Raw genomic sequence first — 115343 nt, 5'->3', positions numbered from 1 at the left:
AGTTCGTTCATTACGGTTAGGCAAATGACGCTTTTTAATGAACATTGGAAGCTTGATTATCAAAATGGCCAGTGATTACATAAACTAGGGTGAAAGTACTTCTGAATGGTCGTTTTGGTTAGCAGAAATGAAAGCGCTTCTAATTGAAAATGAAACAACCAACGTTTAGAAAACGGGAGTCTGTCTACAATGGGAATAAGCAAATAACTATGGAGGTGTTCAATTGATGAATGTTAATGGTGCCCTAGAGGTTCTTGATCGCATGCGGCTTCCTAATGGTGCATATACTGCAAGTGTTTCCGATGATTATAATTATGTCTGGATAAGGGATGTCGTTTATACAGTAATACCTTTTATAAATGATCCGTCCAATCGTTACGAAAAAGCATATCATGCTTTATTCGACTTATTTCAAACCTATGAGTGGAAGATAGATATTCATACGGTGCAGAAACCCCAGTTTCTATTTGAACATATCCATGCAAGGTATTCCACTGAGCTAAAAGAACTGCCCGATGAGTGGGGGCATGCCCAAAATGATGCGGTAGGTGCCTTTTTATGGGGTGTCGGTGAAGGATATAGGCATGGTAAAAAGGTGATAAGAAACCAACGTGATTTAGAAATTGTCCAAAAGCTGGTCAATTACTTGGAATGCCTGCAATATTGGCAGTCGGAAGATAACGGGATGTGGGAAGAAAATATAGAAATCCACGCTTCAAGCATAGGTGCATGTGTTGCTGGTTTGAATTCGGTCAAAATGCTGGTAAACGTCAAGGAAGAACTGATTAAAAAGGGAGAAGAAACACTTCGTTTCCTGCTTCCAAGGGAAAGTTATTCAAAAGAGACGGATTTAGCCCTTTTATCGTTGATCTATCCGTATCGGCTGGTAGACCGTGAAATAGCACTTGAAATATTGAAGAATGTCACAGAAAGACTAGAAAGACCAAATGGTTGCATTAGATATGAGAAGGACCTTTATTATAATGACGGTCAAGAAGCGGAATGGTGTTTCGGGCTTCCATGGTTGGGCTTATGCTACCTTGAACTCGGCATGATGAACAAAGTTAATGAATATATAGATAAAACAAAAATGATCATTCCGGAAAATTGGGAAGTTCCTGAGTTATATATTGGAGGCAGTAATTTACCAAACGGGAATACTCCTTTGGCATGGTCAGTCTCATTATCCTATTTATTCTTGACGAAGACTTCCATGATTCGAAATGAACAAATAACATGAAGCATTCATACTGGATACCTTAAAGCTCTTCCCAAAAAAAGGGGAGAGTTTTTCTTGGTATAATAATATTTTTACAATAAATGTCTTTTTTCTTTAAAAAAGTGTTTAAATTTACAAAAAAACGGCTATTTATAACAATAACTTCACCTCCATTTGAAGGATTAATATCATTTTCATCGAATATATATAATAACTGGGGAAGGATGGGTAAAATACTATCGAGTTAATACTGATGGAGGGGTTTTATTGAGTACAATTATTGACCAGCTGCAAGAGATTTATCCAAGCGATTTCGATTTGTATTTGTTTCATGAAGGCACCCTTTATGAAAGCTATAAAATGCTTGGTGCACACATTGTGACAACATTAGGTAATGAAGGAGTACGCTTCACCGTTTGGGCCCCCCATGCCAAGCAAGTTTCAGTAGTCGGTAATTTTAATAATTGGGACGGAAAAGATCATGCGATGAAACGGATCGAGCGTTCAGGTATCTGGGTGTTGTTCGTACCAGGATTACAAGAAGGGGAACTCTATAAATATGAAATACATACACCCGGAAATAAACGTATCCTAAAAGCCGATCCATATGCCTTTTATTCGGAGGTCAGACCAAATACTGCTTCGGTCATTAAAAGGCTGGATAATTTTGAATGGCAGGATTCGAAGTGGATGGCCGATAGGAAAAAGGAAAATATTTATCAAAAACCCATGTCCATTTATGAAGTGCACCCAGGAACATGGAAACAGAAAGAAGATGGTGAATTTTATTCGTACCGTGAATTGGCTGATAGATTAGTTGAATATGTGATTGATAATAGTTTTACACATATTGAAATCATGGCCATAATGGAACACCCTTTTGATAAATCGTGGGGTTACCAGGTCACGGGTTATTATTCCGTAAACAGTCGGTATGGTTCACCGGAAGATTTTAAATATTTAATTAATCATTGCCACCAAAAGGGGATAGGTGTAATCCTTGACTGGGTTCCCGCCCATTTTTGTAAAGACGCGCATGGACTTTCCCGTTTTGATGGTACGCCTCTCTATGAACCAATTGATTACACGAGAGCAGATCGCCCGTTATGGGGGACATACAACTTTGATTTTACTAAACCAGAAGTAATAAGTTTCCTTATATCAAATGTAATGTTTTGGATGGATGTATACCATATTGATGGGGTCCGTGTCGATGCGGTATCGTCAATGGTTTACTTGAATCATGATAATCCATTGCCGGTCAAGCTGAAAAACCAGTTTGGCGGTGAGGAAAACCTGGAAGCCATACAATTTTTACAAAAACTTAACGAAGTGGTTTTTAAGAAATATCCCAATGCATTAATGATGGCTGAAGAAGCGACAGACCGGCCACTTATAACTTCACCTACCGATATAGGCGGCCTGGGCTTTAATTACAAATGGAATATGGGATGGACTAACGATATCCTTCGTTATATGAAACTTGAAACAAATGAAAGGCCATATCATCATAACCTCTTAACATTTTCATTTTTCTATGCTTTTTCAGAAAATTTCGTCTTGCCCTTTTCACATGATGAAGTGGTTCATGGCAAGAAGTCATTATTGAATAAAATGCCAGGTGACTATTGGCAGAAGTTTGCAAATTTACGGTTACTTTTTGGGTATTTCATGACGCATCCTGGAAAGAAGCTTCTATTTATGGGAGGAGAATTTGGCCAATTCATAGAATGGAAAGATGAGGAACAATTGGATTGGTTGCTTTTGGAATATGAATCCCACGAAAAGATGGCATATTACTTCCGTACCCTTCAGGACTTTTACAGCCAAACTTCCTCCCTTTGGAGACTGGATCATGTCCAGGAAGGTTTTGAATGGATCGATCCGAACAATAGTGAACAAAGTATCATCACCTTTATGAGAAAAGGTAAACGCAAAGGCGATTATTGTATTGTTGTCTGTAATTTTTCTGCACAGGCTCATGCTCACTATCAAATAGGTGTACCATCGCAAGGCAAATATATTGAAGTTTTCAGCAGTGATTCAGCAGCTTTCGGAGGATCGGGTCAGATCAATGAAGAACCCATTAATGTCAAAAAGATACCATACCATAATCAACCATACAGCATGGAAATAACTGTACCTCCATTAGGCATTTCTATTTTTATGAAGCAAACAAAAAAAAGACGGGGGAGAGTGACCGAATAATGGGAGCGAAAAAATGGATAGCAATGTTATTGGCAGGAGGCCAGGGTTCAAGGTTAGGTGAATTGACGATTGGTTTGGCAAAACCAGCTGTTCCCTTTGGCGGTAAATATAGAATCATCGATTTTCCATTAAGTAACTGCACTCATTCTGGTATAGATACGGTTGGGGTACTGACCCAATACCAGCCATTGATTCTAAATGATTATGTTGGTAATGGCAAAGCTTGGGACCTTGATTTGGATGTTGGAGGAGTTTCCGTACTTCCCCCTTATCAAGGGAAAGAAGGCGGTGAATGGTATAAAGGGACGGCAAATGCTGTTTATCAAAATATCCAATACATTGATAACTATGATCCGGAACATGTACTGATTCTCTCTGGTGACCATATTTATAAGATGGACTACAGTAAGATGCTGGATTATCACATCGAAAAAAATGCAGAGGCAACAATAGCGGTCATTCAAGTGCCGTGGCAGGAAGCAAGTCGTTTCGGAATCATGAATACCAATGATGATGATAAAGTCACACAATTTGACGAAAAACCAAAATACCCAAAAAGTAATCTTGCTTCCATGGGAGTTTACCTTTTCAATTGGAAAACCCTAAGACGGTATTTAATCAATGATGAAAAAGACGAAAATTCTTCCAATGATTTTGGCAGCAACATCATTCCAAAAATGCTTGAAGATCGAAAAAAGCTATATGCCTACCGTTTTAATGATTATTGGAAAGATGTTGGAACGGTCGAAAGCCTTTGGCAGGCACATATGGACTTATTGGAGGATACGCCAAATTTCCAGTTGAATGATCAGCAATGGAAAATTTTTGCCCGCAATGCAAATCATCCACCGCAATATATATCACCGGATGCCGAGGTCAGTCAGTCGCTTATCAATGAAGGATGCATGATACATGGGAACATTGAACATTCGGTTTTATCCTATAATGTACAGGTGGGCTATGGTTCAACCATAAAAGATTCAGTCATCATGCCTAATGTGACGATTGGTGAAAACGTTCATATAGAAAGAAGCATCATAGCCAGTAATTGTGTTATAGAAGATGGTGCCGTAGTTGGCAATTCAGCGGTGACATCCGATATTACCTTGATTGGTGAAAATCAGACCATTATCAATCCAAACAAAAAAAAGATCACTCTTAACTAGAAAAAGGGGAAGATGCTATGGAAAATGTGTTGGGTATTATAAACTTAATCAATGAAAGACAACATTTAAAAGATCTGACTGCTCACCGTAATGTAGCATCTGTGCCATTTGGTGGACGCTACCGTTTGATTGACTTTACTATGTCGAATCTCATTAATGCAGATGTATCAAAAGTAGCCGTTTTCCCAAAAGAAAAGTATCTTTCAGTTATGGATCATCTTGGCTCAGGTAAAGAATGGAACTTGGATCGGCGTTCAGGAGGCTTATACATCTTGCCCCCTATCCATCCGGATGAAACGGTAACAGGCGATATGAAGCAATTTTATGATCATCTCAGCTTTTTCGAACGTGCAGAGGCAGATACTGTCATCATTTCCCCGGGAAGCCATGTATGCAAATTGGATTTTAATGAAGTGCTTGATTATCACAAAAAACATAAAGCGGATATCACGGTGGTATATAAGGATTATGTAGGGGAATTGATTGAAAAACCAATCTATCACACCTGCTCGGTAGATTCGGATGAAGACATAACTGACATTAGCTTTTATACAATCCCTAGACCTGGTGACCATGTTTGTCTTGAAACTTTCATCATAAGTAAATCGCTATTGGTGAATTTGATCAAAAGCTGTGTTGCCAGTGGAGAATATGACTTTTTGAAAGACGCTGTGAAAGCAAATCTTCATCGTTTTACCGTAAAAGGCTATAACTTTACAGGTGATATGCCATTTATCCATTCCATTGAAAGCTTTCATGCCAGTAATATGAATTTCCTGAACCCTTCGGTAATCCGTTCTTTCTTCGGGGATACTTGGGATGTTTATACGAAAATCAAACATGAGGCACCGACCAAATATTCAAGTTCTTCGAAGGTTACCAACTCATTGATAGCCAACGGTTGTGATATTGAAGGGATTGTCGAAAACAGTATACTCTTCCGTGGGGTAAAGGTGAAAAAGGGTGCGATAGTAAGAAATAGCATCATCATGCAAAAAGGCGTGATTGAAGAAGGAGCCATCGTTGAAAATATCATAACTGATAAAGAAGTGAGAGTTACTAGTGAAAAATCAGTCATTGGTTTAAAACAGCCTACTGTAATAAAAAAAGCGGAAGTAATTTAATAGAGGATAGAGGAGGTGCGGCAATGAATGTTGTATTTGCTGCTTCAGAATGCGCCCCTTTTATAAAAACGGGAGGGCTCGGAGACGTTATAGGCGCGCTCCCGAAAGCGCTGAAAAAACAGGGAGTCCATGTAAGTGTGCTCTTACCTAAATACGGGGATCTTCCTAACCAATTCAAACAGGAATTGGAACATATGACGAGTATTGAAGTTCCTGTTGGCTGGCGCCAGCAATTTTGCGGCATCGAAAAACTTGTTGCTAACGGAATTACATATTATTTTCTAGATAATGAATATTATTTCAAAAGGCATGGTAGTTATGGTTTCATCGATGATGGCGAAAGGTTCGCCTTCTTTTCCCGTGCAATTTTAGAGGCATTACCCTATTTGGAAGAAAAACCGGATGTTATACACTGCCATGATTGGCAAACGGGCCTTGTCAGCGTTTTGATGAAAGCCCATTATCATAACCATCCATTCTATCAGGATATTAAAACGATATTTACGATACATAATTTACGCTATCAAGGAGTTTATCCTAAAGTTGTATTAGCTGAATTACTCGATTTGAGTGAGTTATATTTTAATATCGATGGTCTTGAATTTCATGGGAATGTCAGTTATTTGAAAGCTGGCCTGGCTTTTTCTAACATAGTCACAACGGTAAGCCCAAGTTATGCGGAAGAAATTCAAATACCTTATTTCGGGGAAAATCTGGATGGGTTTTTACGTAAGAGAAAAGGTGAACTTAAAGGTATTATCAACGGAATCGATTATGAGGAATATAATCCTGCAGCAGATGAACATCTTGCTGTTCCATTCAATTCTTATGAGGGTAAGATGGAGAATAAACGTCAGCTACAGGAATCGCTGGGTCTTCCTGTCAATGATGACGTCCCGGTTTTATCAATGGTAACGAGGCTTGTTGATCAAAAAGGAATAGATCTTGTTCTCCATGTTTTTCATGAAATGATGAACCAAGGAGTTCAATTCATTCTTTTAGGTACGGGTGAAGAGCAATATGAATCGGCATTTCGTCATTTAGCTGACCAATATCCAAATCAGGTTTCAGTCCATACATATTTTGATGAGGGGTTAGCAAGAAGGATATATGCAGGTTCTGATTTATTCCTGATGCCATCACAATTCGAACCATGTGGTATCGGCCAACTCTTGGCACTGCGTTATGGTACACTGCCTTTAGTGAGGGAAACTGGTGGACTTCGTGATACGGTCATACCGTATAACCAATTTACTGGTGAAGGCAATGGCTTCAGTTTTACGAATTATAATGCACACGATATGCTCCATACAATTGAGCAATCTGTTGGTCTGTACAAATTCCAGCCGAAAAGATGGAGGAAAATGGCCGAAAATGCAATGAAGTTAGACTTCAGTTGGACATCATCGTCATTAAAGTATATGGAGCTGTATGAAAGTTTGATTCCTGTCATGAAGTGATAACTGGATAGGTAATACACAAAGCACTTACGAACATTGTTTTCGTAAGTGTTTTGTTTCTTTTACCATCAAATATGGGTATATGATATTTATATATAAAATATTGCTGTGTAGGAGAATGAAAAGATGAAAAGAAGAAGGATGGAAATTGTATTTTTATTTATATTAATTGCTTCAGTTTATATGATCCTGTTCACTCAAGTTAGCTTCGACGTGAAGCTATTTTTTATTGGATTATATATTTTGGTCATGTTTATCACCTTATTTTCACTAATGCTCGAAAATAGATTTGCCCACGAGACACTTTTATGGATGTATGTGCTTTTGTTTTTCCCGGTATTTGGATATGTGTTTTATCTATTCTCAGGTCAGCTCTATTTAAAGGGGTATTTATTCCGAAGTAAAAGGAAAAAAGATCGAGAAGAATGGAAGAGTCTTGTTACACGGGTATCCTCTCCAGATTTATCGTTCTTGAATGATCATCAGAAATCATTCGCAGCTTTTGCCAAAAATGCATCTGAGACCACCATTAGTACATCATCGAAAACGGAAGTATTGAAAAATGGCAACGAAACGTTTACAGAAATAATAAAACAATTAAGAAAAGCTGAGAAATTCATCCATATTGAATACTATATTTTTCGTTCCGACAGGCTTGGTACTGAAATTATAGATATCCTTATTGAAAAAGCAAAAAATGGTGTGGAGGTTTTATTCATTTTTGATGCGGCAGGAAGTTTAAGCCTCTCAAATAATGAGGTTAAACGGATGAAAAATGCAGGGGTTAAAGCCTATCCCTTTTCGCCATTGAAACACGGTTTTTTCAATCAAAAATTTAATTTTAGGAATCACCGCAAAATCATCATCATAGATGGGGAAGTTGGCTTTGTAGGAGGTTTAAACGTAGGAGAGGAATATTTAGGCCGAAATAAAAACATTGGTTTTTGGAGAGATACACATATGATCCTTAAAGGTGAAGCGGTATATATGCTTCATACCGTTTTCCTTTTGGATTGGGAATATGTCAGCGGTGAAGATGTATTGCAAGGACGTCCAGAATTCAAGAATAAAGTGGTACAAGGGGATGGAGCTGTCCAGGTGGTAGCGAGCGGACCTGATACACAACAGGGGATCATGAGTGATTTTTACTATTCACTTATCACGAACGCCACAAAATCAATCTGGATTGCAAGTCCATACTTCGTACCAAATCAAGCGATTAAAGCAGCAATTAAACATGCCGCAATTAAGGGGATACAAGTTAGGGTTATGGTTCCGGCAGTAAATGATGGGTTTTTAACCCAATACGGCAGTCGCTCCTATTTCGGTGAGCTGCTTCAATTCGGCGTAGAGGTATACTCGTACAAAAAAGGTTTTCTACATCAGAAAATTATTATCGTAGATGGTGATATGGCTTCCATAGGAACGGCAAATATGGATATGAGGAGTTTCCACCTGAATTTTGAAGTGAATGTCTTTCTTATGGGCAGCCGTACCATTGAAGATCTTATCACTCATTACAAAGAGGATATGATGGATAGTGACAAACTAGATCCTATCGGGTATATCAATCGTGGTTTACTGGAACGTTCAAAAGAATCATTTGCCAGATTGTTTTCGAATGTACTCTAATGGGAAAAAAAGCAGATAAATAGTATAGTTGAAATGTAAAGAAATTAATTGCCATAAGGAGAATTTAAGATAATATGAAATTGGTTTCCTGGAATGTAAATGGAATTAGGGCTTGTGTTAAAAAAGGATTTTTAGATTACTTTAAAGACGTGGATGCAGATATTTTCTGTCTTCAAGAAACTAAGCTTCAAGAAGGGCAGATTTCACTTGAGTTGGAAGGGTACCATCAATATTGGAATTATGCACTGAAAAAAGGATATTCAGGTACAGCCATTTTCACGAAGGAAAAACCGCTTTCAGTGAAATATGGTGTAGGAGAGCTGGATGAGGAGCCGGAAGGCAGGATCATAACACTGGAGTTCGAGAGTTTTTATATGGTGAATGTTTATACCCCAAATGCAAAAAGGGATTTATCAAGATTGAATTACCGTCTCGAATGGGAAGATGAGATGATAAAATATCTTAAGGAACTGGACCTGGTGAAGCCGGTTATCTTTTGTGGTGACCTCAATGTCGCACACCAGGAAATCGACTTGAAAAACCCAAAACCCAATATAGGGAATTCCGGTTTTACAAATGAAGAACGTGGAAAGATGACTGAATTACTTGATTCAGGGTTTATCGATACATTTCGCCATTTTTATCCAGACCAGGAAGGCTCTTATACTTGGTGGTCATATATGGCAAAAGTCAGGGAGCGGAATATTGGGTGGAGAATCGATTATTTCATTGTTTCAAAACGTCTGGCGGATTCTTTAATAGAGGCAAACATTCACTGCGATGTCATGGGCAGCGATCATTGCCCGGTCGTTTTAGAAACAAACCTCTAAATGGAATAAATTCGGTTAAATGGGGATACTAATGGTTATCCATATTCAACAGGAGGTTTGATTATGAACACATTTATCGTGGGCTTTCATCAAGAAGATAATGTAGACAGCATGCAAGTGCAAAAATTGACGTCGGCTGAGTTTGAAAAAGCAACATCACGCGGATTTCGCAGATTATTTGAACTGGATACAAATATCGGTTATTTCGTATTTTTTGATGCTGAAGATGATGAGGGTGATTTATCCCATCTAGTTTTACAGTATGAAGAAGATAATCAGGATCCAAGTGATTGTTACTCCTTTACTAAAAATGATTTTTATGAGTTCATGGCACTTTATTTACAAGGGATGGATGAAGTGGAAGTGGAGGATGAAGAAGATGATGACAATGAAGAGTACGGACCAATCCATCATCTTGCCCATTTGATGTTTCATATTGTTGAAGAAGGAAAATCCGTAAAGCCATAATTGGCCGAGTAATGTAATGATAGGTACTTGTGAGCTTTGTGACAGGGATAAGATAGAACTGACCATCCATCATTTAACACCTGGAGAATTTGGCGGAAGCCATTTACCCATAGCCAATCTCTGTAAATCTTGCCACAAACAGATTCACGCACTGTATTCAAACCGAGAACTGGCCATCCGACTAAATACCGTGCTTTTGTTAAAAGATGATGAAGGATTAAAAAAATATTTAAAGTGGATTAAAAAACAACCGGTAACAGGGGCAGTGAGAATAAGAAAATCAAAAACGAAATAAAGCAAAAGCCCATCTTAATAAGATGGGCTTTTGCTTTTCATTTTCAGCTTGCTTTATTTTTCAACCGATCCAATAAAAATCCACCTTTAAAATAACGTGGTTCATATGAAATGATGAAAGCCTTAGGTTCAAACTTTTCAACGGTTGCTATCAATTCTTGTTCCCGATTGCGTTTGGTCAAGATTTCCATACGATAACGGTTGCTATCCCTGCCCTCGCCCGTATAAAGAGTTACACCAAATCCGTTGTTCCTCAATGTATCTACCAAATGTTCATTTTTGGTTTGAGTATTAACGGTTACATTAATAAAACCGATGGCAAGTTTTTGCTCAATTTTCGTACCAAAAATTATTCCGATTCCAAAACCGACTGCATAGACAACCATGGCGAGTATGCTTTGGTCACCGCCAAATACGAGGGATAATCCAAAAACGTATATTAACATTTCTGCGATACCCAGTATCGAGGCGAGTATGGTAATATTTTTTACTAAGAAAATGGTTCGCAATGTGTAAATCGGAACATAAATAAGTTGTAATAGCAGAATCAGAAGTATTTCTTTCACTTGAGCACCTCACCAAAATCTTCCAGTTTGATTAGACGTTTCAAATTAGGGATTGTTCATTCCATAAGTAACATCTTCCCTAATATAACCACATCATAATAGGGGAATTCAATGGGGAATATTATGTATTTTTTGTGTCATATCAATGAACACAGAATTAAAAATCTCATAAGATTTTTCAATATTCTTTTTTTAATTAATTTGGTATCATTATCCTTATTAATTCATATGGGGGAATGATGATGTTTAATTATGATGGTCGGATATTCAAAGCTAAAATCAATTCTGAAAATGGAGAAGTGTCAGGAAATACTACCTTCCACTATTCACAAGACGGCTCAATTCTTTCAGCAAGTTATCAGGGGGGAGAGATTGTTAAAGGGACTTTAATAGGGCTGGTCAATCTGGATGGAACTCTGGAATTCAGATATAATCATATCAATGAAAAAGGGGAAATTAGAGGAGGCAGCTGCCTTTCCACCCCTGAAATGCTGCCTGATGGAAGGTTGCGCTTGCATGAAAAGTGGAAATGGTCAGATCTCGAACGGACTGAAGGACATTCCATCATTGAAGAAGTGAGAAAATAACAATCTACTTAGAGGGGTTTAAGGACAATTACTACTATTTGTTTAGTGCGGCATGGTCAAACAGATTGGAATGCACTAGGAAAGCTGCAAGGGCAGACTGATATTCCTTTAAATGAACTTGGAAAGATACAGGCACGGCAATGTGGTGAATTTTTGTCAAAAGATGATTGGGATGTAATTATTACAAGCCCCCTGAAGAGGGCAAGGGAGACGGCGGATATCATTTCGCACTATATTGAAGTACCGGTTATTGAAAAAATGGAATTCATTGAAAAGAATTTTGGCGTCGCTGAAGGAATGACTGCAGCGGAAAGGAAGTCTGCATTCAGGGATAAAGATTATCCTGGTCAGGAAAATCAGGAATCTCTACAAAACAGGCTGATGAATGGACTCCAGGAAATTCAGAAGGAGTATCCTGAGAAGAAAGTTATACTTGTTGCACATGGAGCCGTCATTCATTTTATTTTACGCTTGATGTCAAATGAGTCAATCGTATCCAACCAAATGCGCTTGTTCAATGCATGTTTGAGTACGATTAGATTTGAAGTTGATTCTTGGATAATTGATGATTTCAATCAAGTGAATCATTTATCTTAGTCCTATTAAGCTAGGTTAGTTAAAAAGAAAATGGGTGATTGAAAAGCTAATTATAGAAAGAAGGAAATCATGACTAATAAGAAGGCATTGATTTTAGGTGCTACAGGTATGATAGGCACCCAGTTGGTTAAAGAGCTAGGCAAAAGCAAAATCTATAGTGAAATCCATTTGCTGACAAGAAGGGCACTGAAACTCGCCGATCCCAAATGCATAGGTCATGTTGTGGATTTCGATAATTTATCCAAGTATGCCGATTTGTTCATAGTCAACGATGTGTTCATTTGTTTAGGTACAACTATTAAAAAGGCTAAATCGAAGGAAGCATTTCGTAAAGTGGATTATGACTATGTAATTGAAGCAGCTAGATTGGCAAAGACATCCAATGTTGAAAAAATACTCGTCATTACGGCCATGGGTGCCAATTCCAAATCAAAGTTCTTCTACAGCCGTGTTAAAGGTGATGTGGAAGGTACACTACAACATCTGGCATTGAATAATGTACATATTTTCCGTCCTTCCTTACTTCTTGGAGAACGAAAGGAATTCAGGGCAGGTGAAAAGATTTCTGGGCTGCTAAGTACTTTTGCAAAATTTGTCTTTGTAGGCCCTTTACGTCCATATCGTGCAATAGAAGCAAACAAAGTAGCTGCTGCAATGTACGTTGCGGCCCAAATGACGGCAAAAGGATATCATTTTTATGATTCTGCTGAAATAGAGGAACTTGCACAAAGAGTTACGATTAATAGTGATCATCCGGTTAAAATAGTAAAAAGATAGATAAAGTTTCCTGTAAAAATGAAGGTTTTTAGAAGACCATGCCGACGATATACTGAAAACGAGCCCCAATAGGCTCGTTTTTAAATTCCTGTGTAATAAAGGTGGAGAACCAGAAAGTCTTGGTAATAAGCAATGCCAAAAGGTTTTTAGTTGTTTCTATAGCTGAGTTAGCTCAATAAGAAAACCGAGTATAAAGATCCAGGTCTTTTTTAGAAATTTTTCTGGTAATGTTTATAGTGCTTTAGACAAGTTATCGATCGCTTCTTGTTCTGATGGGACAAAAAAAACATTGTTCCCTTTATTACACTCATAAATGAAATCTTTCAGCGGCTTACTGGTATAAGATGAAAAATCCCCTATGATTGCAAATTCAATATGGAAGCTGGCAAATTTTCGAAGGATCTTCCTGCAAGTTTTGTACTTAGCTATAAAAAATCTTCTGAAATTGCTTCTTGTTTAATGCTATTCGACTGCTACCGGTTTTGCTACCAATCGTCATAATAATATCCAATGCACTTTGCTCATCTGTTAGTACGATTGAATCTGTATTAGCTGTTGCAATGATATGCAAATCGCTTCCGTCGTTTTTATAATCATCTTCACTCCTCCAGTCAAATTTATGTATATATTCCTTATCATTTAAATAAAGACTGCTTTAGCAGCCTTTATTCATGCTCCATCACCGGGCCCTATAATTGAAGCAATAGTACAGTATGTTCCTTTCAGCTGGTAATCTAAATAATGAAGCCCTAGATAAAATTGACTTCCTTTTTTATAAAGCATTTATAAATTTGAGGAAATGGAGGACAAAGGATTACTATTAATTATAAAAACTTGCCTGTAAAAGGCTCGTTTTAGACTGTAGTCAAACTCGAAGAAAAGCCAGTTTACCTACATTTTTTTATTTATAAACGTTTCAGTTGATTGGAACGGAAGGTAGGAGACTCCTGGGGTGAAAGCGAGTACCTGGAGTGGAAATCAACGTTCAAATCTTCCGGATGAAACTTGATTGTAACAGTGATTTCCACTACAATTTGTAGTGGGAGGTGGGAAAGGATGAATATTAAAAATTTTAAATATGATGGAGTTGGACTGAATCGTTTCTTTGGTCCATTGGAAGCAAATATCATGGAATATTTATGGGATAAAGATGAACAAAGCATTAAAGCGGTTCAACAATCATTGGAACTTGAAAAACCTATCAATTTCAACACAGTAATGACCGTCATGAATCGTTTAGTCGAAAAAGGCATTCTTGAAAAGAGGTCTGAAGGAAGGCTTTCATTATTTCGCCCTGTGCAGTCCAAAGAGGAGTTTTTTGAAGAGCAGTCAAAGAAACTGACTGAGAACTTGCTGGATGAATTTGGTGGAGCGGTCATAAGCCATATGCTGGATGCCATGAAAGACGCTGACCAAGGTTTAATTGAAAAATTGGAACAAAAAATTCAATCGTTAAAAAAGGATAAATTATAATGTGGAAGAGAAAGTCTTATTTTGTGATAAGCCTGAGTCTTTTAATTGCCTGTGTGGTATGGTGCCAAATGGGAGCTTTTTTAGTACACATCTTTTTTGGCATGAATATTAAAGCTAATTTCTTTAAATTTTGTTTTAGTTTATTCAAGGAAGATTCAGTATACTACTTTGTGGTCGTCACACTGCTCAGTATAATAATATCCTATAGTATATTGAGCACCTTATTCAAAATTGCAGAGCAATATTTCTTATCCAGAAGGTTTAAACAAAAAGTTTTTCTTTCAAAAAACGTTGATATGACAAGGAATGTAAATGAAATATTCAATCGAGTCAACAATGATATCTTAGTTGTGAACGCTGAACAGCCTCTTGCGTTTACGATTGGTTTCAGGCGGCCTTTCATTGTGTTCAGTACTGGTTTAATTCGATTACTGGACTTTGATGAACTAGAAGCGGTAGTGGAGCATGAGGCCTTTCACCAAAAGAAATATGATCCACTGGTCATCTTTATTTTACAGTTGATTTCAAATGCGTTATGGTTTGTCCCATTGACAAAATGGTGTCATAAAAATTACAAAATAATAAGTGAATTATCAGCCGACGAAAATGCGATTCATAAAATGGGGACTGAATTAGGAATAAGTGCCGCTTTATTGAAGTTAATTAAACATGGGTGCACTGATAAATCCTTTCCTATCCTTGTTCATTTCTCGAATGAATCAGTTAACTATAGACTTCAGCAATTAATTGATCCCCATAAAACAATTCCTTTAAGGGCTGAAACTACCACGATTTTTGTTTCCATTTATGTTTTGGTTATCCTTATAGGAATGACTATAGTGATTGTCTGATGACTTTCACTTGATTTTTTTACCACTTTACACTACACTTTGTAGTGTTGAATATAAAAAAGGAGATGTGTCATGAATAAACAAGAAATCGGTACCTTTTTATTAAGGGTTATGTTGGGAATTTCATTTTTCTTGCATGGTTTGTCAAAATTCAAAGGTGGATTGGAAAACACTTCAGGGTGGTTTCAAAGTATAGGCATTCCGGGATTCATGGCCTATGTAGTCGGTATGATTGAATTGGTTGGAGGAATTGCTTTAATAATAGGTCTTGGAACAAGAATAATTTCTGCCCTCCTTGTATTCATCATGGCCGGTGCAATTGTTTATGTGAAATTCCCAGCAGGTTTTATGGGGAATGGAGAAGGCTCAGGGTATGAACTGGATCTCGTTCTTATGATTATTGCACTTCACCTAGTATTGAATGGAAGCCGCTTCCTATCTATAGACTCTAAGTTACCAAAACTAAAAAAAACACAGGATTGGGATAGGATAGCAAGCTAATAAGATTAAGCGACTTACAAAAATTCCAACACTTTTTAAGCATTCTTGAGGCATGATACCGGTAATCTACTAGGGTCATGCCTTTTTCATTTCATCTAGTCTTATTTGAAATGCTTCATGATTTGAAAAACCACGAATAAAAGAAGTTTTCCATAACTGCCATAACGTGACATACTTTGTCTATACATCAAGAACCTTGGAATTTTCAATTCAACATTTTGAAAATTTGATAGTTTTCTGTAAATTTTCATTGACGAACGCATGTTCCGTGTTATAAAATTCAATCATGGGTAATAATGGTATAGTGATTATTGCCACTGACAGTTCAAAAGCAAGCTTGGAAATTTCCAAGCTTAGTAAAAAAATCAAAACAAAAGGAGTCATCTATTTATGACCATGCGATTATCTCCATATTTAATGATGAACGGAAATGCGAAGGAAGCGATTCAATTTTACGAAAAAGCAATGGATGCAAAAGTCCTCTTTAATCAAACTTTTGGAGAAATGCCAGAAAATCCTGAATTTCCTCTGCCAGAAGAAGCAAAGGATCTTGTGGCACACGCAATGTTAAAGGTTGGGGAAACGGACTTCATGTTTTCGGATACGTTTCCAGGTCAAACCAGTCAATCTGGAGATCAAGTCACGATCTGCATTTCAATTAACGAAATTGAAAAATCAAAACGAATCTTTGAAACTTTGTCGCAAGGTGGAGAAGTGAAAATGCCTCTGCAGGAAGCTTTTTTCAGCCCTGCTTATGGGATTGTAACAGACAAATTCGGTGTAACCTTTCAAATTTATACAGAGGGTGAAAAATGATTTGTTAAATAATAACAGCTGTTTTGGTGAATAGTTGCAGCTGTAATGTGTGAATAAATAAATCCCGATTTCTCATTAATATTACTGAGAGACCGGGATTTTTAAGTATGACTCTTATCTCTTTTCATAGGGCATCAAAAGATCCCCCACGGAAGCATATAAGATAACATCACGTTTATAGATTAAGTAGGCGGCCATTCTCACTGTCACTGGATTCTAGATTCAATCTGATTGTATATATATAGCTCGTAACTCCACCAATGATATCACGAATACGTAGTTTTCTGGTTCCACAATTTTACTCTGATACATTTTCGTTATCTCCCTGTGATATTCGTCATATATTCTTCATCTATTTGTTCTTTGTTTAGAATATGCCTATGCTATTATTTAAAACATTGACATACAAATTAGGCTCCTTCTTTGTAAAAATTTTTCCTTTTAATAAGGTACTATCATATCATTCGAAGTAGCAATTCATTGCGTAATAAGGGGAAAGGGGAAACAATGTGAACACAGATCAAGCTTTCGACCTGCTAAAGGATGCAGGAGTATCAGAAAGCAGTAGTATACAAACTGTTAGACGCTGGCTTCGTGAAGGTAAGATTAAATATGAGGGAGGCATCGGGAATAGGAAAACCGGATACATAATGGATGACACAGATCAAGCATTTGAAATGTTAAAAGATGCAGGGGTAACAGAAAGTAATAGTGTACAGACTGTCAGGCGCTGGCTTGGCGAAGGTAAGATTAAATACGCCGGGAACGGAAAGAGGAAAACCGGATACATAAGTGATGACACAGCTTCAAAGCTGGCTATAAATGATAGTATAAATCAAAATAAGGACGAAATCATACACCGATTAAAATTAAAAATACAAGCTCAAGAAAAGCATATAGAAGGTATCGAAGAGCTTCATGAGACAGCAAAAAGAATATTGATTCAGCAAAGGGATATGTTCAAAAAGGAAGTTGCCATTCTAAAGAATGAGAAAAGTGAATTACAAAATGAATCAAAGGATTTATTAAAAGAAAATATTGAATTACGTAATGAATTGATAAAATTAAAAGAAAAAATCAGAAACAATTACATGATTGACTCCACTATTCAATCCAATGATTATAGTGAAAAATTAGGGCTTTCTAAAATGGCGAGCGATAAAGAAGTATTGGCAGAATATAAAGGGTTACTAAAAATAACTCATCCAGACCATAATGGCAACGCGAAGGTATTTCATTACATTAAGACTGATTACGATAATTTTAGAAAGAGCAATAAAGGTAAATGAATAGTGAATGCATGTAAAGGTATTTTTACATCAAACCTAAAGAAAAACCTAGGGGAAAAGCGTAATTTGAAACGTCGGAAATAGTTTGATGGGACGAAACAGTGTCAATTTAGACTATTGATCATTATTATATGTTTGGCGATTTTAAATAGGAGAATTTTAAATGAACGAATAGGTGCCATTGTTCATTAGGCACCTAAAATTGAGGCTTTTAAAGTCTATCGTATACACATCATGAGCGGCTACTCTGTCTCCTCATCCATTGTGTTGCAACCCATTTTTCCCCTGTGATAACGGGCGCCCCACCGTGTAAAGTTAGTTCGTTTAGGTTTTTATCGTTGTAAAAATATTCGAAATACACAGCCATTCCCTTTCGCGGGGATACTGAAAAATTCAATTTAGGGAAAAAAGTTTCCCCTCCATGCTCCACATCATTTAAGTACAAGATGATTGTGCTAATTCTATTATTTTTTGCTGCAATACTTGAAGATGTAAAAAAATCAAAATGAGCTTTATACTCTTGTCCAGGAGTGTATTTAAGAATTTGAATACCCTCTCCATGTTCAACGGGTATATTCATGATTGTTGATATCCTTTTTTCAATTTTGGTAAGGATGTCATATTCATTTTCTTGAAAAAACATACTGCTGCTTGTTCTTATCTCATTTACTTCGTGCGTAACTCCAATTTTGGAACGATTCATTTTGTCTTTTGACATTTCAATAAGTCCGTCACATTCTTCGTCACTCAAAACATTTTCTAAAACTACAATTAGAGGTTCTTCTAATCTAGCAACTACATTGATTTCTCTGTCTTCCGTTTTGATTTTATTTCCAATATGATTAAAAATCGTTTGTTCTTTACTTGTTTTATTATCCACTGTCAACTTTCATCGACTCCCAAAAGAATGAATTTTCAGAACAAAAAGTTTGGATTATTCTGTAAGCGTTTTCCTATGTTAATTATACCATGAACATTGTTATGTATCTGTTACTTATTTCCGTCGACAAGTAAAAATGACTGGATGAACTGGCGCTTGACTATAGCAAACTTTAATCTTTTACATAAAATATAGGAAGCTCACAATATGAACAAGTCTCTTTGCATAGATTTTCATGTGTGTATTTTCATAAAATCCTTACGTGAATTTTTTCCATCTGTTCAAATAAGAATAAAAATGAGGCTTGCTTGTTCACATTTTTGTGAAAGGTATATCATTCCTCTTTTATTATAGAAGGGTTTATATAGGCTATTCTCTTAACCCTATAATCAAAGCCGTTTTCTTTCAGAATGTGCACAATGACAAGGAGACCGAGGTTCATCACCAAGAATCTTAGAGAAAAAGAAACAAAGGATAAAAAGTAATAGTACGATAGGGAATGTTAAGGAGTGATCGAAAGTGGATGACTTTAAATCTATCTGTGTTACTGAAGGAATTAAAAAAGTGGATGTGATAAAAAATCCGACGTCGTTTCCACTGATTGGAAAGGGGGCGCAAGGGGCCGTTTTTAAAATTTCTTTAGATAAATGTGTGAAAATTTGTGCAAAACCAGAATATGCGGCTAAAGAGGGGAATGTATTAAAGATTGCACAAGAGTCTCCCGCTATTCCCCGGCTTTATGAGGTGGGTCATAACTATATTATTATGGAATATCTTGAAGGGCCAACTTTATTTCAATATTTAGAATCCGGGGGGATCCTATCCGAAAAATTGATGAGGCAAATTCTTTTTGTTTTAAAAGAAATGAAGCGATTAAAGTTTACCAGATTGGATGCCGATTTGCGCCACATTATTGTAACTAAGGAAGATGAATTAAAGGTAATAGATCATTATAGCTCCTATACACGGATTCGGAACAAGCCAGAGTTGATATTCAAAGGCCTAAAAAAGTTAGGGCTATTACCAATGTTCTTGGAAAAATTAAAAGAAATGGATCCCGAATCCTATATAGAATGGAAAAATTTATAAATAAAAAAAGTAACTCCTTTAAAGCAAATAAGAGTTACTTTTTTCTATGGGAAAAACCAGCGTTATTTGGGATTGCTATGATGCTGGATGATACGTTCAACGATTTCAGGCAATTTATTTTTCTGTTCTAAAAGAAACTTGTAGAGAGCATCTCTGTCCTTCGTTTTCACATTCCACTCTTTAGGGATGGATTCGATTACTTGATAGATCGATTTGTTCGGCAATTTCACAATTTTTTCGATAAACGATGTAAGCTCTTTGTGATCATCGAGAAGAGAGAAGGCCCATTTATAAAATGGCCAATGGTAATTATATACTGGTGTTTCACTTAGCGTTTGAGCAGACCATTGGTAGCGTCCTGGAAAAACTCTGCCATGATCAATCATATGGACATAATAGCCGCCATCGCTGAGATTTTCCAAAATGACATTCATCGTACCTCGGTCAGAGTTATTCACCCATTGGTCGAATACCGTTATACCGGCAATCATATCCCGGTTTTTAACATCCGTTTTTGTGGGAGGATTTTCTCTAACATTCTCGAAAACGGTACTGTTTTTAATAAAAACACACCCATATTGGTATCCAGAACTATAGTTGTGTTTAGTGGATTGTAATTCAGGCGTTTTCTTGATGAAATCTTCCGGTATATATACAAGATCAAATGGGATAACGGGAAGTGAAAGGAGCTCTGCCAACTTTCCGATCAGGTATTCATTGACCACTTCCTTTTCTCTGCCTTTCTTAGTATCGAACCACTTCACGACATATTCTTTACCATCGCTGAAAAGAATGACATGTGCGGTTCCGCCCCTTAATGTTTGTACATATCTAACTGGATATTTTGTCATATCACTTTGTCTCCTTTAAAAATATTTGTCTAGCTCTTTTTCATTTTCACCTTATCTTTTTTTATTGGATATAAGTTTCGGTAAATGACTTTTCTTTTCTAAAAAGAAATTTGTACAGCGCTTCACTTTCTTCCTTTGGGAAGGAATACAAATGATGTTAAATCCCTTCATTTAGCATAGAGAAGTCCAATGGGTAAGTTTCTTTGGAAGTGATACAGTACCTGAGAACGCATTTTTACCTACTGCGATATCACTCGGAAAAGATGTTCTGGGGATTTAATCATATGGACAAAATTGGTGCCTTCACTAAGTTCTAGTAAAATACTATTTTCGATAAATAAACACGAATAGTGGATCTGAACTAAATTTGTATTTTTGGAATGTTTGGGAGTATTTTTATGATTTCGTCATGGGTATAAATTAGTCCGACGGGGACAAAAGGAAGGAACATTGCTAATTTATTGCACACATACTCAATTACTACTATTATTGGTTCTTTTATTTTCAGTGCCATTCATTTAATTACAAACTTTTTACCATCGCTAAAAAGAATGACATGTACCTTTCCACAAATTAATGATTTTACTACCTCAACAGGTTATTTTGGACTGACCCATGGTTAATTAATTTCGTTGTTTTTTTCTATTAAGCTGTATAGCCTTTGTTGTTCGATGATTTGTTTATTCAAATCGAAATTTTCATCAATTACCTGTCTTGCACTTCTGGTATATCTCTTCCATACTCTTGGATGACTCAGGAAATATTTTAGACCTTGAGCCAATTTTAAATCATCTTTCTCAGGAACAAGGTAACCTGTTTTTTTATGCTCAATCAATTCCGGAATCCCACCGTGAAAGGTGGAGATGACTGGTAAACCACTTGCCATGGCTTCTTTTAATGCATTTGGAATCCCTTCTACATCACCATCTTCGCCTGTTTCACTGGCAAGGCAAAAGAGGTGGGAATCTCTTAATTCGTTAGAAATTTGGTTTGAATCCATTGGTCCTCTAAGAAAAACGCGCTCGTTTAATTGATTTTCATCAATGAAAATTCTTAACTTCTCTTCATCTTTACCTGTCCCAATGATGTGCAGTGTCGTTCTTGGGTATTCCTGATGAATCCTTTGAAAAGCCTTCAAAAGTGTAAGGAATCCCTTTTTCTCGACAAGTCTGGCTACGGACAAGATTCGGATTTCTCCTTCATTAGGTAGGGTACGTTGGACAAATGGGTATAAATCTAAATCCAGCCCCCCATATAGTACATGTATTTTATCTTCTTTAAATCCTAATTTTTTTAATTCATCTGCAAGAAAATGGCAGACTGAAAAACAAGCAGCTCCATGTTTTACTAAATTTTGATATCGGAGGACATTTTTGCGAAATCTCTTAAATGTTTGAGTGGAAGAATCACGTCCTCGAAAATGTACAACCAAAGGTATATCATACTCTATAGCTGCTGGTAATATATCGATGGAATGTTTCCCCTGATGAGCGTGAATCGCTACGACATTTTGCTCCTTAAAGAAGGCTCCAAGGTCTTGAATTTCGTTCAAATTATAATAGTGTTCAAACTGATATTGAACATTGTCGCAATTTGGGTATGGGCCTATAACAATAGGGCGATATTGATCCAGCATAATGATTTGATTGTACATAAATCCTTGATTGATTTTTATAGGTTCTCTAATGTAAAAAGCGATTGTCTTCACTATTTCAATCCCTTTCTTCTATCTAAAATCAAATTTTCGATAAAACTTTGAAATATTTGGCGATCTCGTTCAGAAAGATCATTCGGAAAAGCGGACCATTTAAAAAATTGTACTTTTTGTATTTCTATATCATCAGGTTTTAAATCTCCGCTGAGTATTTCTTCGGTAACGTAAGCAATGTTGACTGAAAAGTATTGATCACCATTAGGCAGCTTCGTAAAATAGTCCTTCCCTGAAAAAACGCCAATTAATTGAAGGTTTCCGATGTTAATTCCTGTTTCCTCCAAAATTTCACGTCTGCATGCCTCTTCCGCAGATTCTCCTAATTCGATGAAGCCGCCCGGCAATTTCCACATTTTTTCGGATTGTACCATTAGAAAACGGCTGTTCTGATCGATAACCAAAACGGTGACCCCAGTAAGTATCAAAGCTCTAGTTCCAACGAGAGCACGTAAATCTTCAATGTATCCCATCTCAAGTCTCCTTTCTGATATTTTCTGGTTAATCCACTTTTATAGTAAATGCAAAATGGAAAAGATTTGAAACGGACAAGTACATATATTTGTTTGTTTTTTTGTAAAGTTCTTATTTGTATGTGTATGAGCATAAGAATCTGAAGAAATGCTAGGAAAGGCTTTCCTTAAGAACTCATTATAAGAAGGTATGACTTAATTTTATGAAAAAGTGTTATTATCCTAAAGCAACTATTCGATGATTTCATAGTATAGATATTATGGTTATTAATAAGCAGCAACAAAGAGGTGGTAGATCAGATGAATGATTTTAAATTAATTAGGGTTGAAAGAATTGAAAAGAACGGTAAAAAGGAACTTCTTATTCATAATCCAACCACATTAAAACTAATTGGGGCAGGAAGTCAAGGTGCAGTTTTTCAGCTTGATGAAGATATTTGCGTAAAAATCTATGTCAATCCAAATGCAGCAACTAAAGAGGGGAAAGCACTTGAAGCAGCGAAGGATACTCATGTTGTCCCGAGGTTATATGAAGTCGGACCAAACTATGTAATTATGGAATATTTAAAAGGTCCTAATCTAAAAGATTTTTTGAAAGGGAAGCAAGATATTCCTGAATCGATTACAGAACAAATCATAATGATTCGAAAGGAACTAAAGAGAGTTGGATTTATTAGAATCAAGACCTCAATCGGACATTTTGTTGTAACAAAGGGAAATGTGCTGAAAGCAATCGATCATTCAGATGGCCTCACAATGAATGATCCATATAATCCAAAGATGTTTCGTGATTTAAAGAAATTGGGGTTATTGGATACTTTCCTGAAACAAGCAAAGAAAATCGATCCTGAATCGTATGAAGAATGGCAAAAAAATATCGACTTCAATGCGATATAGGAAACCAAACCGGTATAAATGAGAATATGCGAAATTTTGGGCTGGCCAGTATCGCTAAAAGTGCATGATGATTGCCTACCAAACCAATTATGGTGTACAAGCAGGGAAATTCAACAGAGGAAAGTCGAACCCTAAACATAAAGGAGTTCGACTTTTTAGTTTGGAATTCTCCAGACTCTAAAATTCGCAATATGGGCGGAAATGCATTATTTCTCCCGTTCCTAAAAGTGCACGTTCGGCATTTATTAGGACAAATTACAATATTCGTAAAACCATTTTTACAACCAGATAACGATTTTTCCTTATTAAAGTGGTTTTTTTATTTTTTTTTGGATGATGGTATAAGTTTAACGTCTACACATGACAAACGCTCAGTCATTCAAAGGCGTGTTGAATAACTATAGAAAGAAAGTAATGGTTATTTATCTATGAAAGATCTGTCTATGCAAATAAGAAAATCGGAAACCACATGTATGGTTTCCTAAACTAAAATGAGGTGAATCATTTTCAAACATCCCTAAATTTGATACCAAACATTTAGATTAAGACTGCTTAAACTGTACCATTTTTTGGGCTTCCATTACTCTTGAAGTATAGACCGGAATGATTACGATTAATCAGTTGTTGTCCCGACACAATAAATTACAAGTACATTGCTATCATTATGATCGGCAACGGCAACACAATCATGTCGACAATACTAAGAAATGGTGAAATAGCCTATCTCCGATTGTCCATATACTGATTCTGTAACAAAAGTTATTTGAAACATAAAAGGTGAAAGTAATTTCAATTGGGAAGACGATTTTTTTAACTACACAATATGTAATTCAAATGTGCCTCCATAACCAATAAATAGTGAATAGGGTGGGAACCTAATGGGTAAAAATGATCAAACAGATAATCACAAGGAAGACAATAGGAAAAAATATAACCATATATTAGAAAATATTCAAGTCCAACTCCAACTCCAAGAACAAAAACAGAAGGATCTTCAGGTTCAACTTCAGAATCAATTAATTAAACAACAAAATGATACTTTAAATAAAATCTTACAAGAAATAACGAAGATTTCACAACCACTGGAAAAAATTCAAGACCAACTCCAACTCCAAGAACAAAAACAGAAGGATCTTCTGGTTCAACTTCAGGATAAATTATCTAAACAACAAGATGAGCATTTAGATAAAGTCTTACACGAAATATCGAAACGTTCACAACCACTAGAAAAAATTCAAGACCAACTCCAACACCAAGAAGAACAACAGAAGGAACTTCAGATTCAACTTCAGAATCAGTTAATTAAACAACAAGATCAAACTTCAGATAAAATCTTGCAAGAAATAATGAAGATTGCACAACCACACCCCCCTTTATTAAAATCACCTTTTAGCATAATCGATACCCTTGATTTAGATGTGGAAAAAAAGGCGCAAATTGCGATGTTTATAGCAAATAGCAGTAGTGGTAATAAAAATGAAGATGAAACTCAATAAAGAAGAAGAGGCTGTTAAAGCCTCTTCTTCTTTATTTGAAAACAAGTTCATTTCCATCGGATTCCGGTGCACAGTAGTTCCCATACGTCGATGGGAACTAGACGAAGGTTGCAAATGGAGCGAAATGATTCATTAGAAGTGTATCCAATATGCTAAGTTTAGCTCTTCACGTACCGAGAAAGTAAAAGTGTTGCATTACCTTCTAAATGGATGATAAGTGTTGTTGCTTTAGGAGTGAAATTCCTTAACTATATCCATTCAACATAGATCGAATTCTTATTAAAAATGGATGGGGTTAAAAAAAACCTCCCCTTTCATTTGAAAATTCCCACCTCAAAATCATGAATACAGTCCATCATATATTTTAAAATTAAACAAAAAACTGCCTGCGATGGAGTTTTTCAAAGAAAGGGAAAAGGAAATCGTTTAGGCTACTGTACCGCAAAAAGCTCCACAGTGGTTAATCCAAACCGTATATCGATCATTTCAACCTCCATTACATAAAAAGTGTAATGGAGGTTTTAAAGGGTACTAACCGACAGGCTGCGGTGCCCGGCCACAGCCAGATTGGAATTCTTCCATATATAGCCTACTGGCCCCTGTTAAATAAAAATGGACGAATTGGGCTACTAACTAGACCGTAAGTTGTCCTATTGCATATAAAGGATTAATGAATGACAAAAGGGAGGCAGCTTATGAAAATCCGAAAGGCCATTATTCCGGCCGCAGGTCTAGGGACCCGATTTTTGCCTGCTACAAAAGCTCAGGCTAAGGAAATGCTGCCGATTGTTGATAAACCAACGATTCAATATATTGTTGAAGAAGCAGTAGCTTCGGGCATAGAGGAAATAATTATCATAATCGGTAGAGGAAAAAGATCAATTGAGGATCATTTTGATAAATCCTATGAGTTGGAAGATGCACTTTTAAGAAAAAATCAGCTCGATATTTTAGAGGAAGTTCAGAAAATATCCAGCTTGGCAAATATCTATTATGTCCGCCAAAAGGAACCGATGGGGCTAGGACATGCAATTCTCTGTGCTAAAAGCTTCATTGGAAATGAACCTTTTGCCGTTTTGTTAGGGGATGACATCGTTATGTCTAAAACACCCTGTCTGAAACAAATCATCAGTGTTTTTGAGTATTGCAACAGTTCCGTCGTAGCTGTTCAGAATGTTCCGGAAAAGGATGTCAATAAATATGGAATTATTAAGCCAAAAGGGACAATGATTGAGCCAAACCTTTTCCATATTGATTCTTTGGTGGAAAAACCGAAAAGGGAAGAGGCGCCTTCCAAATATGCGATAATGGGGCGTTATGTTTTTAGACCCGAGATTTTTGAAACGCTTTCCAAGCTTCCGGTTGGACATGGTAATGAATTACAACTTACTGATGCCATTAATGAGCTAAATAAGCAGCAGGCTGTATTAGCATATAACTTTGAGGGAAACCGATATGATATTGGTGATAAAGTTGGATTCATTAAGGCAACAATAGACTTTGCTTTGCGCAGGGATGATATAAGAGACGAGGTACTTTCCTATTTAAGGGATGTAAATAAGAAAGAAAACCTCCAAATTATAAAGAAAGAGCTTGAATAATATGAAAATAGCTGTTTTGGGTACAGGTTATGTCGGGCTGTCCACTGGTGTTTGTTTGTCAGAAATAGGTCATAATGTCATTTGTATCGATACAGATGAACAGAAAATTAAAAGTCTACGTCAAGGGATTTCTCCAATATATGAACCTGGTCTGGAGAATTTGCTTATTCAAAATGCTGCAGCGGGTAGACTGCTATTTACTACATCTCATAGAGAAGCGCTAAATGGTGCCGAGATTATCATAATTGCCGTAGGAACACCGCAAATGGAGGATGGGGGAGCGGATTTATCTTATATTGTGCAGGCCGCGAAGGATATTGCTGCGAACCTGGTAAAGAGTTCAGTAGTCGTTATAAAGAGTACTGTGCCTGTTGGTACGAATGATTTTATTAAAAGCATCATTGAAGAACATTGTAACGAAAGTGTCACCTTTAATATGGTATCAAATCCTGAATTTTTAAGACAAGGGTCTGCCGTCATGGATACGATGCAAGCAGATCGAATCATAATCGGTTCTGAAAATGATGAGGCTGCTAAGAAAGTACAAGAAATGTATCGTCCATTAAATGTACCATTTATACTAACAAGCATTCGAAGTGCGGAAATGATTAAGTACGCATCTAATGCCTTTTTGGCGACCAAGATTAGCTTTATCAATGAAGTTGCCAATTTATGCGGAGTAGTGGGTGCAGATGTTAAAGATGTAGCAAAGGGAATGGGAAAAGATAAAAGGATCGGAGAAGCTTTTTTACAGCCCGGCATTGGTTATGGAGGATCTTGTTTTCCAAAGGATGTTAAAGCGTTGCTTCATACTGCCAATTTAAATGGAGTACATTTTTCCCTGTTAAAAGAAACAGTAGCAATCAATGATTTTCAGCAGGAGCTCCTTGTAACCAAAGCGATAAATCGCTTAGGAGATTTAAAAGGGAAAAAAGTTGCAATGCTTGGTCTCGCTTTCAAGCCAGAGACAGACGACATGAGGGAAGCTCCATCAATCAAAATTGCGCGTTCATTAACCAAACTTGGAGCAGAAGTGGTAGCTTATGATCCGGTTGCAGTGGATAATGCGAAGAACATATTAGGGGATACAATCAGGTTTGCAAGCACAGTCTGCGAAGCGGCAGTGAATGCGGATGCTGTATTCATTGTTACCGAATGGAAAGAGTTTAGACTTTTAGATTTGAAAACATTGATGACAACAATGAGACGGCCAATCGTTTTTGATGGTAGAAATTGTCTTGAAGAAGATCGAATCAGAGCGTGCAAAAAAATTGAATATTACCCAATAGGAAGACCAGCAATTGTTATTGGAATGACATAAAGCGAAAAAAATTTTCTAACACTTCTTTAACTCAGACATGTTGAAAACGTATATTAGGTTCAAACTGGCAATGCAGCACCTTTGATCGTATCTTGGGTGCTTTTTTATATTTCTTAAATAGAAGAAAAATCATCATCGACGATTAAAACCTTAGATTAACATCAACTATAACATTTTGTTTTTATTATCATTGTTTGAAAATGATCTTGTGTCATGGCACCTATTTAAATCCCCCTTTGTATTAGACAAACGCATACTCTCTGCCATTTAGCTTTACTGTATGTTATTAGTCCATGCGTACCTAGGGAGTCCTGCATAATATACTTGAAAAGGTCCAGGAAATTTGCTTACTATGCATGAAAGGAGATCATTTATTTGCACACAGTTATGCATTTGAATTTAAGAGTTGATCCGACCCAATATATCTCACAGATTCGAGAAGTTCCTGATTATGATTATATTCATATGGTACGACAACCTAAGTATATGATAGATCTTTCCCTTTTAAATGAGAAGGTTCATTATCTCAATGAAGTTTTCTCGCCAAAAGAATATGTCAAAAGAAATAATATCTCCCTATTACATGCTCATCATGGCCAATTAGGGATGTTATTACTTCCTTTTAAAGAGGAAACAAACCTTCCGTTGGTAACAAGTATTAGAGGCAGGGATGCAACCCTGGCTAATCAGCCCATTGGCTATCTAGATAACATGAAAATGCTATTTGATCGAGGGGAGCGTTTTTTTCCAGTTTGTCAGTATTTAGCAGATAGGTTAATTGCTTGGGGTTGTCCTTCAGAAAAAATTAGAGTGCTATATGGGGGCGTTGACCTTAACGAATTCAAATACCGGGCACCACATAAAGGGGATTCTCAAAACATTCTATCCATCGGTAGGTTGGTGGAAAAAAAAGGACATCACATCTTAATGCAAGCTTTCCAAAAAATCAGAGATAAATTTCCAAATGCAACCTTGACGATTATCGGTAGAGGGGGGCTTGAAGAATATCTCATTTCATTGGCAAATCAACTTAATTTAGGAGACTCTTTTCGCCTATTAAACCATCTCCCTAAATATCAAGTTCGAGAACAAATGACCAATGCAGATATATTTTGCGCCGCGAGCTTAGAAGCTGCCGATGGAGATGTAGAAGGTATACCTAATACATTAAAAGAAGCTATGGCGATTGGAGTACCAGTGATTTCGACCAATCATGCCGGTATCCCTGAATTAATAACAAATAACAAAGAAGGGGTTTTAGTACAAGAAAACAGTGTGGATGAACTGGCAGATGCTCTTGAAATTATGCTGACGAACAGAGAGATATGGGAAACATATACAGTAGCGGCTCGTCAAAAAGTAGAACAAAAGTTTAACCTCGCCCAACAACTTCAACAACAAGCTGAATTTTATGATGAACTTGTAGCCCCTTATAAAGTAGGTAAACGATATTTAGTAACACCGCGCCAAAAAGATAAAGAAACCCTTAAGGAGACTCCACAGCCTCAACAGCAGGGTAACTATGATGGCAAAACGATAAAGCCTGGAAAAAAAGCCGAATTAGCCAAAAAAGCCCTTATTTATATGCAACAGCTACAACAGCTTCAAGAACTTCAAGAACTTCCACAGTTACAACAACATAAACAGTTTCCGCAGCTTCAGCAGCTACAACAGCAGACTAATGATAAAGTCAAAGATGAACTTGTAACATCTATTAAAAAAGAAAAAGAAGCTAAAGTTCAACAGGGAGCTAAGGATCAAGATGAAAAAATAGCTTTTCGTAAAAAAGAAAAAAAGGCTCAGAAAGCCGAAAAAGTAAAAAAGGCCCTTTATAAAATTCAAAAATTTCAACAGCAGGCCATAGATGAGCAGTTAGGAGGAGATCATGGAGGACTTTAAAACCATTACTGTTACCAAAGGTGAAAAATCTTTGGAAATTCACAATCCAACAAGCTATCCGCTGATTGGAATGGGAGCTCAAGGTGCAGTTTTTCAACTTTCAGAAGATAAATGTGTAAAAATCTATTCAGATCCAGTACAAGCGAAAATGGAGGAAGAAGCTCTTGCAGCTGGAAAACATCTACCCTTTATGCCTTTGATATATGATACTGGGCCAAACTATATAGTCATGGAATATTTTAATGCCCCGACCTTAAAAGAATATCTGAGAAATTGTACGTATATCCCTGATTCTATAGTAAAGAAACTTCTCTATATATTAAAGGAATTAAAACAAGCAAAGTTCACCATGATAGATGCCCCTCTACGCCATATTTTTGTCGTCGGTAATGAGGAACTTAAGGTGATTGACCATGTGAATTCCTTTAAAAGGATACACCCTGTACCATTAAAATTATTAAGAGATTTGAAAATAATCCTTTTAAAGGACTCGTTCCTAAATCAAGTGAAAAAGCTTGAACCGGACACCTTCAATGAGTGGGAGGCTTATTTCAATCAAAATAGTTTGGACTTTAGAAATATTCCAGTCCACTCAGGAGGTTCAGGTAATGGAGTGAAAGTGGATAGCGCCATAACACAAACTCTCATTGGAAAAGGGCATCAAGGTGCTGTTTATCGAGTGTCTGAAGAGACATGCGTCAAACTTTACGGAAAAACTGAACATGCAAATCAGGAAAAAATGGTCCTTTTATCAAGTCAAGACTTGCCCTTTATACCGAAAGTCTTTGAAACAGGACTCAATTATATTTTAATGGAATATCTATTAGGACCAGATTTAAATACGTTTCTTAAAAAACAATCTGTACTTTCTGAGGACATCACAAAACGGTTACTCTATATATTGAAAACAATGGAAAAATCAGGTTTCAAACAAATTGATGCCCCACTACGACATATCATTATAACCAAGAATGGTTTTAAATTAGTCGACCATGTGTACTCTTTTTCACGAGAACAAAAAAGACCTCTCGAGTTATTTAAAGACCTGCGGGAAAGAAATTTTTTAGATGCCTTTTTAGAACAAGTAAAGGCGATAGATCCCGATACGTATGCTGAATGGACAAAAACACCAATCCCATTAGATGAAAATGAAAATACCCTTGTATAGTCTTAGTTATCTAACCTTAACCGAGCATATAAAAAACCGATGATGATTTCGCATTCACCGGTTTCCAAGATGGTTTTAACATTAACTCACTTACGTAAGTGCTAATTCACAGCGGGTATAAGAGAGAATAACTCATGAGGCTAAGAGTGAAAAAAATAGCATGACATTGGTGGTTTACGAATAAAACGTAAGTCTCTCTCCAATGAGAATTTTGAGTTTATTTCCTCTTTTTATCCGTCATGAATTCTGTTCTGTTGGTGTAAAGAATCGAAAGTATCACTTTATAAATAATGTAGTCAGTGTTCCGAAAAAGTGTCAGAATCCTAATGTAATAGAAAGGATTGAAATTAATGCTATGAACATTTTAGTAACAGGGGCAGCAGGATTCATTGGTTTCCATTTAACAAAACGTTTGTTAGCCCTAGATAACAAGGTTATTGGAGTAGACAATATTAATGATTATTATGATGTTATTTTAAAAAACAATCGACTGAAGATATTAGAAGAAAACCCTGATTTCCAATTCCATAAAATGGATTTGTCAAATAAAGAAAAATTAAATCAATTATTCAAAGACAGAACCATTGATATAGTCATTAACTTAGCAGCCCAGGCTGGAGTACGTTATAGCATAGAAAATCCGGATTCTTATGTTAATTCCAACCTTGTTGGGTTTGTCAATATCTTGGAGGTTTGTCGACACAATAACGTAAAGCACTTAATTTATGCATCCTCTAGTTCTGTATATGGAGCAAATACTAATATCCCCTTCTCAACCAAAGACCCAGTGGATCATCCAGTAAGTTTATACGCTGCCACTAAAAAGTCTAATGAATTAATGGCTCATACGTATAGTCATTTATATAATATTCCAACCACAGGACTCCGTTTCTTTACAGTGTATGGCCCATGGGGGAGACCTGATATGGCTTATTATTCTTTTACTAAAAATATTATCGAAGAGAATACAATAAAGGTTTTTAATAATGGAGATATGAGAAGAGACTTCACTTATATTGATGATATTGTTGAAGGAATAGTCCGGTTACTTGATAAACCACCGATTCATACTACTGGATGGGACAGAGCTAACCCTGATTCAAGTTCAAGCTATGCCCCATACAAAATTTATAATATCGGTAACAATAAACCTATAAAATTAATGGATTTCATTAACACATTAGAAAAACTAATTGGCAAAAAGGCAAAAGTAGAATTCTTACCAATGCAACCGGGAGATGTTAAGGAGACATATGCAGATATTGCCGATTTACATGCTGATGTGGGGTTCCATCCTTCAACAACAATAGAAGAAGGTTTAGCTCATTTTGTAAATTGGTACAAAAAGTACAATAAATAAGGAAAAAGAAACAGTGAGTTTTACAAAATGGGATATTAATCGATAAAAAATAAAAGTAGGAATCTCTTTTGAAGTCCAGCCTTGAGGAAATATTACTAGTCATGGGTGTATGTGAAAAATAGGTGTTGTCAAACTTCAATGTGCATATTAGGCAGCACTGATCAATAAATTTAAAGTTTAATATGTAAAAACCCAAAACCAAAGAATGGGTATATGGACGAATAATGCAAGTGAAAAAGATAAATTAAAAATTTTGTAAGTTATTAAAAGGAGAAAGTAATTTGAATCCTGAAAATATGAAAACTCCATTGGAAGTTCTTAATGAGTATAATTTGTCAGATTTTCTCATGACATCCATTAAACGAAATTCTACAAAAAAGCCTCTATTCAAATTAAATCCTCTGTTTGAAAACTACTTTAAAATTTGTTCTGAAGACCTGCCATATAAAGACATTTATAAAGCCGATTCTATGTTCCCTCAAGAATTTCACAAACAAGTGAAACAAATTGCAGAACATGGAAAATTAAAAGAATCAGGCAAATTTCATGAACTTTTAGTTTTAGCAGAACGCGAAAAGAGAAAATTTCTTATTAAAGGGACTGAGGTGGAATGAAAACCATTGCTTATTTTGTAAGTGAAAACATTAAAACACACCAACGTTTTATATATAATCAAATCGTAAAAATAACTAACTATCGCACAATCGTAATCGGCCCATTCGACAATACCGACCGTACAGAATTCCCCTTTGAAAACTACTATAATATAAACAAAATTAAAGATCTAAAAAAGTTCTTTGAAAAACAAGATATCATAGCCATTCATGCTCATCACGGATCACATGGACAAGAGATTTTGCCATTATGTGAAAAATATAATATTCCTTTGATTGTTAGCATTAGAGGACGAGATGGTTCGGACAGACCGGAAATTTTCAAAAAAAATGCTAAGCGATATTCAGCTTTAAATAAACATGGTACACACTATTACCCTGTATGCCAATATCTTGCAGAAGGATTAAGAAGGTTAGGAATTCCGGCTAATAATATGCATGTATTATATGGTGGTATCGAATTAGATCTTTTCCCCTATGCTAACCGCACTCTTCCTACAGTAGGCGAAATAAGAGTTCTATCGGTAGGTAGACTTGTAGACAAAAAAGGATTTGTAACTCTTATAAAAGCATTTAAACACATTTATTCACAATATCCAAATGCTAGACTGCATATTATTGGAGCAGGTGAAGATGAGAAACGAATTAAATCCACCATTGCAGAATATAACCTTAAGGATGTTGTGATTCTTAGAGGAGCTATGGATTCAAAACAGGTTTCGGACGAATTGAAAAAAGCCCATATCTTCTGTCTAGCAAGTCAGACAGCTAATAATGGTGATATCGAAGGTATTCCTAATGCCTTAAAAGAAGCAATGGCTAGCGGTTTACCTGTCGTTTCCACTCGACACGCAGGAATCCCTGAATTAATTGAACATCAGAGAACAGGATACCTAGCGCCAGAAAAAAATGATATGGAGTTAGCGAAAGGCATACAATTCTTTATAGAAAATCCAGATGTTTGGACCGAATATACGGAAAGAGCACGGAAAGTCATTGAAGAAAAATTTGATGTCAATAAACAAATTATTGAGCAACAAAGACTATATTCTCTTGTAAATACAGTGAAAACAGAAAATGCAATGGAAAATAAAACGTATACGGAAACGGAAAAGAAAACCAAAGCGGAAACGGAAAAGAATACGAATACGGAAACAGAAAAGAAAAAGAAAAAGGAAATGAAAAAGAAATCGAAAACAAAAACGAAAACGGAAAAGAGTAAAAAGAAAAAATAAATCAGGTTAGGAAACAGCAGTGCGTGAAGGAAAAGAAGAATAAATGACACTCTTCCAAAGTATTGGTAGGTAAAATGATTAGAGTGTAACCAACAACTTTGGAGGTAGCGCATTTGGCGATGCTACCACGTCCGTTACGGGATGAAGGAAGAGAAAAGGGAGCTAATGCTCTAGGAACGATGGTTAGACTTCATATTCAATTGATCGCTTGCAATATATACTACGATCAAAAAGAAATGCCAAACAAAGCAAAAACATACAGGCAGGAAGGAGCTGTATTTTCATGGACTGGAAGTCTTTATATACTATTTGGACTAGTTATCCCAATTTAAATAATGAAATGCGTTTAATGCTTGAAGAAATGAAGGATGATGAAATATCACTTGAAGACGCCTTTTATAAAAATTTGGAATTCGGAACAGGTGGTATGAGAGGGGAAATGGGTCCAGGTACGAATAGGATGAACATTTATACTGTGCGTAAAGCGACTTTAGGACTTGCTGAATATATTCAATCGTTTGGGAATGAGGCAAAATCCAGAGGAGTCGTAATTGCTTACGATTCAAGACATAAATCTCCCGAATTTGCATTGGAAGCAGCCAAGACTTTGGCCACAAAGGGAATTAAAGCTTATGTATTTGATGAATTACGCCCTACCCCACAGCTCTCTTTTTCTGTACGTAAGTTGAGTGCATTTGCAGGGATCGTCATTACAGCAAGTCATAATCCGCCTGAATATAATGGATATAAAGTGTATGGTCCAGATGGGGCACAACTACTTCCTGAGGCGGCGGATCAAGTCATTAATTACGTGAAAGCGATTGAAAGTGAGCTTTCCATTGTAGTGGAGGAAGAAGAAGCCCTAAAGGACAGAGGGCTCATTCAAATCATTGGCGAGGAGCTGGATACTGCTTATAACGAGCATTTGCTCACTATTCCGGAAGATTCAAAGTTAGTAGATGAAATCGATGTAAAGCTCGTGTTTACACCGCTTCATGGTACAGCCAATAAATCAGTAAAACGTGCTTTGCATGATCTAGGATATCGAAATGTCCATATTGTTAAGGAACAGGAATTGCCTGATGCTCATTTTCCTACTGTTAAAGTGCCTAATCCAGAGGAACATGATGCTTTTGAATTGGCCATTGCGCTGGGGAACCGTGTTAATGCTGATTTATTGATTGCCACCGATCCGGATGCGGATAGGCTTGGAATTAGCGTGAAGAACAATGCTGGAAATTATGTCGTATTAACAGGCAACCAAACTGGCGCTCTCTTTTTGGATTATTTAATTTCACAAAAACAAAAGAAAGGGACCCTTCCTCAAAATGGAGTTGTATTAAAGACCATCGTGACTTCAGAAATAGGACGGGCGATTTCTGAGCAAAATGGTTTAAAAACTGTAGATGTTTTAACTGGATTTAAATACATTACAGAAAAAATCAATGAATACCAGACAAGTGGAGAACATTCTTTCCTGTTTGGCTATGAAGAAAGCTATGGATATTTGATCAAAGATTTTGCTCGTGATAAGGATGCCATACAGGCTACTATTCTGGCAGCGGAAGTATGTGCCTATTACAAAAAGCAAGGTAAAACGATGTACGAAGGTTTACTGGATGTATACGATAAATATGGATACTATATGGAAGATTTACGGTCGTTGACTTTAAAAGGAATTGAAGGTACGAAGCAAATTCAAGCGATTCTCAATGAATTCCGGAGTAATCCACCAAATCAAATCTCTGGTCATCAAGTCGTGATTCAAGAGGATTATCTCAGCAGTAAAAAATACATGTATGGGACAAATAGGGAAGAGGACATCAAACTCCCAAAGTCGAACGTATTAAAATACTTTCTTGAAGATGGGACATGGGTATGTTTACGCCCTTCCGGAACAGAACCTAAAATAAAATTTTATTTCGGTGTTCAAGGAAGCTCGATGAAGGAAGCTCAGGGAAAATTATCGGCCGTTACGACAGACTTTATGAAAAGTATCAATAAAATGCTTTAAAGAAGTACCCTCATTCAGAGGATTTTCATAAAAAACTAGAGTCAGCATTCAAGAAATGCTGACCTTTTTTTGTCCATTAATGGATAGCATCCATCCTTTCGGTATCATAAAAACCCTTCTTAAAAATCAAGAATTCCGACGGGGCGAATTAAGTTTTTGTGGCTGAATAGGGTTTATCCAAACATGTTCAGGGGATCGGGGGCTTATGCGGATATGTATGACCATTAGACACTAACTGAAATATTGAGCATATAATATACTATTCCAATCCACCAAATCCCCCTATGATAGTAGCCTTGCTGATACCGTATGACGTTACGTAGTACAGTTGTACAGGCCCTAGGATGGGTCTTATGAAAGGTGCTAAATAGGGAGGGTTTTTTTAGGATCCTCATCGGCACCCATTTTGAGGCCATAAAGTCTTAAAAAGTAAGACAAGTACATTGAAAATCATACATAATCGTACATTCAAACAAAAAACTGCCTATATTAACTATGGCATAGTAATGTTATAAAGATATCTTTATATAGCCTGGAACCCGATCTGGTTCCCTACGGTGTCTCCATCACTTTCCGGTGGACTTGGCGAAATCATAAAGGAACTGGAGTAACCGTCACTCAGTCCTTCGAGTTGCTATACGGACAGCAGGTTTTGATATTTATTACTGAACATAAGAAGCAGGGAAAACAACTAAAAGTCGTGATTATATACAGTTGCTGTGAAACAGAGTATTAATTTTAAAAGCCTTGGAATAAAGTAATAGAAGTCATATGGAGCCTGCTTATTTTTTTTTTTCCTATATTCGCTTCATGATCAACTTTCTTCCCTTTTATTCTTTAGAAGCAGGGAAAGAAAGTTGCTGTCTTTTTAAAAGAAGTTCATGAGATTGACATTTTCTTTTTTTTGAAATAAGGTCTATTCCCTGCGAAGGTGAGTGAACATGAAAAATAGAATTAAAACAAAAGTGATAAAAATAATCAGTGGAAACAAGGTAACTGGATTAACTGTTCAAGTTGCAGATACTCAAAGAAAAAGAGAAAAGGGCTTGATGTTTGTCGGAAAATTACCCGAAAATGAGGGGATGTTATTTGTGTTTTCAGAAGAAATATATGGTGGATTTTGGATGAAAAATACATTTATCCCTTTATCCATCGCTTTTCTTGATTCATATGGGGAAATTCTAAAAATACTTGATATGGAACCATGTATAGAGGATTATTGCCCTACCTATGATCCAGGAATTTTTTATTATTATGCAATTGAAGTGAATCTTGGATGGTTTGAAAAGAATCAAATCAAAGAAGGGGACTATGTAAAGTTTAATTGATTCCTATCCCCACCTCTAGTTCTTGGAGGTGAATTTTTAAAAATGGGTATTTATATTGATTATGCTAGGAAGATTGTGAAGAGTTTTACTTAAACGAACATGGTGTTTTCTCTTCATTACCGAGAGCTCAGCAGCTCCTTTTCTTATGCAACTAGAGAGGCAGGTTTCTTGAAGAGTCAACTTATATTTAACTTTTCTCCGTTCCTAACAAAGGCTACCCCCAGTGGATTTAAATTATGCCAAGCCAATTCCTCAGTTATGAATTCAAAAGAAGTTTGACAGCATGATTAATTAATTTTAAGTAATGGAGAAATTTCACCCAAAGATCTATTATGTATAAAACAAATCTTCTATCTGATGAACTACAATTTTAATATTTCACTATAAAGAAGTAGATGAATTCAAAAAAGCCTTCTTAAAAAAAGAAACCGAACTCAAATGACCGGTTTTCTTTTTGATTATGGCTCTTTTTTGGAGCGGAAGTGCGAGGCTCCAGCGGGACAGGTGAGACCCCACAGGCGTTTACGCCGAGGAGGCTCACCGCCCGCCCCGCGGAAAGCGAGCATCTGGAGGGGAAATCAATCACAACTCACTACCCGGTAAATAGCAACAAAGTATGTGAAAAAAGCCTTGATTATTGATGTTTATATGCAAATCGCCTTAATAAAATTTCCAATGGACCATTCAGATTTTGTTCCAATAAAGTCGCCAAAATGACAGAAAGGGACCAAATTCCTACTGCAATCATAGCCGCTATACCGTTACTCACACGACCTCGTAAATCAAGTGCAACTGGTGATAGAAATAGCACGAGCATTGCCTCATTCCAAACATAGAAAGTTAATGAACGTTTCCCTAAAGCCATTAAAGAATGGCTAATGTACCCAGGATTTTTTAACCTTGCCCTTCATTCCATGGGGAGCCATGCAGCAAGAAAGCACCTATCCTTGGCGTTTGTAGATCCTTTAACATCTTATGCTGCCTGCTTTTGTTTCTGGTCTAAGCGATGACTCAGGAAAGTTAAAAGACTTGCCAAGATAGCAATCAGCCCGCCTACCCATGTGACACTCATCAAATTTCCCTGATCGTAAACAATTCCGCCTAATGCGGAACCAAAGGCGATACCAACATTGCTTGCCACAGGCATCAGTGAAGCAGCCAATCCTGTAGCTTTAGGTTGATAAATACCTGCTAGGTCTATCAAATATAGCTGGGTAGATGTTGTTAAAAGGATGGCCATTAATGACATCAAGCTAATGTTAACCAAGCCAAAGATAAAATTATCTGTCGTCCAATATAAACTAATCAGGACAACTGCTTGCACGAGAAAAACAAACCGGAGGCGTCCGATGGCATTGTAGCTGGCAATTTTACCAGCAAGTATGTTGCTGAAAATGGAAATGAATCCGTAGCCAAACAAGATCCAACTGATTGAACCACTTGGTGCTTCCATTCCTTTCAGGATCGGAACAAGATACGTATAAACGGCATACGTCGCTCCAAATCCAAGTGATGGAATGAAAAAAGCCATTAAGATTCGCGGGTGTGTCAACAAAGAAAATTGATCACGCATTGAACTGCGGAATGGACTGTGCATAGTAGGCAAAATGAAGAAAGATGCCAAAAATGCAATAGCTCCGAGTAAAGTCGTTAACAGGAAGGTTGCATTCCAGTCGTACCTTTCAGCGATGACAGTTCCAATTGGTACTCCGATCACGTTTGCAAGTGTAAAACCACCGAAAACGAATGAAATAGCAAGTCCACGTTTTGCGATTGGCATGTTTTCACTGGCAACGATCATGGCAAGAGAAATTAAAACTCCTGTTACAATCGCAGTCATCATCCGAAGTGCAAGGAGCATGACGTAGGTCGTCGAAATCACGCACAAAGCATTCAGAATGATGAACAAACCTATCAAAAACAACATCCATTTCCGTTTTGGAAAATGGCTGGTTGCCGACATCACGAGCGGTGTGGCAATGGCAAACGTAATGGCAAACGCAGAAACGAGTGTGCCTGCTTTTGCATTTGTAATATGGAGACTCGAGGAAATATCGGTTAAGATCCCGACGATAACAAATTCGCTTGTCCCGAGAACAAATGTTAATAAAGTAAGTGTTAAGATGAGCAGCCAATGCCGCTTGGTTAATTCTGTGGTGTGCATAAATACCTCTTTCCTTGATGAATGTAAAGTTGTCACAGGGTGGAAAAACAATCTAACTATCATACCATAAAACATTTTTATGAGGAAAACTCTTGCATAGTTACCATAGATTATTTCCTGCTAAAAAAGCTTGTACCTGAATCATTCACTCATTTTACCGTAGCCTGTTATGATATTAAAACAAAAAAAGAATTCGAAACGGATTAATAAGGAAAAGCATAAGGGTAACAAGATAATAAAAATGTAATACTCTATATTAGGGAGAAGACATAAATCAAACAAGAAGGATGTGATCCTGATGGTTGATGAAATAAAACGGGAACAATGGAAAAAGAAAGTTATCGAAAATCTGAAGAGGGAAGCTGTCAAAAATATCATAGCAATAACGGGAGACCTAGCAAGATTAGATGCTAAAGTCAATAATACTTACACTGTATACATCAAGGATGGAAGGATGATAAAGAAGCAAACAAATGGGAAGTGTGTTGTCATTAATGGGAAAATACAAGGATAAAAAGTAGTGTAGGAACAAAGAATGCACTTTTTAGAATGCGAAGGAATATAGCGGCAGGACAGCTTCCTGCTTTTAAACCGGGTAAGGGATAAGGACGATAAAATAGTTGTATAGCGTAAAAAAATACTCTGGGATGAGTTATTCTCCAGAGTATTTTTTTGTACTTGGCAGAAGCGTTAGTTAGGCATCTATTTTTCCGAGGCAACAAAACAAAAATATGAAAACTTAGTTAAAACAGATTGACAATGATAATCATTATCATATAAAATACTAATTGAAAATGATTATCAATTTCGATTAAGTCTCTGCATGTTTATAAAATGAATTTCGAATAGGCGGTACCTCTGTCAAAAACGAACAGAATGACCAAGTGCCAAGGGTGAAGAAGTATTCAAAAAAACTGAATGTGAGTGAAGGAGGAGCACCTATGGATAAAAATTTTATAATTTTAGAACTATTTCAGCATGAAGTAAGCTGCTGCTGCCCGGGTCAAAGGCACCAACATATAATTGGGTTTCTTCAAGGAGATGTTTGGACAATTACAAATGAACGGAAGTACATTGATTGCCTAGGATGGCATTCCTTAATAGTTGTCAACAACGAGTTTCAGTTTTTTATGCACGTGGAAGATATCGAGGAACTGTATTCCAAGGGCAGCATTTGCTCCATTTTGGATTTGAACCTTAAAATTAACCATTTGAGTTTTAAAGTAAACGAAGCACTCGATGCACATGATAGGGAGTCATTTCTTTCATTTTCCGATGAACTGAGCAACGTACAAAAAATTAAGAATAAAATGAACTCTGGTGATGTACATGCTTTTTAAGAAAACAAATTTCATGTACATATAACATAAAAACAATAAATCGTTCGAGATGTTGGAAGGGGAACTTATCATGTCTAAAATCATTATAATTTTTGCCAGTATGAGTGGAAATACAGAAGAAATGGCGAATACCATTGCAGAAGGAATCACAGAAATCAGTGATGTGAGTATCGAAAAGATGGATATTATGGATGGTCCTGAAGCTTCCATGCTTGAAGATTACGATGGGATCATATTAGGAGCATATACGTGGGGAGACGGGGAGTTACCCGATGATTTTTTAGACTTTTATGAGGATATGAATCATATTGATCTAACTGGAAAGAAGACTGCGGCGTTTGGTTCCTGCGATTCAGCTTACCCACAATATGGTGCAGCCGTAGATATTTTGACAGAAAAATTAAGGGAACAAGGTGCTGTTATCGTCCTGGAAGGTTTAAAAGTAGAATTAACCCCAGATGATGAGGATATTAAGAACTGCCAAAATTTCGGGAGGGAATTTATTAAGAATAGTTTTGTCACTTCAATATAGAATTTGAAATTTTATGAGAAGAGAGGAGAAGGGAATGATCGGTAGGGAACATCGGATTTCCATTGCTACTTTAACTGATTATCATTTACAGGATTTTATAAGATGTCCTTATCAATTTTACTATTTACATATAGAAGGAAAAATCACCACTCAATCGGATTGGAGGAAGATGGTTCAAGTTGTGGTTAATCAAGTTGTAAGTCGATATTATAAACTTCCTCCAAAAAGTCAGACGACTAAGAAGGTTTTGGAGTTCATAGATGATCATTGGAGTGCCATTGAAGTACGTCAGTTCGAGTCGAAGATTCATTATTATAAGACTCTCGCTAATATTACAGCTCATTTACTCCAATGTTTAACTACTGAAAGAATTGAAAATCCACCTTTGTTTTTATATGAAAAATTTAACATGAATATGGATGAGTTGGGTACCGAACTTTCCTTAACTTTTGAAGTGGCAGAATGGTCAGGCAACTCATTCATCATAAAGAAGTATTTAGTTGATACAGATGAAGAAATGAATCTTTTATTTAATAATATGATTTCGGTATTTTGTGAAAAGGCATTTGGTCAATTACCGGAAAGAATAGAGATATACTCGCTTATGGAAGGTAAAAAAGAAACATTTATACCGACCAAGAAAGATGTTTCTGGTGGATTGGAATACCTCAACATGATCAAGAATCTTTTACAAGAACCTAAAAAGTATTTGAAGACGGATTCCTTAGCAGTTTGCAAAAGCTGTTCTTACCAAAAAAGATGTTATGAAGGAATTAATATAAACCAAGAAAGATATAGTAGTCAATAATCGTGTTTGAAAAACCTGGAATTATTGTCTATATTATTAGGAATTACAGTATATTAAAGAGAAAAGAAACGTTCCTGGATGTTGCCTAATTAACTGAATCAGAAAAATATCCTTCCAAAAAGGTTTTGGAGGGTTATTGGGCATGGCCCAAAATAGTAGATCTAAGGGAATTGAATCTTTAGAGAAGGATATTGACATGCTATTAGCGGTATATTTCAATAACGAAGGCTGTTAAATAACCATTGTATTAAGCAAAAAAAGAATGAGATTTGAGCGTAAAAAGTAGAATTGTCTATTTATTACATTTTGTATTCCAAGAATAACCTCGACAGAATATAAGTTAAAAAAAACCAAATTCAAAGCGGTTAAGTCATAATCATGTCATTAAAAATGAGGAAAAATAGATTTTCAAAAGGAAATTCCATACTTTTGTTGAACATGAATATTGAGGAACATTTTAATTGTTTGGAATTGTAATCGTTTACATCGAAGCGTTTAACATATTTTATTTGTTCATGGTAGTAATTATCAGTAATAAAAGAATGGAGGTTAGCCCATGGTTAGCACGATGGCAATCAATAAGGATGATTCCCGTTCTTTTCTAACGGAAGAACATCTATTATTTAAACAATCAATTCGTGAATTTCTCGCCAAGGAGGCTGTCCCCTTTTATGATCAATGGGAAAAAGAGGGGGAAATACCTTACTCATTTTGGGAAAAGGTAGGAGATAATGGATTTTTATGTCCATGGATTGAAGTGGAATTCGGTGGAATAGGAGCAAATTTTGGATATTCTGTTGTACTGGCAGAGGAATTGGAGAGGGTGGGTTCAGCCTTGGGGGGAATATCCATTCATTCTGATGTTGTAGCCCCTTATATTGCTTCATTCGGAACAATAGATCAAAAACAAAGATATTTACCAAAGTTCATTACAGGGGAAATGATTTCTGCCTTTGCATGGACAGAGCCGGAAATGGGATCGGAATTAGCTGATATTCAAACCACAGCCATCAAGAAAGATGGCTATTATCTTCTCAATGGAGCCAAAACGTACGTTACAAATGGCTTTAAAGCTGACTTCATGATAGTAGCATGCAAAACAGATCTAAATGCTGTTCCTCCCAAGGACGGAATCAGTCTACTGCTCATTGATAAAGATACACCTGGGCTATCACGGGGTATAAAGCTTAGTAAACCAGAACAGGGAAGCCTAGGTACAGCCGAACTATTTTTCGATGATGCTTCAGTTCCAGTTGGCAACCTCCTTGGGGAGGAAGGGAAGGGCCTTTCATATATCATGCAAAAAATGCAGCAGGAAAGACTAATCTGTGCGATTAGTTCTATAATGGCAGCAAAAGACATGCTTCACTTGACGATGAATTTTATAAAAAGTCAAAAAGCAATTGATAAGAAAAGAAGTGCATTTAAAAATGCACAGTTTACCATTGCTGAAGTAGCGGCAGATATTCATCTGGGAAGAACGTTTATTGATGGGTTGATCTGTAAACATATGACTGGGGAGAATATCATAACTGAAGTATCGATGGCTAAACAATGGATAACGGAGATGTCTAAGCGAATATCTGATAAGTGCATGCAGCTGCATGATCGTTACCGAAGTATGGGTGACGATAAAATTGCCCGGCGTCATCGGGACATTTCTTTGCCAACATTCTTTACAGGGACAGATGAAACTATAAAAACCCTGATTGCTAAAAATATAGGATTTTAATTCATTTTTAATACTATAAATCTATCAAACTGCCTCAGTTACAATGGGGTAGTTTTTTTTACCATTTTTTCAATATAAATACAATGAACTAGTTTTTTATAAAAAATGGTTTAAGCAGTTTACCTTATGGGTACAAGAGACTGTGCATATGAAAAATTAATATTTTTGTAAAATTTGTAATTGTATGCGAATGATGGAGGTGCTTTTTATGTTAAAAATCGAAAATGTATCGAAAATCTATAAGGGAGGAAAGAAAGCTGTAAAAAATATATCATTGGATATTAAAAAAGGGGAGTTCATTTGCTTCATTGGTCCGAGTGGATGTGGAAAGACAACGACAATGAAAATGATTAACCGTCTTATCGAACCATCTGAAGGCAAGATACTTATTAATGGTGAAAATATCATGGATAAAGACCCAGTCGAGCTTAGAAGACAGATCGGGTACGTTATCCAGCAAATCGGCCTTTTCCCTCACATGACCATTCTTGAAAATATCACCCTCGTTCCAAAACTTCTTAAATGGAATGAACAGAAGAAGAAGGAACGCGCACTGGAATTGCTTCAGCTTGTCGATATGGGACCCGAATACCTGGAAAGGTATCCCTACGAATTGAGCGGCGGACAGCAACAAAGGATAGGCGTTCTCAGAGCGCTTGCTTCCAATCCTCCACTCATTTTAATGGATGAACCTTTTGGCGCACTAGATCCAATCACCCGCGATGCCCTTCAGGAGGAGTTTAAAAATCTGCAGCGCACACTTGATAAAACAATCGTTTTTGTTACGCATGATATGGATGAAGCCATTAAGCTAGCCGACAGGATCGTCATCTTAAAGGCTGGTGAAATCGTCCAAGTGGGAACACCGGATGAAATCCTCAGAAACCCAGCCAATGAGTTCGTGGAAGAATTCATCGGCAAAGATCGTTTGCTTCAAACAAGACCTAATGTTGAGTTGGTCGAACAAATCATGAGTCGAAACCCAATTTCCATTACAGAGGAAAAATCCCTTACCGATGCTATTACGATAATGCGCGAGAAAAGGGTCGATTCTTTACTTGTGGTCGATGAGCAAAATGTTTTGAAAGGGTTCGTAGATGTTGAAACGATCAGTGAATATCGAAAAAAAGCTAAATTTATCAGCGAAGTCATCAATACTCAAGTCTATTCAGTGAAACAGGATACTTTAATCCGTGATTCCGTTCAAAAGATTTTAAAACGAGGTTTCAAATACGTGCCTGTAGTTGACCAAAATAAACATTTGGTCGGAATTGTCACTAGGGCTACATTGGTCGACATCGTATATGACAGCATTTGGGGAGAGGAAGAAAATCAAGTGGCAGAAGTAGTAGAAATGTTTTAGGAGGTGTAAGAGATGGAAACAATGCTCGATTTTTTACAAACGAACTGGCAAGAATTGATTTTTAAAGCATGGGAGCACTTATATATTTCCATGATCGCTGTTTTCCTTGGAATAATAGTCGCTGTACCACTAGGGATAATGTTGACACGAATGAAAAGGAGCGCATCGATTATAATCGGAATTGCGAATATTATGCAGACATTGCCAAGCTTAGCGGTTCTCGCCTTTTTCATTCCTTTCCTCGGCGTTGGGAAAACACCCGCAATCATTGCGTTATTTTTCTATTCCGTTTTACCCATACTCAGGAATACATACACAGGCATTAAAGGAGTAAATGAAAATCTGCTGGAATCCGGACGGGGCATCGGGATGTCAAGCTGGGAGAGGATTCGTCTGGTAGAATTCCCGCTTGCACTTTCCGTCATTATGGCTGGTATCCGTACGGCTTCCGTCTATTTAATTGGATGGGCAACCTTAGCTTCCTTTATTGGAGGCGGTGGCTTGGGAGATTACATTTTTATCGGTTTGAATTTATACCAAACAGAATATATCATCGCTGGTGCAGTTCCGGTAATCATCATGGCTATCCTGGTTGATTATGTATTCTCGATCATAGAGCGAAAAGTCGTACCAAAAGGCTTGAAAGGCATGAAGGAAGTTGCTTGAGGAGGATTACCATGAATAAAAAAATAAGAAATACAATTTTAATGGCTCTTATCGTTTGTGCATTAATGATCACCGGCTGTTCTTTGCCTGGTCTAGGGTCATCTTCTGAGACTACTGTAAAGATCGGTGCCCAAAGCATGACCGAATCTGAAATCCTGGCGAACATGATCGCTCAACTCCTTGAAAGGAATACGGAACTTGATACGAAAATCATCAAAAATCTAGGTTCGAATTTCGTTCAGCAAAAAGCGATGGAGACCGGTGATATAGATATAGCCGCAACTCGATATACAGGGACTGATTTAACGAGTGTCCTGGGACAGGAAATCGAAAAGGACCCAGTAAAGGCGATGGAAATTGTTCAAAGGGAATTCAAGGAACAATATGGGTTCAAATTTTTTGATTCTTATGGATTCGATAATACATATGCCTTTACGATTTCAAATGAATTGGCTGAGGAAAAAGGGTATCAGAGTATATCGGATCTGGAAAAGGATGCAGATAATTTAAGGTTAGGTGTGGATAGTGCTTGGCTGAAAAGAAAGGGGGATGGTTATAAAGGATTCGTCGATACATATGGATTGGAGTTTGGCGAAACTTATCCGATGCAGATTGGCTTGGTTTACGATGCAGTCAAAAATGGTCAGATGGATATTGTCCTTGCATATTCATCAGATGGACGGATTAAGGTTAATGATTTGAAGCTCTTAGAAGATGATAAACAATATTTCCCTCCATATGACTGTTCACCGGTCGTTACTGAAGAATTATTGGAAAGGTATCCTGAAATTGAAGAGGAACTTAACAAGTTAATTGGCGAGATCACTACTGAAACCATGCAGGAACTGAATTATGAAGTGGATGGGAACTTGAAGGAGCCATCGGTCGTAGCATCGGAATTCCTTAAAGCACATAAATATTTTGAATAATTGGGAGGTGCAAACTAATGGAAACCTTGCAACAGTTGGGAACTTATTATTCCCAAAATTGGATGTATGTTCTTGCTGAATTTTATCGCCATTTTTTAATGTCTGCTTATGGAGTGTTATTTGCAGCAATTGTAGCCATCCCGATAGGCATTTTCATCGCAAAACATAAGAAATTGAGTAATTGGGTATTTTCGATAACGAATGTCATACAAACCATACCAGCATTGGCTATGCTTGCACTCCTGATGCTAGTGATGGGACTGGGGACAAATACGGTAATCTTATCGTTGTTTTTGTATTCATTGCTGCCAATCCTGAGAAACACGTATGTCGGGATTACAAGCATAGATCATGCTTATTTAGAATCTGGCAAGGCAATGGGAATGACAAAGCTCCAGTTACTAAGAATGGTCGAACTGCCATTATCTCTATCTGTCATCATGGCTGGCTTACGTACAGCTCTTGTAGTTGCAATTGGGGTAACTGCTGTCGGTACATTCGTAGGGGCAGGCGGACTGGGAGATATCATTGTCAGGGGAACGAATGCGTCAAATGGAACGGCAATCATACTTGCAGGAGCAATTCCGACGGCATTGATGGCCATTCTTTCGGATCTTTTACTCGGATGGCTGGAACGGATTCTTTCACCGATAAAGAAGAAAAAAGTTCATACTGCCTAGAACAAATCAGGAAAATAAAAAAGCCGTTGCATGTTAATGCAATGGCTTTTTCTTAGCTTACCGATTAGAAGTCAGAAGCTTAGACTGGCAGATTTAGTTTTTTATTTCACGAAAAGGGTAACTATAAGGGTAGTCCTAAAAAAAATATAAGGGGAATCATTCATGAAACTTACACCTGAGCAGCGTATTGAACTTCATGGCTTTAATAATCTTACGAAATCTTTAAGCTTTAATATGTATGATATTTGTTACACAAAAACCAGGGAAGAGAGGGAGTCCTACCTGGATTATATCGATGAACAATATAATGCAGAACGGCTTTCGAAGATCCTGCACAATGTTGCAGATTTAATAGGGGCGCATGTTTTAAATACGGCCAAACAGGATTATGTCCCTCAAGGCGCCAGTGTAACCATTCTTGTTTCAGAAGGACCTGTCGTCGAAGTGCCTATGGGGACTTATGAGGAATCACCAGGGCCTTTACCTGATAATGTGGTCATGCAACTGGATAAAAGCCATATTACCGTACATACATACCCTGAATACCATCCAAATGAAGGCATTAGCACATTCAGGGCCGATATCGATGTCTCTACGTGTGGAGAAATATCACCACTTAAAGCGCTTAATTATCTCATTCATTCGTTTGATACCGACATTATCACGATCGATTATCGAGTAAGAGGATTTACGAGAGATAAAGATGGGCGGAAATTGTTCATTGACCATGATATTAATTCCATTCAAAACTATATTCCTGATGAAGTAAAAGGCTTATATGACATGATCGATGTAAATGTATACCAGGAAAATATATTCCATACGAAATGTAAGCTGAAAAGGTTCGATATTAATAATTATTTATTCGGTTATACAGAGGAAAAGCTGAATAAAGAGGAAAGGCGGGAAATTATAGAAAGACTTCAAACGGAAATGGATGAAATTTTTTATGGTGCCAATGTTCCGCATCCAATAGAAAAAAACAAGCATGCCGATTAAGGGATGCTTGTTTAAATTAAAAATTAATTTAAATGGAAAGCCTGAACCAATACATAGCCGAGGCAACTCAATAATATAGAGCCAACTAGTCCAGCAATAAAAGGTTTACCGCCATATTTCCTAAAAGTTACAAGGTCAATATTCAATCCTAGTCCCGCCATCGCCATTGCCATGAGGATATAGGAAAGCATAACAAGCTTTTCGGCCAAAGGTTCAGGAACTGCACCTGATGAATAAATGGCACTCATCAATAAAAATCCAAAAATGAACCACGGTATCTGAATGGATTTCCAGGAAAATTCCTTTTCGGTAACCGTTGACCGTTCTTTCCAATTCATGATGAATCCAATTAAAATGGCAACGGGAATGAGCAGGGCCACCCTAGTCAATTTGACCACCACTGCCAAGTCGACAGCCTCATTCCCCCCCGGTGCCGCAGCAGCGATGACGTGAGCAATTTCATGGAGTGTTGCACCCGAAAAAACACCATATCCTTGATCGGATAACTCCAATAATGGATATAGGATCGTATATCCGAAAGTGAAGGTTGTACCTAATACAGCAACCGTCGCTACAGCTATTGCTGTATCTTTTTCTTTTGCTTTTATTTGGGAGGAAATTGCCAGTATGGCAGCAGCTCCGCAAATTCCCGTTCCGCAAGCTGTCAATATCCCAAGCTTTTTCTCAACTTTAAATAGGCGGGTCAATCCATAAACTACTAATATTCCAAATGCAAGACTAATGGCACCAACTGCAAATGTTTTCGGACCAGCATTAATAATATCCTTTAGGTTCAAACGCATACCCAATAAGATAATGCCCACTCTCAAAAGGACTTTACTTGAATAATTTGTCCCTGCAACGGCGTAAGCCGGGACGCCGATTAGCGATTTCCAAACAACACCAATCAGAATTGCAATGACTAACTGTCCCATTATATGAAGGAATGGAAGCTCTGCTAAGTATTTTGCTGCAATGGCAATTAGCAAAGTCAATGCCATTCCTTTTGTAAATCCGAGTTTTTTAGTTTCAACTTTTATTTGTTCCAGTGTGATCACTCCATCTATGTTGATGCTTTTAACTTTAAAACTAAATTAAAAATAAGTGAAATATATTTTTGCTATTTCAATGATTACTTCTACTTATGATAAAATTAAACGCATAGGAAAATAGGGAGGTAACAATGGATCCGTTAAAAGTATTCGTAACTGTAATCGAACAGAAAAACTTTTCAAGAGCAGGGGATATCCTGAACCTGTCGCAGCCCGGAGTCAGTCTTCACATAAGGAATCTGGAAAATGAGTTAGGAACGAAATTAATTTATCGTTCCCCCAAACAAGTTCAAATAACAGAGCCGGGAAAAATTTTGTATAGACATGCAAAGCAAATGCTTAATCATTATGAGACCGCAAAAAGAGAAATAAATGAATTTAATAACGTGGTTAGCGGAACGATGAAAATAGGTGCAAGCTTCACGATAGGGGAATATTACCTTCCGAAAGTATTGGCAGAATTTGCTACTCAATATCCGATGGTGGATATACAAATCATCATCTCTAATTCAAATGATGTCATTCAAGGAATCCGTTCGAATAAGCTTGATATAGGCTTGATAGAAGGGGAAACGGATTATAAAGATATAGATGTCATGCCCTTCATGAATGACGAGATGATTGTGGTCGTTCCCCAGGATCATCCACTTTCACAGATGGATCTCATCGAGGGCAATATGCTCCAAAACCAAACATGGGTACTTAGAGAGCAAGGATCGGGGACCCGTACATATTCCGATAAACTTCTGAGCAGTCTGGAGTTAAACATAAAGAAAACCTTTATTTTCACCAGTATCCAAGGAGTGAAAGAAGCGGTGATGGCTGGACTCGGCATTGCCTTATTATCCCGATTGACAGTACAAAAAGAATTGAAGTCCAATGAATTGAAAACTTTCCATTTGAAAAATGAGCCCCTAATAAGACCTTTTTCGATCGTGAAAAAGTTGGACTTCGAAGCATCAAAAGCCATGGAGCTATTTCTAAGGAAGGTCGAAGAATTTGCGATAAAGGGCCGTCCTAAATAAAACTCTGAACATTTGCTCATCCTTTCATTTTCAATGAAGAGGTTGGGCATTTTTAACGACGAATTATTATTAATTTTAATGAAAACGTCGAAAGTAATTTGGAATATGTCAATGTTTAAACGAATTTTACGTATTTTAACATAATTGCAAACATATAAATTAAATAGGTAGTCTCCAGGAAATTCTAAGTCCCTGTAGACTTTTCCTGATATTAATAATCTTAAAAGGAGCAACCACATTGGCTATAGAGGAGCAGAAAGATAAACGGATTTCTGTTTTCGACAGGATTATAGGATTCATGCCAAAATTTTATGTGATTGGGACAATTTTAATTTTTGTTTACACGTTAGTCGCGATGGCTCATTTAGGTATCCAAACTTTAAAAAAGCCAGAGGAAACCATTGTACCTGCCCCCCCTGTTTCTCAGGGATTTGAACATACATTGATATCGTTAATCATCGAACCTATCGTAACGTCTGAATTTTATCAAATCATTTTTAACACATTATTCCTTTACCTAGTTTGGATATTGCTATTCCTATTAGCCCCGATTGCTTTTTACCGTTTAAAACACTTTAAATTCTTTAATATCGAAATTGAAATTGAAAAACAAGATGCAGCCGTTTATGAAGTATTCAGCATGAGCAGTTCAAAAATGAAATTTGCAGCCTATTTAACATCCGAGGAATTTCAATTGGAGATATCAGAGGAAATTGCCAACAGTAAAGACTTTAAAACACCCTTAATCTATACATTGGACTGTGCCGTGGATTTTTATTCCGATCAATTAGGTCTTTCCTTTACCTATGATATCTATACCCTGAACCAGTTCAAAAAAGCAAAGCTGCCTAAATCCATCAAAGCGATGCTTGAAAAGTCCATTCAAACCGGCGATCCGTGCATTACGAATAAAAGCAATAGCGATAGTGAATATTACAAGAATTTTCTTATCCATTATTTCGAAAACATGGACGGGAAATTCGTCACTGTCTTAAATAGTTATCAAACTGAATTCGATACATTCGATAAATCACTGCTTAAAATCCTGCAAAACGTCATATACGATTACTATTTACAATATAACTATATTTACGAAGCAAGTGAGAAGGTGGAAAAGAATGAAACCATTTCCCCTAATAATTAAAAAAACCACCCTATAAGTGGTTATTTTTTTTGGAAAGGTGATTGTTAATTATATTTTGGACAATTACATTATTACCAATGAGCTCCGACGATTTATTTACATGCTGTTCCCGAAAATCCATGTTCTTTATTTTCTTGGACTTTTTCCCATTTTTGAAATTATTGAAGGCATTTAAAAAAGCTATCTGAATCACTCCCCTTATAGATTAGTATATTCATATTTTGGATAAAATTTCATGAAAAACCTCAATTTACTGAAAAATATTTTGCGTATTTATAGTAATGAAAATTACCTAAACAAAGCAATTATAGACATTTAGAAAAAGTGTATTAAATGTACGAAAAGGTATTTTATTTGCTCTAATCAGTGATTTCTTTGGCTTTATTTATAAGAACTAGAGAAATTTTCCCCAAAATGTTGTATAGTTAGATATGCAGAGATTCGAACAAACATTCGTTTTCTTGAGCAGATTACTTCTTAGAGGGACAGGAGAGAGACAGTGAACGGGACAGCACACATGGCCATAGGGGCAACAGTTGGATTCTTGACGGCAAACACACTTCAAACAGATCCGACCACCACTTTATTCTTGGTGGGCATCGGGGGAGTTTCAGGGCTGATGCCCGATATGGATATTGATGGGAAGTTAAGTAATAGGATTACCTTTTCACATAAGTTTATCCGAACGATAGCACAAACGATTGGGATAATAATGATCATTTATAGTCTTTTGGAAGGCTCTGAAACGGAAAAGTGGATCGGGGCAGGGGCAGGAATCGGAATCATCATTATTTCATCTTTCATTAGGCAAAGACATATGCTGACCTTGACTGGATTAGCGGTATTAGGAGGCGGTTTATCTTTGCAGGAAAGCTGGTTGTGGCTTTTTGGAGTCTATATTATCCTGGCATCCTTTACACCACATAGAAGTTATACCCATTCGATTGCCGGTATCGCTTTCTTTGGCATCATTGCCTTTCAATTCGAAGCCTTTATGGGGATTGACGGAATTTTCGCCACTTGTTCATTAGGATACATAAGTCATTTAATTGCAGATTTGAAATGTTTACCTTTTAATAAACGTGGAGTGAAATTATTTCTTCCATTTTTCTCAAAAGAATTTTGACAGTGGTTTTTTACCGCTGTTTTTTTATGAAGAAAAGATAGTTTATTAAAGGTGCTTTTCAATATATTGAATGGACACTTGATTCGACTTATTTCTATGTTTTATATGGTCATTCTCCCTAAATCTACTAAATGTAACATATTCGTAAAGATCCTGTGATGCGAGTGATATAGCTTTTCTAGTATATTAGGTTTAGCAAATCACATCAGGGGGTAAATAATTTTGTTTAAGAAAATTGTCGTCGGATTGTCATTGGCTATCACGCTTGTAACCGCATCCTTTGCCGGAAACCAAGTGGAAGCTGCTTCATATCATACAAAAGCGATTAAAGTGGCTAAAAGTGAACTAGGTACAAAATATAAAATGGGTGGCATTTCTTCATCAGGTTTTGATTGTTCGGGTTTAGTGAAGTATTCATATCAAAAGGCTGGTAAGAATTTACCAAGAACTGCAGCTGACATATATATAAAAGGAAAGAAAGTTAAAAGCCTGCAAAAAGGTGACTTAATGTTCTTTGCACCAAATAAAGCGAAAAAACCCACACATGTGGCCATATACATAGGAAACAATGAATTCATACACTCGTCATCATCAAAAGGAGTGTCATACGCTAAAACCAATAATAGTTATTGGAAGCCAAAGTATATCGGTGCGAAACGTATATAATAGAAGAAAATCAATCTTAATATAAAAAAGCTAAGAGACTTAATGAAGTCTCTTTCAATTTGTAGACAAAAAGGTTTCGGAAGGTTTCATTCCGAAACCTTTTTGGTTTTTTATTGGAATTGAAGCAGCTATTGCGGAAAGGAAAGCATGGCATGGGTTGAACAACGAGGGGACTTTTAAGAAAGTATCGATATCACCTCAAGTATTAATACTGCTTAAAACAAAAAAGACTGGCAAAAGTATTTTATCTTAAAATTAAAACAAAGATGATTGGAACGGAAGGTGCGAGACTCCTGCGGGAAAAGCGCGTCAAGGGGAGACCCCACAGGTGCGAAGACGCCGAGGAGGCTCCCCGACCGCCCGCGGAAAGCGAGTACCTGGAGTGGAAATCCAACGTTTAAAAATTGTACTAACCTTAAAGAGACTTAATAAAGTCTTTTTTTGTTTTAAAAAATAAGAGTGAATGAGGCGGGTGTGTCCTGAATTGGGTAATCGGTAGTATGAAGCATTCATGAAAGCTTTTTAGTTGACTGGAAATGGATAGTTTAATATGCTTAGCAAACCAAATCGAAGGAATTCCTTTTTTTCAAAAAAATTCCCAGACAAAATTATTGAAAGTCAAAGAAGGTCAATGTATAATAAAGTCAGAAAGTCAAAGAAGGTCAAAGATTTGCTTTCAATTTAATTTTTTAAAGGAGGAGTACTACATGCTTTGTGAAAAATGCCATGTAAACCAAGCTAATATTCAAGTTCACCTAAATATGAATGGTCAGGAGCATGATGTGAAACTGTGCTCCACTTGTTATAAAGAAGAACGAAACAAACTTGGAGCAGCTATGGGCGGAATGGATATGGGGAAATTCCAATTTAACGGATCTCCAAATTCATTCAATCCATTTAATTATAATGGTGTACCAAAACCGGATTCAGCTGAAAATGGCGAGGACGGAGGATTGCTTGAGGAGTATGGCCGCAATTTGACCGATGCTGCTAAAGCAGGACTTATTGATCCGGTAATCGGACGAAATGAAGAGATCAAACGCGTCATTGAAGTTCTAAACAGACGCAATAAAAATAATCCAGTTTTAATCGGTGAACCTGGTGTCGGTAAAACAGCCATTGCTGAAGGTCTTGCTTTAGCGATTGTTGAAGGTTCGGTGCCAGTTAAATTACGTAATAAGCTAGTATATATGCTTGATGTAGCATCCCTTGTTTCCAATACTGGAATTAGAGGGCAATTCGAAGAAAGAATGAAGCAATTGATCAGCGAATTACAGGAAAGGAAAAATGTCATTTTATTCATCGATGAAATTCATCAACTTGTGGGAGCAGGTTCGGCCGAAGGATCAATGGATGCAGGAAATATCTTGAAGCCTGCACTTGCACGCGGCGAACTTCAGCTTGTCGGAGCAACCACTTTATCCGAATATAGGAAAATTGAAAAAGACGGTGCCCTTGAAAGACGTTTCCAGCCTGTACAGGTTAACGAACCTACAACGGCTGAGGCATTGGTCATCTTACGCGGTTTAAAAGAAAGTTATGAATCTTATCATGGTGTAACATATAGTGAGGAAGCCCTAAAAGCGGCTGTTGAACTTTCGAACCGCTACATTCAAGACAGATTCCTCCCTGACAAGGCAATAGACTTAATGGATGAAGCTGGTTCCAAATTGAACTTGACCATCGAAGACGGCCAGGTAGAAAACATGAAAGAACGACTGGCGCAAATTTATAAAGAAAAAGAAATGGCCTTAAAAGAAGAAGCATATGAAAAAGCTGCCGTTCTTCGTGATGAAGAAGAAAAACTGGAAAAGTCATTACAAGCAGGGGAAGATGCAATTAAGCCAACCGTAACCGTTGAAGACATTCAAAATATCATCGAACAAAAAACCGGCATTCCTGTAGGTAAGCTCCAAGAAGATGAGCAAGAAAGAATGGTTCATCTCCAAGCGGAGCTGATGAAAAAAGTAATCGGGCAGGAAGAGGCTGTCAAAAAGGTATCCAAGGCCGTTCGAAGAAGTCGTGCCGGGTTAAAATCCAAAAATCGTCCTACCGGTTCTTTCCTTTTCGTCGGTCCGACAGGAGTCGGTAAAACCGAATTGGCGAAAACTCTTGCCGAGGAATTATTCGGGGACAAGGACGCTATGATTCGTCTTGACATGAGTGAATTCATGGAGAAACATAGTGTTTCCAAATTAATTGGTTCTCCTCCTGGATATGTAGGACATGAGGAAGCTGGACAATTGACGGAAAAAGTTCGCCGCAAGCCTTACAGTATCATCTTATTGGATGAAATCGAAAAGGCACATCCGGATGTCATGCATATGTTCCTGCAAATCATGGAAGATGGCCGCTTAACCGACAGTCAAGGCCGGACCGTGACTTTTAAAGATACCGTGATCATCATGACGAGTAATGCAGGAGTCGGTGAGAAACAAAAAGTAATGGGATTCGGTACAAGTTCAGCTGTGGAAGAGGCTTCAATCCTGCAATCTTTAGGGAGCTTCTTCAAACCGGAATTCTTGAACCGGTTTGATAGCATCATTGAATTCTCTGCATTGAAGAAAGAAGATCTTCTGCAAATTGTTGATATCATGATTCACGAGCTAGACGAAACACTTGCTGCAAATGGTTTATCTTTAGATGTGACCAATGAAGCGAAACAAAGGCTAATTGAACTCGGATATCACCCAACTTTCGGGGCGAGACCGCTCCGCCGTGTTCTTCAAGAACAGCTCGAAGACGGCATCACCGATTTTATCTTTGAGCAGCCTGAAGTTAAGAACTTCACTGCAATTGTTGAAGATAACTCAGTGAAAATTATTAAAACACCATAAAGAGTACTAGAAATGCCTCCAAGACCGTAAAACTGTTATGGAGGCATTTTTTTCTTTTTTTTGGATTCACTTTTCATTAAACGATAAGAAAGGTCCAGTAAAATGACCTGCTGCTTTCGATTATTAAATATAGATTTCTGAATTTTCGACATAATTTGCAGATTGGATGTTTTGATGGGTAATGCCTGTGGAATCATAACATAATGGAAGATTCGCTCATGATTATAAAAATGAATAATTCCTGTTCTAAAATGGGAATTTCAATGGAGGAATGACCTATTAAAGATTCACTTTCTTATTTTGAAGAGGAAAATAAAAATAATCAAAAACCTATGGATAATGAAACGGAAAATCCGTTGGAATCCCTGCCGATTGCTAATATTAATCCGGTAAACCCGTCAGAATTGGATGATTTATATTTCTATGAAGGCAAAGATTTAGGAAATTCCTATCTTAAAGATAAAACGGCATTCCGGTTATGGGCACCACTTGCATCTGAAGCCAAGCTAGTTACTTATAAACATTGGGATGATACAGATGGAATGGAGATTCAAATGGTTCGTTCGGAAAAGGGGACCTGGACCATTGAGCTGAACGGAAATCAGGATGGATTGATTTATACATATAAAGTGAAAGTGGGAGAAACCTGGAGTGAAGCTGTCGATCCCTATGTTCGCGCAGTTACTGTTAATGGTGAAAAAGGGGTCGTGATAGATTTAACAGATACAAACCCAAAAAGGTGGACACGGGATAAACCACCTCTTGAAAAAGCTGAGGACATAGTCATTTATGAATTGCATACACGGGATTTATCGATTCATCCTGAAAGCGGAATCCATCATAAAGGTAAATTCTTAGGAGTAGTTGAAGCCGGAACCAAAGGTCCAGAAGGAGCGAAAACGGGTCTTGATCATATTAAAGATCTAGGTGTTACCCATGTTCAGTTTATCCCGATATTTGATTTTGCTACAGTCAATGAAAAGAAATTGAATGAACCACAATATAACTGGGGATATGATCCACAGAATTATAACGCTCCCGAAGGCTCTTATTCGACTGATCCGTATCAGCCAAAAGTAAGGATCCGGGAGTTAAAGGAAATGATACAAGGCTTACATGACCACGGGTTACGAGTGATCATGGATGTTGTATATAATCACGTTTATTCTGTGGAAGACTCAAACTTCCATAAACTCGTTCCCAAATACTTTTTTCGCTATAACGCCGATGGCACCTTATCTAATGGAACTGGTGTAGGAAATGATACTGCTTCCGAACGTAAAATGATGCGAAAATTCATCGTTGAATCCGTAACCTATTGGGCGAAGGAATTTAACCTTGATGGTTTCCGTTTCGATTTAATGGGTATTCACGATGTGGAAACGATGAATGTAGTGAAAAAGGCACTGGCAGAAATTGATCCGACCCTCATTGTTTTGGGCGAAGGCTGGGATATGGATACCCCCTTGGCCCAAGAGCTGAAAGCAAATCAAAAGAATGCTTTTAAAATGCCTGGAATCGCTCACTTTAATGATGCGATCCGTGATGGTTTAAAAGGGTTTGTCATGAATGAACATGATAAGGGATTCGTCAATGGCAAACCAGGAATGGAAGATATTATAAAAAAGGGCATCGCTGGTGGTTTGAAATATGATGAAGATATCGCAACTTATCAAAGACCAGATCAGGTGATCAATTATGTTGAAGCACATGATAATTATACGTTATGGGATAAGCTGCTCATCACTAATCCAGATGCTACGGAAGAAAAACGGAAACAGATGCATAAATTAGCTTCGGCAATTGTCTTACTGTCACAGGGAATTCCCATGATACATGCTGGACAAGAGTTTATGCGCACGAAGGATGGAGATGAAAACAGCTATCAATCTTCTGATTGGATTAACAGGTTGGATTGGAAAAGGAGAGCGGAGTTAGATCGGGAAGTGGAGTATATGAAAGGGCTGATTTCTCTCAGGAAAAATCATTCTGTTTTTAGGTTAAGCACATCCGAAGAAATTGAGGAGCAATTACAATTCATTGATGCTCCGCCAAATGCGGTTGCATTCACCTTACAACATCAAGATTATAAAATGGCAGTGATTCATAATGCAAATTGGGACGCGATAACCATTACTCTTCCGCACGAAGGTGATTGGTCCGTTTTAGTGGATGGTCAGCGTGCGGGCCTGGAAGAAATTGATAGGATTAAAGGGAGTCAGATAACCGTTGCCCCTTTAAGTTCGTTTGTATTGAAAGCAAACACTAATCAATGATACTAAAGTCGAAGTGAGTGAATACTATGTCTCACTTCGGCTTTAGTTCATTTTCTAATATGAAATTGGTCAAATGAAGACTTCCATTATTCACTTTCACAAGTTTGAGAAAATTTGTGCGAGGGTAAAAAAAAACCAAATGATGAATTTTATCGTTTTTTAAGAGGGGAGCGATTATTTTGCCAGAGAAAGTGCATATAAAAATCAATGGTGCTGAGACCAGTCTGGAAGGTAATCAAACAATATTACAAATGCTGACGGATAGCTCCATTGAAGTCCCGAATGTTTGTTACCACCCTAGCCTAGGTCCTATCGAAACATGTGATACATGTTTAGTGAGCGTTAATGGGGAACTAGTTAGATCTTGTTCCACCAAGATCAAAGATGGGGATGTAATCGATACAGCCGGAGCAGAGGTAAAAGAAGCACAGGTCATGGCGATGGACAAGATATTGTATAACCATGAGCTTTATTGTACGGTTTGCGATTATAATAATGGCACTTGTGAAATACACAATACCGTTAAGGAAATGAAGGTAAATCATCAAAGTGTTCCTTTTGATCAAAAACCCTATGAAGTGGATCGGACAAATCCATTCTATCGATATGACCCAGATCAATGCATCCTTTGCGGCCGTTGTGTTGAAGCTTGTCAAGATGTACAGGTCACTGAAACATTGACTATTGATTGGGAAGCAAAACGTCCGCGTGTCATTTGGGATGATAATGTTCCGATCAATGAATCTTCATGTGTGTCATGTGGGCACTGTTCCACAGTTTGCCCGTGTAATGCATTGATGGAAAAAGGGATGGAGGGTGAAGCCGGATTTTTAACTGGCATCGCTAAACAAACTCTTCGACCTATGATAGAAATTACGAAAAATGTTGAAACGGGTTATGGCTCGATTTTAGCGATTTCAGATATGGAATCCGCCATGAGGGATGCAAGGATCAAGAAGACAAAAACGGTTTGTACATATTGTGGTGTAGGATGCAGCTTTGACGTTTGGACCAAAGACCGTAAAATCCTTAAGATCGAACCGCAAGTGGAGGCACCTGCAAATGGAATTTCGACTTGCGTTAAAGGGAAATTCGGATGGGATTTTGTGAATAGTGAAGAAAGACTAACAAAACCTTTAATTAGAGAAGGGGATGCGTTCAGAGAGGCTGAATGGGAAGAAGCCCTTGAATTGATTTCCCGTAAATTCACCGACATCAAGGATTCTTACGGTCCGGATTCGATGGCTTTCATAACGTCTTCCAAATGCACCAATGAAGAGTCCTATTTAATGCAAAAGCTGGCTAGGGGCATCATCGGCACGAATAATGTTGATAACTGTTCCCGGTATTGTCAGACACCGGCTACTTTGGGACTATTCAGAACGGTTGGATATGGTGGAGATACAGGGGGCATAAAGGATATCGAAAATTCCGAACTTGTATTGATCATAGGCTCCAATACATCCGAATCACATCCCGTGCTGGCTACAAGAATCAAGCGTTCCCATAAACTGGGAAAACAGAAGCTGATAGTCGCAGACATCAGAAAGCATGAAATGGCTGACCGTTCCGACCTCTTCATCCAGCCTGCTCCGGGATCGGATATGATATGGCTATCGGCCGTCACTAAATATATCGTCGATAAAGGTTGGACAGATAAAGACTTCATCAAAAATCGTGTAAATGGGATGGAGGAATATATCAAGACTTTAGAACCCTACACAATGGATTATGCGGAAAAAGTAACAGGCGTAGCTAAGGAAGATTTAATTACGTTGGCAAAAGCCATTCATGAAGCGGGAAGCGTTGCAGCGCTTTGGGCAATGGGCGTTACCCAGCATGGCGGAGGAAGTGATACGAGTACTGCAATTTCCAATCTATTGCTCATAACGGGCAACTACGGTAAACCTGGAACAGGTACTTACCCTTTACGCGGACATAATAATGTACAAGGAGCCAGTGACTTTGGCAGTATGCCGGATCGCTTGCCAGGTTATGAAAAAGTAACGGATGAAAAGGTACGCGCGAAATATGAAAACATCTGGGGTACAAAAATTCCTGAAAACCCTGGCCTTAATAATCATGAAATGGTCGAAGGGATTCATTCAGGTACCATTAAAGCCATGTACTTAAAAGGCGAGGATATGGGGCTGGTCGATTCGAATATCAATCATGTCCATGAAGCATTTGAAAAACTGGACTTCTTTGTGGTACAAGATATCTTCCTATCAAGAACTGCTGAATTCGCGGATGTTGTCCTTCCAGCAAGCCCAAGCTTTGAAAAAGAAGGTACCTTCACGAATACCGAACGTCGTATACAACGCCTGTATCAAGTCTTTGAACCGCTTGGCGACTCAAAGCCTGATTGGCAAATCATTATGAATCTGGCGAATTCTTTAGGAGCGGGGTGGGATTATCGGCATCCAAGTGACATCATGGGAGAAGCAGCTAAATTATCGCCTTTATATGCTGGAGTCAATTACGAACGCTTGGAAGGTTATAAAAGTCTTCAATGGCCAGTTGCATCAGATGGTAAAGATACTCCATTATTATTCACGGAAGCTTTTCCGTTTCCCGATGGAAAAGCGAGGTTATTTCCAGTCGAATGGACCAAACCGATTGACTTTGGGGATGAGTTTGATATCCATGTAAATAATGGCCGCTTATTGGAACATTTCCATGAAGGAAACATGACATATAAATCAAAAGGCATCAGTTCCAAAACGCCAAAGGTCTTCCTTGAGGTATCCCGGGAATTGGCAAAAGATAGAGGGCTTGAGGATGGTACCCTTGTTCGGCTCACTTCACCGTTTGGACATGCAAAAGTGGAATGTCTGATTACGGATCGTGTAAAAGGGAAAGAAGTTTATCTTCCGATGAACGATTCAGGTGACGGGGCAATCAACCAATTGACAAGCAGCCATTCAGATAAAGATACTGATACTCCTGCCTATAAGGAAGTTCAAGCAAAAATGGAAGTGCTCAGGGTCAAAGGAGACAATCCATTGCCGAGCATCAACCATCGTAATGGTAATCCCCAACCGCAGATAGGTGTACAAGTACAAAAAAAATGGGCCCGCGAAGATTATATATTCCCTGGTGACCTCTTGAAAATCAAAAAGGAGGAGAGGAACCATGGCTAAAGCGACAAAAGTGATCAATCGAAACAGCATTAGCGATGAAGAAAGAAGAAGGATTGAACTCGAGGATATCGAGCGTACCCTTTTGGAAAATAAAGAAGTGATTAAAGAAACGTTTGAAGTCATGAAGGGCATGCAGGATCGTGGGATATTATCGATGGTTAACAGCTTGTTGAAGGAAGGGGATAAAGTGCTCAACATTCTTGTCAAGACAGCAGACACCCCAGAAACGGCAAATACGCTGAAAAATCTGCTTCTCATACTTGGTACATTAGGGACACTTAATGTTCAGCAGCTTGAACCGCTAATCCTCAAAGTCAACTCAGGGATTGCCCGTGTGGCCGAAGCTGATAAAACGCCAGAAAAGCCAAGTTATTTAGCGTTACTGCGTTCCTTGAATGACCAAGAAGTAAAACAAGCCATGACCTTCCTGATGACTTTTATTAAAGGAATGGGAGAAGATACAAGCGATTTAGAAAGAACCACCCAATTACCGGAGAATCAGCATTTGCATAAAACGAATGAAACAGCGGAAATAGAACGGCCCGCCTCCAGAAAATCATACGGCTCAAGTATTCCCAGTAAAAACGGAAGCCATAAAAAACGAAACACCGGTTGGTTTTGGATTGCAGCTGGAGTTTCACTCGTAATGATTCCACTAACCATAGCTAAAAGTAATAAATAAAGTGCATTGCTCGTTTATCCTATTGAAACGGATGTAGAATCGTCTGCGAAATTGATTTTGTTTTGATTAATGGTGAATAATCCCCAGTAAAATATTTAAGCCGATGATTCCCATAAGGGAATGCATCGGCTTTTTTCATTAAAACCTTCTATCAAAATTTTTCACGCCATCCTTTTATTACATATATTTATCTTAGATACAAATAATAAAAGCAATCATTAGTGAAACGAACACACACTTATTTAGTAAGGGGCGGAAAAGTGAGAATAGGACGTTCTCTTAAAAGAGCTAAAGAAAAATCTACAACCAATGGCACCTTATCCTGCGAGGTAAATGAAAATGTAAAGAGATTGAAGAACGTGCTTGGGGACAGTTCAGATTTGTCTGTTCGAATGATTGAATCTCCACACGATAAATCGATACAGGCAGCTATAATCCACCTTGATGGTTTGGCTGACGCTACCATCATTAATGAAAATATAGTTGAACCATTAATAGATTGGTTTAAAGAAAATAATCAAACATTGACAGAGATGGAGGAAAGGGCAAGCCATATTTTAACGGTATCCCAAGTAACCGTTAAAGAAATTTGGCAGGAATTCCTATCAGCGGTTTTGACAGGAGATACGGTTGTATTATTGAATGGCAGTACAAAAGCATTCATCGCCAGTACGAAAAGTCAGCCATCCCGTGCCATAACCGAGCCGACAAGCCAAACGGTCATTAGAGGACCAAAAGATAGTTTTACTGAAAATTTAAGAACCAATACGTCTTTAATTCGTGCTAGAATTCAAAATCCTGATGTGCGCTTAGAAAGCTTGAAAGTCGGAAGTGTCACACAAACGGATATTGGAATCATGTACATTCAGGGAATTGCGGATGAGAGTATTGTGGAGGAAGTCAAAGAACGAGTAAAGGGCATTGATATTGATGGAGTTCTTGAATCGAATTACATTGAGGAATTTATCCGGGATGATTCAACGACCATTTTCCCCCTTCTTTTGAATACCGAACGACCTGATGCGGTAGTCGGGAATTTATTAGAAGGTAGAATCGCCATCATCATTCACGGAACTCCTTTTGTATTAATCGTACCGGCAGTGTTTTCTCAATTTTTTCAATCTCCGGAGGACTATTATCAAAATCAATATATCGGCTCCTTTTTAAGGATGTTAAGATTCGGAGCCTTTTTTCTGTCGATGTATGCATCCGCTATTTATTTGGCACTAATTACTCATCACCAAGGGCTTATTCCTACTACTTTACTGGTCAGTTTAATGGCTCAAAGAGAAAATGTCCCTTATCCAGCGATTGTCGAAATACTGGTAATGGAAATGGCCTTCGAGATTTTACGGGAGGCAGGAATTCGAATGCCAAGGGCAATAGGGCCGGCTGTATCCATAGTAGGAGCACTCATTTTAGGTCAGGCAGCTGTTGAAGCGGGATTTGTGGGAGCGGCAGTGGTCATCATTGTAGCCATATCTGCAATCAGCAGTTTTACACTGCCAAATACCAGTCTAGTCAATGTGTCTCGTGGAATTCGATTTATGCTGATTTTTATTTCAGCATTCATCGGCTTATATGGCATATTGCTTTTCACTCTATGTATCTGGCTTCATATGAGCAGCCTAAGGTCTTTTGGTGTACCCTATTTTGCCCCATTTGCTCCATTTCGTTTAAATGAGCAAAGAGATGTTTTTTTTCGTTTCCCGCTACCATCACTATTGAAAAAATCATCAAGAAAATAAAACTGGCTAATTACGGGGGACGAAAAATGAAAATGCATATTTCACTAGTATGGATGGCAGCCATTTGCTTACTGATTTCAGGTTGTTCTAATTACAGGGAATTAAACGAGCTAGGTGTCATAATAGCGATGGGAGTTGACCAAAATGACGATCCAAAACAACCTTACCGAGTAACATATCAAGTCATAAATCCTAGCGGCCTATCCCAAACCAGCACATCAGGAGGTCAAAGCCTCGCTGTTATCAATTATACGATAACAGGAAAAACAATTTTGGAAACTTTTGGAAAATCAGCTTCGGTTATTCCGAGGGAAAATAACACAACACATCTCTCGCTCATTATTATTGGTGAGAAGTTAGCTCGAAATAATCTTGATTTAATCTTTGATGGTCTCGATAGAGGAAAATATTCACGAGGAAGTATCCCGATCTTTATTGCGCGAGGGAAGACTGCTAAGGATGTACTTGGGGTAATTGAACCACTTGAGACTACTCCAGGTAAAAATATTATCAGTACAACACAAAATAATCAAAAGTGGTATGGATCATCCAGTGAGGTGTTAGCTTATGAAATCATTTCTTCACTTTTGAGTGAAGGTAAAGATGCATCACTTCCGGGAATCAGTATAAGCAATGCTTCCGGGAAGGGGAAGCAAACAGAAAATTTAGAGACGACGAACCCGACTACTATTAAGGTTAAGGGATTAGCCATTTTCAGAAAAGGAAAATTGGTGAGATGGTTGGATGGAGAAACGGCCCGAGCCGCTCAATTCGTTACATCGAAAGTGAAAAATACCCCCGTTGTGATACCTTGTGAAAGAGGCAATGTGACAATCAACACAATCGGTGTAAAAAGTAAAATGTTTACCGCAATCCATCATGAAAAACCTGTCATACATACTGATGTCAACGTGATGGGAGAACTGTTGGAAACATCATGTGAGATTAATTTAAGCGATCCCAGAGTGTTGAAAAAATTCGAAAAAAAAATGGAAAATGTATTAAAAAAGCAAATTAAAAGGACGATTAGCATCACTCAAAAAGAAAAGTCAGATATTTTTGGTTTTGGTGATGCCCTGTCTCGAACAAATCCCGTTTATTGGCGCCAAAACAAAAAAAATTGGGATACCCTATATTCAGATGCGCAGGTATCATTGAAAGTTCATGTAGAGATTATCAATTCCGGATTGCGAATGGAACCTTATGAGTCGAAATAAAAGAATGAGGAGATGAAGGAGGCATTGCCTAAAATAAAAATTGATGGATTTCAGTTATTTTGCATGATGGTCATTTTTATGTTTGGTAGTAATTTACTGCTTGATATAGGAAAAAGCGCCAAGCAGGACGTCTGGATTGTGAATCTCTTATCAACCCTTTTTGGGTGTTTACTGTATTTCATGTATATTTCATTATTTAAAAAATACCCTGATTTACCGATGACCGGCTATCTCCGAAAAATTTGGGGTAAATATATCGGTGGTGCATTCAGTTTTTGTTATATCATCTATTTTATTTATCTGGCTTCAAGAGTGTTACGAGATTTTGAAGAATTATTAATTAGCTCTACTTATAGGCGTACTTCCTTAATAACGCTGGGGATATGCATGATACTTGTTTTAATATATGGAGTTCACCTAGGGGTGGAAGCATTTGCACGTGTTGCATGCTTATGCTTTGCCATTATTATCATAAGCCTTTTGATTCTGAACATTATGTTTGTATTGGGAGGATATACAAGATTGGAGAATCTTCAGCCTGTATTAGGCAACGGATGGGGATTGGTATGGAAAGAGTTGATTCCTACAGGTATCACTGTACCTTTCGGAGAATTGATTACGTTTACGATGATCCTTCCGTATTTGAATAAAAAGAGTTCTGCCGTTAAAGTGGGCCTTTTTGCGATAATTATAGGTGGGGTTTCATTAACTCTTAATTCGATCCTTCTCTTGTCTGTATTAGGTCCCGAGGCGGTATTAAGGTCTAATTTCCCAGCTCTTACAGCCGTGAGTTATATTAATATCGCTGATTTTATTGAAAGACTGGATACCTTTATTCTTGTTTTAATGATCATTTTAGGCTTCATTAAAATTTCGATTTTCTTCTTTTGTGCCATTATTGGCGCAGCAGACTTATTTCAAATGAAACCTTCTCCTATGTTCATTTATCTTGTTGGCGGTGTTATTTTCATCTCTTCGATTATGATTGCTCCTAGTTATCAGGCACATATAAATGAAGGGTTAAAAATCGTCCCTTACCTTTTGCATCTACCTTTCCTCATTGGAATCCCAATTCTTTTATTGCTTACCGTATATATAAAACAAAAATTAAAACCGGCGGCAGTATCATGAAGATGGAGGCTGCCGATTTTTTTTTACTGAGATTACGTTCAAAATAAGAAAGATTATAGTGAATGTAATGAGTAGAAAGTAATCTTCTCCACGAGCTACTATCAAATATTGTTTGATACTATAGAAAGAGTGGAATATACTCAAGCCCTGTAATTTATCAAGGAGTATAATAAGTAAATATGTGCCTAACAAAATTAAGAATGATGGCAGCATTCTCACAACAAGATCACCTCGCTCTTACTTCTTAAAGTGTGGTTTATACTCTATAAATATGCATTAAGTCGTACCGGAAAGCCATTATAGTATGCTTGACATTTTAAATCCTAATAATTAAGGAAACTTATGCTTGTAGAAACAGCTTACGTGCCATAAAATGGGAGTATTAAAAGAAGCAAGGAGTGTAAAAATGAATCTGAAATTAATGACGGTAACTATGGGAATCTGTTTTTCAATAATACTTTCAGGTTGTTCAAGTGAAGAGGAAAGTGTTGTACATAAAGAAAGCGGCCATGAAGGACATTCAGAGCATACGGTATCCGGAGATCTTCAGGAGGAAACCAGCAGTAAGGAAATAGCACCGGATTTCTTAGCTGAAAAACCAGAGGATATGAAGACAATCTATTTAGCTGTTGCACAAAATAAAGATTTACTAGAAAAAATACCTTGTTATTGCGGTTGCGGAGAGTCAGCTAACCATAAAAATAATTATGATTGCTTTATCCATGAGAATAAAAAAAATGGGGAAGTGGTTTGGGATGACCACGGTACAAGATGCGGAGTTTGCTTGGAAATTGCTGCGCAATCCATATTGGACTTGAATGATGGTATGAGCGTCAAAGAGATCCGGAATAAAGTCGATGAAAAATATAAAAGTGGGTATGCCAAACCAACTCCTACCCCTGAAGTGTAAGTGAAAAAAAGTATGAAATTCTGAAATGATAATTTGGAAAATGGTTTTGGCCCGATATTCTTTCGGAAAAAGGCCATTTTTTTAATTTCTTGGAACGGTGGATTTTTCACATATATATTATTGGTCAAAAAGGGGAATACTTCCATTAAACATTCAACCGTAAAGGAGCCATCACCTTGACATTAATTCGCCTTGGTTATGTAGCCATGAGTAATCATGTGCCAAACTGTTCGCCATCCCAAACGATGACTTATACTCAGTTTTCGAAGATTAAGGACAGAGATGCAGCGATAAGGAAGCTCGAACGCCTTTCAATATCCAATCTTCATAATTGCTGGCGTTTACTGATTCATAACGAAGCCAATAATATTCAGTTCTTTAGGCTTTCTTCAAAACTTATCCCTTTAGCCAATCATCCGGAAATTCCAGAATGGGATTACATAGAAGCTATTTCAGAAGAACTGGCTAAATTAAAAACATTCATAAAGAATCACCCCAAAATAAGGATAGATTTTCATCCAGATCATTTTGTCATCTTGAATAGTTCAAATATTGATATTCTGAGGACATCCTTAAAAACATTAAGGATGCATTATACATTATTAAAAAAAATGGGAGTGGATCCCGAACATCGCTGTGTTTTGCATGTTGGCGGGGGGTACGGCGAGCATGTACAGGCATTAGAGCAGTTTATCCATAATTGGGGTTTGATTCCGGAATCGATTCAAAGAATGGTCATTCTTGAGAATGATGATACTACCTTTACTTTGTCGGAAACCCTTTATTTATGTGAAAAATTGGGAATACCAATGGTTTTTGATTATCACCATCACCTCGCACATCATTTACCAAATGAAGATTGGAAAGATCATTGGGACCGAATATTGACTACCTGGAGTAATTCCAAACTACACCCTAAAATGCATATTTCAAGTCCAAGGTCCGATAAAGAATTTCGAGCACATGCTGAATTTGTGGATACTGGGATGTTCATGGAATTTTTACAACAAATAAAGGGAAGCTTACCACATCTCGATTGCATGATTGAAGCAAAACAAAAAGATGGAGCGCTTTTCCAGCTGATGGAGGAGCTGAAAAGTCACAAAGACATAGAAATCATTGATGATGCCAGTTTTTATATTCATTAATGGATTGGGGGATATTTGACAAAGGGAAGTAAATTGAATTCTCTTTGTTAAATTTAAAATGAAGAAATGTTTAAAACCAAAGTTAACATAATCAGATTATAGTAAATTAAATGAATTGCCAAATGAATGGAAAATTCATCGGATTATAGGTGTGGTATACATTATTTTACAAAAATATTAAAAAAGTCAAAAAAACGAGCTCCGTATTTGGCTTTTAAAGCTATTGTTTTAATTCATTGGAGTCATAAGTCAAGAACCGATTAAAAGCGCTCTATGAAGCTATAAGCCTGTGAAAGGAGGGTAGTAGATTACAAGCGCTTTTTGGGTCACTTTTATTAGAATATTCCGAATGTAACAAAGGACCTCTATTGATACATTCGAAATCCCGTTAAATCAAGGTTTATAAGCGTATAAAAATTTATAAAACTTGCCTTTTTTTAAGCTGTTCACGTACAATGAAAGAAGGAGAAAGGGGAATGAGCCGTTCATGCAAGCAACCTCTCAAAGAATTAAAAATGTTCAGCCGATACGCAGGTTAGATCACATAGAAAAGATGAAAAAATCACTATTAAAATATTGCAGCTACAGGGATTATATGATGTTTTCAATCGGGATAAACATCGGATTACGTATAGGGGATCTTTTACAATTGCGAGTGAAAGACATCCTTGAGGGTACGCATATAGTCATTGTGGAGCAAAAAACAGATAAAATTAAGCGGTTCCTTGTCAATCCTCAGCTTCGTAAGGAAGTTAGGAAGTATGTCCGCAAATCGAACCTGAAAAATGAACAGTATTTATTTCCAAGTCGAAAAGGTAATGGTCCAATCACCAGGGTGCAGGCCTATCGAGTTCTGAACAAAGCGGCTGAAATGGCAGACATTCCGGATGTCGGTACACATACCCTCAGAAAAACCTTCGGCTATTTGCATTACCAAAAATTCAAGGATATCGCTCTACTGCAGCAAATCCTTAATCATTCCAATCCCAAAGATACGATGATTTACATAGGACTCACACAGGATTTAATGGACGAAACATTAATGGATTTCTATTATTAATTGAACGGACGAAGACAACTCCTGTATTTTTCATTCTTTTTATATGGATAACACAGTCCTTAAATAGAGCATTATTATAGAGAAACATTATTTCGTTATATCTGAAAGGGGAGATAAAACCGGCATCATTGGTGGGGTGAGGTGAAAGGGGTTTCGGAGGGGGATAAGCTCCTTATACTAAGAAAATCGCCTTCACTGAGGATTTTTGAGAAATATAAGAGTTTTATTAGGGCAACAGTTTTAAATCAACCGAATGACTTTTCAAAAAAGACTAGAATATATAGTCTTTTTTTTTGATGTCACCAGTACTGATTTTTATCGCTTAATTTCTTATTAAAATAGTATTTTAGAAATTTTTTTCTTCTAAAAGTCTGTTGTTCTCCAATTTAACAAATAATGAATCAGAAAGTTATCAGCAATGAATGATTGCTGAAAAGTTAAGTTACTATAATTTTATTATGTTAACTAAAATAATTTTATCCTATTGTTAAAGGGCTCCTCAGATGAACTGCACCTCAATCCTTAAAGAAAATCACATAATTGGGGTGCAGTATAGAGTTGTTGCCAGGAATATTGATAATAAGTTCGGTTATAAGGTACTCTTATTCGTCATCTTATCTAGCTCCAAAGGTAAAAAAGCATACTCCCCGTCTTTAATAATCTCACATTTACAAACTGGAATTGGCTGTTTAAAAATAGGCCCATCTATTACTGTAGTATGAAACTCTCCACCTTCTCCGCAGGGGTCAATGCCGCGAGCTTCAAGTTCCTTCACGTATTCATGGGTTAATGTTCGTCCTAAATCATCCTCTCGCATTCCCAATGATAAATTAACGGTTACAATGATCGTAACGAATCCTAGATTGATGAACTCTTCGACAGCTTCACGATGGTTCATTTCCCATAAAGGCATTCCAAGCTTCAACCCGGCATTCTTCGTAACCTTTTCATGCCAACAACCATGGGCAGGCATATCCAGGTCCCCAGTTACCAACACTTCTGCTCCTTGATTCTTCGCATCTTCTAAAAGGCGCATAAATACCTTTTCATAATCAGTCCAACTCGCAGCTGCAGTATATACAGGCAAACCTATTGATTCAGCTTGGGCTTTTATGAGTTCCGGAGGCATTCCATGGGATCTGGAACGTTTGCCTTCCTCCTCCAGCATGACAATCAGTCCTACAGCTTCTCCAACGTTCAATGCCTTATATAAGGCTAAGACACTATCCTTTCCTCCGCTAAAAGATGCTATGAATTTATGCCCGTGAGCACTATTTTTCCAATCGATTAATTCTGCCATGCAATTTTCCCCTTTATTCTAATGACTTTTACCAATTTCAAATTTTGTATCATAACTATATTTGTTTGATTTTAACACGCTTGGAGCCTGCAGATAAGATATTATTGTATCTTGATACAAAAAGACTTGATTTGAATGGAATTTCATCCCAAAAAAACTTCTCTATACTGAACTGAACAATATAAGATGATTATTTTAAATCACTAGTGTATAGCTACATATAAATGAATGCCATAAATTATCTTTATATGAGAAAAGTAGATGTTTACCTAGTATTGTATCCAGTGTTTTTAAAATTGGATACAATTTATTTAATTTTCTGTATTGTAATCGCTTCATTAAGTTGATATAGTTTAAATTGTATCCAATATCGAAAGGTGGACGCTGGATTGGATAATGCTAATTCTAAAAGAGATAAATCTACAATCGTAAAAAATGTAACGAAAAGTCTAAGGAAGGCGATTTTGAATGGGACGTTGAAAAAGGGGGAGCGACTCATCCAAGAGGAGTGGGCAGATCGCCTCGAAGTCAGCAGAATGCCCATTCGTGAAGCCCTTACACAACTTCAAATGGAGGGGTTGGTGGAAATGGTTCCTCATAAAGGAGCAATCGTCACACCGATTACCCGGGATGATATTGAAGAAATTTATCATACCAGGTCTCTGCTTGAAGGCCTTGCTGTAGAAAAGTCGCTTCCTTATTTAACAAAGGAGGATAAAGAAAAATTAAAGGGAATTTTGATTGAAATGGAAGGGATTCAGTTATCTGATGAAACCAATGAACATTATATCCTTTTGAATGCGGCTTTTCATGAAACCCTCCGAAAAGGGTGCCCATGGCCAAGAGTTCAAAAAATGGTAGAAACGTTGGGTATCTCACCCATTGCGCCGAATTTACTGATTGATTATTACCCAGAAACACAACGGGAACACCGGATGATATATGAAGCGGCACTAAGAGGGGATCCTGCAGAACTAAGGGCAGCAGTAGAATTTCACATCTTACGGACTAAGAACAATTTAATTACGTATATGGAGTTGCTGAATACTAAAAATCATTAATAAAAGGAGTGTTAATTGTGTATGATTTCGCAATTGTTGGCGGGGGAATTGTAGGTTTATCGACGGGGATGGCCCTTTATCAGCGGTTTCCTAATGCTAAAGTGGTAGTCATTGAAAAAGAGGCTGTTGTTGCAGATCATCAAACGGGGCATAACAGCGGAGTCATCCATTCAGGAATTTATTATAAACCAGGCAGTTTCAAAGCACGGTTTGCCCGTCAAGGAAGCAAATCAATGACGGAATTCTGTAGGATGCATGGAATTGATCATGATATTTGCGGCAAGGTCATTGTTGCAACAAAACCAGAAGAGTTGCCCCTTCTAGATGATTTATTTTCACGCGGTTTACAAAATGAGCTAGCTATCCAAAGAATCGGTGTGGAAGAGTTAAAGGAAATTGAACCGCATGTTAATGGACTTGGAGCGATTCGCGTCCCGCAAGCTGGCATCGTCAATTATCGTCAGGTAAGTGAAAAGATGGCGGATATCATCCGAGGCAACGGCGGTGAAATCAAGCTGAATACAAAGGTGGAGAAGATTGACGAGGATTCTGATGAAGTCATCATCGCTACGAACAACGGGACAATAAAAGCAAGGATAGTCATTAATTGCGCTGGATTGCACAGTGACCGTATCGCAGCAGCCGCGGGGTATAAAACTGATATGAAAATTGTCCCGTTTCGCGGTGAATATTTTAAATTGAAGCCCGAAAAGCGCTTTCTTGTCAATCATTTAATTTATCCGGTACCTAACCCTAAGTTTCCATTTCTAGGAGTTCATTTCACACGGATGATTAGCGGCGAAGTAGATGCTGGCCCAAATGCTGTACTAAGTTTCAAACGTGAAGGTTATAAAAAAACCGATTTCAATGCGAAGGATTTAACTGAAGTTTTAAGCTATAAAGGTTTTTGGAAACTGGCCAGTAAATTCATGAAGGAAGGGATGGATGAATATGTCCGTTCTTTTAGTAAAAAGCAATTTACGAAAAGCCTTCAGGAATTGATTCCGGAAATTCAAGAAGATGATTTAATCCCTGCACCTGCCGGAGTCCGAGCACAGGCGTTACAGGATGATGGTAATATGGTGGATGATTTTCATATTATAATGGGGAAACGGACCATTCATGTTTGTAATGCACCGTCACCTGCAGCAACAGCCTCCATTGAAATTGGAAAAGAGGTTGTTACCCGCATTCCGGAACAAACACACTTATTGGAAGCTGTATTGACAAAATAATATTCGTTAAAGAGAGGAAGAGGCCTCATGTTCAATGGTAAAACAATTTTTATTGCAGGTCACGCACGTTTACCTCAAGGGATGGCGGCGAAAAGTGTCTTTGAAACATTGACCATCACTGCAGAAGTCGATGCTAAATATGGTGTTATCCTGGAGGCTTCTTGTACACTGGCAACAGAGCATGGACGGGAATTTATTGGGCGTTTATTAAAAGGGATCAGTTTAAATGATGGTGTTGATGAAGCGATAGAATCGATTACATCTTATTATCGGGGGAAAGCGGCTAATGCATTGATTGCTGCATTGAAGGACCTGGATCTCCATTTTCAGCAAATTAAAGCGGCAGAAAAAACGAAACTACCAAGTTAGTAAAATAATTTATCAGAATAATTTGTAAAATATGTTGACAATTATATGAAAAAACGTTTTAATGTAATTAAGCCAATATTATGACATTAACACCTTTTGGAAACTACCTTTTCAGAATCGTGTAAAGATCTTAATGATTGGAAACAGGAAAAATAAATCATACATAAACTGCATATTCGCTGTGACTCTATTTGCATAGAGCAGTGAAGTGAATATAAGCCAGTTGTACAGTTGGATTCCCATTTTATTTGGGGATCATGTGCGACTGGCTTTTTATATTTCCTGTTAACCTTGTCACCTATATTACAAATAACAGGAGGAATCATTCATGAACATTGCAGAAAAAAAGAGAGCGAAGTTTGAAAGGAAAACAGAAAAATACGAGGTGAAAGTCCACCCTCAATCCAGCCGTTTATATCATATTGAAATTTCAAAAGAGGCGATTGCTGCTTTTTTAGAAACGGTATCCAAGGATAATCAGTCTGTTCAACATCTGGAATATACGCCATATGCACGACTCATCATTGCTTCATATCTTTTGGATCAAGTGGGGGAAGACTTTGGTGAATTGCTTCGAAACATCGTTCATGATCGGGAATCCGGCGGCTTCACCCTTGGCTTGGAGGGTGTCACGGAGAATACAGATGAATATGTCATTTTTGCAACGGCCATTTCATACTTGCTGGGAACTCCAAACCATGATTCCATGTCAGGGAAATATTATGCCCGCTTCAGTGTTCAAGACACGGATAGCAGTGATTCATATTTACGTCAGGCTTATCGTTTATTTACACTTCATACGGATGGCACCTTTGTAGATGAACCAACGGACTGGTTACTAATGATGAAGATGATCGAACAAAATGCACGTGGTGGCGAATCACGTTTATTGCATTTAGACGATTGGAAAGAGCTTGATATGTATGTGAATCATCCATTATCCAGCCACAAATTTACGTATAAAGCTCCAAAAAGCAAGAACGTTGACCAGGAAATTGAAAGATTGACCTTCTTCAATCATAATAACAAACCTGGTGTATGTTTTATCGATCAATTTGTTTATCCTGAATCAATCGAACAAGCCAAATACTTGCGCGATTTATCCAATTCATTAGAAAGAGATGAAAGTGTGCTTGAACTTGAACTGCCTGTTGGAGATTTAGTTGTTGTCAACAACATATTCTGGCTTCACGGCCGCGCTGCATTTGAAAAGGATCCGAACCTGAATCGTGAATTACTTCGCCAACGCGGAAGATTCAATCAATAGTTCCAATTTGTAAACCCAAACATTTTTTTCATCCCCAAATACCATTTTCAAGATAAATTCTTTTCAATCCAAGGGTTGGAAAGCAATTTATCTTTTTTTTGAGAGGTTTCCAACAAGGTTCATAATGCCCCTATGTCGGTGGCAAATCTGAATTTCTGATATACTGGATTGGCCAAAATAAATAAAGGGAAGAAGGGGTAGTAATTTATGGGGATCGCTAATTTTTCTAAGTTTACGCAATTTAAAGACTTAATTAAAGCTTTACCTGCTGTCTATACAGATGAAATGATAAAGAGTGAGCAATTTTTGCTTAAAAGAGAAGAAAAGAAAAAACTCGAAATATATTATGCTCCTTTCGAATATATAAATGAACGGGCCAAAGTGGTGGTTGTCGGAATCACTCCTGGTTTACATCAAATGAAAAAGTCTTATTCTACCGTAATTAATGCAAGAGGGCACCTGCATGGTGACGAAGAGATCCTGCACGAAGTAAAAAAAAATTCCAGTTTTGAAGGAACGATGAGAAAAAATTTAGTTAAAATGTTGGATGAGCTTGGATTACACACATACTTAAACATTTCGTCCACACTGGATCTTTTTGGCGAAGCGAGTCACCTCGTTCATACTACCTCAGTTTTAACCTACCCAGTTTTTTATAACGGAAAAAACTATAGTGGAACAACTCCGAACATTTTAAAGACCGAGTTGCTTAAAAAAAATATAATGGAAGGCTTTGCTACCGAAATAGGTACCATTGATCGTCCGCTTATTATTCCTTTAGGCGTTAATGTTACCAAGGTCTTAAACTATTTAGCGGGTCAAGATTATTTGGATGCCAATAACATACTTCTAGGATTTCCTCATCCATCTGGAGGAAATGGTCATCGTCATAAGCAATTTGCAGCAAATAAAGAGCAAATGAAAATGATGTTACTGCACTATTTTTCAAAGGAAATGACTGTGGGTTAAAAAGGAGTGCTGTATGCTCATTGAAGCTTTTGTAGGTATGAAAGGATGGGAAACAATTGATTATTGAATTCTATAATTCATCTATTTATGTTAAAAGTAAAATTAACTATTTACTACTGATATTATGGTGATTATAATAGGAACGAATGTTCTTAATTATAGGAGGCATTAACATGGATGAATTAGAGGAATTTTTAAAAACACTCACTATTGAAGAGTTAAAAGTTATTTATGAAGAAGTAAGTGAACCTGATATTAATAAATAGATGAAATAAATTGAAATGGAAGATTCTTATTTTTTCATTTCAAAGAACAGCATGTTTTTTCCCGAACGTGGAGTAGGAGGTACTTTATCATGAAAACCATAGCCTAAGAACCAACGGTAAGGCTTATTTGTTTCCGCTTCTTCAATCGTTTTACGCATGGAACGAATACCAAAGGTATATTGGCTAAAATAACTGGATCAATACTTGGGCGTCCTACCTCTGAATACATATCTTTCACCAAGTCATAAATGTAAGTGAAGTCAATGGCAGCCTCCATTTACGAACCAAATGGTTCGGTGGCACCAGTTGAACTAAATCTAAAGTAATCATTTCAAGTTGATCTCGCTGTATAGAATCATCTTTAGAAAGCATCTTCATCAACTCATGTTTTAATACTTCTATTTTAAAATGACCCTAGGCAGAAGTGTTCTAACTAAGAGTTCAAGCAAAGTTGATTGGAACGGAAGGTACGAGACTCCTGCTTAGAAAAGCGCGTCTAGGGGAGACCCCGCAGGCGAAAGCCGAGGGCCGACCTCCCGCGGAAAGCGATGCCCTACGTTCCAATCAACGTCCCAATTGGACAAGCCATAAAAATAGACAAACTCGATTTTCCTCGAGTTTGTCTACAGTCTGAATCAAGGACCCATTAAAGGTCCTTGATTTTTTTTTGAAAAGGACCATTTGAAAAAAACGGAACTGATCATTTTCTGATCAGTCGAGTTCATACAGCAAGTTAATTAAAGGGAAGTTAAATTATAGCGCTCCTCTTACATCATAATTATCGATTTCTATTTCAATTTCTCTGTCAAGTGCGAGGTTTGCCAATAGTGAGCCTATATATGGGCCCATAGTTAAACCTGAAGCTCCAAGACCATTGGCTACGATTATGCCTCCCCAGCCAGGTAAAGGTCCTATGACGGGAAGGAATCCCGGCGTGAATGGACGGAATCCGACCCTCGCTTCAACAAACGTGCTATCTGTCAAACCGGGGGCGGTTTGCAAGGCTTTGTTGAAAACCTCCTGCAGCCCTCCTGCGGTCATTCGGTTATCGAAAACTTCCGTATTTTCATGAGTCGCCCCCGCAACGATTTTATTATGATCAAAAGCCAAAAGATATTGATCACTCGGAGGCATGACTACAGGCCATTTATTTGTATTTTCATTTGCCATTTCCAGATGAATGATTTGAGCCTTTTGGAAAGTGACTTGAAAATTCACGCCCAGTGGTTTCAGTAATTCCGGTGCCCAAGCGCCAGCACAAACAATCACTTTATCAGCAGGAATGAATTCATCTCTAAGTGTTACACCTGACACTTGAGAACCGTTATATGTAAGTTTAGCTTCGCCATACATAAGTTTTGCACCGTATTTTTGTGAAGCCCTCAATAAGGAATCACGCAGTGCGCGTCCATTGATCCGCGCTGCACCACTCACATGAACGGATGCATATTCTCTGGAAAGAGGCGGGAATAAGGCACGTGTTTCCTCTGCGGAAAGTAAGGTGATCGCCCCCATCTCCGGTGCATCTTCTTGCCGTTTTGCCGCCCGGTTCTTCATGGCATTCAGTTTAGCTTCATCTGTATGCAGACTTATGGCACCGACCTGGGCATACCCAGTCTCGGTTTCACCGTCCCGTTCAAGTTCTTCAATTAAACCAGGGTAAAAGGCCGCACCATTTTTGGCAAGAAGATACCAAGCTTGGTTGCGCCTTTGCGATATCCACGGGCAAACGATTCCTGCAGCTGCAGATGTTGCCTGACCGACATCTTGGCGGTCAATAATGATCACTTCAACCTCATTTTTAGCCAATTGATAGGCAGTGGAAGCTCCCAAAATTCCTGCACCAACTACAATGATTTTTTGCATGATTCAACATCTCATTTCTTTCATATGTATAAACGCTTACCACTACTATATCGGAGTCCAGAAATGATTGCCACATCTGATATTGTAATTTCTTTCACAAAGTTATTTTATCTATACTGAATATGCTATGATTGAAATTGTGAAAGCTTGAAAAGACACTAGGAGGACATATCATGCTAAAAAAACAAATGGAATCATACATATCAGAATCCGTAATCGAAAACAAGATTGAGTTATTTAAAAAAGAAAAGGATTATGTAGAAAAGCATAAATTACTCCCCGAGGATATCATCATAGTTAAAAAAGAAAATGCATCGCGTTTTACGGATGCTTATATGGAGCGCAGTAATAAAGAGAGCGAAGAATTAATCTCTGAAGAGAACTCTGCATTTTTATCACAACCGATTGAGTATTTGAAAAAAAACAAAGATGAATTCCTTTACTTTGAATCACGATGGTTCGAATTAATCGGAGTTGTGGCACTTTCGTTAGAAGTCGATGATGTTTTCGGCACATATAACGCGATGTTCGGATTGAAATTCCAGAAAAAAATGGGAGATGTTTTAAAAACGTATTTAACCAAGGAACTCCAAGAAGGAATTGGGTCGTTCAGTTTAATGTTTAACCAGGGCGAAGGGCTATGGGATGTGAATGTTGCCTTGGATAACATTAAAGGGTTTCAAGAAGGCATGTCATTCGAAGAAGCTTTTCATTTAATTTATCATTTTCTTTTCAACCTTGTTCAAACGATCGAGGAAGATATGTAAAACGAAGTGCCGTAAAAGGTAAGACAAAGTTGATTGGAGCGGGTGTACGAGACTCCTGCTTAGAAAAGCGCGTCTAGGGGAGACCCCGCAGGCGAAAGCCGAGGGCCGACCGCCCTCGGAAAGCGAGTGCCCTACGTTCCAATCAACGTCCAAATTGTACAAGCCATAAAAATAGACAAACTCGATTTTCATCGAGTTTGTCTACAGTCTGCCGCCATTAATTTTAATGGCGTTTTTTTAATTTTCATGAATTAACCATTGCGCCTAGGCTATGGCTTCTGGATTTTAATCGATTGGCTCTGGATATGATTAAAGGAAACTGAGAAAATTCGTCGAATTGATTAATGATATACGTTATTTAATAAACTTAAATGTTTTGTTTTTAGCAATTTCGATTTTTTTCATGTAAATGTAGTTACATCGGAAGGGGAAGTTATACTTGCTGAATGAATTGAAAGTTACTCAAATTACCATTCCATTGCCTTTTAGATTGGACCATGTCCATTGTTACTTGGCGGAAGGTGAAAAAGGATGGACTATCATTGATGCGGGATTAAATAACAAAACGACCAGGGATATATGGAACCCAATTATCGAAAAACACGATATTGCCGATATTATCATCACACATTATCACCCAGATCATTTCGGGTATGCAGGGACATTACAACAATTGACCTGTGCGGATGTATGGATGACAGAAGTGGATGAGCATGCGGGAACTACGTATTGGGAAGCCGATTCGCTGAATCTGCTTAAAGAAAATTACAATGCGTGTGGTATGGAAGAAGATGTCGCCGCGGCCTTATCCAGTGACGAAAGCGGATTCATGCCCCAAGTAAAACCCTATCCTACCGTAAATAATCATCTTGAAGAAGGAATGAAGCTGCATTTTGGCAAATATGAGTATGAAGTGCTTTTCACTCCGGGACATTCGGACGGCCTGATTTCCTTATATAATAAGGAAAATAGCGTCCTTTTTTCGACAGATCATATATTGCCCAAGATATCTCCAAATATATCTTATTGGTTTAAAGGTTTCAGCAACCCATTGGAAGAGTTCTTTAATTCTTTGAAAAAAATACAAAAGCTTGACGTTGAATATGTCATCCCTTCTCATGGGAAACCGTTTCAAAATGCCAATAAAAGAATTGTTGAATTGTTGGATCACCACCAGGACCGATTGCATGTACTTCATGAAAACATGAAAGAGCCGATTTCTGTAAAAAGTGCTGGCCAGATCTTATTTGGAAATCTGTCCATTCACGAAACCAGATTTGCTGTAGGTGAAACATTGGCACACCTAGAATACCTTCTTTTGAATGACCAATGCAGAAAGTTTAAACGTGATGGCAAATGGTATTATCAATCCATCTGAAATTTTTCCCCAACTATAGTAAAGTCATCTAAACCGCTAATTACTCCATCTTATGTTTATTATCGCTATGGAAAGCTGGCGGGTAAGGGAAAAGTGGAGAGACAGGGGATACTCGAATACATGCCTGATACAATTGGCCTATAACGGATTCATTGATCGAAAAAGTTGATCGAAAAAGAAAAGACCATCGCCCATCATACTTGGGCGGTGGTCTTTTCATTGCCTGGACCCTATTTGTCCATTAACTTCTTTCATAATATCTTCAAGAGATGTGACAATTCCTTTATCATCCTTATAGCTAATGTGCTTAGGCTGAAAATGGAGAGGCGATTCTAAACCAGCAGCCGCTGAGATCCGAAATAATCCTTTTCTAAGGGTTACAAGAAAGTTAACCACACGGTATTTCTTTTCATCGATGACAAGTGCTTTTTGCAATTCCGGATCAGTGGTGGCTACCCCGACAGGACAAGCATTGGAATGGCATTTCATCGTCTGTATACATCCTATCGCAATCATGAAACCCCGGGCTATGTTCACAAGGTCTGCTCCCATGGCTAGAGCGATCGCAATTCTATCAGGCGTGAACAATTTACCGGAGGCGATGATTTTGACCCTATTGCGGACGCCGTATTTTTCCAGTGTCGATACTAAAATCGGTAAAGCGGATTTTATCGGCAATCCTACGCTATCGATCAACTCCTGATAAGAAGCACCGGTTCCTCCTTCACCGCCATCCAATGTAATGAAATCCGGTCCTTTCCCGGTTTCTTTCATGTAGCTAGCAAGCTCTTCAACACTGTCAGTTCCGCCGATTACCATTTTAATGCCGACCGGGATTCCTGTATGGTCCCTGATTTTTTCGATAAAATCGCACATGGATTTTACGTCATCGTATTGGTGAAACCGATTCGGACTATCAATTGCCTTGTACGGAACGACCTTACGGATTTCAGCGATTTCCGGATTCACTTTTTCAGCATCGATATGCCCTCCGCGAGTTTTGGCACCTTGGGCCAATTTGATTTCAAATGCTTTGATTTCGGGTATTTCACTTTTTCTCTTTAATTCATCCCAATCCATTTCGCCGGTACTATCCCGAACCCCAAACATGGCTGGACCAATTTGCATGATGATATCGACGCCGCCGATTAAATGGTAAGGAGATAGTCCGCCTTCACCTGTATTCATCCAGGTGCCTTTTGCTGCAGCCAATCCCTCAGAAAGCGCAGTGATTGCGTTCTTACCCAAAGAGCCATAACTCATGGCCGACATTCCGATAAGACCTTTTAGCCGAAAGGGATTCTTAGTGTTTGGGCCGATGATTACGGCATCCTCATCATCCAATAAGAATGCAGAGGAAGCTTCATCTTCCCATTTTTCTTCTCGTTGTGAGAAAAGCGGGTCTTTCAATAGAATGTATCTTTTTGTCGTCACTTTGGTTTCACGATCATATTTTTCTTCTTCGGCCAATTTTGGAAACATGCTATTTTTAACAAAGAAGCCTTCCTCATCAAAATCCCGCTTTGAACCAAAACCTATGACATCCCGTAAATATTTTGAACTTTTCACCATATGTTCATAGTCATCGCGGGAAAAGGGTTTTCCTTCGTTATCACTGTTAAACCAATATTGCCGCATCTCAGGTCCGATTTTTTCCAGAAAGTATCGTATTCTCCCAAGCACGGGGTAATTTCTTAAAATTGCATGATGCTTCTGCATGCGATCAAAGAAAATCATATAAAGTAATAGTAAAACCAAAATGATGATAATGATGAAAATAACGGTAAATCCAAGGATAATTAAAACATTTGCGATGCCACTCATTCAATCCCTCCTGATATGCAAAAAAATCATGTATTTTTAATCTACTCGGTAATTCGATCAATTATACAAAATTCCAATGCAAGCTTTTAAAGGGATTGAACGAAAAAAATTAAATAGGCATTATGTTCTCACAATATCTTTCAACTTCTCCTTTTCGATTGGCTTACCCAAATGGCTAACTGCAAAGTTATGGCATCATGCACCACTTGTGGATTATATCCGGTAATTTCCTTGATTTTTTTTAATCGGTATATAAGGGAATTACGATGGATATACATTCTTTTGGCACATTCCCCGATATTTAAGTTACTAAGGAAAAATTGATGCAGTGTCTCAATCAACTTCTCAGATAAGTTGCCTAGAATTCTTTCCTGAAATTGCTGTTTCGTCCGCTCATCTATCCTTTCCAACAGAGCTTTTGTTTCCACATCAGTATATCTAGATAAAGCTTGTTTGGCTTCACCTAGTAAAAGTGCTGTTTCAGCTTCGCGGAAAGAGTGGACGATGGATGATTCCTTATCCACGATAGAGCCCAAACCGATTCGTATAACGAAGTCTTTTGCTTTTAATTGTTTGATTGCTGAATCCAGTCTTTTGTCAATGTTATTTCCGCTAAGCGCCGTAGTGAGAATGAAAACCCGATTCACACTCAGGAACCCAACAAGGGCATACTGGGAACCAAAAAGAGTTTCAGTCATCTGAATCAGCTCATTCTTACTTAACGGATTTAATTTCATTTCCATTACCCCCACTTGATAGGGAGGTTCTAATTTCATTCCAATCAGTTCAAGTCTCTGATCAATCGAATGCTGATTGATATCTTTCTTTAATAAGTCTTCAAATACCAATTCTTTCAAGTGTTGTTTCCATTCGAGTTGTTCCGCCATAAAAGCTTGATGAAGCATCATTTCCGTTATCATTTTCACCAATTCGCCGAATTCCAAAAGTTCTGTCGGATCTCCGGTGATCCCAATGACGCCTATAATTACATTTTGAAAATTAATCGGCAAATTAATTCCAGGAAGGACACCTACCCATTGATGACGATCATTTTCGCGAATGATTAACGGATTTCCCGTTTTCAGTACTTCCATTGCTCCTAAATGCAATTTGTCGATGCGTTCATGATTTCCGGAAGCGATGATGATTCCTTTATCATCCATAATATTAATGTTTCTGTTAAGTCTATTGGTGGTTTGTTTGACAATTTCCATTGCAATTTCTTGGGTCAGCATTCAAGTCATCCTTCTAGAGTTTTTTATTTGCTAACAGAATGGTGATCATATTTTATGCAAACAAGCTATGATTTTTCATGTAAAGGGGATCGTCGATAGTTTAAGCCTTTAGCTATCTTATACTTTATGAAAATAGGAAAATAACAGAAAACTTTTCAGACAGATTATTTTTTCTGTATAGTATAACCAAAAAAATCCAATATGTCATACAAATTTTCGTTTAGAATGAACGATGATTAAAATATTTCCGAAGATTATAATTAATTGATATAAAAATATATTAAAAGGGGAACTGAGCATGAAAATTGTTATTGCACCAGATTCCTATAAAGGAAGTTTATCAGCAACAGAAGCTTCAAAAGCTATTGAGCGAGGAATCAGGAAGGCACTGCCGGATGCGGAGACAGTACTGGTTCCTGCGGCGGATGGCGGGGAAGGCACGATGGATAGTCTTGTAGCAGCTACAAATGGTCGAAAAGTTGAAGTGACCGTTAAAGGACCTTTACTTGAAGATGTTCAGGCAGCATATGCAATCTTGGGCGATCAAAAAACTTGTGTGATTGAAATGGCTAGTGCATCTGGTCTTTGCCTTGTCGATCCAGCTGAGTTGAACCCATTGATCACAACTTCATACGGGACAGGGGAGCTTATTCAAAAGGCATTGAATGATGGCTGTCGAAAGTTCATTTTAGCGATTGGCGGAAGCGCTACCAACGATGGCGGTGTCGGTATGCTCCAGGCTTTGGGAATGAAGGTGTTTGATGAAGAAGGTAAAACTCTGAGATACGGAGGTGCCGAATTATCACGGATATCAAACATTAATACGGAGGATTTTGATTCCAGAATAGCGGATTCCGAATTTTTGATTGCCTCGGATGTCCAAAATCCGTTAGTCGGTCCTGATGGGGCATCAAGGGTATTCGGACCCCAAAAAGGGGCGACTTCTGACATGGTTGAAATGCTTGATAAGGCTTTATCATCATGGGCTGATTTGGTGGAAATCAAAACAGGCATACACTTGCATGATAAAGCAGGTGCTGGTGCTGCAGGAGGAATTGGAGGTGCATTTCAAGCCTTTTTCCGTGCAGAAACAAAAAGGGGCATCGATATTGTCATGGAGTATACGAAACTGGGTGAAAAATTGTCCGGTGCCGATTGTGTCTTTACCGGTGAGGGCCAAATCGATTACCAGACTGCTTCAGGCAAAACACCCATGGGAGTTGCACAAGAAGCCAAAAAGCATGGTATTCCGGTATTTGTTTTGGCTGGATCGATCGGAACAGGTATTGAAGTTTTATATGACCACGGAATAACGAGTGTTCATAGTTTGGTGAACGCTCCCATGCCTTTAAAGGAAGCAATGGAAAGAGGAGCTGAATTGTTGGAAGTTTCAGCCGAACAAGTAATGCGGGCTTTTTTGGCAGCGATCAAAAATAGGGGGTAATCTTATGTTATTTATTGTTTTGGCCATCGGCGTGTTCTTAATTGTTTTTTCGACAACTAAATTCAAGCTGCATCCGTTCTTATCGCTTCTATTAGGCACTTTATTTGTGGGTTTTGCTTCTGGAATGCCTCTGGATCAGATTGTTGAGAATATCAACGGCGGTTTTGGCGGATTGATGACAAGCATTGGACTTGTAATCGTTTTCGGTACAATAATCGGGACCATTTTGGAAAAGGCCGGTGCCGCATTAAGAATGGCCGAAGTTGTATTGAGGATTGTCGGCCCTAAAAGACCGCAGCTTGCCATGAGTATGATTGGCTTTATCGTATCCATACCCGTTTTTTGCGATTCAGGTTTCGTTATTTTATCGAGCTTAAGAAAAGCGTTGGCAAGACGCGCAAAAGTAGCGGTTGCTTCCATGTCAGTTGCACTTGCAACTGGTTTGTATGCAACACATACACTTGTACCTCCAACTCCAGGGCCAATTGCGGCAGCCGGAAATATCGGAGCGGACGGATTCTTGGGGACTGTCATTTTGATAGGTCTTATTACGGCCATACCAGCTGCACTTGCTGGTTATATATGGTCAATGAAAGTAGCGACCAAGATAGAAGTTGAAGATGACCGAAGTGACCTGGATTACGATTATGATGAAATTGTCCGTTCATTCGGCAAGATGCCTTCTGCCTTACAATCATTTTTACCGATCGTTTTACCGATTGTCCTGATTGGATCCAGTTCTGTATTAACGCTCTTGGGAACGGAAGTGGGGATTGCCGCATTTTTCGTATTCTTGGGCCAGCCGGTCATCGCATTGCTCGTAGGAGTAATTTCCGCTTTGACATTGCTGCCTAAGTATGATGAAGAAACATTAACAAACTGGATAGGAGCCGCCTTATTGGATGCTGCGCCAATTTTATTGATCACCGGGGCGGGCGGAGCGTTTGGTACCGTCATTAAAAATACGGGGATTGCAGACATCATCCAAAGTTGGGATATGGGCAGCATCTTTAGCGGTTCCTTGTTCCTGTTGGTCCCGTTCCTAATTGCTGCTGGGTTGAAAACGGCTCAGGGTTCTTCGACAGCATCACTGGTCATCACTTCATCATTGATTGCCCCCATGCTTCCAACGTTGGGTATTGAAGGGGCGGTTCCTCTTGCATTGGTAGTCATGGCTGTTGGAGCAGGTGCGATGACAGTAAGTCATGTAAATGATAGCTTCTTCTGGGTGGTCACCCAATTTAGCGGGATGAAAGTGACGGATGCCTATAAAGCTCAAACAATGGCAACCTTAATACAAGGAGTGGTCACGATTATCACGACGATGATATTGTGGGTCATTCTTGTGTAATATTAATACTGGAAAAACGGAGAGGCGTGAACCGCTTCTTTTTTTATGCTTTAAATAAAATATATTTTCATTTTCATGTTGGTGTAAGAACTAAAATAGTGTATGATGCATAGTATAAGGTATGGTGTACGTCACATAGTATAGAGAAGGGGTGATTGGATGAGCACTTTACTGAATTCATTAACCACTGAGCTGCGCAGAGGCACTTTGACGTTAGCTGTCTTAAGTCAGCTCAAAACTCCGCAGTATGGGTACTCGCTTGTCCAGCGTTTAGAGAAGTCTGGAATTACCATCGATCAAAGTACTTTATATCCTTTGCTTCGCCGCCTGGAAAAACAAGAATTGGTGACCAGCAGCTGGGATACTTCTGAAAGTAGACCGCGCAAGTACTATTCTTTAAGTGATTATGGGGGAGAAATCTTCACGCAGTTAAAGGAAGAATGGGAAAAAACTTCTCAAGAGCTTTATATATTATTAAAAGGAGAGGGAGAAGATGGAGCTGATTGAACTTTATATTCAGGAAGTGACCCGAAGGCTGCCAGAAAAAAACCGGGCGGATATTGCTCTTGAGCTTCAATCCACAATCGAAGATATGCTTCCGGATGATCATACGGAGCAAGACGTGAAAGCGGTACTTTTAAAATTAGGAGATCCGGTTACACTGGCAGGCGGTTATCGTGATCGGCCAATGCATCTGATCGGACCTCGTTATTATGATGTTTATATCAGTCTGTTGAAGATGATTTTACCAATCGCTGCAGTCATTTCACTGATCGCATTAGTAGGGGACAATCCGTTTCGGGATACGGGGAATACGGTTATGGAAGCAATTTTAAAAATAATCGGGAAAGGAATTTCAAGTATCATCAGTACAGGTATCCAAGTGTTTTTCTGGTTAACGCTTTCATTTGCCATTTTAGAACGCTTGGACACTTCAAAGGACCAGTCGCCCGTAACAAAAGACTTGAAACCATGGACACCGGAAAACTTAAAAGATATTCCGAACATTTCAAAGAAAAAAGCGGTCCCTATGATCGAAGTTTTTGCAAGTTTGTTAGGCCTTTCCGTATTCGCAGCCCTTTATTTCAATGCAGCAAACCTGTTAGGCGTCTATGAAACAAGAAATGGCAGTCTCATTTTCGTGACACCTTCTTTTAATCAAGATGTATTGAATTCCTATTGGCTGCTGGTATCTTGCGTCATTATCATCGGGGTGCTCTTAACGATATATAAATTATTTTTAGGTCGATGGACCCTGAAATTAGCTTTTTTTCATGCCATATACCAGCTGTTGTACACACTGGCTTTCATCATCATCATTAGTAATCCTGATTTATTGAACCCGGAATTCCTTGCATACCAAAGAACTCTATTCTCAATCGATGAATGGAAAAGCTCGATATACTGGGGTCTCATACTCATCTCCATCATTTTTGCCGCCTACGATACCTATCAAGGCTTCCGAAAGGCAAAAATCCGTTAAGGCACAGCATCTTAGCTGTGTTTTTTTTTGAATGTTTTGTGAAGTGAAAGGTGAGCTGATACAAGTCTGAAAGATTATTTCTCAAGATACAAGGGACAACAAAAAAACACCTCATATGTCATATAGTTTTTAACTAACTATACAGCATATGAGGCGTTACATTTAAACCAATGTTTTATTGAACTGCATCGAACTGATTGACTTTCCAAGTAGATCCGGACTTATAAAAGGTCACCGTTCTTTTTACTGACTCACCGTCGACTGTAGGTACTGTTAAATTGTATGACCTAACGTTTTGTTTTTGATAGACTAATTTAATTTTTGCTTTTTTCCACTCTAACATGCTAAAGCCGTCTCCGACTGGACGTGCTAATTTCCCTTTATGGGTAATGTAATTATATTTAGTCAGCCCTTTTTCAACTGCATTATTAGTAAATGTCTCTGCTAAGTAGGCAGTCAATTTATCTTTTGTATTAAACTCTTGGCAAAGGTATGAATACTCTGTCCCTTTATAATTGAAAGTTTTTTGTGAACATGAACGGGTTTTGTATCCATATAAAGCATTCCAAAAATGTTTGCTGGCATTATCGGCTATCTTTAATGCATTTGCGTCAGACAATGATGTCGTTTTTGCGGTAACCGGACCACTTAATGTGAAAAATAAAATGATAATGGATAATAACATACCTAAAAGTTTTTTCATATCATATCTCCCCAATCCCTAATAGGATACTTATGTAACGAAAGTTTAATAAATATTACAATTGTTACATTTATATTACAACATGTTTGGCATAAGTAAAAGAGAAAACTTGTAAATTTTTAAATAAATTTTAGGTTTTATTACATATTCAAAGTTTGTTCACTATATTCTTTTTGAAAGGGCGTTCACAGATTTGCAATAGAATGAGGTTACATACTTCCTATTCCACCAACTGACCTTTTTAAAACCAAGAAGTGAATACTTTCAACGGACAAGTTCATTCATTATATTTTCATTAATATCAAGATATGTTCAAAGAACTCGAATTACCCAGGCAAATCCGGAAAAAATAAAATATAAAGGTTTGACAAACTTTCTAATTCTACCGTATTATAAATTATATACTTGAATACATTCTCCAAAGGGGAGTAGCTTTTACAACAATGTCGTCATTACGGAGCTCTTTGCTCTCGGTGTTGTTGGCAGCATATTGTTGTTAGCCAGACCTTACCTATTGGTAAAGGTCTATTTTGTTTTAGTAAACCTTTACCAAAGTGGTAAAGGTTTTTTTGTAGTCCCCTTAAGGAAATGTATAAACATGTAGGTTTTAATAGAAAAACAAATAAATATAAATGGAGTGTATTCTTTGATACTTAGAAAATCTTTGCTACTTTTAGGAATAGGTTCTGCACAAATAGATTTAATCCTTCCGAAAAATACGTATAAATCCGGTGAATGCATAAATGGATATTTTTTGATTAAGGGTGGTACCCTTGCGCAAAGAATAAGAAGGATTGAATGTGATTTGATCATGGATACTCATTCTACGGGAATGGAAGAGATCCTTAAAACGAGCACCATTTTGTCTACAAGGGAGATAAATTCAGGGGAAAGCAACGAAATTCCTTTCAACTTTTGTCTGCCTATATTGAAGGAGCCTTATAAGCGAGGGGTATCCTATCGCCTTAAAACGAGACTTATCCTTGATAAAGGGATAATCGGAAAGGATGATGACTGGATTTTAATCGAATCTGAATAAACGTGAAAATGGAGGTGAAAACATGAATATCTTGAAATTTTCTGAGCTTGCTGTGGATTACTGGGAAGAATTTTTATTATTGAGGCTTTTCATTTTGGCTATACTGTTATTGGCTGTTTATTATATTTTGAATAAACTGGTTGAATGGTTTTTTAGAAGATCCAATTTTTTCGACGAAGAAGTCGAAAAAACAATACAGGGGGTTACTCGTTCTTCTCTTAGGTACGGTATATCCGGGCTTTTCCTTATATATTTGATTGGACAGTTTATAGACCTAAAAGGAATTTTAGCCGGAGCTGGTATTTTAGGGGTCGTGATCGGATTTGCCGCTCAGCAAATGCTTAAGGATATCTTATTGGGATTTGTAAGGCTTTCGGATAATGAATTCCGAGTCGGGAATTTCGTGACATTCAACGGGACAAGTTCCGGGACGATTGAGGAAATCGGTATCCGGTTCATGCAGATCAGGGAATGGTCAGGAAAATTGCTGACCATCCCACATAGTGAAATCAGGACGATTCAAAATTTTAATAAAGGCAGAATGAGAATCATTGAACGCATTACAGTAAGTTACCAGGAAAATCCTGAAAAGGTAAAACGGCTGTTGGAGGATATATGTATTATCTGTAATGATAAGTATGGTGAAAGCCTTCTAAGGCTGGAAGATGGTACACCCGAAGAGGATTTTAGATACATAGGCATTACGGATTTAAATCCGAATCTAAAATATGTTGGATATGAACTATGCATAGTGGGACTTGTGAAACCTGATGATTACTTTGAAACATCGAGAAGCGTTAGGTTTGAAATGATGACTGCTTTACATGAGCATCAAATTCTAATGCCATCTTCCCATTTGCTTGTACAGGGCAATCCAAATCAAGAACGTTTATTGGAGAACTGAAAAGAAGAAACACATTTGCTTGAGATAATCCGGGAAAAGATCATGAAAAAATGATGGATAAGGTAACAAAGGGCAGAAGCCATATTTGACGGCAGCCCTTTGAAGCTTAAGGATATTAAAGGGCTTTCTTTTAAAGGAAGTCCATTTTTTATATTAGATAAATAGAACAAACCCATCCCAAAAAATAGTTTTATTTTATTAATTTTCCCCTTGATTTATCAGATTAAATAAATTATTATAAAAATAACATAAAATGGAAGGGTGACCTTTAAACAATGATCATTTAATCCTATTTTTTAAGAAAAAATGCGTGCTTAAAACGAATTTTTTTTCTGGATAGGATTAGTCTGTACATTAAAATACAAACAAAGATCATTGTGTCCTTCGATTAGGGATATTTTTCCTTGTTAAATTTGTATTGTACTGCCTCCTGTCCAGATATTTCACAGGGGGTTTTTATTTTGGCGAATAACACATCTGAAACATTAAATAATAAGGAACCTAACATTTTTAAAAATCGAGTATTCCAGGCCATTATCTTCTCAGGGCTGTTTTTACAAATAGGGATATGGGTACGGAATTTTGCCGTTTTGTTATTCGTCATGGAGAAGACAAATGGAGATGCCTTTGCCATTTCCATGATATCAGTAGCAGAATTCGCACCCATTTTTATTTTTTCATTTATTGGAGGCACATTTGCTGACCGCTGGAGTCCGAAAAAAACGATGGTTTGGTGTGATATTTTAAGTGCAATATCCGTATTTGCTGTGCTTATCTCGCTAATCTTCGGCAGTTGGAAAATGGTTTTCTTCGCAACTTTAATTTCGGCGATACTTTCTCAATTTTCTCAGCCATCGGGCATGAAGCTATTTAAGATGCATTTGCCAGAAAGTCAAATCCAGACAGGGATGTCAGTTTATCAGACCGTTTTCGCAGTATTTATGGTTTTAGGTCCGATTCTTGGTACATTTGCCTTCCAATCTTTCGGGATCAACACCTCGATTGCGATTACTGGCCTGGCGTTTCTACTTTCAGCTGGCGCACTCGCCTTTCTTCCAAAAGATCGCAAACTGAATGAGGGGACAGCAAAAACAACATTATGGCAGGAAATGAAAAGCGGTGTGAGCTACGTATTACGAAAAAAAGAACTAAGTTTGCTTGGTTTATGTTTTCTGGCTGCCGGGCTCGGACTGGGTTTCATTCAGCCGCTCTCGATATTCCTTGTTACAGAACAACTGGAACTGCCTAAGGAAAATCTCCAATGGTTATTTATGGTGAATGGGTTTGGTATGATTTTAGGCGGAGCCGGTGTAATGATCTTTGCCAAAAAGGTGGCACCTCAAAGATTATTAGCTTTCGGAATGCTTGTGAATGCCATAGGATTGGCGGTAATGGGGCTTTCGACAAATCTTTGGATTACACTTACTGCCGAGTTCTTTAATGGGCTAATGCTTCCTTGTATCCAAATCGGGATCAATACATTGATATTGCAGAGGACCGAGGGAGAGTTCATCGGAAGGGTCAATGGAATCTTAAGCCCATTATTCACTGGATCGATGGTGTTGACCATGAGCGCGGCAGGCGTGCTGAAAGAGCAATTTTCACTCGTCGCCATATTTGAAACCGCCGCTTTCTTTTTTATTCTAGGAATGTTTTTCATATTGCCATTGTACAATCAGAAGGCCAAAACGAAACCTCTGGAAGTTCAATCGTAAGCATCTTGCGGTGTGCCAGCACCTAAATACAGCTACAACCATTAGAAAAGCAGCCAATTTTGGCTGCTTTTCTTTCTTTTTTCTTCTTACTGCCATTGGAACTGACAAATTATGGATTTACATTTATTTTAGGAGTACTGGTTAATACTAAAAATGGGCTTATTGTACTTATGCAAGTGAATAGCTTACAAAGGAGAAAAGTTAATGATCCTTAAAGACATATTGAAAGAAGCGATAAACGGAGATTTGCCGAAGGACGTTGAACATATATCCATAACAGGTGTAACCGATAACTCTAAAGAAATAAAAAAAGGATTCCTTTTTGTTGCCGTAACCGGATATAAGTCCGATGGCCATAATTACATCAATGATGCAATTCGCTTAGGGGCATCGGCTGTGATTGGCAATCGCGATATTAAGGGTTTGGAAGTTCCTTATTTAAGAGTGGAGAACAGCCGTAAAGCATTAGGGCAAATCGCCAAAAGGTTTTATGGAGATCCCAGCAATCAAAAAATAATGATAGGAATTACGGGCACAAATGGAAAAACTACAACTAGCTATATGCTTCAGCAAATATTAGAAGAGAATGGAGTAACCTGTTCAGTCATTGGTACGATACAGCATATTATCAATGGAAACAAAGTCGATTCCCATAATACGACTCCAGGTACCATGGAATTGAATTCCTTGCTGGTTGAAAGTAGGGACATGGTTGTCATAATGGAAGTGTCTTCACATGGATTAGCTCAATACCGTTTAGAAGGAATTGAATTTGATTTCTGTGTCTTCACGAATTTGTATCATGACCATCTTGACTTCCATGGTACGATGGAGGATTATTTCCTGGCAAAATTACTGCTTTTTGAAAAATTGAAACCTAGTGGTCTTGCGGTTATTAATGGAGACGATTTCTGGGGGGGGAAACTGCAAGAATACTTATGGGAGAAGAATGTCAGTGCCTTTGTTTTTGGAAAATCCAATCGCTGCGATTTAGCCATAACCAATTATAATACCGCAACGAACCCCTTTATTTTATTGAATGAGAATCATGACTTTGTGAAAATTGAGTTACCTTTACCTGGACTTCATAATTTATATAACGCAACAGCTGCCTATTCCGTAGCGAAGATGTTTCCAATTTCAAAACAGGAAATTCTCACTTCATTGAAACGATTTTCCGGTGTACCAGGAAGGTTTGAAATATATAAGAAAGCATCTGGGCCGACTATAGTCATCGATTATGCACATACTGCAGATGCCATTCATCACATGCTTCAAACGGCCAAAGAGTGTGGGGCCAAAAAGATTTATCATATCTTTGGTTTCCGGGGTGGACGAGATACAACCAAAAGGGCTGAAATGGTTAAAGTATCTTCGGAACATAGTGATGTTTTGATTTTGACAATGGATGATCTGAATTCTGACGGGATGGACGGGATGGAATCCACACTAAATAAACTGCTTAGCGATTACTCAGCTGGAAATGGGAAGGTTATTCCTGATCGTACCTTTGCTATCCAGGAGGCGTTCCAAGCAGGAAAAGAAGGGGATTGGATTATCATTACAGGTAAAGGAATTGAGAGGTATGATCAAAAATTCGGACTGCCAACCATTTCTGACAAAGAAACGATATTATATCTGCAAAATGAGGACCAAGGGGATTTTATCGGTTATTTTGATCAATAGTTGATTATAACGAATCCAGCTTCCATCCATTCCACAGCCATAAGCGATTTTAAAATGGTGATTATTAACATTGTAACATGTGAGTAATTCAGGTATTATAATAATACAAGCTGCACTGTTCGTAATGAAATTAAAGTTTTAACCTTTAAGCTGTAATAGGGAGTTTTATATTGAAACAGGAATGTTATGCCTCGTCACTGACTTGGAAAACAGGATTTTTTCTGCAAACACCCACTTTGAGGAGTGGTGGTTTAAAACTTTCTTACTGAATACGGCATTGGCGGCTTATATCTTAAAATGTTAAAGCCGGTCTCGGTCTGAGGCCGGTTTTTTGCTTTATTTAAAATTGCGTACCGAAAAAAAGTATGTAACGCTTTGCCGTCTGAAAATTCCCAAACCATATTGTGCAATTACATATTTTTGTAAACATTCACTCTTGTTTTGTATAACGGTTGGCATAACTTGAAGCTACGAAAGCATCCGGTTTGATTTTTGGTTCCACCCCCATGGATTCCATCCTGGCTACCATTTCTTTTACAAACTCACTGGTTTTGTTTCGCTTTCCAACCCCGATATCAATGTGACCTTCCATTGTGAACGTCGCACCTTGATATACAGCAGGCAGGACAATATCGATTAATTGATTTTTTCTTTCTTCCGTAAACAGTGATACGATTTCCTCTGTTAACGACAACTCTTGAGAAATACGTTCATGTAAATGCAGCATCCTTCTAGGGATCATCACTTTTCTTATACAACCCCATACACCATTTCCGACCTGCCGTATTACGATGCCTGTAATGAAAACCGTATGTTTTTTATGTACTTGCGAATCTGTCCCGACCATTAATTGATAGTTACCGGAAGGATTTAATTCCATAAACTCAACAATATGAACGAATACCTCTTCAAATGACATATCCTTTTTCTGAAGATTTTGAAATGGGATGTTCTGAAATGGATATTGCTTCATATTATTGCACCCAACCTTTCCCCGGATAGAATCAGATTATTAAATATCTCATGCCGTTCATAACACCATCATATGAAGGAGGTCCTTGTTTCGTGCCGTGGGAAGAACCCGCGTTTAGAGAAGAGTCATCATTTCAAGTTGATCTCGCTGAATGTTTAGAAAGCATCCTCATCACCTCAAGTTTTAATACTTCTATTTTAAAACAAAAATGACTCCTGACAAAAGTGTTCATCTAAAAGGCAAGACAAAGTTGTTTGGAGCGGGTGTACGAGACTCCTGCTTAGAAAAGCGCGTTTAGGGGAGACCCCGCAGGCGAAAGCGGAGGGCCGACCGCCCGCGGAAAGCGAGTGCCCTACATTCCAATCAACGTCCAAATTGGACAAGCCATAAAAATAGACAAACTCGATTTTCATCGAGTTTATCTACAGTCTGAGAGAAGCTTAATCATTAAGCTTCTCTTTTTTTGTATGGAGAATATTTCAAAATGTTCTTGGAGTTTATTCCGGCCATAAATGAAAAGTTAAACAAGCATGTAACTTTACATCAACTAAGTAAACCACAATATCATGCGATTTTGACCAATACCTACTTTAAAGTATTCACAATTTAATAACTTACAAAAAAAGTGTGTGATGTTTTCTTACATAAACAAAGAAATCTTACTTTTATAAGAGTAAAATAAACGAATATTCAATTAATAAAGTATTGGAGAGATGAAAAATGAAAATATCTGAATTGAAAAAAAGCGGCCATGCTCCGTCATTATTAGCTTCATTCCTTTATTTTGATATCAGTTTTATGATTTGGGTATTATTAGGGGCACTCGGTGTCTATATTACAAAGGATTTCGGACTTTCCCCAGCTGAAAAAGGCTTGATTGTGGCTATTCCGATTTTGGGAGGCTCGTTTTTTCGAATCGTCCTTGGTTTTTTGACTGACCGCATCGGCCCGCGGAAAACCGCAATCGGCGGGATGCTTGTAACGATGATTCCACTTTTTTGGGGATGGTTATTCGGTGAAAGTTTAGCGGAGCTTTATTTAATAGGGATATTACTAGGGGTGGCAGGAGCAAGTTTTGCTGCAGCACTTCCTATGGCCAGTCGTTGGTATCCCCCGCATTTGCAGGGTCTTGCGATGGGCATTGCAGGTGCCGGTAACAGCGGAACTCTTTTTGCGACATTGTTCGGACCTCGGCTTGCAGAATCTCTTGGCTGGCATAATGTTATGGGATTAGCTTTGATTCCTTTAACCATCGTGTTTATCATTTATATTTTAATCGCAAAAGATGCGCCATCTCAACCGCCGGCAAAACCACTAAAGGAATATTTCAACGTATTTAAAATAACGGACACTTGGTATTTCTGTATTCTTTACAGTGTGACTTTTGGGGGCTTTGTCGGGTTCACTAGCTTTTTAAGCATCTTTTTTGTTGATGAGTATGGGTTAACACGAATAAAGGCGGGGGAATTCGTTACATTATGTGTCATCGCCGGAAGTTTCTTTCGTCCCGTCGGAGGATTTATTGCCGATAAAATAGGTGGAGTTAAACTGCTTATGTTTCTATTTATTGGACTCACTATATGCATGTTTGGGATTAGTTTTCTTTATTCTCTTACTGCCGTTACAATCCTTCTGTTCATCGGAATGCTATTTCTCGGTATGGGCAACGGAGCTGTCTTTCAGTTAGTTCCACAGCGATTTTCTAAAGAAATAGGTTTTATCACAGGGATTGTGGGAGCTGCCGGAGGTGTTGGCGGATTCTTGGTTCCAAACATACTAGGTACGTTGAAACAGATCACTGGCACATATGCTACAGGATTTTTAGTATTTTCCGCAGTTGGAATCGTGGCTTTACTTATCCTGGGCCTAGCTCAGCTTTCATGGAGAAAAACGTGGGTACTCGGAAAGAATTCAGTTAAGATCTAGAACTTTGTTTACTTAGTTTGGCTTTTTACAGTACTTGTTTTTGGGGGGATAAAATGTATAAACAAAAACTGATCTTAGTGGGGAACGGAATGGCAGGATTACGTTGTGTTGAATCCATCATTAGTAAGGATCCGACTGCCTTTGAGATTACTATTTTCGGAAGTGAACCGCACGTTAACTATAACCGAATCTTATTGTCGACTGTGCTTCAAGGCAACACCTCTTTTGAAGATATTACGATAAATGATCGAAACTGGTATACGGAGAATAATATCCAATTGTTCACAGGTGAAACGGTCGTAAAAATCGATAAAGAGACCAGGAAAATAAAAACAGACAAAGAACGGGAAGTTTACTACGATAAGCTGATAATTGCCACAGGTTCTGTCCCGTTCATTCTTCCTGTCACAGGTGTAGATAAAGAAGGCGTCATTGCATTTCGGACGATTGAAGATTGCCAAAAGATGATTGAAACTTCACGCAAACATAAAAAAGCAGTCGTCATCGGAGGCGGTTTGTTAGGTTTGGAAGCAGCGAGAGGGCTGTTAAACCTTGGTATGGAAGTGCATGTCGTTCATATCGCTGACTATTTAATGGAAAGGCAGCTCGATTCAACGGCATCACTTTTACTGAAAAAAGAGTTGGAAAACCAGGGAATGAACTTTCTTTTAAAAAAGGAAACACAGGAGTTAATCGGTAACGAGCGTGTAGAGCGCGTCCGTTTTAAAGATGGAACGGAGCTGGATGCAGATTTGGTCGTTATGGCTGCGGGAGTCAGACCGAATATTCAGTTGGCCAAAGAAAGCGGAATTGATACAAATCGTGCGATCATTGTAAATGACTATTTAGAAACCAGCATCCCAGATATTTATGCGGTTGGCGAATGTGCTGAACATCAAGGCATGGTTTATGGGCTTGTTAAACCTCTATACGAACAAGGTGAAGTGCTGGCAAAGCATATTTGTGAAATGAAATGCAGCGGATACCAAGGCTCGGTCCTTTCGACCCAGTTGAAAATATCAGGAGTTGAGCTATTTTCTGTTGGTGATTTCCTTGGTGACGAAACAACGAAATCCATCACAACTTTTGATGAATTGGATAGTGTTTATAAAAAGTTGGTTTTTCAAGGAAGAAAAATCATAGGTGCTGTGCTTTATGGAGATACAAACAACAGCTCACGATTACTCGATATGATTGTACAGCGGCAAGAAGTATCGTCAGAGGAAAGGCGTTCAATGTTCCAGTCACCAAATACGGCTGAGGGATTAATCGCTTCGATGGCAAATCATGAAATCATTTGCCATTGTAATGCTGTTTCAAAGGGGAGAATCATTGAAGCGGTTCAAAATAAGGGATTAACGACAGTGGAACAAGTTAAACAATGCACAAAGGCTTCCGGTTCTTGCGGCGGATGTAAGCCGGCAGTGACCGAGCTTTTGACCTATATTCAAAGTAATCTTACTACTCAGGATGAGAAACAAACTGCATTTTGCTCATGTACGAAATTAACGGAAGATGAAGTTGTGTATAAAATGCAACTCCAAGTCGTATCGACTGTCCAAGAAGCGATGGATGCTCTTGAATGGGAAAATACAAAAGGTTGTTCAACTTGCAGGCCTGCATTGAGCTATTATTTAGGGATGATTCATCCAGAGTACGAGATCAGACAGCAAACTCTTTTCATAAACGAAAAAAAGAATGCAACAGTTCAAAGTGACAACCGATACTCAGTTATCCCGCAAATGTACGGCGGGATGACGAATGCAAAAGACCTGCGAAAAATTGCTAATGTTGCCGATAAATATGAAATATCCCAGGTTGCGATAACAAGTGAACAAAGGATTCATTTAATGGGGGTGAAAAAAGAAGATCTCCCAGGTGTGTGGGCTGATTTAGATATGCCGTTAAGTTCGAAATATGGTAACACCGTTCAAAACGTCAAAACATGTATCGGTGAACATGTTTGCTCTTGTGATAAACAGCAATCCCTATTACTTGCTGTAGATTTGGAAAAAAGATTGGAGCAAGTATCTACACCATACCGTATAAAGATGGGCATATCCGCTTGTATGCATAACGGTGCAGGATCAACAACGAAAGATATAGGTGTTATGGGCATTGACAGGGGCTGGGAAATATATGTGGGCGGAAGCAGCGGGCGTGATGCACGTGCAGGTGAACTATTATGTGTAGCCGGCACAAATGAAGAAGCCATTGAAATCATCATCGGCTTTATTCAATATTATCGGGAAACAGCCAACTACTTAGAACGGACTTGGCAATGGATTGAACGATTGGGATTAATTCATGTTAGAGAAATATTGTTTGATAATGAACTTAATGAGCAACTATCTCAACGATTGGAACTGGCCTAGATCAGGGAGTGAACAAAGGGGAAAACTAGATGCAAGACTTAGTAAGCGGTTAAATGTTTGTACCATGAAAAATCCATAGAAATCCATGAGTAAAGGGTGAGGAGCCTTGACTGAATTATTATTAAAGTATTTCCGCACGAAGCAACAAGAGGTCCAATCAGAAAAACGATATGATACACAATGTCCATTTTGCAGCATGCAATGTAAGATGCAGCTGCTGGAACAAACAATAGTAACAAGAAAAAAGTATATGACGATTGGAAAAGATAATCCAACATCAGAGGGGCGCTTATGCATTAAAGGAATGAATGCACATCAACATGCATTGCATAAAGATCGAATTAAATACCCATTATTGAAAAAAAATGGGGAATTTGTTCGAATATCATGGGAGGAAGCATTAAGCCACATTAAGGAGAATTTCACTAAAATACAAGCAGAAGATGGTGTAAATGCATTATCTGTTTATGGGAGTGCATCCATTTCAAATGAAGAAGCCTATTTGCTTGGGAAATTTGCAAGGGTGGCTTTAAAAACAAAGTATATAGATTATAATGGCCGTTTGTGCATGTCTGCAGCTGCTTCGGCAGCCAGCCAAACATTTGGTATGGACAGGGGCCTGACCAACAGCTTATCAGAGGTTCCGTTCACAAAGTGCATAATCTTGGCGGGTACGAATATTGCGGAATGCCAGCCGACAATCATGCCGTACTTTGAGCAAGCGAAACAAAATGGGGCATATATCATTGCTGTAGATCCCCGGGAAACAGCAACAACGAAAATGGCCGACTTACATCTAAAGGTGAAACCTGGGATGGATGCCGCCTTGGCAAACGGATTATTGAAAGTGATCATTGAAGAGGATCTTATTGATGAAGTGTTTATCCGGGAACGTGCAAATGGCTATAAAGAAGTTAAAGAGTATGTTACATCTTTAGAGTTGGAGGAAATTGCAGAAATGACAGGGGTTCCAAGTGACCAAATCCAAAAAGCGGCTGCCATGTTCGGGAAAGAAGAATCAGGGATGATTTTTACAGCTAGGGGCGTTGAGCAGCAAACAGATGGTTCGGCCGCTGTCCGTAATTTTCTTAATATTCTTATTGTTACAGGGAAAATTGGAAAAGTGAATTCGGGTTATGGAGCTATCACCGGACAGGGAAATGGGCAGGGAGCAAGGGAGCATGGCCAAAAGGCAGACCAGCTGCCGGGGTATCGCATGATTGAAAATGAGGAACATAGATTACATATTGCAAGTATATGGGGAATTGATGAGGCTGATTTGCCGCGTAAAGGTGTATCGGCATACGAAATGATAGAGAAGATAAATGAAGGTGAAATTACCGGCATGTTTTTAATGTGTTCCAATCCAATTGTTTCAAATCCCAATGCTAACTTTGTCAAAAAGGCTTTGAAAAAATTAAAGTTTCTTGTCGCGGTAGATATGTTCGTTTCTGAAACTGCTAGATTGGCTGATTTGATTTTACCTACTTCGTCTTATTTAGAGGATGAAGGAACGATGACGAATTTGGAAGGACGGGTAACGTTGCGGGAAGCAAGTTTTTCATCACCTGGAGAAGCGAAGCATGATTGGCAAATCATTTGTGATATAGCTAAAGCTTTTGGGAAAGGGGAGCATTTTCCCTTTCAATCTGCAAATGAGATATTTGAAGAACTAAGAGTGGCAAGCCGCGGGGGAACCGCCGATTATTATGGTATAACGTATGATCGCTTAAGAAAAGAAGGAGGCATTTTGTGGCCATGTCCATCCATTGAACATAAAGGGACAAAAAGGTTATTCGAATCGTCTTTTGCCCACCCGGACGGAAAAGCGGCCATGGTTGTGGTTAATAACGTGCCTCATGTTCCAAAAGAAAAGCCATGTACGGAATTTCCGCTTTATTTAACAACAGGAAGAATCATGTCACACTATTTAACAGGAGTACAAACGAGAAAAAGCTCATCATTAGCCGCAAGAAATTTTGAATCATATATGGAAATCCATCCGGAAACAGCCAAGAAATATCATATTTCAGACAATACTTTGGTGAAAATTGAATCAAGGCGCGGAAGTATTGTTGTAAGAAGCAAATGGTCCGCAACGATTCGCCATGATACTATATTCGTTCCTTTTCATTGGGCAGACTCCCAAAATGTCAATCGCCTCGTTTCACAGGATTTAGACCCGACATGCAAAATGCCCGGGTTTAAAGTCAGCGCTGTAAAAGTACATCCTATATTAGAGTTAACGTCTCATTAAGGGGAGGGTATCTTCCCCTTCACCATATTTTTTTGATTCAATCATAATCGAAAAATGGAGCCTAATCACATTTCATGACTAAACAACAAAAGGGGATAAAAGATGGAAAAAGGTAAGGTCTATATTGTTGGTGCCGGACCTGGTGATCCGGACTTAATTACTGTCAAGGCAATCAAATGCATCGCGGCAGCGGATGTCATCTTGTATGATCGATTGGTAAATCGTGAATTGCTTTCATACGGCAAACCTGAAGCTGAATACATTTATTGCGGTAAAGCGCCTGGTATACATTGTGTCCCCCAAGAGGACATTCATCAATTGTTAATAAGTAAATCAATGGAGAGAAAAACGATTGTTCGTCTAAAAGGGGGAGATCCTTTCATTTTTGGCCGAGGCGGTGAGGAAGCAGAAGTGCTGGCAAAGCACGGAATTCAATTTGAAATAGTCCCTGGAATCACATCTGGAATCGCTGCGCCAGCTTATGCTGGAATTCCCCTGACCCACAGGGAATGGGGGAGTTCCTTCGCAATTGTCACAGGACACTGCGTGAACGGCAAACCTGATAACATCAACTGGCATCATTTGACACATGGTGTTGACACCATTGTTATTTATATGGGCATGAAAAACCTTCCATATATCTGTAAACAATTACGCACCTGCGGAATGAAGCCTGAAACTGCCATTGCAGTCATCGAACAAGGAACGACGGGTTTTCAACGGACCATTACAGGAACAATCGATTCAATAGTAGCGATCGTTACAAGAGAGCAGGTTGCCAATCCCGCCATGATCGTAATAGGAGAAGTGGTGAATTTATCCGAGAAATTATCATGGTTTTCCGAGAAAACAAAAGATAAGGAGTTCGCTTAGAAAGGAATGAGTACCTGAAAAACTTTTACTGTAATGAAACTGGAAAACTGGACATGAAAGTCATCATGTCCAGTTTAAAAATGTTAACAGCTATTTTAATATTGCAAGGTGAAAATTTTATCGAAAAGTGAAATATGGACATAGAACAACTAATAATTCGTGTCCATAGGCGAAAATCAATTGCGCAGGCCAAAGTGTGCATTTAATTGGCCCTGCAGCATTTTTTTTCGCATTTTTTCCTGTTCAATTTTTCTTTTCTCTTTTAATTTTTCCTGTCTAATTTCATGGGTTTGCACTCCATCCTCTATTTTATCAGCGATTTCCACTAATGCCTTGACGTCGGAAAAAGAGTATTTACGGTTACCACCCTTAGACCTTTCGGGGAAAACGAGTTTTCTTTCTTCATAATACCGGATTTGTCTATCGGATAGTCCGGTTAATTCTCTGACCACACCTATGGAAATTACCTTTCTATCTATATAAGATTCTTTTTGCTGGACGATGAAAATCACCTCATTTTGGATTTATGCTGAATCAATAAGGATATTATATCCTAATTTTCTGAATATTTGTAATAAAAACTAACATTAATTATCAATTTTCAAAAACTATGTAAGATTTTATAACACACTAGTGGCGATAAAAAGTGACGTCACCTATAATCAATCATATCATCCTTTCAAAAAAATCTTATTGGAGGACAAAACATGTCTAAGCAGAAATTGGCGCTAATTGGGAATGGTATGGCTGGAGTAAGATGTATAGAAGAAGTTTTGAAAATTCAACCGGAAAGGTTTGAGGTGACTGTCTTCGGAAGTGAGCCGCATCCGAATTATGATCGAATCCAACTATCGAATGTATTGCAAGGGGCTACGACGATAGATGATATTACAATAAATGATTGGAACTGGTACAAAGAGAACAATATTACACTTTTTTCAGGTGAAACAGTCACGAACATCGACCCCACAAAGCAAATCATATATTCAGATGCTAATCGCGAAGTCGAATATGATCAATTAATTTTAGCTACCGGATCGATCCCTTTCATACTTCCGATAAAAGGAGCTGATAAAAAAGGAGTGACCGCCTTTCGAAATATTGAAGACTGCGAAAAAATGATTGAATATTCTAAAGATAATAAAAAGGCTGCTGTCATTGGTGGAGGATTGCTTGGTCTTGAAGCAGCAAGGGGGCTTTTGAACCTAGGTATGCAGGTATATGTAATTCACCTTTCGGAATATTTGATGGATAGGCAGTTAGATCCAGCAGCAGGAAAAATGCTGCAAAGGGAACTGGAAAGCCAGGGAATGAATTTTTATCTCGGGAAACAGACTCAGGAGGTTTTAGGTGAAATTGATGTCAAAGGATTACGCTTCAGTGATGGCGAGGAAATCAGCGCCGACTTAGTGGTCATGGCAGTTGGGATTAAGCCAAATGTTGCAATGGCCCAAAATTCCGGCATCCCTGTCAATCGAGGAATTATCGTGAATGATTATATGGAGACAAAGATCCCGAATATTTTTGCGGTTGGTGAATGTGCGGAACACCGTGAGATCGTGTATGGTTTGGTCGCTCCCCTATATGAACAGGGCAAAGTATTAGCCAAAAGGATTTGCGGACTGGAAAGCAAACCTTACGAGGGGTCCGTGCTTTCTACTAAGTTAAAAATATCTGGTGTTGATGTATTTTCGGCTGGAGAAATTTTCGAGGATGAACAAGCCAAATCAATCAAGGAATTTAATGAATGGAATGGTACTTATAAAAAAGTATTGATTCGAAATGGGAAAATTTCTGGGGCGGTATTATTCGGGGATACAAAGGAAAGCAATATCCTATTGAGCATGATCAATAAAAATGCCGACGTTTCGGAATACTTGAATGCTGGAACAAGTGAACCCAGTGTCAGCCTTGTCACTTCGATGTCAAATGAAGAAATCATCTGTGGTTGTAATGGTGTAACGAAGGGTGATATTGTGACGGCTATCGAATCTAATGGTTTAACAAGGATTGAGGAAGTAAAAGGCTGCACAAGTGCTTCGAGATCATGCGGTGGTTGTAAGCCGTTAGTCGGTGATATTCTCGAGCTGACATTAGGAGCTGATTTCAGTAAGTTAAACCAGAAGGAATCCATATGTACATGCACCCCTTTATCAAGAGATGAGGTTGTTGCCGAAATACGCGAAAAAAATCTGACACATACTCGTGAAGTCATGAATGTTCTCGGCTGGAATACAAGTGATGGATGCTCGAAATGTAAACCGGCACTGAACTATTACTTAGGCATGATCCATCCTCTTGACTATGAAGATGAAAAAGAATCCCGCTATGTCAATGAAAGGCTACATGCAAATATTCAAAAGGATGGTACATTTTCCGTTGTGCCAAGAATGTATGGCGGCGTCACAAATCCCGATCAATTACGGAAAATAGCAAATGTTGCCGATAAGTATAATGTTAAGTTACTTAAGGTAACAGGCGGTCAAAGAATAGATTTGTTCGGCGTTGAAAAAGAAGACCTTCCAAGCGTATGGGCCGACTTGGATATGCCTTCTGGATATGCGTATGGAAAAACGCTTCGAACTGTGAAAACATGTGTCGGTGAAAACTTTTGCCGGTTTGGCACCCAAGATTCAATTGGTCTGGGTATTGCCATGGAGAAGAAATTCGAACGTGTTGGCACACCGCATAAGGTTAAGATGGCTGTGTCGGCATGTCCTCGTAATTGTGCTGAATCCGGTATCAAAGATCTTGGTGTTGTCGGTGTTGACGGTGCATGGGAAATTTATATTGGCGGCAATGGCGGTACCCATTTACGAGCTGCTGAATTATTATGTAAAGTGAAAACAAGTGATGAGGTAATTGAAATTACGGGCGCCTACATCCAACATTATCGAGAGACTGCCAATTATTTAGAACGAACGTCGGTCTGGGTTGAGCGTGTCGGGTTCGATACCGTTAAGGCGATTATTGGTGATAAGCAAAAAAGGATGGAGCTTAACCAACGTTTGGATGAGGCCTTATCCGTATTGCAAGAACCGTGGAAAGAAATCATTGAGAGCAATGCGATCCAAACCGAATTATTTCAAAAAGTGAAAATTCCGGCTATATCAAATAAATGAATATGGAGGCAGCCTAAATGGGGAAAACACTTCAAAAGATAAAGATCTCAACCGTAAATGAAATGCCAAAAAACCTGGGGAAAACAGTTACGATAGGATCTCATGAAATTGCTCTTTTTCATTTAGCAAATGGTGAATTCCGGGCTATTGAAAATCGTTGCCCACACAAAGGTGGTGTTCTGGTGGAAGGCATTGTGAGTGGTGATCACGTATTTTGCCCGATGCATGACTGGAAAATCAGTGTCAAAAATGGTGAAGTCCAAAAACCTGATAATGGTTGTGTAAAGACATTCCATGTTGAAATAGAAGATGGTAATGTTTATATAGTTTTATAACCAGCTGCTCTGGATAGTCTCTTAGACTATGCATCTTGTTGATAAAAGGGTACAACAAGTTGATTGGAACGCCCGCGGAAAGCGGGTACCTGGAGGCAACATAAATTGCACAAAGCATAAAAAAACTAAAGACAGACTCGTTTTTTTTCATTGAGTTTGTCTGCAGTCTGCTGGATAGTCTCTAAGACTATCCATTTTTCTTTGCAGTTTTTTGAACTAAATTTACCCGGCAGAATAATTGATAAATATTTCCAAAGGCAATATACTTTCAAGTATAGGAATTCTTTTATTAAAACGAATGAATGTAAGCGATTTCGAAGAACAAATGAATAAAGTTATAGGGGAAGGTTGGCGTTTTATGAACAAATTATCGGTTGGCGTTTTTACCTTTATGCTGTATTTTGTTCCTTTATCAAATACACCTGGAATGGCAGAAGTACAACCAGATTACAAGCTTTATGTGATGGCCCCCTTGGGTGAAATAACAGATTGGGAGGCATTTAAAGCAGAGCTGACCCAGTTGAAGGAAAATGGAGTATATGCAATAACGACAGATATCTGGTGGGGATTGGTCGAGAGTAAAAAAGATAATCAGTTTGATTGGTCCTATTATAAAAAATATGCGGAAACCGTGAAAGCTTCCGGTTTAAAATGGGTGCCCATTTTGTCTACGCATCAATGCGGCGGTAATGTGGGGGATGATTGCAACTATCCCATCCCAAGTTGGCTCTGGAATAAAGACACTGCCGAAAACATGGCTTTCAAGAGTGAAAGTGGTTTCTGGAATAAGGAAGTACTTGCTCCTTGGTGGGAAGGCACAGCCGGTCAGTACAATGAATTGTACAAATCCTTTGCAGAGAACTTTGCTGATAAGAAGGATTTAATAGCAAAAATATATCTAAGTGCAGGACCGGCAGGGGAATTAAGATATCCCTCCTACCAGAATGCCGATGGCTGGGATTATCCTGAGAGGGGACAGCTTCAAGTTTATACAGAAGGAGCAAAACGGGATTTCAGGCTTGCCATGAGAGAAAAATATTCCACGATAAAAAAATTAAATGCTGCTTGGGGCAAAACGTATAAAAACTGGAATGAGATTCAGCCGCCAGGAAATGGGGATGAATTTTTCACCAAGGGAGGAGCAATCGACACTAAATTTGGATACGATTTTATGCAGTGGTATCAGGGGGCACTCGAAAAGCATCTTGCAAAAATTTCGAAGTTTGCCCATAAACATTTTGATGAAGTCTTTGGCGTGCCAATTGGAGCTAAAATCTCAGGAGTCCATTGGAAAATGAATGATCCAGTAATGCCGCATTCAGCAGAATATAGTGCCGGGTACCATAACTACTCCAAATTATTGAATCAATTTAAGAAATCGAATATGGCCCTCACATTCACCTGTCTGGAAATGGGAGATCAAGACGCACATACTGCACCGTCCTATAGCGCCCCTAAGACTTTGGTGACCCATATTGCCTCTTTAGCTAATGAAAAAGGAATTTCTTTAAACGGGGAAAACGCACTCCCTCTCATCGATAATGAATGGGGCTTTGACAATGTAGCAGAAATGCTTTTTAACCATGGTTTTGAGGGATTTACATTGCTTAGGATGTCTTATTTATTCGACGATGAAGGAAATCCAACTAATGAGTTCAGGATGATGGCTGATAAATTGGAAGGCAAGTCGATTCCCGTTACATTCACAGTTGAAAATGTACCTGCCACACAGGGAGTTTACTTAATTGGGAACAGAGGGGAAATCGGCCGATGGAATCCTGAAGATTACGAATATAAACTCACTCAAAACACAGAAGGCAGCTGGAGTGGAACATTTCGTTTAGCTGCAGATCGATTCTATGAATTCAAGTTCGTTCTGAAAGATGAAAATGGCAATATCACTTGGCAAGATGGCGAAAATAATAGGTATAAAACTCCTTTGAATGGAGAAGGAAACTATAAAACTGCATGGTAAATGGGTTAATAGGGCTATGACTTAAAATTCAGACGACAAAAGGCGGTTCGGAATGCTCTCACAACCATGATTGGTAAACTTAATATCCTTCTGTTTTTTTACTGCTTTGTATACATCAATCCCTTAATAGATTAAAGAAATTTGCGACATATCCTGCCGAATAACTGTTTGCCAAGCCGCTTTGCTTTGATGCGGCTTGGCAAACAGTTGGCGGAAAGGGAGCGGATTTCTGAAATCATCTGGAATATTTTTTTAGGTTTTAAAGCCTAAAGAGGTAATCAACGTTCAAATTTTACAGTATGACTAACTATGCAGGACTTGTGGGAAGAATATAAGGTATGGAAAATCATCACAAGTTAGGGTATAAAAAATCCAGAATCCAAGTGATGTATATTTGCATACTGACCCCATTACGGCAATATTTTTTAATGCTTAAATGATATAAATTTACATTAATTGAAATGTAGTCCATTTTTAGAACAAAGCAACAAGAAAGGGAGGAATCGAAATATATGAAGACAATGATTACATGGACAGGGGAACTGGCCTTTTCTGGCACAACTCCGTCGGGACATGAAATAAAGATGGATGCCGCCGAAGAAGCAGGAGGTAAAAATAGTGGAGCAAGACCCACAGAATTACTTTTACACTCTCTTGCCGGCTGTACAGGAATTGATATTGTCATGATTTTAAAGAAAATGCGATTTGAAACAAAGGCCTTTCAAATAGAAATAGAGGGGGGACGGTCAGAAAATCATCCTAAACGTTTTACCGATTTTCATATCCATTATTTATTAGAGGGAGATCTACCTGAAGATAAAGTCGTCCGTGCGATTCAATTATCCAAAAATACGTACTGTTCAGTGTATCACTCATTAAATGCCAACATTAAAATCAGCTATTCAATAAATGGTGTTAAAGGAAAGCAAGACATATAATATGTAATTTAAAGGACTATTTTTAAACAGGAAGTTGTTTTACATCCGTATAATAAAAACAGCCCCATTTTTGAAAATGGGGCTGTTTTGACTGAAATGAGGATGTTCATTTCAAGAATAATCATCTATACCAAAACGTGCAAACCACTGGAAATAATACCTCTTATGGTAATCCAAGGGTATTCTTTCGAAAATATCAATCAAAAATTGGTTTTCAAGGTTAGCGAACTCCATTTTACGGAAGGAAAGGGATAATTCAGTAAGCAAGTAATCAAAATGTAATGGTTTGTCATTGGAATGCCCTTGATGTTAGGAGTTTATCCATATAAACTTTAGATACTATTGAGGAGTGGTTAAGTTGAAAGAGATAACAATTGACAAATTAATTTTTAAAAATCATTTATCGATGATTGAACAATATTCATTGAAAGATTTCATGTTTAAGTGGCTCGGCAGCCCCGAAGAAGGTTTAGATGATCTTCTCCCGCTTACATACACAGATGAAGTTTTTGCAAAAATGGAAACGACATCGGAGACTAAAATCAAGATTCATGGAGAAGAAACCTTCAGATATGTCACCATTACGGAAGATAATCAAATTGTAATAGGGGGCTTGGATCCGAATCAAGAGTTAAAGTTTAGAATTGTGTCCCTGGAAGAGCGTTTGAAAAGCTACTAAAACTGAATCAAATTTTCAAAAATAATTAAGGCCGTTCCTGTGGAATGGCCTTTTTAAGGTATTTTTTTCATCACGTTAAGAGAGAGTCGTCAATACCACATTTTAACTGTAATCGAAGGTAATTGAAACCCTTATCTTATGCAAGTTAAGCGAGTAACTCTTTAAACTCGCGATATTTTTGGATTAATTTAACAAAATATAAATGTTTATTGGTTTGTCTTAGTATATTATAGAGTAATGAAGTCGACTAAACATTGGGGGGGGGGAATTGAGATGAGCGAGACGTTGGCAAGTTCAATAAAAACGCTTTTGAAGGAAACGTTTGAAGGACCAGGAAATGAAGGAAGTTATTATACTGAATCTAAACCGAATACCGGGGTTTTTGGTACACTTGATGGTTTAACCGCAGTAGATGCTTCACGTTCCATAAACGGATCGACAATTGCGGCACACGCAGACCACACCCGGTATTATTTATGGGTGATCCAATCGATGATCAATGGCACAGACTTTGAAAAAGATTGGGAAGAAAGCTGGACCATCACTACTGTTGATGATGTGAAATGGGCTGAAATCAGAGAGGAATTACATAAAGAATATGTATCTCTTTTCGCAGAAATCGAAACAATCGATTTAGGAAAATGGCTGACAAATGTAAATGCGACCATTGCCCACTCAGCTTATCATCTTGGAGCGTTACGGCAAATGATAAAAAGCCTTGAAATAGAAAAATAGTATAATATATTGAGAGTTTTTAAACTGATTGGAACGTATGGCACTCGCTTTCTGAAGGAAGTCCGCCCTCGGCACTCTTGCGCCTGGATTCTCCTTTCGACACGCTTTTTCCGCGGGAGTCTGGTACACGCGTTCCAATCAACTTTGTTTGAAAAACCCAGATAGATACTTTTAGTCTTAGTCGATAAGAGGGGTTCGAATGATCTCATCCCTAAGTTGAGGGTTTATAATATCAGATAGTTTATTTCCTTTTTCATATACTTGATGAGCCATTATTGATTCATATTACTTCGTCCGAATCTCATGCCGTAAATTCTTCTCCTTCAATTCCATTTGCCTGTCGTTTGCTTTTTTACTTTCTTGCTCAGCCCATATGAAAGCAGAGTTAAAAATTGGTCCTCCTTATAAAATCCCCAGTAACACCCATATCTCTGAATTTCCGAAATCAAAAGTGTCTCTTTTTTAAGTACCATACATAATATCTGAGTTCAGATCTCAAGTAATATACTTCCATTCTCCGAATGAATCATCATAATCCCTACCCAATCCGTCTAGTGAATCAAGGAATAGTAAACGCCTTCACGAATGATTAAGTGCATCCCAGATATGGAAACCAGTAAAACTCTTTTCCACTTTGCTTATCAATGAAGATATAATTCCAAAATACCCTTTGCTGAAACACGAGCGTATCCAATATTCAAAAATAGCAATTGATCATATAAGATTCACTTTAACTAACGGGGCCAATTTAGTTGTAAAAGGATTTAATAATATACTTGATGATATTAGAATAAAACAAATAAAGTGTGTCAATAATAAAATTGACAGGACACCAATCAGTGTCATATAATAAAAGACACCAATTGGTGTCCAATTAAAAGGGTGGGTGATTTTGAACGAGAAAAATCAAGAACGTGATATTTATGTAGCCATTGCTGACCCAACAAGACGTAAATTGCTACGTTTGTTGGCGGACGTGGAGGAATTGCCACTAAATGAGTTGACCGTACATTTTGAAATGGGCCGTACTGCGGTTTCAAAGCATTTGGCAATCCTTAAAGAGGCAGGTCTAGTAATCAGCAGAAAAGTCGGCAGGGAAACCCGTTATCGACTGAATGCTGGTCCGTTGAGAGAAATTGAGGATTGGGTATCGTTTTACAGAAGATTCTGGAGTGAAAGAATATCACTTTTAAATCAAATATTAGAGGAGGAATAAAAATGAGTTTAACAGTAACACAAGATTTTAATTTTAAGAGCCCGATTGAGAAGGTATGGCTTGCCTTAACGGATGCAAATACTCTTGGGAAATGGGTAATGGCTAATGATATTAAACCTGTCGTCGGACATAAATTCCAGTTTCGAAATGAACAGTGGAATTTAATTATTGATTCCGAAGTTCTTGAAGTCGAGGAGCCTTATAAGTTATCTTACACCTGGGTAGGTGGCGGTATAAACACTAAAGTCACATGGACCTTAAAGCACGAGGATGGAACAACCCACTTACATCTCGAACAAACAGGATTCGAAAAAGAAGATCAAGCGTTCAATGGTGCGAAATATGGTTGGGCGAAAATGGGCGAAGAACTTAATAACGTATTAGAGGTATTGTAAGTCCAAACCTCTGCCTTGTTTTTAGTATTTAGCTAACGTATAAGAAAAAAGCAAACTGCTCGGAAAGAGGAGTGTTCCGTGATGACAAAAAGTAGTACGAATCCTAAGGTTGATGAATTTTTAGGTAAAGCTAAAAAGTGGAAAGAAGAATATGAAACGTTAAGAAATATCGTTCTTGACTGTGAACTGACTGAAGAATTTAAATGGATGCATCCCTGTTACACGTTTGAGAAAAAAAACATCGTTTTAATACATGGATTTAAAGAATATTGTGCGCTTCTGTTTCACAAAGGTGCCTTGTTACAGGATGTCCACGGGCTTCTAATTCAACAAACGGAGAATGTACAGGGAGCGCGCCAGATTCGGTTCACTAATGTTCAAGAAATAGTTGCAACGGAATCCATTCTGAAAGCCTATATTCATGAAGCCATTGAAGTTGAAAAAGCCGGGTTGGAAGTGGAATTTAAAAAGAACGAAGAATTCATAATTCCTGAAGAACTTCACAATAAATTCGATGACATCCCTGCCTTGAAAACTGCTTTTGAAGCATTGACCCCAGGAAGGCAAAGAGCATACATCCTTTATTTTTCACAAGCCAAACAATCCAAAACCCGAGAGTCAAGAATCGAAAAATGCATGCAGAAAATTCTCGATGGGAAGGGTTTAAAAGATTAATATATTTTGATGAGAAAATATATTAATCATGTTTTGGATTTCACCCCACTTTGCGTTCATTCGAACTCCTTTTTGGAACGCAAGTAACCACTCAACCGAATAATAAAATGGATAAAAACAAAAAAGTGATCCATAGAGTGTAAGCGATCTGCCGTGAAAAAGCCTACTTGTTGCAGCTAAGGAAAGAAAAAAACTGCACACCAAAGTGTACCTTGTTGAATAAGGTTTAAGTAATGATTTCAACATACCACTAATAAAGTATGGTACTTTTATGGAGTAGCAAAAAAGCCCAATTTCTCAATTTTATTACTGAGAAATTGGGCTTTTTTCGAATATTTCGATTCAGGAAAATGCTAACGACCATGGCCCACTTCGCGTATCATTTTGGAACGTTACGACAAATGATAAAAACCCTTGAAATGGAAAAATAAGATAACAATTTGATGGTTAACATGATTGGAAAATTGGGCAATCTTTGTATTCTTGGGCACGCTTTTCCCTCAGGGTTCTCGAACACCCGCTCCAATCAACTTTGTTTTTAAAAATAGAACTCGTCTTGTCTGAAGATTTTTTAAAGTCGGTGTAAAAATTAGATTTCCACTCCAGGCACTCGCTTTCCGCGGGCGGTCCGGGAGCCTCCTCGGCGCCTTGCGCCTGTGGGGTCTCCCCTGGACTCGCTTTTCCCGCAGGAGTCTCGTACCTTCCGTTCCAATCAACTAACGTGATTTAAATGAAAAAAATGCAGGCTGATCTTATGCCGAACCATGTTTAAGACTAGTTTATCCTTCATGTTTTTCTCCTGTAATCCTTAATGGATGGAAGAAATTTGCGACACTCCTGCCGAATAACTGGCTAGCCGAGACCCCACAGACGCTTGCGTCGAGGAGGCTTGGCAGACAGTCGGCGGAAAGGGAGCGGATTTCTGAAATCAAGGGAAGTTTTTTCAAGAAAAAAACCGCAGGGGAACGCGTTTTCTTCGTATATGTCTAAAAACAAGACAAGAGTTACCTTCATGTTTTTTACCGTCATCCTTATTGGAAATCGCAGCTTATGCATTCAGAAACACACTCTTTTGTAGGTTATTGTTATATTGTGTCAGATTATACTAAGAATTCTTTACATATTAAAGGGTTCAAGTCTTAATTGGAGAAGTATATAATTATGATGTCTTTAGCAAAGGATTACTGACTGCAAGGATTTTGACGTAGAAGGAGGGCTCTTAATTAAAAGGCAGCTGCATAAACTAAGTATATTTTGCTTTATAATCTTTGTTCAAACATTATGGTCTCCCGCTGTTTTTGCTGAAGAAAAAACATTTATAATTGCTGGAGAAAGTGCCCTTCCTCCATTTTCATTTGAAAATGATGCTGGTGAACTGACAGGCATAAATATTGATTTAATGGAGGAAATAGCGAAATATAATGACGTAGATTTCAAATATATTCCGATGAGGATGGAAGAAGCAGAAAAAGCCTTAAGTAACGGAACAATTGATGCAATTGTTGGAAGTACCTATAATACCGAAAAAGATAACCAATTTGATTTCACGCAATCCTATTTTACAATGTCCCAATCCATAATCATTCCTAGTAAAAGGAAACAGGATATTCATACGTTAACGGATCTACGTGATTCACATGTTGTCCTTGACCATAACACACCAGTTATCAGTACATTTCTCAATATGAGGAATACAAACTTAACGACCGTTTCAAATCAATACTCCGGAATTTTAACATTATTGAACAACCGAGCTGATGTGTTCATCGGAAACAAATGGACTGCTGATTTCTATTTAAAAAAATTCCACCAAGAAAAGAATTACACCATTCTTGATGAAGTCATTGAACCTGCGGATTATACGATTGCAGTGAAAAAGGGAAATCAATCGCTTCTTTTCATGATGGACAATGCACTCACAGAACTTAAGGCAAACCGAAATATCAATGGGATAATCGATAAATGGGTAATGCCGCAATCCAATCAGAAAATTGCCAGACTCGAACAATTCATATTTTGGTTGATCATAATCTTAACTGCTGTGGCCCTTATCCTTCTAATCATTTACATATGGAATCAAAAGCTAAAAAAATCCGTACATAACCAGACTTTGAAATTACATTTATTAAATAAGGATTTAGAGAAACAACGGCAAAACATCGCTAATGCTGAAGCGTTCAAAGATCAAATTTTAAACAATATCAATAATGGCATCATAACATTCGATCTCGATTTCATGATTACCAGCTGCAATGCAAAGGCATCGGACATTCTTAACATTTCCAAGGAAATGATTCTGAATCTTACGAATCATTCGCAATTGATGAAGAATTTCGAAGCTTTACACCAGGAACAAAATGAGAATAATTGTACGGGTTCTTTTCGAATCTTGGTATTAAATGAGGAAAATGAACAGAAGGTGATTTCTTATTCGTTTCATAAGATGTTCAATACTGAAGATATACAAACCGGATACTTACTTTCCATGAATGATGAGACGGAAAAGAAAACATTGGAGAAAAAATTGGTCACACAAGAAAAGCTTCACGCTCTTGGTCAACTCGTTGCAGGTGTCGCACATGAAATAAGGAATCCTTTAACATCGATTAAAACATTCATTGATTTACTTCCGAGTAAATATGATAATCCTCAATTCCGACAAGTTCTAATGGAACACTTACCCACTGAAGTTAACCGCTTGAACGGGATTGTTACCGATTTAATTGAATATGCACGTCCGCGGCCGCCAAATATTACAAATTGCCACGCTCATGAGCTTATATCCTTACTTGCTTTTCATAAGGTGACAATGGAAAAAAACCAAATAAATTTCGAGC

The 115343-nt window shown here is 38.0% G+C and carries 96 protein-coding genes, 1 other RNA gene and 4 pseudogenes (1 of these 101 running past the window's edge); 84 read left to right on the top strand and 17 right to left on the bottom strand.

The features are described from left to right. Positions 1-226: 226 nt before the first annotated feature. The 9 genes from NYE65_RS25605 (at position 227) to NYE65_RS25565 (ending at position 10402) form a co-directional block, all read left to right on the top strand. Positions 227-1240, top strand: a complete 1014-nt coding sequence (locus NYE65_RS25605; RefSeq protein ID WP_328178171.1) for a glycoside hydrolase family 15 protein — start codon at positions 227-229, stop codon at positions 1238-1240. A 246-nt stretch (positions 1241-1486) separates the two neighbouring features. Continuing rightward, positions 1487-3427 (top strand): 1,4-alpha-glucan branching protein GlgB, encoded by a 1941-nt coding sequence (gene glgB / locus NYE65_RS25600; protein ID WP_340862045.1) that lies wholly within the window; start codon positions 1487-1489, stop codon positions 3425-3427. Further along, a complete protein-coding gene (locus tag NYE65_RS25595) occupies positions 3427-4593 on the top strand; it encodes a glucose-1-phosphate adenylyltransferase (protein ID WP_034306925.1) in 1167 nt (388 codons plus the stop codon). Before glgB ends, NYE65_RS25595 begins: the two co-directional genes overlap by 1 nt. 17 nt (positions 4594-4610) lie before the next feature. Then, positions 4611-5717 (top strand): glucose-1-phosphate adenylyltransferase subunit GlgD, encoded by a 1107-nt coding sequence (gene glgD, locus NYE65_RS25590; protein ID WP_057277565.1) that lies wholly within the window; start codon positions 4611-4613, stop codon positions 5715-5717. Positions 5718-5740: 23 nt separating this feature from the next. Then, positions 5741-7177, top strand: coding sequence for a glycogen synthase GlgA (glgA, locus tag NYE65_RS25585; RefSeq protein WP_340862044.1), 1437 nt, complete (start codon positions 5741-5743; stop codon positions 7175-7177). Between the two features lie 126 nt (positions 7178-7303). After that, positions 7304-8809 carry a cardiolipin synthase gene (gene cls, locus NYE65_RS25580; RefSeq protein ID WP_340862043.1) on the top strand — a complete coding sequence of 502 codons (1506 nt, stop codon included), beginning with the start codon at positions 7304-7306 and terminating at the stop codon, positions 8807-8809. Between the two features lie 74 nt (positions 8810-8883). Further along, positions 8884-9639, top strand: a complete 756-nt coding sequence (locus tag NYE65_RS25575) for an exodeoxyribonuclease III (RefSeq protein ID WP_053535122.1) — start codon at positions 8884-8886, stop codon at positions 9637-9639. 63 nt (positions 9640-9702) lie between these two features. Next, positions 9703-10107 carry a hypothetical protein gene (locus tag NYE65_RS25570; protein ID WP_034306917.1) on the top strand — a complete coding sequence of 135 codons (405 nt, stop codon included), beginning with the start codon at positions 9703-9705 and terminating at the stop codon, positions 10105-10107. A 16-nt stretch (positions 10108-10123) separates the two neighbouring features. After that, positions 10124-10402: an HNH endonuclease gene (locus tag NYE65_RS25565; RefSeq protein ID WP_340862042.1), complete on the top strand. Its 279-nt coding sequence runs from the start codon at positions 10124-10126 to the stop codon at positions 10400-10402. A 43-nt stretch (positions 10403-10445) separates the two neighbouring features. On the opposite strand, the gene NYE65_RS25560 is transcribed toward NYE65_RS25565, so the two are convergent. Further along, positions 10446-10967: a DUF2179 domain-containing protein gene (locus tag NYE65_RS25560; protein ID WP_034306915.1), complete on the bottom strand. Its 522-nt coding sequence runs from the start codon at positions 10965-10967 to the stop codon at positions 10446-10448. A 242-nt stretch (positions 10968-11209) separates the two neighbouring features. Between NYE65_RS25560 and NYE65_RS25555 the strand changes: the two genes are divergently transcribed. The 3 genes from NYE65_RS25555 (at position 11210) to NYE65_RS25545 (ending at position 12928) form a co-directional block, all read left to right on the top strand. Further along, the gene (locus NYE65_RS25555) at positions 11210-11554 is read left to right on the top strand and encodes a hypothetical protein (protein ID WP_048680864.1); all 345 of its coding nucleotides are present in this window, start codon (positions 11210-11212) and stop codon (positions 11552-11554) included. Between the two features lie 45 nt (positions 11555-11599). Continuing rightward, positions 11600-12151: a histidine phosphatase family protein gene (locus NYE65_RS25550; RefSeq protein ID WP_340862041.1), complete on the top strand. Its 552-nt coding sequence runs from the start codon at positions 11600-11602 to the stop codon at positions 12149-12151. 69 nt (positions 12152-12220) lie between these two features. Beyond that, positions 12221-12928 carry an NAD(P)H-binding protein gene (locus NYE65_RS25545; RefSeq protein WP_328178077.1) on the top strand — a complete coding sequence of 236 codons (708 nt, stop codon included), beginning with the start codon at positions 12221-12223 and terminating at the stop codon, positions 12926-12928. 231 nt (positions 12929-13159) lie between these two features. On the opposite strand, the gene NYE65_RS25540 is transcribed toward NYE65_RS25545, so the two are convergent. Next, positions 13160-13330: a DUF4180 domain-containing protein gene (locus tag NYE65_RS25540; RefSeq protein WP_340862189.1), complete on the bottom strand. Its 171-nt coding sequence runs from the start codon at positions 13328-13330 to the stop codon at positions 13160-13162. A 654-nt stretch (positions 13331-13984) separates the two neighbouring features. Here NYE65_RS25540 and NYE65_RS25535 point away from each other — a divergent pair. The 5 genes from NYE65_RS25535 (at position 13985) to NYE65_RS25515 (ending at position 17858) form a co-directional block, all read left to right on the top strand. Beyond that, positions 13985-14401 (top strand): BlaI/MecI/CopY family transcriptional regulator, encoded by a 417-nt coding sequence (locus NYE65_RS25535; protein ID WP_340862040.1) that lies wholly within the window; start codon positions 13985-13987, stop codon positions 14399-14401. Then, positions 14401-15252 carry a M56 family metallopeptidase gene (locus tag NYE65_RS25530; protein ID WP_340862039.1) on the top strand — a complete coding sequence of 284 codons (852 nt, stop codon included), beginning with the start codon at positions 14401-14403 and terminating at the stop codon, positions 15250-15252. The genes NYE65_RS25535 and NYE65_RS25530 overlap by 1 nt, the downstream gene beginning before the upstream one ends. Before the next feature lie 72 nt (positions 15253-15324). Then, positions 15325-15753 carry a DoxX family protein gene (locus NYE65_RS25525; protein WP_340862038.1) on the top strand — a complete coding sequence of 143 codons (429 nt, stop codon included), beginning with the start codon at positions 15325-15327 and terminating at the stop codon, positions 15751-15753. Positions 15754-16143: 390 nt separating this feature from the next. Beyond that, complete coding sequence (locus NYE65_RS25520; protein ID WP_340862037.1) at positions 16144-16569, top strand: VOC family protein; 426 nt, start codon at positions 16144-16146, stop codon at positions 16567-16569. Positions 16570-17078: 509 nt separating this feature from the next. Next, positions 17079-17858: a hypothetical protein gene (locus tag NYE65_RS25515; protein ID WP_340862036.1), complete on the top strand. Its 780-nt coding sequence runs from the start codon at positions 17079-17081 to the stop codon at positions 17856-17858. A 232-nt stretch (positions 17859-18090) separates the two neighbouring features. On the opposite strand, the gene NYE65_RS25510 is transcribed toward NYE65_RS25515, so the two are convergent. Next, complete coding sequence (locus tag NYE65_RS25510) at positions 18091-18744, bottom strand: 2OG-Fe(II) oxygenase (RefSeq protein ID WP_063576161.1); 654 nt, start codon at positions 18742-18744, stop codon at positions 18091-18093. 513 nt (positions 18745-19257) lie between these two features. Here NYE65_RS25510 and NYE65_RS25505 point away from each other — a divergent pair. Further along, the gene (locus tag NYE65_RS25505) at positions 19258-19827 is read left to right on the top strand and encodes a hypothetical protein (RefSeq protein ID WP_340862035.1); all 570 of its coding nucleotides are present in this window, start codon (positions 19258-19260) and stop codon (positions 19825-19827) included. Positions 19828-19889: 62 nt separating this feature from the next. Here the strand turns inward: NYE65_RS25505 and NYE65_RS25500 are convergent, their stop codons facing one another. From NYE65_RS25500 to NYE65_RS25490, 3 genes are all read right to left on the bottom strand, one after another. Continuing rightward, positions 19890-20678: a HipA family kinase gene (locus tag NYE65_RS25500; RefSeq protein ID WP_340862034.1), complete on the bottom strand. Its 789-nt coding sequence runs from the start codon at positions 20676-20678 to the stop codon at positions 19890-19892. Between the two features lie 619 nt (positions 20679-21297). Next, a complete protein-coding gene (locus NYE65_RS25495) occupies positions 21298-22386 on the bottom strand; it encodes a glycosyltransferase (RefSeq protein ID WP_340862033.1) in 1089 nt (362 codons plus the stop codon). Beyond that, positions 22386-22859 carry an NUDIX hydrolase gene (locus NYE65_RS25490; protein WP_057277580.1) on the bottom strand — a complete coding sequence of 158 codons (474 nt, stop codon included), beginning with the start codon at positions 22857-22859 and terminating at the stop codon, positions 22386-22388. Before NYE65_RS25490 ends, NYE65_RS25495 begins: the two co-directional genes overlap by 1 nt. Positions 22860-23159: 300 nt before the next feature. On the opposite strand from NYE65_RS25490, the gene NYE65_RS25485 reads away from it, so the two are divergent. From NYE65_RS25485 to NYE65_RS25430, 12 genes are all read left to right on the top strand, one after another. Beyond that, positions 23160-23756, top strand: a complete 597-nt coding sequence (locus tag NYE65_RS25485) for a serine/threonine protein kinase (protein WP_340862032.1) — start codon at positions 23160-23162, stop codon at positions 23754-23756. A gap of 878 nt (positions 23757-24634) precedes the next feature. Next, a complete protein-coding gene (locus NYE65_RS25480) occupies positions 24635-25252 on the top strand; it encodes a hypothetical protein (protein WP_340862031.1) in 618 nt (205 codons plus the stop codon). A gap of 695 nt (positions 25253-25947) precedes the next feature. Beyond that, a complete protein-coding gene (gene galU / locus NYE65_RS25475) occupies positions 25948-26853 on the top strand; it encodes a UTP--glucose-1-phosphate uridylyltransferase GalU (protein ID WP_340862030.1) in 906 nt (301 codons plus the stop codon). A gap of 1 nt (position 26854) precedes the next feature. Next, entirely contained in the window at positions 26855-28174 is a 1320-nt protein-coding gene (locus NYE65_RS25470) for a UDP-glucose dehydrogenase family protein (RefSeq protein WP_328178067.1), read from the top strand. 375 nt (positions 28175-28549) lie between these two features. After that, positions 28550-30073, top strand: a complete 1524-nt coding sequence (locus NYE65_RS25465; protein WP_340862029.1) for a glycosyltransferase — start codon at positions 28550-28552, stop codon at positions 30071-30073. Continuing rightward, positions 30060-31241 carry a hypothetical protein gene (locus tag NYE65_RS25460; RefSeq protein WP_340862028.1) on the top strand — a complete coding sequence of 394 codons (1182 nt, stop codon included), beginning with the start codon at positions 30060-30062 and terminating at the stop codon, positions 31239-31241. The genes NYE65_RS25465 and NYE65_RS25460 overlap by 14 nt, the downstream gene beginning before the upstream one ends. 355 nt (positions 31242-31596) lie before the next feature. Beyond that, on the top strand, positions 31597-32601 hold the full coding sequence (locus NYE65_RS25455) for an NAD-dependent epimerase (RefSeq protein ID WP_340862188.1): 1005 nt from the start codon (positions 31597-31599) through the stop codon (positions 32599-32601). 281 nt (positions 32602-32882) lie between these two features. Further along, positions 32883-33215: a hypothetical protein gene (locus NYE65_RS25450; protein WP_340862027.1), complete on the top strand. Its 333-nt coding sequence runs from the start codon at positions 32883-32885 to the stop codon at positions 33213-33215. Continuing rightward, positions 33212-34450, top strand: coding sequence for a glycosyltransferase (locus tag NYE65_RS25445; RefSeq protein ID WP_340862026.1), 1239 nt, complete (start codon positions 33212-33214; stop codon positions 34448-34450). The genes NYE65_RS25450 and NYE65_RS25445 overlap by 4 nt, the downstream gene beginning before the upstream one ends. A 113-nt stretch (positions 34451-34563) precedes the next feature. After that, the gene (locus NYE65_RS25440; RefSeq protein WP_340862025.1) at positions 34564-34782 is read left to right on the top strand and encodes a hypothetical protein; all 219 of its coding nucleotides are present in this window, start codon (positions 34564-34566) and stop codon (positions 34780-34782) included. Further along, positions 34734-36464 carry a phospho-sugar mutase gene (locus tag NYE65_RS25435; RefSeq protein WP_340862024.1) on the top strand — a complete coding sequence of 577 codons (1731 nt, stop codon included), beginning with the start codon at positions 34734-34736 and terminating at the stop codon, positions 36462-36464. Before NYE65_RS25440 ends, NYE65_RS25435 begins: the two co-directional genes overlap by 49 nt. A 941-nt stretch (positions 36465-37405) precedes the next feature. Then, the gene (locus NYE65_RS25430; protein WP_057277585.1) at positions 37406-37792 is read left to right on the top strand and encodes a DUF192 domain-containing protein; all 387 of its coding nucleotides are present in this window, start codon (positions 37406-37408) and stop codon (positions 37790-37792) included. Between the two features lie 634 nt (positions 37793-38426). Here NYE65_RS25430 and NYE65_RS25425 read toward each other — a convergent pair. Both NYE65_RS25425 and NYE65_RS25420 read right to left on the bottom strand, forming a co-directional pair. Next, positions 38427-38696: pseudogene (locus NYE65_RS25425) on the bottom strand (DUF418 domain-containing protein); the annotation flags it as partial. Positions 38697-38765: 69 nt separating this feature from the next. Further along, positions 38766-39956 (bottom strand): MFS transporter, encoded by a 1191-nt coding sequence (locus NYE65_RS25420; protein ID WP_340862023.1) that lies wholly within the window; start codon positions 39954-39956, stop codon positions 38766-38768. Positions 39957-40254: 298 nt separating this feature from the next. Here NYE65_RS25420 and NYE65_RS25415 point away from each other — a divergent pair, with 298 nt between their 5' ends. The 10 genes from NYE65_RS25415 to speD all read left to right on the top strand — a co-directional run bounded on the left by NYE65_RS25415 (position 40255) and on the right by speD (position 49005). After that, complete coding sequence (locus NYE65_RS25415) at positions 40255-40470, top strand: hypothetical protein (protein WP_034306869.1); 216 nt, start codon at positions 40255-40257, stop codon at positions 40468-40470. 427 nt (positions 40471-40897) lie between these two features. Beyond that, entirely contained in the window at positions 40898-41296 is a 399-nt protein-coding gene (locus tag NYE65_RS25410) for a hypothetical protein (protein ID WP_328178059.1), read from the top strand. Positions 41297-41366: 70 nt separating this feature from the next. Next, positions 41367-41828: a flavodoxin gene (locus tag NYE65_RS25405; protein WP_340862022.1), complete on the top strand. Its 462-nt coding sequence runs from the start codon at positions 41367-41369 to the stop codon at positions 41826-41828. A 34-nt stretch (positions 41829-41862) separates the two neighbouring features. After that, positions 41863-42636, top strand: a complete 774-nt coding sequence (locus NYE65_RS25400) for a hypothetical protein (protein ID WP_328178057.1) — start codon at positions 41863-41865, stop codon at positions 42634-42636. 556 nt (positions 42637-43192) lie between these two features. After that, the gene (locus NYE65_RS25395) at positions 43193-44368 is read left to right on the top strand and encodes an acyl-CoA dehydrogenase family protein (protein ID WP_340862020.1); all 1176 of its coding nucleotides are present in this window, start codon (positions 43193-43195) and stop codon (positions 44366-44368) included. A gap of 208 nt (positions 44369-44576) precedes the next feature. After that, on the top strand, positions 44577-45731 hold the full coding sequence (locus NYE65_RS25390) for a betaine/proline/choline family ABC transporter ATP-binding protein (RefSeq protein ID WP_340862019.1): 1155 nt from the start codon (positions 44577-44579) through the stop codon (positions 45729-45731). A gap of 12 nt (positions 45732-45743) precedes the next feature. Continuing rightward, positions 45744-46397: an ABC transporter permease gene (locus NYE65_RS25385; protein WP_063576176.1), complete on the top strand. Its 654-nt coding sequence runs from the start codon at positions 45744-45746 to the stop codon at positions 46395-46397. An 11-nt stretch (positions 46398-46408) separates the two neighbouring features. Continuing rightward, positions 46409-47326: an osmoprotectant ABC transporter substrate-binding protein gene (locus tag NYE65_RS25380; RefSeq protein WP_057277589.1), complete on the top strand. Its 918-nt coding sequence runs from the start codon at positions 46409-46411 to the stop codon at positions 47324-47326. Positions 47327-47343: 17 nt separating this feature from the next. Continuing rightward, on the top strand, positions 47344-48006 hold the full coding sequence (locus NYE65_RS25375; protein ID WP_340862018.1) for an ABC transporter permease: 663 nt from the start codon (positions 47344-47346) through the stop codon (positions 48004-48006). Between the two features lie 162 nt (positions 48007-48168). Continuing rightward, positions 48169-49005 carry an adenosylmethionine decarboxylase gene (gene speD / locus NYE65_RS25370; RefSeq protein WP_328178052.1) on the top strand — a complete coding sequence of 279 codons (837 nt, stop codon included), beginning with the start codon at positions 48169-48171 and terminating at the stop codon, positions 49003-49005. A gap of 23 nt (positions 49006-49028) precedes the next feature. Here the strand turns inward: speD and NYE65_RS25365 are convergent, their stop codons facing one another. Then, complete coding sequence (locus tag NYE65_RS25365) at positions 49029-50054, bottom strand: YeiH family protein (protein ID WP_445670462.1); 1026 nt, start codon at positions 50052-50054, stop codon at positions 49029-49031. 134 nt (positions 50055-50188) lie between these two features. On the opposite strand from NYE65_RS25365, the gene NYE65_RS25360 reads away from it, so the two are divergent. The 14 genes and pseudogenes from NYE65_RS25360 to NYE65_RS25295 all read left to right on the top strand — a co-directional run bounded on the left by NYE65_RS25360 (position 50189) and on the right by NYE65_RS25295 (position 70170). Then, the gene (locus NYE65_RS25360) at positions 50189-51082 is read left to right on the top strand and encodes a selenium metabolism-associated LysR family transcriptional regulator (protein WP_239861315.1); all 894 of its coding nucleotides are present in this window, start codon (positions 50189-50191) and stop codon (positions 51080-51082) included. A gap of 238 nt (positions 51083-51320) precedes the next feature. Beyond that, on the top strand, positions 51321-52226 hold the full coding sequence (locus NYE65_RS25355) for a hypothetical protein (RefSeq protein ID WP_063591086.1): 906 nt from the start codon (positions 51321-51323) through the stop codon (positions 52224-52226). 499 nt (positions 52227-52725) lie between these two features. Next, positions 52726-53352 carry a metal-dependent hydrolase gene (locus NYE65_RS25350; RefSeq protein ID WP_328135921.1) on the top strand — a complete coding sequence of 209 codons (627 nt, stop codon included), beginning with the start codon at positions 52726-52728 and terminating at the stop codon, positions 53350-53352. Positions 53353-53574: 222 nt separating this feature from the next. Then, positions 53575-54018 carry a C40 family peptidase gene (locus NYE65_RS25345; RefSeq protein WP_222619807.1) on the top strand — a complete coding sequence of 148 codons (444 nt, stop codon included), beginning with the start codon at positions 53575-53577 and terminating at the stop codon, positions 54016-54018. A 707-nt stretch (positions 54019-54725) separates the two neighbouring features. Continuing rightward, on the top strand, positions 54726-56855 hold the full coding sequence (locus tag NYE65_RS25340; protein WP_262868990.1) for an ATP-dependent Clp protease ATP-binding subunit: 2130 nt from the start codon (positions 54726-54728) through the stop codon (positions 56853-56855). Positions 56856-57244: 389 nt separating this feature from the next. Continuing rightward, a pseudogene (gene pulA, locus NYE65_RS25335) lies at positions 57245-59131 on the top strand (type I pullulanase); the annotation flags it as partial. A 179-nt stretch (positions 59132-59310) separates the two neighbouring features. After that, positions 59311-62274, top strand: a complete 2964-nt coding sequence (gene fdhF / locus NYE65_RS25330) for a formate dehydrogenase subunit alpha (protein ID WP_340862017.1) — start codon at positions 59311-59313, stop codon at positions 62272-62274. After that, positions 62267-62788: pseudogene (locus NYE65_RS25325) on the top strand (DUF1641 domain-containing protein); the annotation flags it as partial. The gene fdhF and the pseudogene NYE65_RS25325, both read left to right, overlap by 8 nt. A gap of 428 nt (positions 62789-63216) precedes the next feature. Further along, positions 63217-64704 carry a spore germination protein gene (locus tag NYE65_RS25320; protein ID WP_340862015.1) on the top strand — a complete coding sequence of 496 codons (1488 nt, stop codon included), beginning with the start codon at positions 63217-63219 and terminating at the stop codon, positions 64702-64704. Between the two features lie 26 nt (positions 64705-64730). Further along, positions 64731-65921, top strand: a complete 1191-nt coding sequence (locus tag NYE65_RS25315) for a Ger(x)C family spore germination protein (RefSeq protein ID WP_340862014.1) — start codon at positions 64731-64733, stop codon at positions 65919-65921. Positions 65922-65945: 24 nt separating this feature from the next. Further along, complete coding sequence (locus NYE65_RS25310; RefSeq protein ID WP_340862013.1) at positions 65946-67052, top strand: GerAB/ArcD/ProY family transporter; 1107 nt, start codon at positions 65946-65948, stop codon at positions 67050-67052. 406 nt (positions 67053-67458) lie between these two features. Then, complete coding sequence (locus tag NYE65_RS25305; RefSeq protein ID WP_230137383.1) at positions 67459-67962, top strand: PCYCGC domain-containing protein; 504 nt, start codon at positions 67459-67461, stop codon at positions 67960-67962. 176 nt (positions 67963-68138) lie between these two features. Then, positions 68139-69110, top strand: coding sequence for a UV DNA damage repair endonuclease UvsE (uvsE, locus tag NYE65_RS25300; RefSeq protein WP_268591752.1), 972 nt, complete (start codon positions 68139-68141; stop codon positions 69108-69110). 487 nt (positions 69111-69597) lie between these two features. Next, positions 69598-70170 (top strand): site-specific integrase, encoded by a 573-nt coding sequence (locus NYE65_RS25295; RefSeq protein WP_194719377.1) that lies wholly within the window; start codon positions 69598-69600, stop codon positions 70168-70170. 589 nt (positions 70171-70759) lie between these two features. On the opposite strand, the gene NYE65_RS25290 is transcribed toward NYE65_RS25295, so the two are convergent. Then, positions 70760-71470, bottom strand: coding sequence for a Dph6-related ATP pyrophosphatase (locus tag NYE65_RS25290; protein WP_340862012.1), 711 nt, complete (start codon positions 71468-71470; stop codon positions 70760-70762). Positions 71471-71859: 389 nt separating this feature from the next. Between NYE65_RS25290 and NYE65_RS25285 the strand changes: the two genes are divergently transcribed. The 5 genes from NYE65_RS25285 (at position 71860) to NYE65_RS25265 (ending at position 76371) form a co-directional block, all read left to right on the top strand. Then, positions 71860-72531 (top strand): GntR family transcriptional regulator, encoded by a 672-nt coding sequence (locus tag NYE65_RS25285; protein WP_106026344.1) that lies wholly within the window; start codon positions 71860-71862, stop codon positions 72529-72531. 17 nt (positions 72532-72548) lie between these two features. Beyond that, complete coding sequence (gene lhgO, locus NYE65_RS25280; RefSeq protein ID WP_098185979.1) at positions 72549-73766, top strand: L-2-hydroxyglutarate oxidase; 1218 nt, start codon at positions 72549-72551, stop codon at positions 73764-73766. 27 nt (positions 73767-73793) lie between these two features. Then, a complete protein-coding gene (locus NYE65_RS25275) occupies positions 73794-74135 on the top strand; it encodes a DUF3870 domain-containing protein (protein WP_034306813.1) in 342 nt (113 codons plus the stop codon). Between the two features lie 328 nt (positions 74136-74463). Beyond that, a complete protein-coding gene (glaH, locus tag NYE65_RS25270; protein ID WP_340862011.1) occupies positions 74464-75402 on the top strand; it encodes a glutarate dioxygenase GlaH in 939 nt (312 codons plus the stop codon). A gap of 207 nt (positions 75403-75609) precedes the next feature. Further along, positions 75610-76371: a hypothetical protein gene (locus NYE65_RS25265; RefSeq protein ID WP_340862010.1), complete on the top strand. Its 762-nt coding sequence runs from the start codon at positions 75610-75612 to the stop codon at positions 76369-76371. 319 nt (positions 76372-76690) lie between these two features. Here the strand turns inward: NYE65_RS25265 and NYE65_RS25260 are convergent. Together NYE65_RS25260 and NYE65_RS25255 are read right to left on the bottom strand one after the other, a co-directional pair. Next, positions 76691-77009 (bottom strand): annotated as a pseudogene (locus NYE65_RS25260) (transposase); the annotation flags it as partial. Between the two features lie 381 nt (positions 77010-77390). Further along, positions 77391-78503 carry an NAD(P)/FAD-dependent oxidoreductase gene (locus NYE65_RS25255; RefSeq protein ID WP_340862009.1) on the bottom strand — a complete coding sequence of 371 codons (1113 nt, stop codon included), beginning with the start codon at positions 78501-78503 and terminating at the stop codon, positions 77391-77393. Between the two features lie 173 nt (positions 78504-78676). On the opposite strand from NYE65_RS25255, the gene NYE65_RS25250 reads away from it, so the two are divergent. Both NYE65_RS25250 and NYE65_RS25245 read left to right on the top strand, forming a co-directional pair. Further along, a complete protein-coding gene (locus NYE65_RS25250; protein ID WP_340862008.1) occupies positions 78677-79270 on the top strand; it encodes a branched-chain amino acid aminotransferase in 594 nt (197 codons plus the stop codon). Positions 79271-79709: 439 nt separating this feature from the next. Then, positions 79710-80648 carry an MBL fold metallo-hydrolase gene (locus NYE65_RS25245; RefSeq protein ID WP_340862007.1) on the top strand — a complete coding sequence of 313 codons (939 nt, stop codon included), beginning with the start codon at positions 79710-79712 and terminating at the stop codon, positions 80646-80648. Between the two features lie 216 nt (positions 80649-80864). Here NYE65_RS25245 and NYE65_RS25240 read toward each other — a convergent pair whose 3' ends face one another. Next, positions 80865-82472 carry an FMN-binding glutamate synthase family protein gene (locus NYE65_RS25240; RefSeq protein ID WP_268591745.1) on the bottom strand — a complete coding sequence of 536 codons (1608 nt, stop codon included), beginning with the start codon at positions 82470-82472 and terminating at the stop codon, positions 80865-80867. A 140-nt stretch (positions 82473-82612) separates the two neighbouring features. Beyond that, complete coding sequence (locus NYE65_RS25235; RefSeq protein WP_340862005.1) at positions 82613-83707, bottom strand: CdaR family transcriptional regulator; 1095 nt, start codon at positions 83705-83707, stop codon at positions 82613-82615. A gap of 298 nt (positions 83708-84005) precedes the next feature. Here NYE65_RS25235 and NYE65_RS25230 point away from each other — a divergent pair, with 298 nt between their 5' ends. The 4 genes from NYE65_RS25230 to NYE65_RS25215 all read left to right on the top strand — a co-directional run bounded on the left by NYE65_RS25230 (position 84006) and on the right by NYE65_RS25215 (position 87985). Continuing rightward, on the top strand, positions 84006-85151 hold the full coding sequence (locus NYE65_RS25230) for a glycerate kinase (protein ID WP_340862004.1): 1146 nt from the start codon (positions 84006-84008) through the stop codon (positions 85149-85151). 4 nt (positions 85152-85155) lie between these two features. Further along, positions 85156-86502 (top strand): GntP family permease, encoded by a 1347-nt coding sequence (locus tag NYE65_RS25225; RefSeq protein WP_340862003.1) that lies wholly within the window; start codon positions 85156-85158, stop codon positions 86500-86502. A gap of 159 nt (positions 86503-86661) precedes the next feature. Next, positions 86662-87009, top strand: coding sequence for a PadR family transcriptional regulator (locus NYE65_RS25220; protein ID WP_034306796.1), 348 nt, complete (start codon positions 86662-86664; stop codon positions 87007-87009). Continuing rightward, on the top strand, positions 86996-87985 hold the full coding sequence (locus NYE65_RS25215; protein WP_340862002.1) for an HAAS signaling domain-containing protein: 990 nt from the start codon (positions 86996-86998) through the stop codon (positions 87983-87985). Before NYE65_RS25220 ends, NYE65_RS25215 begins: the two co-directional genes overlap by 14 nt. 175 nt (positions 87986-88160) lie before the next feature. Here NYE65_RS25215 and NYE65_RS25210 read toward each other — a convergent pair whose 3' ends face one another. After that, positions 88161-88688 carry an IseA DL-endopeptidase inhibitor family protein gene (locus tag NYE65_RS25210; protein WP_057277613.1) on the bottom strand — a complete coding sequence of 176 codons (528 nt, stop codon included), beginning with the start codon at positions 88686-88688 and terminating at the stop codon, positions 88161-88163. A 646-nt stretch (positions 88689-89334) separates the two neighbouring features. On the opposite strand from NYE65_RS25210, the gene NYE65_RS25205 reads away from it, so the two are divergent. From NYE65_RS25205 to ssrS, 5 genes are all read left to right on the top strand, one after another. Then, positions 89335-89727, top strand: coding sequence for a sporulation protein (locus NYE65_RS25205; RefSeq protein WP_063576204.1), 393 nt, complete (start codon positions 89335-89337; stop codon positions 89725-89727). Between the two features lie 22 nt (positions 89728-89749). Then, positions 89750-90631 (top strand): mechanosensitive ion channel family protein, encoded by an 882-nt coding sequence (locus tag NYE65_RS25200; protein ID WP_034306785.1) that lies wholly within the window; start codon positions 89750-89752, stop codon positions 90629-90631. A gap of 461 nt (positions 90632-91092) precedes the next feature. Further along, positions 91093-92346 (top strand): MFS transporter, encoded by a 1254-nt coding sequence (locus NYE65_RS25195; RefSeq protein ID WP_340862001.1) that lies wholly within the window; start codon positions 91093-91095, stop codon positions 92344-92346. Between the two features lie 204 nt (positions 92347-92550). Beyond that, the gene (locus NYE65_RS25190) at positions 92551-94032 is read left to right on the top strand and encodes a UDP-N-acetylmuramoyl-L-alanyl-D-glutamate--2,6-diaminopimelate ligase (protein WP_340862000.1); all 1482 of its coding nucleotides are present in this window, start codon (positions 92551-92553) and stop codon (positions 94030-94032) included. A 104-nt stretch (positions 94033-94136) separates the two neighbouring features. Further along, positions 94137-94323, top strand: a non-coding RNA gene (gene ssrS, locus NYE65_RS25185) — 6S RNA. A gap of 139 nt (positions 94324-94462) precedes the next feature. Here the strand turns inward: ssrS and NYE65_RS25180 are convergent. Beyond that, entirely contained in the window at positions 94463-95005 is a 543-nt protein-coding gene (locus NYE65_RS25180) for a ribonuclease H-like YkuK family protein (protein ID WP_034306780.1), read from the bottom strand. 720 nt (positions 95006-95725) lie between these two features. Between NYE65_RS25180 and NYE65_RS25175 the strand changes: the two genes are divergently transcribed. From NYE65_RS25175 to cobA, 4 genes are all read left to right on the top strand, one after another. Next, complete coding sequence (locus NYE65_RS25175) at positions 95726-96931, top strand: nitrate/nitrite transporter (RefSeq protein WP_340861999.1); 1206 nt, start codon at positions 95726-95728, stop codon at positions 96929-96931. 53 nt (positions 96932-96984) lie between these two features. Further along, complete coding sequence (gene nirB, locus NYE65_RS25170) at positions 96985-99306, top strand: nitrite reductase large subunit NirB (protein ID WP_340861998.1); 2322 nt, start codon at positions 96985-96987, stop codon at positions 99304-99306. A 106-nt stretch (positions 99307-99412) separates the two neighbouring features. Then, positions 99413-101563 (top strand): assimilatory nitrate reductase catalytic subunit NasC, encoded by a 2151-nt coding sequence (gene nasC / locus NYE65_RS25165; protein WP_328178026.1) that lies wholly within the window; start codon positions 99413-99415, stop codon positions 101561-101563. A gap of 102 nt (positions 101564-101665) precedes the next feature. Further along, positions 101666-102436, top strand: coding sequence for a uroporphyrinogen-III C-methyltransferase (gene cobA, locus NYE65_RS25160; RefSeq protein ID WP_328109409.1), 771 nt, complete (start codon positions 101666-101668; stop codon positions 102434-102436). 176 nt (positions 102437-102612) lie between these two features. Here the strand turns inward: cobA and NYE65_RS25155 are convergent, their stop codons facing one another. Continuing rightward, the gene (locus NYE65_RS25155) at positions 102613-102888 is read right to left on the bottom strand and encodes a MerR family transcriptional regulator (protein WP_269450004.1); all 276 of its coding nucleotides are present in this window, start codon (positions 102886-102888) and stop codon (positions 102613-102615) included. A gap of 255 nt (positions 102889-103143) precedes the next feature. Between NYE65_RS25155 and nirB (NYE65_RS25150) the strand changes: the two genes are divergently transcribed. The 10 genes from nirB (NYE65_RS25150) to NYE65_RS25105 form a co-directional block, all read left to right on the top strand. Beyond that, a complete protein-coding gene (nirB, locus tag NYE65_RS25150; protein WP_340861997.1) occupies positions 103144-105558 on the top strand; it encodes a nitrite reductase large subunit NirB in 2415 nt (804 codons plus the stop codon). A gap of 17 nt (positions 105559-105575) precedes the next feature. After that, positions 105576-105893, top strand: a complete 318-nt coding sequence (nirD, locus tag NYE65_RS25145) for a nitrite reductase small subunit NirD (protein ID WP_034306766.1) — start codon at positions 105576-105578, stop codon at positions 105891-105893. Between the two features lie 358 nt (positions 105894-106251). Further along, complete coding sequence (locus NYE65_RS25140) at positions 106252-107868, top strand: family 14 glycosylhydrolase (protein ID WP_268591730.1); 1617 nt, start codon at positions 106252-106254, stop codon at positions 107866-107868. A gap of 512 nt (positions 107869-108380) precedes the next feature. After that, a complete protein-coding gene (locus tag NYE65_RS25135) occupies positions 108381-108806 on the top strand; it encodes an OsmC family protein (protein WP_268591729.1) in 426 nt (141 codons plus the stop codon). A 358-nt stretch (positions 108807-109164) separates the two neighbouring features. Beyond that, positions 109165-109485: a hypothetical protein gene (locus NYE65_RS25130; protein ID WP_057277628.1), complete on the top strand. Its 321-nt coding sequence runs from the start codon at positions 109165-109167 to the stop codon at positions 109483-109485. A gap of 273 nt (positions 109486-109758) precedes the next feature. Next, a complete protein-coding gene (locus NYE65_RS25125; protein ID WP_340861996.1) occupies positions 109759-110220 on the top strand; it encodes a hypothetical protein in 462 nt (153 codons plus the stop codon). An 892-nt stretch (positions 110221-111112) separates the two neighbouring features. Next, on the top strand, positions 111113-111436 hold the full coding sequence (locus NYE65_RS25120) for an ArsR/SmtB family transcription factor (RefSeq protein WP_034306755.1): 324 nt from the start codon (positions 111113-111115) through the stop codon (positions 111434-111436). A gap of 2 nt (positions 111437-111438) precedes the next feature. Continuing rightward, the gene (locus NYE65_RS25115; RefSeq protein WP_328109411.1) at positions 111439-111831 is read left to right on the top strand and encodes an SRPBCC family protein; all 393 of its coding nucleotides are present in this window, start codon (positions 111439-111441) and stop codon (positions 111829-111831) included. An 81-nt stretch (positions 111832-111912) separates the two neighbouring features. Further along, positions 111913-112506 carry a YdeI/OmpD-associated family protein gene (locus NYE65_RS25110; protein ID WP_340861995.1) on the top strand — a complete coding sequence of 198 codons (594 nt, stop codon included), beginning with the start codon at positions 111913-111915 and terminating at the stop codon, positions 112504-112506. Between the two features lie 1180 nt (positions 112507-113686). Beyond that, positions 113687-115343, top strand: partial view of a transporter substrate-binding domain-containing protein gene (locus tag NYE65_RS25105; protein WP_340862186.1) — the 5' portion only. 365 nt of this gene lie beyond the right edge of the window; the window shows 1657 of its 2022 coding nt (coding positions 1-1657); the start codon lies at positions 113687-113689; its stop codon lies beyond the right edge, outside the window.

Source organism: Peribacillus sp. FSL R5-0717 (genome assembly GCF_038002945.1).
In the GTDB taxonomy this organism is placed as follows: domain Bacteria; phylum Bacillota; class Bacilli; order Bacillales; family DSM-1321; genus Peribacillus; species Peribacillus frigoritolerans.
This window is presented reverse-complemented; position numbering and strand designations above follow the sequence as displayed.

Bases quoted from the DNA above. Each gene is read 5' to 3' on its own strand.
- NYE65_RS25605 (WP_328178171.1), top strand. From the start codon at position 227: ATGAATGTTAATGGTGCCCTAGAGGTTCTTGATCGCATGCGGCTTCCT.
- NYE65_RS25595 (WP_034306925.1), top strand. From the start codon at position 3,427: ATGGGAGCGAAAAAATGGATAGCAATGTTATTGGCAGGAGGCCAGGGT.
- glgD (WP_057277565.1), top strand. From the start codon at position 4,611: ATGGAAAATGTGTTGGGTATTATAAACTTAATCAATGAAAGACAACAT.
- glgA (WP_340862044.1), top strand. From the start codon at position 5,741: ATGAATGTTGTATTTGCTGCTTCAGAATGCGCCCCTTTTATAAAAACG.
- cls (WP_340862043.1), top strand. From the start codon at position 7,304: ATGAAAAGAAGAAGGATGGAAATTGTATTTTTATTTATATTAATTGCT.
- NYE65_RS25575 (WP_053535122.1), top strand. From the start codon at position 8,884: ATGAAATTGGTTTCCTGGAATGTAAATGGAATTAGGGCTTGTGTTAAA.
- NYE65_RS25570 (WP_034306917.1), top strand. From the start codon at position 9,703: ATGAACACATTTATCGTGGGCTTTCATCAAGAAGATAATGTAGACAGC.
- NYE65_RS25565 (WP_340862042.1), top strand. From the start codon at position 10,124: ATGATAGGTACTTGTGAGCTTTGTGACAGGGATAAGATAGAACTGACC.
- NYE65_RS25555 (WP_048680864.1), top strand. From the start codon at position 11,210: ATGTTTAATTATGATGGTCGGATATTCAAAGCTAAAATCAATTCTGAA.
- NYE65_RS25545 (WP_328178077.1), top strand. From the start codon at position 12,221: ATGACTAATAAGAAGGCATTGATTTTAGGTGCTACAGGTATGATAGGC.
- NYE65_RS25535 (WP_340862040.1), top strand. From the start codon at position 13,985: ATGAATATTAAAAATTTTAAATATGATGGAGTTGGACTGAATCGTTTC.
- NYE65_RS25530 (WP_340862039.1), top strand. From the start codon at position 14,401: ATGTGGAAGAGAAAGTCTTATTTTGTGATAAGCCTGAGTCTTTTAATT.
- NYE65_RS25525 (WP_340862038.1), top strand. From the start codon at position 15,325: ATGAATAAACAAGAAATCGGTACCTTTTTATTAAGGGTTATGTTGGGA.
- NYE65_RS25520 (WP_340862037.1), top strand. From the start codon at position 16,144: ATGACCATGCGATTATCTCCATATTTAATGATGAACGGAAATGCGAAG.
- NYE65_RS25500 (WP_340862034.1), bottom strand. From the start codon at position 20,678: ATGACAAAATATCCAGTTAGATATGTACAAACATTAAGGGGCGGAACC.
- NYE65_RS25490 (WP_057277580.1), bottom strand. From the start codon at position 22,859: ATGGGATACATTGAAGATTTACGTGCTCTCGTTGGAACTAGAGCTTTG.
- NYE65_RS25485 (WP_340862032.1), top strand. From the start codon at position 23,160: ATGAATGATTTTAAATTAATTAGGGTTGAAAGAATTGAAAAGAACGGT.
- NYE65_RS25480 (WP_340862031.1), top strand. From the start codon at position 24,635: ATGGGTAAAAATGATCAAACAGATAATCACAAGGAAGACAATAGGAAA.
- galU (WP_340862030.1), top strand. From the start codon at position 25,948: ATGAAAATCCGAAAGGCCATTATTCCGGCCGCAGGTCTAGGGACCCGA.
- NYE65_RS25470 (WP_328178067.1), top strand. From the start codon at position 26,855: ATGAAAATAGCTGTTTTGGGTACAGGTTATGTCGGGCTGTCCACTGGT.
- NYE65_RS25460 (WP_340862028.1), top strand. From the start codon at position 30,060: ATGGAGGACTTTAAAACCATTACTGTTACCAAAGGTGAAAAATCTTTG.
- NYE65_RS25455 (WP_340862188.1), top strand. From the start codon at position 31,597: ATGAACATTTTAGTAACAGGGGCAGCAGGATTCATTGGTTTCCATTTA.
- NYE65_RS25445 (WP_340862026.1), top strand. From the start codon at position 33,212: ATGAAAACCATTGCTTATTTTGTAAGTGAAAACATTAAAACACACCAA.
- NYE65_RS25435 (WP_340862024.1), top strand. From the start codon at position 34,734: ATGGACTGGAAGTCTTTATATACTATTTGGACTAGTTATCCCAATTTA.
- NYE65_RS25430 (WP_057277585.1), top strand. From the start codon at position 37,406: ATGAAAAATAGAATTAAAACAAAAGTGATAAAAATAATCAGTGGAAAC.
- NYE65_RS25420 (WP_340862023.1), bottom strand. From the start codon at position 39,956: ATGCACACCACAGAATTAACCAAGCGGCATTGGCTGCTCATCTTAACA.
- NYE65_RS25415 (WP_034306869.1), top strand. From the start codon at position 40,255: ATGGTTGATGAAATAAAACGGGAACAATGGAAAAAGAAAGTTATCGAA.
- NYE65_RS25410 (WP_328178059.1), top strand. From the start codon at position 40,898: ATGGATAAAAATTTTATAATTTTAGAACTATTTCAGCATGAAGTAAGC.
- NYE65_RS25405 (WP_340862022.1), top strand. From the start codon at position 41,367: ATGTCTAAAATCATTATAATTTTTGCCAGTATGAGTGGAAATACAGAA.
- NYE65_RS25400 (WP_328178057.1), top strand. From the start codon at position 41,863: ATGATCGGTAGGGAACATCGGATTTCCATTGCTACTTTAACTGATTAT.
- NYE65_RS25395 (WP_340862020.1), top strand. From the start codon at position 43,193: ATGGTTAGCACGATGGCAATCAATAAGGATGATTCCCGTTCTTTTCTA.
- NYE65_RS25390 (WP_340862019.1), top strand. From the start codon at position 44,577: ATGTTAAAAATCGAAAATGTATCGAAAATCTATAAGGGAGGAAAGAAA.
- NYE65_RS25385 (WP_063576176.1), top strand. From the start codon at position 45,744: ATGGAAACAATGCTCGATTTTTTACAAACGAACTGGCAAGAATTGATT.
- NYE65_RS25380 (WP_057277589.1), top strand. From the start codon at position 46,409: ATGAATAAAAAAATAAGAAATACAATTTTAATGGCTCTTATCGTTTGT.
- NYE65_RS25375 (WP_340862018.1), top strand. From the start codon at position 47,344: ATGGAAACCTTGCAACAGTTGGGAACTTATTATTCCCAAAATTGGATG.
- speD (WP_328178052.1), top strand. From the start codon at position 48,169: ATGAAACTTACACCTGAGCAGCGTATTGAACTTCATGGCTTTAATAAT.
- NYE65_RS25360 (WP_239861315.1), top strand. From the start codon at position 50,189: ATGGATCCGTTAAAAGTATTCGTAACTGTAATCGAACAGAAAAACTTT.
- NYE65_RS25340 (WP_262868990.1), top strand. From the start codon at position 54,726: ATGCTTTGTGAAAAATGCCATGTAAACCAAGCTAATATTCAAGTTCAC.
- NYE65_RS25315 (WP_340862014.1), top strand. From the start codon at position 64,731: ATGAAAATGCATATTTCACTAGTATGGATGGCAGCCATTTGCTTACTG.
- NYE65_RS25305 (WP_230137383.1), top strand. From the start codon at position 67,459: ATGAATCTGAAATTAATGACGGTAACTATGGGAATCTGTTTTTCAATA.
- NYE65_RS25295 (WP_194719377.1), top strand. From the start codon at position 69,598: ATGCAAGCAACCTCTCAAAGAATTAAAAATGTTCAGCCGATACGCAGG.
- NYE65_RS25290 (WP_340862012.1), bottom strand. From the start codon at position 71,470: ATGGCAGAATTAATCGATTGGAAAAATAGTGCTCACGGGCATAAATTC.
- NYE65_RS25275 (WP_034306813.1), top strand. From the start codon at position 73,794: ATGTTCAATGGTAAAACAATTTTTATTGCAGGTCACGCACGTTTACCT.
- glaH (WP_340862011.1), top strand. From the start codon at position 74,464: ATGAACATTGCAGAAAAAAAGAGAGCGAAGTTTGAAAGGAAAACAGAA.
- NYE65_RS25265 (WP_340862010.1), top strand. From the start codon at position 75,610: ATGGGGATCGCTAATTTTTCTAAGTTTACGCAATTTAAAGACTTAATT.
- NYE65_RS25255 (WP_340862009.1), bottom strand. From the start codon at position 78,503: ATGCAAAAAATCATTGTAGTTGGTGCAGGAATTTTGGGAGCTTCCACT.
- NYE65_RS25250 (WP_340862008.1), top strand. From the start codon at position 78,677: ATGCTAAAAAAACAAATGGAATCATACATATCAGAATCCGTAATCGAA.
- NYE65_RS25240 (WP_268591745.1), bottom strand. From the start codon at position 82,472: ATGAGTGGCATCGCAAATGTTTTAATTATCCTTGGATTTACCGTTATT.
- NYE65_RS25235 (WP_340862005.1), bottom strand. From the start codon at position 83,707: ATGCTGACCCAAGAAATTGCAATGGAAATTGTCAAACAAACCACCAAT.
- NYE65_RS25230 (WP_340862004.1), top strand. From the start codon at position 84,006: ATGAAAATTGTTATTGCACCAGATTCCTATAAAGGAAGTTTATCAGCA.
- NYE65_RS25225 (WP_340862003.1), top strand. From the start codon at position 85,156: ATGTTATTTATTGTTTTGGCCATCGGCGTGTTCTTAATTGTTTTTTCG.
- NYE65_RS25220 (WP_034306796.1), top strand. From the start codon at position 86,662: ATGAGCACTTTACTGAATTCATTAACCACTGAGCTGCGCAGAGGCACT.
- NYE65_RS25215 (WP_340862002.1), top strand. From the start codon at position 86,996: ATGGAGCTGATTGAACTTTATATTCAGGAAGTGACCCGAAGGCTGCCA.
- NYE65_RS25210 (WP_057277613.1), bottom strand. From the start codon at position 88,688: ATGAAAAAACTTTTAGGTATGTTATTATCCATTATCATTTTATTTTTC.
- NYE65_RS25200 (WP_034306785.1), top strand. From the start codon at position 89,750: ATGAATATCTTGAAATTTTCTGAGCTTGCTGTGGATTACTGGGAAGAA.
- NYE65_RS25190 (WP_340862000.1), top strand. From the start codon at position 92,551: ATGATCCTTAAAGACATATTGAAAGAAGCGATAAACGGAGATTTGCCG.
- NYE65_RS25180 (WP_034306780.1), bottom strand. From the start codon at position 95,005: ATGAAGCAATATCCATTTCAGAACATCCCATTTCAAAATCTTCAGAAA.
- NYE65_RS25175 (WP_340861999.1), top strand. From the start codon at position 95,726: ATGAAAATATCTGAATTGAAAAAAAGCGGCCATGCTCCGTCATTATTA.
- nirB (WP_340861998.1), top strand. From the start codon at position 96,985: ATGTATAAACAAAAACTGATCTTAGTGGGGAACGGAATGGCAGGATTA.
- cobA (WP_328109409.1), top strand. From the start codon at position 101,666: ATGGAAAAAGGTAAGGTCTATATTGTTGGTGCCGGACCTGGTGATCCG.
- nirB (WP_340861997.1), top strand. From the start codon at position 103,144: ATGTCTAAGCAGAAATTGGCGCTAATTGGGAATGGTATGGCTGGAGTA.
- nirD (WP_034306766.1), top strand. From the start codon at position 105,576: ATGGGGAAAACACTTCAAAAGATAAAGATCTCAACCGTAAATGAAATG.
- NYE65_RS25140 (WP_268591730.1), top strand. From the start codon at position 106,252: ATGAACAAATTATCGGTTGGCGTTTTTACCTTTATGCTGTATTTTGTT.
- NYE65_RS25135 (WP_268591729.1), top strand. From the start codon at position 108,381: ATGAAGACAATGATTACATGGACAGGGGAACTGGCCTTTTCTGGCACA.
- NYE65_RS25125 (WP_340861996.1), top strand. From the start codon at position 109,759: ATGAGCGAGACGTTGGCAAGTTCAATAAAAACGCTTTTGAAGGAAACG.
- NYE65_RS25115 (WP_328109411.1), top strand. From the start codon at position 111,439: ATGAGTTTAACAGTAACACAAGATTTTAATTTTAAGAGCCCGATTGAG.
- NYE65_RS25110 (WP_340861995.1), top strand. From the start codon at position 111,913: ATGACAAAAAGTAGTACGAATCCTAAGGTTGATGAATTTTTAGGTAAA.